Below are 109896 nucleotides of genomic sequence, written 5' to 3' on the forward strand. Positions count from 1 at the left end.
AAAAGTTGACCACTACAATCTCGCCGGTCGAATTTCAGTCCGTAAGGACGGTGTGTTGGTCAGCTTTTCTATCGCTATCGGTGGGGCGAGCAGAACAAAGAGTACGCCTGCGGGTCCTGGCCGCGCAAATCCCTGACAGACATCCGTAACGCTCGCAACCAGGCTCGAGCACTCATCGATGAGCAGATCAATATCAACGAGCAAAAGAAAACCGCCAAGGCACAGGCATACGCCGTAGCTGGGGGTCAGCTTGGACGTCATCGATCGTTGCCAAAACCATGTGTTCAGGCTGTATGTTCTCGACGTGCCCCCCCCCCCGGCAAGACTGGGACTGATTCGAACTCACCAATAACTCGGCGTACGATCGAAGCCCCCTTTCAATTGCCTGAGCCCGACGCGCTGAAACCACACCAATCTGATTATGACAATCTGGCTCGCTAGTTACCGCTCAACGGCGTAACGCAAGATGCTGCGTGGCGAGTACACCCGATCTGAAAAGACGTGCTCCGCTCTGCATTCCTTGACCTTGCTATGGCGGTGGAAAAGTTATTTGACGGTCGCAGAGGCATATTGATCGAGAAGTCTTTCTAACCTTTTCGACTAAAAAATAACGGCATGACTCAATCAGATGGCGTTTAGCCAGTTTGGGTTGATAAGATTGCGCTCTGAATACATTCAACCTGTATATCAATACAGTACCGTGGATTTTCCTGGCCAGGATGGCGAAGTTAGCTACTCACTGGCCAATCTTGTTTTCCAAGATTGGAGTTGCTGTGAACGCGAAGCTCGATTTTGACGCATCAAAGCTCTACGAAGCCCTGAAGTACCAAATCCACGTAGCGATCGACTACTGCCATACCCTTGATAAGGACGATGTCCTTTGGATCGAGGTGTTTGGCGATGTCACCGTCGAAGGCCGTGATCAGGTTGAGGTTAAGGAGTACAGCGACAGCCTGACCGACAGCCATGAAAACCTCTGGAACACTCTCAATAATTGGCTAAAGCCTGATTTCAATCATCAGCAATACGCCAACCTGATCCTGCTGACGACTCAAGCCTATGGTGAGCGAGCAGCTATCAAAGATTGGAATCAGTGGAATGCTGATCAGCGTCTGGCTACGCTGAAAAGTATCCTACAAGATGCCGAGGCTCGCTTCGAAAAGGCCAAGCAGGAAAAAGAGGCAACTGCTGACCAAAGCGAAGAAGGTGGTACAGGAGGAAAAACTCCTGGGCCTTCTAAGGCGCTGACCCTACAGCGTAAGGTGATGGCAAAAGCCATGCGTGAATCGCTGATGGAGGCCCTGCCCAAGGTCAAGATCATCACCGAGCAACCTGACCTGCTTGGCTTGATCGCCAGGTACAAAAGGGCCCATCTTAAAAGTATCCATGAACATCGCATGGACGACTTCTTGAATGACCTCTTTGGCTTCATGACCAACGCCGTCAAGGTCACAGAAGGATGGCGGTTCACCACCGCGGAATTCGACAGCAAATTCACAGAGCTCACCGCCCGCTACCTGATTGGCTCGGTGAAGTTTCCCAGTGTCAACACTGAGGAGATCGAGCGGGAAGCTGCTGAGATGAATGTGCGTGACCGCATTTACGCTCAAAAGCTAGATGAGATCGGCGGCGAGGAGGAGCTTATTCTTGAGGCAACTGCCGATCTACTTCATGCCCACGAATACATTGCCGAGCTGATCAAGGACTGCACCACGTCACAGAGCGACGTGGAAAGCTACAGCAAAAACCATATGCGCACCCATAGTGCCAGCAGGGCAAAACTGATGATCGGTTGCGACGAAACCTGGTCGGTTTCGAAACTGAAGCAGGAATCCCTCAAGTTCTATTACGCGCGCTGTGAATTGGATGTCGTGGGCTTTCGAAACTACGAAGACACTCCCATTGAGTTCCGCAATGGCATCTACCACATGCTCGCAGATGCGGTGCCCGCAAGCTCAGCGAAGGAGTTTCACTGGAGGTTATGGAAATGAATGCAAAACCCATTGAACACCTTTTCACGCTTCAGCGCTCCCCCATCGCACTGGCACCGGTGATCCACAACTTCTTCGCCCACTCCGAACCTAGGGAACGTGACCTGCTATTGAGTTATCTGGTGCTGCCCATGGTGCTGTACCCGGCCATGCAGACGTACCTGCTGGCCGTGAGGAAGACCAGCAACCTGCGCACGCTTTGCAAAGAGCAGTCGCGGCTCGTGGGGCTTACCCACAACACTCAGCAGTTCAAATCCCTCACCAACGCAGCTCTACTTGTCCTTCAAGCAGAGCAAAGCATCGAGATCACCGACGACCTAACTGTTAAGTCGGTCGGGGACGTCAGGGCGTCCAATACCAACCCCAAACAACTTGAAGCCGCCCGCCGGCTTTCCATGGTCTGCGCAGAGGCAGACGTCGTTTCCATCTACAGGACGTTAGGATTCAAGTCTCTATGAAATGCTTTCTGCGGTACATCGGCGTAGTCGACACTCAAGAAAAAATTCACAAGGTGCGACTGGAGCCTGGGCTCAACGTCATCACTGGCAAGTCATCCACTGGAAAAAGTGCGATCCTGGAAATATTCGACTATTGCCTCGGCAGCACCGAAGACACAATTCCGGTGGGCACGATCACTGAGCGCGCAGAGACATTTTTCATTGCGTTGCAATTTCCCAGCTACTTCATCGTGGCCGCACGCAAGAAAAAATCCGACCGCTGCTTTTTGCTTGAGGTGCAAGGCTCCGACCCAGATCAATTGCTCCAACTAATCGAGCAACCCAAGGCCTTCTTCGATCCCAAGCACTACATGCCACTGGCAGACTTCAAGAAAAGCCTCGGGCGCTATTTTGCGATCACTCTGGAAAACATCGACGAAGACCCGTACCTGAAAGCGGCCGGCCGCAACAAATCTGCCACTCCATCGGTACGCAGTTTTTCCTCCTTCATGCTCCAGCATCAAAACCTAGTGGCCAACAAACATGCGATTTTCTACCGCTTCGATGAGAAGGAAAAACGTGACCAGGCGATCAATCACTTCAAAATTCTGATGGGTCTTGTGGACGAAGCTTATTTCGATCTGTACCGGGATCATGAGGTTGCCAAGCACGAACTCAAAAAAATCCAGGCGCAGATTCCCAAGCAAGCTCAGCGCAAAGAAGCTGCGATCGCTCGTTACAACCGTTACCTGACCGAATTCAAGTCCCTGGCAGGTCTTCCTCTAGTTGATGCCACGGCTGAGGACATCTACAGCAAACCCGCGACGATGCTGAAGATGATTTCCGGGCGTTCCGTCAAAATAGACGTGCTCTCAGATCAGGTTGAAATGCGTCGGGCTGAACTTCACTCTCAACGAATTGCTGCGCTGATCGAAAAGCGCAAGCTGCAGGGACAGATGAGGCTGGTCACTGAGTCTCTGACTTCTGCAACACAATTCAGCTTGAGTATGACCGCTGAGACACTGCCCGACTCCATTGAGCTGTCCGAAGCTCATTGCCCGCTTTGCGAGACTCACACCAGCACCCCCGCTATGGAAGCCAACAAGCTCGTAGGTGCTATCGAGTGGTTGAATGACGAGCTCAAGCTGTCCGCCTATGCCCGGGAGAGTTTCGCTGCAGAGCGCCGAAACATTCAGGACGCGCTCGATAAGGCGAACGCAGAGCTGCGTCGTATCCAGGCCGACATCCAGCCACTCGATGAAGAAATTGCCAAGCTCAAGACATCCAAATCGATCGATGAGCAGGCCACCAAGGCCAAGCTTCGGCTTGAAATCGCCATTCAAGATCAGTTGGACAAACCTGAGTCGGAGCTGGCGACTGAAGAAAAAAAACTGCGCACTGAGGTTGATCGCCTGGCCGGTCTACTTGAGAAATACGACATCAAGGACAGGTTGAAAACGTTAAGCAATGAGATCGACGCCAAGATGTGTGAGCTTGGCAACCACTTCGATTTCGAGGAAACGTACAAGCCTTCGAAGCTGCGCTTTGACGTCGAAACGTTCGACCTTTGGTATCAGCAGAATCAGAACACTCGGGTTTACCTACGCTCGATGGGCAGCGGTGCGAACTGGTTGTACTCTCACCTCGCCTTGTTCATGTCCCTGCACTACCAGTTCGCGGCGCTGTCGAACAAAGGGTGCAAGATCCCACCGATACTGTTCCTTGATCAGCCCACCCAGGTGTACTTCCCTGCCTCACTGGATGACGCAGAGGATTTTGATGCTCAAGAGCTTTCAAAACAGGCCAAGCGTGAAGACGCAGTCGACGCAGACATGAGTGCTGTGACCAACATGTTCACTCAGTTGGCCAAGTTCTGTGATGAAACCGGCAAGAAGACAGGCGTAACTCCGCAAATCATCGTCTCGGACCATGCAGATAGACTGACCCTAGGCGAAGGTTACAAGTTTCCGGACTATGTCCGGGCTACATGGAGAACGCGGGGATTCATCGCCGACTAGTAGTCTTCATCCTGAAGGGGGGGATTTACTCCCCCGTTTCCTGATCAGGCCACAGTAGTTGGTGCATCAATCATTACGCCTGAGACCGGAGGGAAGAAATTCCTCTCATCCCGCTCATCGATACTCGGCCTGTTACCAGAGCTGACAACTTGTCGTCAAAGCCCAAACGCGGCGCCTGATGTAATAAAGAACATTCAACGACTTGCCTCAGGCGTGCTTGCGACCGGATAGGACAAAAAAAATCAGGTAGCCCACACGTCGACGTGCCGGCCACCGCGCTTTTCCATTACGTTGCTCCTCAGATGTGTTGACCGGCTAAATCCAGTTTTTTGAGATATTCGCGCAGCGGGTCGAATCCAGATAGATTCCCGACCTACTTACCTTTGGTGCCCATAGTGCCCGCAGCCGTATTGACCAACAGCGGCAGCACTACCGTCATCATCACAAGTGCCCTGCTGGATGCGCTGATCACCCCGCCCCTACTCTGCACAATTACTGGCGATTACCGAAATATCTGCTTCAAATATTGGTAATGTGCTTTCGACGGCGATCCGTACGGTGCTGATCGTTCCCTTTATAGATCTCCCACTGCTTCAGGCTAATTGCGGCCTAAGCCGCGTCCGCGGTAGCAGCTAGCTCTGTAAAACCATGGTTTACTAAGACTGCTAATACCATCGAATCCGGCGAGCGAAACATCTAAACCCGCATGCTACTGATTTGGCCAGCCTGCCGCCTCCGCACTAAAACCGTCCGCGTACTCCCGCTTGGGTGCATTGCTATCTCTCATCTCGATTCCCTATACATCTGAAGCTTCCAACTTGTTACCGTACGTGGAATCGAGGCAGGGTCAGTTTGTTCTCGCTCAGCGATACAGATGCCTACCCATCGATATTTTCTTCCAGTCAGGACGGGAGACGTGGAAAGGCGCGAAACGGCAACTGCGATGTATCGCTTGCCGCAACATCACGATCAAAGTCCGCACGCGTATAGTCGCGCGGGTAATAAGAGAAGCTCTTCAGGTAGAAATATGCGTCTGCATCCATGTAGCGCCTAGACAACTCCAAGCTTGCGGCCTCAGCCGACTTTGCGTCGAAATCATTGCTGAGATGAATCATTGATATCCCGCTGTCGTTCGCGCTCCTTGGGTCGACCGGCGCAGCACCGCTCCTCGACCATTCACGTAAAAGAATGTCCGCAGTTTTCGGTGGGCCATAGGCCACGACCGGGCCAACCGAGACACCGGTAATCGAACCCTTGTGATCATCGAGAAACGAACGCGTTTCTTCTAAAGTCTTGGTCGTTTCCCCGGCATAAAGCAAGACATTGACCTTGGCGGCGATGCCGTGATCGCTACATGCCTTGAGCAAAGTAGACGCTCGCTCTAAGTAGCGATCCGGATTGGGCGATTTGCGCATGTTCAGGATTTGCGTCGGCGACGCTGTTTCGAGCCCGAGATCGAGTACCTTCATGCCTGCCTCAGCGAGACAGGCGATCGTTTCAGGCGTGAGCGCATCGACGCGGCTTTCCGTCCGCCACTGGACATTGAGGCCCGCTGCCCGAAAGGCATTCGCTAGGCCTGTTCCCCATTTCTCATTAGGCGCGAACATCGATGACTGGAAATAGGGTCGGATCTTGCTGTCACCATACTGGCTAGCGACCGCTGCAAATGCACTGGCAATCTGCTCCGGCGCACGTAGTTTCTCAAGCCGGATATCTCGCTCCTCGCAGAAGGCGCAGCCCATTCCGCACCCGCGCGATGCCTCGATACTCGGTTGATAGCGCTCGAAACCTGATATCAAGGGATGCTTCAGGACGAAATCTGGTGTTGGCGCAGGCAGGCGGCGCAAGTCCGGCGAGCTCGTGAGGAGGCTTGCTATAAGCGGTTCTGCCAGCCCTGGGACGAGCAGGTTCGCTTCGGGCATTTTCGCATGCAACCAGTCAGGATCCGGCCCAACTACCCAACGTCCCCCAACAATGATTTTGGCGTCTGGATCAATGCTACGCACCAGCCGGCAAAAAGTCTGCGCCCAAGGAAGAGCATAGAAACTGGGGATGGATAGCATTATTGGCAACCGAGACGGAAATACGCCTTTTTCGAGCAGCACGCCAAGCACCTCGGCGGGTTCGCTGTGCTCGCCATGCAACAGCAGGGTCTCGGTCCCCATGGCATCCAGGATCGTTGCCAGCGATAATGCACCGTAGTTGAGATATAGCTGCCGGCGCGCAAGCATATGATCGCGCTTCTTCGGCGATAACATACCAGCAGATACGAATGCAACCGTATTCGAACGCTTCATTAAGTACCACTTCCTTGTGTTTGAGCAGAAAGGACGCATATGCCATTTATAAGTATCGAGGGCATCGACGGCAGCGGAAAGACCGAGCAGGTTAAGCTACTTGTTGAGCATCTGAGAAGCGCCGGTCAATCGGTGCTACAGACAAAGGAACCGGATGGTGGACAACTGGGTGCGGAAGTGCGGGCGATCCTGACACGACCCGACCGCCGACTCGATCCCGCAGAGCAGCTCTTGCTGGTGAGCGCTGCTCGATTTGATCACGTACAGAGTATTATCCGGCCAGCATTAGCGAATGGCCAGTGGGTCATCTCCGATCGCTTCATCGATTCGACTTACGCGTTTCAGGTTGCGGTATCCGATGTCGACCTGCACCAGTTGTTCCGGTCGACCCGCGACATAGTCGTGGGATCCACACTCCCCGATCTGACGATCATCCTCGACCTTCCGATCGAGGTCGCAAGGAATCGGCGGGGCCAGCGTCACGACGGCGTTGCCGACCCGGCGGAAGCGACGCGGGATTTCGCGGCCATCCAAGACGCGCTACTAACGGTGGCACTTGAGAACCCGAGACGCTGTCATCTAATTGACGCGGACCAGTCGCCAAGTGCGGTTGCACGCGATATCTGGCAATTGGTCGAACCTTTGCTGCGAGACTCTCCGGCAACGCACTAAACGGCCGTGGCACGTCGCCTCAGATCTACTAATACCCGGAACACCTCATGAATCCGCAGACCCGAAATCTGCTTATCCAGCGTGTGATTGACTCGCTTGGCATCTTAGCACCTGGCTCTATCTTCGAGCGTTTTGGGGTCATCCTGATTGAGCGAATGAACGATGTCAGGTTGGTGCAGCGCGGTTCGTCAGTAGGTGGCAGCCCCGTCGGGGGAGCGCTGGATGCCGTTTCCGAAGATGGCCGGATCGTCGTCGAGGCGTCGATCGTGAAGGGTTATTTTTCGGGCGCAATGAAAAAGCCTTGGAGCGATCTCGACCACACTCTCGCGCTGGCACCATTGGCCCAAGACATCTATCTACTGAGTTCGCAGCGCGCAGAAACTGGCGTAATCGAAGCGATGGTAAATGCGGCCCTCCAGCAGGATCGCATGGTCGGGCGACGCCTACACCTGATGGACAGCCGCGCTATCGCCGAGGCCATCATTGACACGCTGATGCTACGGGACGACGCGATCGACGACCTGGCCCAACATCTACCCGTCCTGGCCGAGATCCGCGATGACCACCCCGCATCATTGAACGCCCCGCCGCTGAGCACGCTTTATGTTAAGAATGAAGCGATTGACGCAGAACTGGACAGGCTCCTAGAAACAGCCCCGTGTGTCGAGATCGGCGGCATTGGCGGCATTGGCAAGTCACAAGCCGCAGCCGCCTGCCTACTGCGTAGCGAACGCCGTTTCGAGTACAGGTTCTGGGTCAGCGGTCGCGACATCGACAGTGTCGAACGGCTCTCGTCGGTTCCGGTCCAGCGCGGCGGTGCCGAGCGTAACGTCAGTGCGCTGCTGCGCTGGAACCGCACATTCCTAGTCGTAGACGATGCAAACCCGAGCCTCGTGGTCGAACAGTTAGCCGCATTATGTGGACCGAACTCTCGGATTCTGATCACCCGGCAAAACCCGTCACCTGGAGCGTTCGCTATGCCTACCATGAAAGAGCTACAGGCTCGCGAATTGCTTGGTAAGGGGCTTGATACCCAGCCATCTATGGAGGAGTTCCAGACGATCTGGGGCGCAGTCGGCGGTCACCCTCTGAGCTTGGTGATGCTTAATGCCGCTGCGCACGAGGGCGTGTCGTGGAACGAACTAGCCGAGGACTGCGCTAATGTCGCTAATCTTCAAATTGACGGCGCACGGCTCGCTGACCGTATTCTCGGACGGCTGAAACCGGCGTTAGGGGAGGAGCTGTGCCTGTTCCAGTGGGCAGGCCAGAGTCACTGCGATCGCGCGTTCTTCAAGTACGTTGTCGGAACGTTGCGCTTGAGATCATTCGAACGTCATGGACTTACCGCGCCCGAGAGCGAAGCGTCGATCCGCATCCACGATATCGTCTTTACGGCCCTGAACTCGTTGAATTGGCTAACCGACGAGAAGTCACGACAAATCGACGCTAAGCTCGAGGCGTTCATTCTCAGGCAGATCAGTGAGGACGGACATGGCCTACAACTGATCGCATCGCAGTTGAAGGGCAAGATCGCCAGCAATGTCGAGAATGGTGATCGACGGCCGGCTTTCCTATACGCCTTGTCGATGGTCTGGATGGGTAGCGCCATTAAGATCCATTTGCTGCCCAACCCAGTAGAAGAGGCACAGCGGCTGAAGTCGTTGGGCGCGACCAACAACGACGTAGCCATCCTGGTAGTCCTCGAGTCGATCGAAGCAACGGAACGCTATCTGCGTCAAACGACAGGGAACGCGGCTGCCGTCAAATGGTTAGGAACGGTCGTGCAAGCCTATGGCGACCTTGCAACCATGGCAGACCTTGGTGCTCGTCAAGCCGCTGAAATCAAACACCACCATGCAAAGACTCTACGCGGCTTGGGGAAACATGCTGAAGCCGAACGCTTGTTCGAGGAGGTAGTAGCCAGCCATTCGCTGAATGACGCCAAACTTCAACTGATAAGGTTTGCCGGTTTCAGGGATCAAAGCTATGAGACGGCTAAGCAATATGCGTCAGAGATCATCGCTGAGAAGCTGGACACCGGCAGCGTGTCTCCCTCACTGCTGATGGCACTAGGTGACGCGCTCAATGGTGCGCGTCAATCCTGGGCGGGCGAACTCATCGAACAGCATGAAGAGCTGTTTCTTTCGGAAGCGCTGTACAGTGCAGCCATCGGTATACCGCAAGGCTATCACTCTGTCGCGAGCTTCGTCCGTGCGATGGTCTGGCACGCACCGGAGCGGGTCGAAAGCGTACTGGCGCGCCTGCCCGAACCAACACCATTGATGCTGGACGATGACCAGAGCCGCGGTTCCTATGCGGAGATCATGTTGCTCGCAGCGGGCGCCGACGACAAACCCGTTTACCTGAACCGTGCTCTAGAAGCTTTTGAGACGCTGAAAGCGCCGGCCCCCTATCAGAAGCGCAAATGGGGCGAGACGCTTTACAAACTTGGTCGCTACGCGGAGGCGGAGACTATCCTCGAGACGATCAAAGACAAGAGCGGCCGGATCTGGTTGGCTCATAATCTGTCACAGGTGAAACTCGAACTGGATAAGCTCGAGGAAGCTCTTGCTCTCATTAATGAGTCCATTGCGGGGGCGATCGGCGTGAACAAAAAATACCGCAGCAGCTTCCTTCTGCAGCGCGTCAAGGTGAAGATCAAGCTAAAACAGGATCCAGCCGGAGATATCGCCGAGGGCCATCGATACACAACCAACCCGGGCCTTCTCGATCAGTTTTCCGCGTTCTGACCTTAGCGTGCCCGAGCTTTGTGTAACCAGGGTTGAACTCAGTTCAGGGAATAGGTAACTCCGAACTGGATGATAAAACGAGCGACCATGCTGCGCATACCGCCAGAGTTGATGGGCGTGGTGCCGCAGAACGCAGACGGGCATGACGTGACGTGACTCAGGCATTGACTATAAATTATTAGCTTGGGCCAAGGCAGGCGAGGCTGCTGCAGATCAATGAATGGCTGGGCCGAGCAGTAATCTGCTTTACCCCGTTCGAGGTGCATGACGGCAATGGAAACTGAGCCAGCATAGACAGAAAAGCCGCCCTCTTTGGTGGCTTGTTTAGGCGGGGCTCTGTGATAGAGGCCTAGGTCCGAGGCACCTTACATTGCTGCCTCTTCCTCGGCTGTGGTTCCGCACCACTCACAGCTGTCGCCGAAGGATTCGTCGTAGCCTCCTTGGCTGACAATTTGACCATCCTCCTTGGCCAAGGAGTCCTGTTCGACGCAATCATTACACAGGGTCACGGTCGGGTATTGTTCGGCAGCACGATCGGACTGCATATCTCCAAAGACGGTACATGTTTTCATGGATATGGCTCCTAGATCGTGATGGCCCAGTGTAGCCACATTTGCGGCTTCGAGGACACCGGGCATTGATAGTCTGTTGTAACCCATTCGCGCCTACCGTACCCCCCCGGGCTACGTAGACATCTCTTTGCCTTGAATTTGATTCCGACCTCAAAAAAAGTCCATTCAGATGCTCTGTCGCCCAAATGCCAGCTCTAGTGACCTTTAGGATTAGCCAAAGCGAATACCCGCTCGTCGAGTGTAGTCAATAGTGAAAATCCACTGTGGATCGAAACACAGGCGCTCAAACACTCCCCGTCGTGCGCTACCTTAGAACTTCATACTCATCACGACGCGACTAGGAACCATGGAATGAATCGCAAGCAGTTTCTGGAACAGCCGGACGTGCTCGGCCTCATCGAGTGGCTAATCGAAAACCTCCCCACTCTGCCGGTGCATCTGAAGGTCGCGCGCAGCAGGTTTGTGCGCAAAGCGATCGACTGCAAGGTTCAAGGAATCGAAGCGGTTCAGGCGGAATACCAGTGGGGCGGGAACTGGGAGACGGTCAAGGCGGAGCTGCGCCGGCTGCGCATTCGCTTGCGCCTGGCGGTTCGCGCCCGCGATGAGTTCGCCACGCATGGAGCCTGCGAAGCAATCCTAGCGTGGGGAAATGTCGATGGCGCCGTCGGATTCCTCAAGGAGCAAATGCACGATAAGAACTTGGTGAATTACCTAAAGCAGTGCCAGGCGCTTCTCGCGCTGGATCGCAAGCAGCAGCTCAACCACCTCACCAAGCAGAACATCCTAAGATTCGACTCGGGCATGACTAAGATCCATGCCCTGCTCGACACCACTGGCTCTCCCATCTATGACGGCCGGGTCGGTGCCGCCATCGCGCTGCTCTACCACCTGTACCGCCAAGGCACCGGCACCACTGCGCCGCAGACACTGGACTTCGCCTGGGGGCCAGGGATCGGCGACCAGATTCGAAACCCAAAACACTTAAAGCTTGGCTACAACGGTACACCGCAACTCTCCACCACCAGTCGCCACCTTTGGGCACGGCGCCAGCTCCAATTAGGTTGGATCATCCGCGCGGTACTAGAAGGGTCCGAACTATTCGCCAAGCAGCCTCATCTGGTAGACCGCTGCCACGCCTTTGAAGCTGGATTGTTCATGATGGGCTATGACCTACGCAGTCTAGTCCCCGACGGCTATACGATCCCAGTGCCGCCCAAGCCTAACTACCGGGTACGCAGGATGACCCGAGCGACCTGAGATAAACAAGCTGATGGTTGACCTGTATGTAGTTCTCAATAAGCAGGAAAATAGTCTTAAACACTCAAAAACGTCAGGACCTGAAGAGAAAGACCAAACAACATTGGTAAAGAGACCACGAGTGAGCGCCAAAGCCTGCGTCCGCCCACGCGGAAGCCGTGAGGATTCCACCCAGAGCCGGTGGTTTTGTGGGGGTAAAAACGACCAAAAATAAAAAAGGGTCGCGAGATAAAATCTCGCAACCCTTTGAATTATATGGTCGGGACGGAGTGATTCGAACACTCGACCCCTAGCACCCCATGCTAGTGCGCTACCGGACTGCGCTACGCCCCGACTAGGCGTGAAACTGTTTCGCAACTTGCGAAAGCGATGAGGAATATACCCTAAGCTTTTGAATTATGGAAGTATCTTGCCTCTTCGTTTAAGCACGAAGGATCACAAGTACGTCTTCCAGTTCGGCAATCATCTGCCGGATCATCTGCTTGTTGTGCTGGGTATCGTCCTTCACCTCTCCGCTGGAAAGACGCAACCGGGCTCCACCGATGGTGAAGCCCTGGTCGTAGAGCAAGGCGCGGATCTGGCGGATCATCAGCACGTCCTGGCGCTGATAATACCGGCGGTTTCCGCGTCGCTTGACGGGGTTGAGTTGAGGAAACTCCTGCTCCCAATAGCGCAGAACGTGCGGTTTGACCGCGCAGAGCTCGCTGACTTCACCAATGGTGAAGTAGCGTTTGCCCGGGATAGGCGGTAGCTCGTCGTTATGACTTGGTTCCAGCATAAGCCTCAACTCGGGCCTTCAACTTCTGCCCTGGACGAAAGGTGACCACACGGCGAGCAGTGATCGGAATCTCCTCGCCGGTCTTTGGATTTCTACCAGGCCGCTGGCGTTTGTCGCGCAGGTCGAAATTGCCGAATCCGGACAATTTCACCTGTTCGTTGTCTTCCAGAGCGTGCCTGATTTCCTCAAAGAACAGCTCCACCAATTCCTTGGCTTCTCGTTTATTCAGGCCCAGCTCTTCGTACAGACGTTCGGCCATCTCAGCTTTCGTCAGAGCCCCCATATACGCTACTTCCTTAACGTGACGTTTAACCTTTCCTCAAGTGAATTGAGGATAGCAAGTGTCGTTGCGTTTACCTCATCGTCGTTAAGAGTGCGCGATGGATGCTGCCAGGTCAAGCCAACTGCAAGGCTTTTTCTATGCGGATCAATGCCTTTACCCTGATAAACGTCAAATAGCCTGAGGTCCGTGAGCCATTCGCCTGCATTTTCACGAATAACCTCAAGAACCGCACTGGCATTGACGTCCCGATCAGCCAGCAAAGCCAGGTCGCGACGCACTTCCGGGAAGCGCGAAAGCTCATGGAATTTCGGCAGACGGCCTTTAGCCACTTCAGCCAGGACCAGCTCGAACACAAACACCGGACGATCAAGCCCCAGCGTTTTTGCCAGCTCAGGGTGAATCGCGCCCAGGAAGCCGACTTCACGACCATCGCGCTCGATCCGGGCAGTCTGGCCAGGATGCAGGGCCGGGTGTTGGCCCGCCGAGAAGGTGAACTCGCCCAATGCGCCAGCAAAACCCAGCACCGACTCAACGTCCGCTTTCACGTCGAAGAAGTCGACCGCATCGCGGCCTTGTGCCCAGCCTTCAGGCAGACGGCTGCCACATACCACACCGGCCAGCATCGGCTCTTGCTTCAGACCATCAAGCTGACCAACGAAACGCAGGCCGCTTTCAAACATGCGGACGCGATCCTGCTGGCGATTGAGGTTGTGCTGCAAGGCCTTGACCAGGCCCGGCCATAGCGAAGAGCGCATGGCCGCCATGTCGTTGGAGATCGGGTTGGCCAGCAGCAGCGGCTCTACGCCCGGGCTGAACAGCTCGAAAACCTTGGGATCGATGAAGCTGTACGTGATCGCTTCCTGATAGCCACGCGCAACCAGCAGACGACGCAGCTCTGGCAGATCGCCACGCGCTTCGGCCTTGGCTTGTGGCGCCAGACGGGCTTGCGGGTAACGAACCGGCAGATGGTTGTAGCCATAAAGGCGCGCCAGTTCTTCGATCAGATCGACTTCCAGGCTGATGTCGAAACGATGACTTGGCACTTCGACAGTCCACTGACCAACAGCTTCGCTGCTCAGCTTCAAGCCCAGCGCCGTGAGCAGGCGTTCGATTTCAGCGTTTTCGATCACCAGACCGAGCATTTGCTCGACACGGCTTGCACGCAAGGTGACGGTGGCAATCGACGGCAGATGCTGTTCGCTGACAGCTTCGATGACCGGACCCGCTTCACCACCGGTAATGTCCAGCAGCAGGCCGGTCGCACGTTCCATGGCTTCGCGCGCCAGTTGCCAGTCCACGCCACGCTCGTAACGATGCGAAGCATCGGTGTGCAGGCCGTAGGAACGAGCCTTGCCAGCTACCGAGATGGTGTCGAAGAAGGCGCTTTCCAGAAAGATATCGCGGGTCTTGGTGGTGACACCGCTGTGCTCGCCACCCATCACGCCAGCAATGGCCAGGGCGCGCTGGTGGTCGGCAATGACCAGAGTGTCGGCACGCAGGCTGACTTCCTGACCATCGAGCAGGACCAGTTTCTCGCCCTCCTCGGCCATGCGTACGCGAATCCCGCCATTGATTTCGGCCAGATCGAATGCATGCAGCGGCTGACCCAGCTCAAGCATGACGTAATTGGTGATATCGACGGCCGCATCGATGCTGCGCACGTCCGAACGACGCAGACGCTCCACCATCCACAAGGGTGTAGGACGCGACAGGTCGACGTTACGAATCACACGCCCCAGGTAACGCGGGCAAGCAGCAGGCGCCAGAACTTCGACCGGACGAACTTCGTCGTGCACGACGGCAACGGCAGCCACCTGCGGACGGGTCACCGGAGCGTCATACAGCGCGCCGACTTCGCGAGCCAGACCGGCAAGCGACAGACAGTCGCCACGGTTCGGGGTCAGGTCGACTTCGATGCTGGCATCGTCCAGCTCAAGGTAAACGCGGATATCCTGGCCGACAGGCGCATCGGCAGCCAGTTCCATCAGGCCATCGTTGCCTTCGCCCAATTGCAGCTCGGCAGCGGAACACAGCATGCCGTTGGATTCGACGCCGCGCAGCTTGGCCTTCTTGATCTTGAAGTCGCCCGGCAGCTCGGCACCGATCATTGCGAAAGGAATCTTCAGGCCAGGACGCACGTTTGGCGCGCCACAGACGACCTGCAGTGTTTCAGCACCATTGCTGACCTGACAAACGCGCAGTTTGTCAGCATCAGGATGTTGCTCGGTGCTCAGTACTTCACCAACTACCACCCCCGTGAAGACGCCGGCGGCCAGCGTTACGCTGTCAACCTCAAGACCGGCCATCGACAGACGGGCAACCAGCTCGTCACGGGACACTTGCGGGCTTACCCAGCCGCGCAACCATTGTTCACTGAATTTCATCCTGCTCTCCTAAATAGATTCGTTACGGACCAGCGCTCTAGCGAAATTGCGCCAGGAACCGCAGGTCGTTGTCGAAGAACAGGCGCAGGTCATTGACGCCGTAACGCAGCATTGCCAAACGCTCGACACCCATGCCGAAAGCAAAGCCCTGGAACTCTTCAGGGTCGATGCCGGACATGCGCAATACGTTCGGGTGGACCATTCCGCAGCCCATGACTTCCAGCCAGCCGGTCTGTTTGCAGACGCGACAGCCTTTACCGCTGCACATCACGCATTCCATATCGACTTCAGCGGACGGCTCGGTGAACGGGAAGAACGACGGACGGAAACGTACCGCCAGCTCCTTCTCGAAGAACACACGCAGGAACTCTTCGATGGTGCCCTTCAGATCGGCGAAGTTGATATCGCGGTCGACCAGCAGGCCTTCGATCTGGTGGAACATCGGCGAGTGGGTGATATCCGAGTCACAGCGATACACACGGCCTGGACATACGATCCGGATCGGTGGTTGTTGCGATTCCATGGTTCGCACCTGCACCGGCGAGGTGTGGGTACGCAGCAGCATGTTCGCATTGAAATAGAAGGTGTCATGCATCGCCCGCGCCGGGTGGTGGCCAGGGATGTTGAGCGCCTCAAAGTTGTGGTAATCGTCTTCGACCTCAGGGCCTTCGGCAATGCCGTAGCCAATGTGAGTGAAGAATTGTTCGATACGCTCCAGAGTCCGGGTGATCGGATGCAGGCCACCAGAGGTCTGGCCGCGTCCCGGCAGGGTCACGTCAATGCACTCGGCCGCGAGCCTGGCAGTCAGTTCTGCCTGCTCAAACGACGCCTTGCGGGCATTGAGAACTTCTGTGACACGTTCCTTGGCAACGTTGATCAGTGCGCCGACTTGCGGGCGCTCTTCTGCAGGCAGGTTCCCCAGGGTCTTCATCACCTGAGTCAACTCGCCTTTCTTGCCGAGGTAGTGGACCCGGATTTGCTCCAGGGCATTGATATCTTCGGCGCTTTGCACAGCCTCAAGAGCTTGCGAGACCAGCGCGTCCAGGTTTTCCATGTACAGACTCCAGATACGAAATAGGGGAAGAGCCAAAGGCTCTTCCCCTATTTATGACGTTCAAAACCGAACCCGGAAACCGGGCCCGGTGATTGTCGGGGACTTAGGCCAAAGTGGCTTTAGCTTTCTCGACAATCGCAGCAAACGCCGCTTTTTCGTTCACTGCCAGATCAGCCAGAACCTTACGGTCGATCTCGATGGACGCCTTTTTCAGGCCAGCGATCAAACGGCTGTAAGACAGACCGTTGGTACGAGCACCAGCGTTGATACGAGCGATCCACAGAGCGCGGAACTGACGTTTTTTCTGACGACGGTCACGGTAGGCGTATTGGCCTGCCTTGATTACCGCTTGCTTGGCAACACGGAATACGCGTGAACGCGCGCCGTAGTAGCCTTTAGCAAGTTTCAGAATTTTTTTGTGACGCTTACGGGCAATGACGCCACGCTTTACACGAGCCATGAGTTACTTCCTCTATTCTTGATCAAAATTAACGAAGGCGCAGCATGCGCTCGACTTTTGCCACGTCAGACGGATGCAGCAAGCTGCTACCGCGCAGTTGACGCTTACGCTTGGTCGACATTTTGGTCAGGATGTGGCTCTTGAAAGCGTGTTTGTGCTTGATGCCGTTAGCAGTTTTCAGAAACCGCTTAGCTGCACCACTTTTAGTCTTCATCTTTGGCATGTTCGGATACTCCGCATTCAGTTGATAAACATAACCGCAAGGCCTGCCGTGCCCTGGTGGTTACTTCTTCTTTTTCGGGGCGATGACCATGATCAGCTGGCGTCCTTCCATCTTAGGATGCTGTTCGACGGAACCGTATTCGAGCAGGTCAGCTTCAACCCGCTTCAACAATTCCATACCCAGCTCCTGGTGGGCCATCTCACGACCGCGGAATCTCAACGATACCTTGGCCCTGTCCCCGTCACTCAGGAAACGTACCAGGTTGCGTAGTTTTACCTGGTAATCCCCTTCCTCCGTCCCTGGACGAAACTTGATTTCTTTAACCTGGATCTGCTTCTGGTTTTTCTTCGCCGCAGCAATCTGCTTCTTCTTCTCGAAGATCGATTTGCCGTAGTCCATGACACGGCAGACCGGAGGTACTGCGTCGGCAGAAATCTCTACCAGATCCAGCTTCGCCTCTTCGGCTATACGAAGCGCTTCATCAATCGAGACGATGCCAATCTGCTCGCCGTCAGCGCCAATTAACCGAACCTCGCGGGCCGAGATATTCTCATTGATCGGGGCCTTGGGTGCAGCTCGTTTATCTTGTCTCATTTCACGCTTAATAATAATTACTCCGAATCTTGGCGACCACGCCGGGAAACCGCTTGTGCGAGGAATTCAGCGAATTGGGCGACCGGCATCGAACCGAGGTCAGCGCCTTCGCGTGTACGCACAGCGACAGTTTGCGTTTCAACTTCCCGATCTCCGATGACGAGGAGATAAGGAACCTTGAGCAAAGTATGCTCGCGGATTTTAAAGCCGATCTTTTCATTTCTCAAGTCGGACTTGGCACGAAATCCGCTTTGAGCCAGATTTTTTTCGACTTCGAGAGCAAAATCTGCCTGTTTATCAGTGATATTCATGATCACTGCCTGCGTCGGAGCAAGCCAGGCCGGGAAAGCGCCCTCGTAATGCTCGATCAGGATACCGATGAAACGCTCGAAGGAACCGAGGATCGCACGGTGCAGCATGACCGGATGCTTGCGACCGTTGTCTTCCGAAACATATTCGGCGCTCAGACGGATCGGCAGGTTGAAATCGAGCTGCAGAGTACCGCATTGCCAGACGCGACCGAGACAATCCTTCAGGGAAAACTCGATTTTCGGCCCGTAGAACGCGCCCTCGCCCGGTTGCAGATCGTAAGGCAGGCCAGCGCTGTCCAGAGCGGCAGCCAGTGCAGACTCGGCACGATCCCACAATTCGTCGGAACCTACACGCTTTTCAGGACGGGTCGACAGTTTGAGCTCGATATCCTTGAAGCCGAAATCGGCATACACGTCCAGGGTCAGCTTGATGAAAGCCGCCGACTCCGACTGCATCTGCTCTTCGGTACAGAAGATGTGCGCGTCGTCCTGAGTGAAGCCACGCACGCGCATGATGCCGTGCAATGCACCCGACGGCTCGTTACGGTGGCAGGCACCGAATTCGGCCAGACGCATCGGCAACTCGCGGTAGCTCTTCAGACCCTGATTGAACACCTGCACGTGGCATGGGCAGTTCATCGGCTTGATCGCGTAGTCGCGGCTCTCGGACTCGGTGGTGAACATGTTGTCGGCGTAGTTGGCCCAGTGCCCGGATTTCTCCCAGAGCGAGCGATCGACCACCTGTGGAGTCTTGATCTCCAGATAGCCGTTCTCGCGCTGCACTTTACGCATGTACTGCTCAAGCACCTGATACAGGGTCCAGCCCTGCGGATGCCAGAACACCATGCCCGGCGCTTCTTCCTGGGTGTGGAACAAACCGAGGCGCTTGCCGATCTTGCGATGGTCACGCTTTTCAGCTTCTTCGATGCGCTGGATATAGGCAGCCAGTTGCTTCTTGTCAGCCCAGGCAGTGCCATAGACACGCTGCAACTGCTCGTTCTTGGCATCGCCGCGCCAGTAGGCACCGGACAGCTTGGTCAGCTTGAACGACTTGAGGAAACGGGTATTGGGCACGTGCGGACCACGGCACATGTCGACGTATTCTTCGTGGTAGTACAGGCCCATGGCCTGCTGGTCAGGCATGTCTTCGACCAGACGCAGCTTGTAGTCTTCCTGGCGCTCAGTGAACACTTCGATCACTTGCGCACGCGGCGTCACCTTCTTGATGACATCGTAGTCTTTTTCGATGAGCTGCTGCATGCGCTGCTCGATCGCGGCCATGTCGTCGGGCGTAAACGGACGCTCATAGGCGATATCGTAATAGAAGCCATCATCGATCACCGGACCGATAACCATCTTCGCAGTCGGATACAGTTGCTTGACGGCATGCCCTACCAGGTGAGCGCAGGAGTGACGGATGATTTCCAGTCCTTCCTGATCCTTGGGGGTGATGATCTGCAGGCTGGCATCGCCTTCGATGAGGTCACAGGCGTCGACCAGCTTGCCGTCGACCTTGCCGGCTACGGTGGCCTTGGCCAGACCTGCACCGATGGAAAGCGCGACATCGGCTACGGAAACCGGATGATCGAATGAACGTTGACTGCCGTCGGGAAGAGTAATGGTGGGCATGGCGCCTCCTCTCCTAGTGGTGACCCCTACCAAAGGTCACGTGGGTTGGGATGAGCCAGTACGTGATCCGGTGGTATGCCTGCCTCACAGTGGCAGGAGCCTTCAAGGCCAACCTTGAACCGAACCAGATGACTGGAATTTTACGAAAACCTGTATATGCCGCGCCGCAGACCATTTAGTCGCGGGGCAAGAAGAATCCACAGGGCGCGCATCCTAGCACATGCATGCCTCTAGACACACACTTACAGCCCAATGAATCTACAAATCAGCCCATGTAGAAATTATTGCCCTCGATCAGGCTGCGTTTTCACAGGGGCTGAAATAGCACGATTTTGCATATCGCCTGAACTGGAGCCCTTCAAGGCCGTCTGAATAAGTCGAGTCCTGTTTGTTCCAGCAAAGGAGAACACCATGAAGCTCTTACACCTGATCCCTGCCCTGCTTGGCTGTGCAGCCCTGGCCGGACCGCTTACCGCTCAAGCGGCGATGGACACTGCGACCCGCAGCACCTTCACGCAAGAATGCATCAGCGCCGCAAAGCAGCATAATCTGGATGACAAGACCGCCCAGGCTCATTGCGAGTGCGGGGCCAGGCAGGTAGACGCGCATTTCACGGACAAGGAAATCACCACTCTCAATTCCAATCCGGCGCAGAACCCTGCCTTGACGTCGAAACTGCAAAAACTGGTCGCCGATAACTGCAATCAGGTAAAAAAATAAATTTCCCACGGCACAGAACCAGGTCACTGGACCTGACTGACGAGACGCCTGGGAAACATGCCCGAAAGCCCCGTATCACGGGGCTTTCGCCGTTATGAAAACCTTCATGCCGATTCACGCCGGATCGCGCCACATCGACGCAAAGATAATATGACGCCCTGAATCTTCTAATCTTTGATTTAAAGTCCTACCTAAACAGCTCTCTTTTCTTACATTTCGACTATTATGGTTCGGTGTGCCCAGTTGGCCTGAGCAGCACGTTCTACTGAAAAATTATGTTCTTGGAGATACACCATGTCTAATCGCCAAACCGGCACCGTAAAATGGTTCAACGATGAAAAAGGCTTCGGCTTTATCACTCCACAAGGTGGCGGTGACGATCTGTTCGTACACTTCAAAGCAATCCAGAGCGACGGTTTCAAAAGCCTGAAAGAAGGCCAGACCGTTTCTTTCGTTGCTGCCAAAGGCCAGAAAGGCATGCAAGCAGAAGAAGTCACTGTGGTCTGATCCACCTGACTTGAAAAAAAACCCGTCATCGACGGGTTTTTTTATGGGCGCGGAGAAATGCGGGCATCAACCACAGTTGACGCGAATCACCTTGCCACTGCTATCTGCATTGATATTCACGCGATCGGATCGATACTCCAGCGTGACCATATCGTTAGGGCCGAGAATACGTGCTTCGTTCGACCCGGATGAGGTGCGCACCTGGGCCAGCAAGGCGGCCGAAGCCTGCTGCCCGACTGCGGATTGGGCCTGCGCTGCGTCGCAGCGACCGTGTCCGGCGTGAGCCGCTGGGGACTGGGCGGTTTCGGGAGCCGACCCTGATGGGGTACTGCACCCTGCCAATAATGCTGTCGCAGCGAAAAAACCTGAAGTTAACAATTTCCGGGGCATACAGCCTCCTCTACCAATGAACAGAATCAGACCTTGTGCGACCGCAACAGTGCGTATTGGTTGCAGGCGCCGCAAAAGTCTGCCCCACAGGATCCATGCCTGCGCAGCCAAATCGTCACAAAACGTTTATTCACGTAGGCTATTAATAAATCGACATGATGCCTAAGTAGAAGTGTCAGCATCAGTCTGGAATGATTTACTGCACACAGCGTCCGGGCATTCGGCAGCGCTCAGGATGAGCCGTTGTTTCACACAAGACGAGACAGACATGACAACCATATCCATCGATGCGGACATCAAGGCCAGATGGCCTCAGGGACATTGCTCGCACAGCCCCGGCACTGCGGAAGAGCTTACGATCATTGCCGTCGACCTGTTGATCAAGGAACTGGGCACCGAGGGTGCCCGAACCTTTCTCACCCAGGTGCTAAGCAGGTACTCGACGGCCGAGATGCCGGCCTGAAGCGCCGGTTTGCTGCGGGTGACTCATTTCAGGCGCGCCAGCCGATCGGTCAACAGGTCGAAAAAGCCCTGGGCATCGCCATTTTCGACCCAGAACACATTCTGCGGCTGCTCTAGAGTGCCGTACCAGTCTGCAACGGTCTGACCAAAGCCGATACCGTCACGGCTATCGATGGCCAGGTTGATCTGCCGCCCGGAAAACAACTCGGGCTTGAGCAGCCAGGCAATCACGCTTGCATCATGGACCGGACCGCCGGGCAAACCGTAATGCTCCATGTCCAGCTTGACGTACTCGTCGAGAATCCCGCCGACCAGCTTGCCCGCCTGATTGCCCAGCGCAGCGATCTTCTGCAGACGCTGCTCGCTGGTCAGAATCTTGTGGGTCACGTCCAGCGGCACGTAAGTCAGTTTGACACCACTGGCCAGGACGATCTGCGCAGCATGCGGATCGGCAAACAGGTTGAACTCGGCAACCGGGGTGATATTGCCGCCATTGAAGTGCGCACCGCCCATGACCACCACTTCCTTGATGCCCTGGGTAATCTCGGGAGCCTGTACCAACGCTAGCGCAAGGTTGGTCTGCGGCCCGAGCATGGCAATAGTGATGCTGTGCGGCTCGGCCTTTTTCAGGGTTTCGATCAGATAGTTGACGGCATTGCCTTCGGCCAGGCCTTTGGCTGGCTCATGGATCGGCACGCCCGGCAACCCTTCCTGGCCATGCACGTTCTCGGCGTAGATAGGCGTACGCACCAGAGGCTTTGGCGCCCCGGCATAGACCGGCACTTCCTCGCGCCCGGCCCATTCGCGGGCAAGCCGCGCATTGCGCGAGGTCTTGTCCAGACGCACATTGCCCGCCACGGTGGTGATCGCCATGACATTCAGCTCTTGCGGAGAGGCCAGAGCCAGAAGCAGCGCAACCACATCGTCGGCCCCCGGATCGGTGTCGATGATCAGGTTACGCTTTTCGGCTGCCTGTGCAGCAGAGATACCTAGAATGGACAAAAGCGACACACTCCACAGTAATTGACGGGAAAATTTCAGTAATTGCATGTTTGACTCCCTGTTCAAGACTTCCTTTAGAAAACCACACCAGCCACCAAGGCAACATTGCTGTACGGCCGGCATTCGCCACTACGAACGATAGCCTTGGCCTTGCGGCTCAAGACCTTCAACTCCTCATGCGTCACCCAGTGCTGCTGCCCCAGTTGCGCATCCAGCGCCAAAGCCTCGATCACCTGCAGGCCTGGCGGTTGTACTTCGAGCATCTCGCTGGCCAGCACATGGCTTTCGACCTGCATTTCCGTCAGCACGACATCCAGCACACTGGCAAAATCCGGCACACCATGGGTCAACGCCAGATCGATCAGCTCGACACCGGCAGGCACGGGCATGCCGGCATCGACGATCATGAGGATATCGCCATGCCCCAGCGAAGCAATCACACGGGACAGGGCTATATTGAGGAGCGGTGTCTTTTTCATCAGCGTTTGAATTCCTGCACTTCATCGAACGTCGGTATCGAAGGTTGCGCGCCAGCACGGGTGACAGACAGCGCGGCCGCAACCTGGGCGAAGCGGATCGCCTCGGATTCACTCTTGCCCCGGGTAAGCGCCGAGGCAAAGCCTCCGACAAAGGTATCACCTGCCGCCGTCGTATCCACAGCCTTTACCCGAAGCGCCGGAACATGCTCAAAGCCCCGGGCATTGGCCAGCAGGCTGCCCTGCTCGCCCAGCGTGACGATAACGTTGCGCACCCCGGCCGCCAGCAGCGCTGTAGCAGCCTGTTGCGCCGACTCGGGCGAATCCACTGCGATCCCCGTCAGCGCCAGAGCCTCGCTTTCATTGGGGATCAGGTAATCGATCAATCGATACCATTCCTGCGGCAACGGCGCGGCGGCCGGTGCGGGATTGAGAATGACGGTCTTGCCCAGTTCGTGGGCACGGCACAAGGTATGGCGGACAGTTTCCATCGGCACTTCGAGCTGGCAGATGACAACTTCGGCAGCCTGAAGAAGTTCGTCGAAACGCTCGACCAGCGCCGGGGTCAGCAGGCCATTGCCGCCGGCAACGATGATGATCGCATTCTGACTATTGTCATCCACCACAATCGACGCAATGCCCGTGGAAACCCCGGAAACCGAAGTGACCGCGCGACAATCGATCTGCTCGGCCAGTAATGCACCACGCAATTGCTCGCCATAGGCATCCTCGCCAACACAACCGATCATCGCCACATCGCCACCCAGCCGTGCTGCTGCAACGGCCTGATTGGCGCCCTTGCCGCCCGGCACCGTGACAAACGTCTTGCCCGAGAGCGTTTCACCGGGACGCGGCAAACGTTGCGCACGAATCACCAGGTCCATGTTCAGGCTGCCTACTATCACTATTTTTGCGTGCATGGCTCGTTCGCTCGGCGCGGTGTTTCAGCGCAATTCATTGAAAGCATTGTTCGGCGGCGCGGTGGACTCACGCACCACGACATTGGGGGTGACCAGGCGCTTGCGAATCGCGCCGGTCGAGGATTCCGCCAGCCTGGACAAGAGCATTTCGGCTGCGGTTTCACCCAGTTGCATGATCGACTGGCCGACGGTGGTCAGCGCGGGATAGACGTAGCGGCTCATCTGGATATCGTCGAAACCGATCACCGAAAGATCTCTGGGCACCCGGATATTGCGCTCGGCCGCAGCCCGCAATACGCCAATGGCCATCACATCGTTACCGGCAAAAATGGCGGTCGGCGGCTGGCTATCCAGAAGAGCAACCGCGCTTTCATACCCGGCAACGCTGCTGAACTCGCTGTGCAGCATCCAGTCTGGCTGGACCTCGATACCGGCCTCATGCATGGCCCGTCGATAACCGACAAAGCGCATCTCGGTCACCACCGTATTCAATGGTCCACCGATGCAGGCAATGTGTTCATGCCCCAGATCCAGCAAGTGCCGGGTCGCCAGATAGGCACCCTGTTCATGATCGATACGCACCATATCGGCATCGATCCCCTCCAGCTCACGGTCGACAATCACCATCGGCGTGCGCACCTCGGCCAGACCGCCTGCAATGCTCACATCGCCACCCACCGAAGAAACGATCAGGCCATCGACGCGCTTCTCCAGCAGCACCCGCAGGTAGTTGCGCTGTTTTTCCGGGTTGTCGTCGGAGTTACAGAGGATCACGCAAAAGCCATTGCGCTCGCAGTGATCCTCGATCCCCCGCGCCAGCTCGGCGAAATAAGGGTTGGTGCCATTGGGAATCAACAACCCGATAGTCGAGGTGGTCTTGGCCTTGAGCGAACGGGCAACAGCGCTGGGCACATAGTCGAGCTGCGCAATCGCCGCCTCGACCTTGAGCCGCACCGGATCGCTGACCGGCCGGGTCTTGTTCAGCACATGCGACACCGTGGTGTAGGAAATCCCCGCCAGCGCCGCAACGTCTTTGATGGTTGCCATATCAGCCCTGCCGCCGCGCCCGGTGACTACGGTAGGTGTCCAGCACCACCGCGATCACAATGACCGCACCGGTGATGATGCGCTTGGTTGGCTCCGACGCGCCGATCTGCGCCAGACCTGCGGCCAGAACGGAAATGATCAGGACGCCGAAGAACGTGCTGATGATCGAACCACGCCCGCCCATCAGGCTGGTACCGCCAATCACCACTGCAGCGATGACCTGCAGTTCAAGACCGGCACCGGCGTTGGGATCAGCCGCTTCGAGCCGAGAAATCTGGAACAGTGCCGCCACACCGGCCAGCAGTCCCATCAACGAAAACACCAGAATCTTGTAAGGCTTGGGATTGATCCCCGCCAGACGCACAGCCTCTTCGTTGGTGCCGATACCGATCAGATAACGACCGAATACAGTGCGGGTCAGCACCGCCTGGGCAATGACGATCACCAGTAGCGCGATCAGGAACGAGGGCGCGATACCAAAGGCGACAGGGTTGGAAAGCCAGGCGAAGGAATCACCGATGTAGGCCGTGCGCGAGTTGGTCATCTGGTACGCCACGCCGCGGGCCATTTCCAGCACGCCCAGCGACACGATGAATGACGGAATGCGCCAGGCCACGGTGATCGAACCGGTAATGGTGCCGGCCAGAGTCGCACAGGCAATCCCCAGCAAGGCGGCCGGAAACACGCTCCAACCCCAGCCCAGAATCGCGACACTCACCGCCGAAGCAGCCAGGGCCAGTACCGAGCCAACTGACAGGTCGATACCGCCAATTATCAGCACCAGGGTCATGCCGACGGCCAGGACCATCAGGTCCGGGATCTGGTTGGCCAGGGTGCTGAAGGTCTGGTACGACAGGAAGTGATCACTCAGCAGCGAGAACAGCACAATCATCGCCAGCAAGGCGCCCGCCAGGCCAAGGTAAGTACCGAGGCCAAAATAATTGCGGGCCGGCACAGGCTGCTTCCGGGAAACAGGGTTATTCATGAGTCATTCCTGGCGCGGCGTCGGAGAGCAGCGCATCACGTTTTTGATAGCCGGCAAAAGCGGCGGCGAGCAATTGATCCTGGGTCCAGTTGTCACGCTCGAAGGTATCGATCAGGCGACCTGCCGACAGCACACCAATGCGGTCACAGATCAACATGAGCTCCCGCAGATCGCTGGACACCACTACCAGCGCCCGCCCCTGACGGGTCAATTCGCCGAGTAGCGCGTAAATGTCGAACTTGGCGCCCACATCGATGCCACGTGTGGGCTCGTCGAACAGCATCACCGGGCAGTCACGCTCCAGCCAGCGGCCGATGACGACCTTCTGCTGGTTGCCACCGGAAAGCTCCGAAACCAGTTGCGACGGGCTGGAGCTGCGGATCCGCATGGCTTCGACCTGCCGTTGCGCCAGGGTCAGCTCATCGCGGGCATTGACCAGACCGCCGCGAGAAATGGTCGGCATATTGCCCAGGGCGATATTGGCGCTGATCGACTGTGACATCAGCAGACCTTCGCCCTTGCGGTCTTCCGTGATCAGCGCAATGCCATGTTCGACCGCATCTGCGGGCGAGCGGATCGTCGCGGTGCGCAGTGGCTGGCCGACTTCGATATGCCCGCCATCGGCCTTGTCGGCACCGTAGATCAAACGCAACAATTCGGTGCGCCCCGCGCCGATCAGCCCGGAAATACCGAAAATCTCGCCGCTGCGCACCTGAAACGAAACGTCCTGAACCTTGCCCGCGCGTGACAGCCCCTTGACCGACAGCGCGACCTCGCCAATCTTTCGCGGGCCCATGTCCATGTGCTCGCCCAGCTCGCGCCCGACCATCAGGGTAACCAGTTGCTCACTGTCGTAACGGGCAATCGGCTCGACGCAGACCAGCTTGCCGTCACGCAGTACAGCAATCCGCTGGGCGACCCTGGCCAGCTCTTCCAGGCGATGGGAGATATAAATGATCGAGACCCCGCGAGCCTGCAACCGGCTGACCTGCTCGAACAGCATCTCGACTTCCCGAGAGGTCAACATCGCGGTGGGCTCGTCGAGAATCAGCACATGGCAATCGCCAGTGAGGTTGCGGGCGATTTCGACCATCTGCTGGTGACCTATTCCCAGGTCGCCGACCAGCGTATCGGGATCGATCGCTTCCAGACCGACCTGAGCCATGGCCTTGATAGCGTTTTCGCGCAGTTGCTTGCGGTCGATCCAGCCCAGGCGCCGCGGCATGTCATCCAGAAACAGGTTCTCGGCCACCGTCAGGGTCGGCAGCAGGTTCAACTCCTGCATGACCATCCGCACCCCTAGCCTTTCGGCCTGGGTACGGTTTGCCGGTTGATAAGGCTGCCCCTGAAAATGCATCACTCCCGTATCAGGCACTACCAACCCGCCAATGATTTTCGACAGGGTGCTCTTGCCTGCGCCATTTTCGCCGGTCAAGGCCAGCACTTCGCCGCGCATCAGGGTCAGCTCGATATCACCAAGCACCGGCTGCGCGTAACTCTTGCCGATACCGCTGATGGACAGAACAGCATCCTGAACAGGTGCTGACATAACATTCTCCCGGCGCCTGCCCTGCTCGGACAGACGCCATTACAGGCAGATATCAGGGTTTGGTGACCAGCTCGACCGGCGTTTCGATCACGCCATTGACGCTGTCGACCGGCTGCTTCCTGACTTTCTTCAGGGCCGCTTCGATACCGAAAACCGCTTGTTTGGCAGCGAACTGATCAGCAGTGGCCAGCACTCGACCGTCCTTGAGCATGGGCTTGATGGCGTTGATATTGTCGTAGCCGACCACCATCACCTTGCCCGCCTTGCCAGCGGCACGAACCGCCGACACGGCACCCAGCGCCATGCTGTCATTGCCTGCCAGCAGCGCCTTGAGGTTTGGATATTCGTTGAGCATCGCCGAGGCAACCGCATTGCCCTTGTCGATTTCCCAGTTACCGGACTGCACGGAAACGACCTTCATTTTTGCGGTATCCATGGCGTCCTTGAAGCCGGCGGTACGCTGCTGGGCGTTGGTGGTGGTCGGCACGCCTTCAATGATGCCCACTTCATCGCCGGCCTGCAGTTTACCGGCCAGGTATTCACCCACCAGACGCGCGCCCTTGCGGTTATCCGGGCCTACGAAAGGCACTTCGATATTCTTGCTTTTCAGCACTGCGGCATCGAGCTGGTTATCAATGTTGATGACCTGGATACCGGCATCCATGGCTTTCTTGATGACCGGCACCAGCGCCTTGGAATCGGCTGGCGCGATGACCAGCGCGTCGACCCGGGACACGATCATCTGCTCGACGATACGGATCTGGCTGGCCGTGTCGGACTCATCCTTGATGCCGTTGGAAATCAGGTCGAAGTCGTTGGAATGCTCTTTCTGGTAAGCCTTGGCACCATCTTCCATGGTCAGGAAGAACTCGTTGGCCAGTGATTTCATGACCAGAGCGACCTTGGGCTTTTCAGCATCCTGGGCGTGTACGACAGAGAGGGGGGTGACCGCGGTGGCGGCAGAGAAAATGGCGGCAGCGAGAAGACGTCCAGCGAATGGCAGCTTCATGAGTGCATCTCCGATCTTGTGATTATTGTTCGGGCCAACGCTGCTGGGTCGAGCACAGGACTCGATACGCAAACGTTTGCGAGATCGAACTATGAGAAAGGTTGCAGGTTTTGTCAATCGGCGGAATGAAGGCTTCCAGCCCCGGTAATGAGGGGAAAAGGCCATCATAAAGGCGGAAATCAGACAGAAAAATCAACAAACAGCGATATACCGCCAACCCTCAAGTGCCTGATCCTACATAAAAGTTGCGAAAGATCCGACAGTGAAATACTGTATGCCCGTACAGCAAAGTCAAGGGATCTTTTTCGTGGCAAAACAAAGCGCAGCAGTGACACCCTCCCTTCCCGGTTCCTACGAGCGTCTTGGCGTCCGGGTGCAAAAAATCATCAATTCGCCTACTGCCCAGAAAGCCAAGGCCGCCTTGATCTTTCGTCTGCCTGACGAGACGGAAGAAGACTGGGCCCAGCTTCTGGAAGAAATAGCCGAGAACGATAACGTCACCCTCGCCTGGCGCGATGACGGTGGCGTACAGATATTCTGGACAGTGCCAAAGGAAGACTGACGGCATGATGGCTAGATTTTCCACCCTGCTCTGCACCACCCTGCTCCTCATTGCTCCACTGACCGTACAGGCCGACGCACCACGAACCTTCAGCGAAGCCAAGAAAGTCGCCTGGAAACTGTATGCCCCCCAGGCGACAGAGTTCTATTGCGGCTGCAAATACACCGGCAATCAGGTTGATCTGGCGGCCTGCGGCTACGTGCCGCGCAAGAACGCCAACCGCGCCAAGCGCATCGAATGGGAACACATTGTGCCCGCCTGGCAGATTGGCCATCAGCGCCAGTGCTGGCAGAACGGCGGCCGAAAGAACTGCGCCAGGAATGACGAAGCCTACAAGCGTGCCGAGGCCGATTTGCACAATCTGGTTCCCAGCATAGGCGAGGTAAATGGCGATCGCAGCAATTTCAGCTTTGGCTGGTTGCCCGAGCAGAAAGGCCAGTATGGTTCCTGCCTGACGCAAGTCGATTTCAAAGCCAAGAAGGTCATGCCCCGCCCTTCGATACGCGGCATGATCGCCCGTACCTACTTCTACATGAGCAAGCATTACAACTTGCGACTGTCACGCCAGGATCAACAGCTTTATCAGGCCTGGGACAAGACTTACCCGGTTCAAGCCTGGGAGCAGCAACGCAATCAGCGGGTAGCCTGTGTGATGGGCCGCGGCAATGAGTTCGTCGGGCCGGTGAATCTCAAATCCTGTGGCTGATTCCATCCGTTTGAGAGATTTTCGACGAGTAATCCACACGTCTGGATAAGGCCTTTCGCCACTCGTCGGACAACTACTCTGTTGGATCCAAAACGCTGTAATTTCCTTCTCGCGCCCCTCTTTGGACGGGCGCTAGAGACTGTAGTCCGATCAGCACTGTCTGTATTAATTGCCAACCTGCATCGATCTCGAAATGAAGTAGCAATTCCACGTGCATGACGCACGCCCGGCTACCTGTACTAGCAAGTACTCATTTTCAGATGGCGTAGCCCTTACGCCCAACAGGCAGGCAAGAATGAATACTCAAACGGAATTTGAAATCCACTATCAGTTCAAGGGCGAAACCCGCCACTTTCTGCATCAGGCCTTGTTACTCAGCCAAAGCGACGCCTTGCATTTCGCTACGCTGCATGCCGGAGTAGGTGCTGTCAGTGACAATGTCGCGGCAGGCCCCATACGCCTGGCAACCTTGCAGGCACAAGGCTTTGGCGTGACGCAGGTGCATTGGAAGAAGAGTTCTGCAAACGTCTGATGTAAAAATGAAACCGGCCCTGAAGGGCCGGTTTTTTTCATATCCAGATCTAGATCGGCGCGTACTGGCCCGTACCGTCCGGCCAGGGCGTCAACAACTCGAACCCCGTCTGGGTCACCGCAACCATATGCTCCCACTGGGCAGACAATGACAGATCACGGGTCAACACCGTCCAGCCATCGGCCAGCGCCCTGGTTTCCGGCCTGCCGGCATTGATCATCGGCTCGATGGTAAACACCATGCCCGGCTTGAGCCTGAGGCCCTTGCCAGCGGTGCCGTAGTGCAGAACCTGCGGTTCCTCATGGTAGGTGCGACCAATGCCATGCCCGCAATACTCACGCACGACACTGAAGCCTTCGCGGTGCGCAACTGTCTGGATGGCATGCCCGATATCGCCCAGCGTGGCCCCCGGGCGCACGGCATGAATACCGGCGCGAGTGGCTTCATAGGTGGTTTCAACCAGGCGTCTGGCCAGCGGGCTGACCTCGCCGACCAGATACATGCGGCTGGTGTCGCCGTACCAGCCATCCTTGATGACAGCCACGTCGATATTGACGATATCGCCATCCTTGAGGATGTCGGTTGCCGAAGGAATGCCGTGGCAGACCACTGCATTGGGCGAAATGCAGGTGGTCTTGGTGAAGCCGTGATAGCCAACGTTCGCCGGGATGACTTTCAGTTCCTTGACGATGTATTCGTTGCAGATGTCATCCAGGGCTTCGGTGCTGACCCCGGCCTTAACATAAGGCGCGATCATCGCCAGTACATCGGCAGCCAATCGACCAGCGATACGCAACTGGACCAGATCCTGTTCGGTCTTGAGTGTGATGCCGCGACTCATGAGGCCACCCTGGTAACCGAAGAGATATCGAAAGGCTGGGCTGTCAGTACAGTGCCACCTGCATGTTCGGCACGAATCAGCATCTGACAGATTTCGCTGTAGTTGAGTGTAGGGTGAAGTTCGGCCAGCATGCCGATCCGCATCCAGTGCTCAGCCTGAGCGTTGATGGAGCGACTCAAGGCCACACTGGCCGAGCGCACATTGGCATGCATGTGTTCGGAAATCTTTACCAGCCCCATGGCTCACCTCATATGGAATATACGAAGCATATATGTTTCGTATATCCATAATCAACCATGCGACTGGAGCGTGCTGCTTTGGGGACAGCTAGCAGGCGATGGCGGTGCAACGAGGCTCGTCAGCATAATGAGCTTCGCCGAGGGTCATCGAGCCCGGTGGCTCATCGAAATTGAACTGGCGCAGCGCTGTTGCCAGGGCGAGGAAATCTTCGCGCTGCATCTCATTGACCAGTGAAGCGCCGAAGGCTGGGTGAGTAATCGAACCTTGCACTGCATTCAGGGACATGACGACCTCTTGCGGGATACTGTTTGCATGTACAGTATTCGGATAACCGACTCGGCACAAGACGGGTTGCGACGAATGGTCGTTGCCCCGGACCACGCATCAGCGCCCCGCCAACCCTTGCAGGCGTACAAGGTCAGCCTGGGCAATCGCGATGCCATCGGCCATGGATCTGGCGCGTTGAACATAGCGCCGGTCACCGGGAAGTCGGTCCTGCCCTGCCCCGTACAGTTGCCTGACAAGCTCCTCGCTGCGCAGCGCGAAATGCTGTCCGCTGCCTCGGTCCGGATCGATGACGATCAGCAATTGCCCTGTCCAGGGCGTCTGCGCACCGGGGTGTTGCGACCAGTCGAACCCGAACGAAAAATTCCCTCCGGTCAGCCCCGCCGCCAGCAGTTCCACCATCATCGACAGGGCCGATCCCTTGTGGCCGCCGAACGGCAGGAGTGCGCCGCCATCGAGAATGGCCTTTGGGTCTTCACTGGGCTGTCCGTAACGATCCACGCCCATACCCGGCGGCAACATACGCCCTTCCCGCGCTGCGATCTGGACATCGCCGTGGGCAATGGCACTGGTCGCCAGGTCGAACACCAAAGGTTGACCATTGGCCCGCGGGGCCGCAAAGGCAATCGGGTTGGTGCCAAACAGCGGCCGTTGTGCGCCATGGGGCACGACACAGGTCATGCTGTTGACCATGCTCAGCGCCACAAGGCCTTGCCGGGCAAAGGGCTCGACATCCGGCCATAGCGCTGCGAAATGGTGAGAGTTGCGAATCGCCAGAATCGCGATCCCCGCACTCCTGGCCTTTTCGACCAGCAGTTCACTGGCAGCATGCAGAGCGGGCTGGGCAAAACCGTTGGCAGCATCGACCCTGACGAAGGCTGCGGCAACATCCTCGACCACCGGCAGCGCCTGACCATCGACCCAGCCACTGGCCAGCGAAGACAGGTAACCAGGAATACGAAAGATCCCATGACTATGGGAACCGTCCCGTTCGGCACTGGCGCAATTGGCGGACAGAACCCCGGCAACCTGCGGTGAGGTGCCGTGGGCCACGAATATCTGAAACAGCAAGTCAGCCAACTGCGAGTACGAGACTCTTGCAAGCGAGTCATTGTCAGAAGTTTCCGTCATCTGAAGCTCCGCGTCATGGATGAAAAAGCCAGGATCATTGCAGGAAAAAATACTGCCGTGCGCAAGAAAAAAGACTTATGTCAGGGCCGTTACATCAATGAGAGCCGATCACATTCACGATGAAATAATCCTCTGCCTGATACTCAATAGCCATACATTGTTCTCTCCAGCGGACATCCAGAGGTAGAATGCGCCAACCTAAGCCGGAGAGCCAATGAGCGCCCCTATCCTCAGCGAAGCAGAATATGACGCAATAACCGATGCCGCCGCGCATTGGTGTATGCGTTTGCATGCCGACGACTGTACGGATGCCGAGCGCAAGGTGTTCGCCCACTGGCTCAATGCCCATCCACAGCATGCAATCGAATACGAAGCGATGCTGGAAATATGGGACATCTCCGAACAGGTCACGCCGGCCAACCCCTCGCCGGTAGTCGAAGCGCAGCCTCAGGCACCTCGCCCCGCTCCCTATCGCCAGCGCGTGCGGCGCAACTACGCAGTTGCTGCAACCGTGGCTGCACTGGCAATACCTCTGGCGGGCCTCGTTGGCTGGAATCAAGGCTGGCTGCCCAATGCCTACGACACGTACGAAACACAGGATGCCACCCGGGTAGTGACCATGGCCGATGGCAGTCGCGTCGAGCTGAACCTGGGCACGCAACTGACTTACGCCAACTACAAGGATCGGCGCAGCGTCACCCTGAAAAAGGGTGAAGCGTTCTTTGAAGTCAGCCATGACAGCACGCACCCGTTCGTGGTCAGCGCTGGCCAGGGCAGCGTCAAGGTGACGGGCACCCGCTTCAATGTCTGGATGTATCAGGAGCAGGTGCGGGTCATGCTTGTCGAAGGCTCGGTGCAGGTCAGCAGCGACCGCTTGCAACCTGGCAACGGCTATCGGCTGGATCCGGGCATGCAGGCCAGTTACAAGGCCGGCGATTTCCAGCCAAGAATCAGTGAAACCCAGGCAAGCGATACCAGCCTTGCGTGGCGCAATGGCAAGCTGATCTTCAATGACATGCCGCTGAGCCAGGCATTGCCGTTGATCAACCGCTACCTGCCTACGCCGATTCTGCTGGCCGACAACGCCACAGGCGCCATTCGCCTGGGTGGCAGTTACAACACCCATGACATGTCGAACCTGCTCACATCGCTACCCAAGGTATTGCCGGTTTTCGTGACCCAGAATCAGGAAGGCAACCCCGTCCTCAACAAGCGCCTGTCGACAACACCCAAAGGCTGATCGCTCTACCCCCCGCCAAGAATTTCCCACGCAACAAATGCAAATGCGAAGCGTTTTCACACATTTTTGAAAAAAACCCCGGTATGATCCGGACTCGTCCAGTACGTGCACGCCACTGTTTTCATCAGCCGTGATTCCGGCGATAGCACGTTTTTATGTTTTTTTTGCGTTCAAGGATGAGTTTTTTGCGCGCTCGTTCGTCTAGTAAATGAGTTTCGTTCAAACAATTCACTGAGCCGCATCTGGAAAGCCTGAAAAGGAGTTTGCGCATGTTCAATCGTCAAGGAATTACCACCCGCACGATGCTCCGGCAGACGGCCCTTTCTGCCCAGGCAGAAGCGCCCGCCGCAGAAACCGATCGTCCCGGCAACGAACATATAAGGTTGTTGCTGAAGAGTTTTGGCCTGCGTACCAGCCTGGTCAGGCTGAAGGTGCTGGATGCCCTGCTGGCAGCCAACGATGAAGGTCAGCCGTTGGGGGTACGCGGAGTGCACAGCCAGTTGCTGCGCCTCGATGTGCCGCTGTCCTTTCTCAGCGTGCGCGAAGTGTTGAAGCGCCTGTGCGATGAGGGAGTGATCAATCTCAACCCGGACAAGACCTACAGCCTGCACCCGCGCGCCTGGGAATGGCTGAGCGAATCCGGCAAGGATTGCGCTCAGTAATACGGTGCTGCGCAGGCTGTAGAGATCAGCGCTTGACCTTGCGACGCAGGATGCCGTTCAGAATGACCACCAGTACCGCCACACTGATCGCGATGTACTGAAAGGTCTTCTCGCTGAGCACCCCACTGTTCTGCAAATGCGACAGGCCCAGCATGATCGCCAGTACGCACAGGGCAATCAGGAGGGAGTAAATCAAACGCTGCTTGTTGGTCATAACGGTTTTCCTGGATTCTTCATGGACAGCATCGGCTCTGCGCAAATGCGGCGCCTATGGTACGCCGATGTGCCATTTCTGGCACCGCTCCCCGCCTCCTCTCGCGCCTCTTTGACCGGCGCCATATGTAATTGAACATTGCCGTATAAATCACCCATGGTTTAATGCCGCCCTTCAAAGTCGTTTATCGACTGTTCATGACTTGCCAAGGAGTTTCACCATGCCCCATGAAGGCAGCCTGCTACAGGCCGCAGTCGTGTTCCTGCTCGCCGCCGTATTGACTGTTCCGCTGGCCAAACGGCTGCAACTGGGCGCCGTGCTGGGCTATCTGTTCGCGGGGGTCATCATCGGCCCTTCAGTACTCAAGCTGATCGCCAACCCGGAAAGCGTCAGCCATATCTCCGAACTGGGCGTGGTATTGCTGCTGTTCATCATCGGCCTGGAACTGTCCCCGAAACGTTTATGGGTCATGCGCAAGGCCGTCTTCGGCGTCGGCATGGCTCAGGTCTTGTTGACCGGCCTGGTCATTGGCTGCGTCGCGCTGCTGGCGTTCGAGCAACCCTTGAACACGGCGGTGGTGTTGGGCCTTGGCCTGGCGCTGTCCTCTACGGCGTTCGGCCTGCAAAGCCTTGCTGAGCGCAAGGCGCTGAACAGCCCGCACGGACGCCAGGCATTTGCCATTCTGCTGTTTCAGGACATCGCTGCGATCCCGCTGATCGCCATGGTGCCGCTGCTTGCCGGCGCCACTCACGAACACGACCTCAGTGCCCATGAAAACCTGAGCCATGGCCTGCAGGTGCTGGGCAGCATTGCGATTGTGGTCATCGGTGGTCGTTATCTGCTGCGCCCGGTGTTTCGCATCGTGGCCAAGACCCGCATCCAGGAAGTGTCTACCGCCACCGCGCTGCTGGTCGTGATTGGCACCGCCTGGCTGATGGAGCTGGTGGGCGTGTCCATGGCGCTGGGCGCGTTTCTCGCCGGCCTGCTGCTGGCCGACTCCGAATACCGCCATGAGCTGGAAGCACAGATCGAACCGTTCAAAGGGCTGTTGCTGGGCCTGTTCTTCATCAGTGTCGGCATGGGTGCCAATATCAGCCTGTTGTTCAGTGCGCCCGTACAGGTGCTGGGGCTGACCGTACTGCTGATCGGCCTCAAGTTTCCCCTGCTGTTCTTCATCGGACGCCTGGCGGGCGGGCTGGACAAACAGAATGCCCTGAGCCTGGGGCTGGTGCTGGCCGCAGGTGGTGAATTCGCCTTCGTGGTGTTCAAGATCGGCAATCAGCAAGGCCTGTTCGAGCCGGAGCTGTATGACATTCTGGTGCTGACCATCACCCTGTCGATGGCCATGACGCCGCTGCTGTTCATGGCCATGGCGCGCTGGATCAAACCCAAGACCAAACCGGTCGAGGTGCCGGACGAGTATCGCGATATCCATACCGACAGCCCGCGCGTGGTGATTGCCGGGATGGGCCGCATGGGCCAGATCGTGGCGCGTATTCTGCGCGCACAGAATATCCCTTTCGTGGCGCTGGATACTGCGGTGGAGTCCATCGAGTTCTCACGCAGTTTCGGTAACGTGCCGGTGTTCTATGGCGATCCGTTGAAACCGGAAATCCTGCGGGCGGCCAAGGTGCATGAAGCAGAGTTCTTTATCATCGCCACCGACGATCCTGAAACCAATATCAAGACCGCCGAGCTGATACGCAAACTCTACCCGGACATGAAGATCATCGCCCGTGCCCGTAACCGCCAGCATGTTCACCGGCTGATCGACGTGGGTGCCCAGGCGGTACGTGAAACCTTCTACTCCAGTCTGGAGATGAGCCGCCAGACCCTGCTCGGCCTGGGCTTGAGCCAGGCCCAGGCCGACGCGCGGATCAGCCGTTTCAAGCGTCACGACGAACAGGTGCTGGCCGCACAGCATCTGGTTTATGACGACGAGGCCAAGGTGTTGCAGACCGCACGCGAAGCCCGGCAGGAACTGGCGCAGTTGTTCGAGGCCGACCGTCAGGACGAAGAATCGGGCAAGAACTGAGGCACGGCCTTACCAGCCACCGCCCAGGGAGGCATACAGCCCGACCAGTGCCTGGGCCTGAGTGGTGGAGCTTTGCACCCATTGTTCCTGAGTGGCCAGCAAGGTGCGCTGCACACTCAGGACATTGAGGAAGTCCACCGCGCCTTCGACGTACTGGCGTCTGGCGGTGCGCAGAGCGATACGGTTCTGCTGCACCGCTTCCTCCAGCTTGCGCTGTTGCAATTGGCTGGCGTTGTACAGGCTCATGCTGTCATCGATTTCCTGCCAGGCCCGCAATACCGTCTGTTGATAGGCCAGTGCGGCTTCCTGCTCCTGCGCCTGCCGCAAATGCAGCATGCCGCGCAAGCGTCCACCCTCGAAGATCGGCAGGCTGATCTGCGGACCTGTTCCGAACTGGCGTGAGCCCCAACTACCGAAGTCCGACAACTGCAATGCCTGCATTCCGACGTTGCCCGAGAGCACGATCCGCGGATAGAAATCGCCTTCGGCCACACCGATGCTGGCGGTCGCGGCATGCAGGCGTGCTTCGGCGCGGCGGATATCCGGGCGCCGCTCTGCCAGCCCGGATGGCAACCCTACAGGCACCGTGGCCGGGACAAGCAGATTTGCCGCCGGTTTTTCCAGCTCGGCCTGCAAGCTTCTTGGGGTCTGCGCCAACAGCAGGCTCAAGGCATTGATCAACTGCGCCTGATGCTGCTCCAGAACCGGCAGGCGCGATTCGACAGTCGCCACTTGCGCTGCTGCTTCCGCCACATCCAGATCCGTCGCGACACCGCTTGCCAGCCGCACTTGCGACAGCTCCAGGCTGTTGTGCGCCAGTTCCAGGTTCTGCCGGGTCACGGCCAGAGTGTTCTGTACGCCTCGCAGTTGCAGGTAGTCACGGGCTACTTCAGCCTGCAACGACAACAGCGCAGCACGCCGGTCGTTTTCCGCAACTTCGACACTGGCATCCGCCGCTTCGACTTCGCGCCTGACCCGCCCCCACAGGTCGATTTCCCAACTGGCATTGATGCCCGTATCCCATTGACTGAAAGCCGACTTGCCCTGCTTGCCGGAGGGATCGTTCAAACCTTCGCTGCTATTGCGCTTGCGTTGATAGCCCAGATTGCCCGCGACATTGGGCACCTGCTCGCCCGCCACGACCTGACGCGCCGCCCGGCTTTGTGCCAGGCGCGAGCCGGCAATCTGCACATCCAGACTGGAAACCGAGGCGCGGTCAATCAGCGATGACAACTGTGAATCCTGAAACACTTCCCACCAGCGGGCATTGATTGGCGTCGCCCGCACCTGACTCGCCGCCTTTTCGCCCTGCACCGGCAGCCACTGGACTTCGCTGCCCTGCGGGCGCTGGAAATCATTGCCCACCTGACAACCCGACAAGGTCATGCCGATTGCCAGTGCCAGACCACTCAACGCCAGGGAGCGGCTCATAAGGCACTAACCTGAGGCTCGGACTCTACCGAGCGGGTATCGATGCTGGCCTCCACCGACATGCCGACCCGCAGGTGGCCGAGCAGAGGCTGTTGGGGGTCAAGAACGATCTTCACCGGAATTCGCTGCACGACCTTGGTGAAATTACCGGTGGCATTGTCCGGACGGATCGCCGCAAAGGTCACCCCGGTCGCCGGAGCAATACTCTGGACATGCGCCTTGAGTACTTCGCCCGGATAGGTGTCGATACGCACCTCGACCGCCTGGCCAACGGTGACGTGAGTCAGTTGGGTTTCCTGAAAGTTGCCCAACACATAGGCATGTTCCAGCGGCACGATCGAGAGCAGCTTGCTGCCGGGATTGACGTAGTTGCCGACCCGCAATGCGCGCTCACCCACTGTGCCATCCACTGGCGCGACGATGCGGGTGTAGGACAGTTGCAGGCGTGCCTGATCACGGGCCGCTTGCGCACGTTGCAGACCGGCCTCGGCACTGTGCTGCAGGGCGGTAAGGATATCGACCTGCTTGCGCTCGGCAACCACGGATGCCGTGGCGCTGGCATGCTGCGCGTTGGCGGTATCAATACGATTGCGCGCCTGCTGGGCGTTCTGCACGGTTCCGGCCCCGGCACCTGCCAGATGTTCGTAGCGGGTTCGCTCCTGCTCGGCAAACTTCACCGCGGCACTGCTAGCCACCAGCGCCGCCCGGGCCTGGGCGATCACCGACGTCTGGCGTTGCAACACGGCCGTGGCCTGTTCGAGCTGGGCCGCGGCCGTGAGGACACCCGCTTCGGCCGAAGCCAGAGCCGTCTGCAAGTCACGGTCATCGATCTGCGCCAATAACTGGCCGGCCTTGACCACCTGATTGTCCTCCACCAGCACCTGACTGATGAAGCCTGAAACCTTGGGCGCGACCACCGAATAATCCGCCGCAATGAACGCATCATTGGTGGACTGCCGGTCGCTGCTATCCATCAGGCTATAGAGGCCCAGGCCAGCGAGCACAAGCGCCACACCGCACAAAGTCAGGGTCTGTCTTGAGGTCATGCTCATGAAAGTGTTCTCGATATTGAATTCAGTTCAATGCGCGCGGCGGATAGACCCGGCCCGGCATCAAGGGGATCAGCAGGATCAATGCAGCGGCCAGCCAGCCCATGCACCAATACAGATCGGCACTGGTCAGCACCACGACCTGCTCGTGCAGCCGCTGGCTCAAGGCTGCAACCGAATCGTCGGTCGCCAGCAGCGGCGAGTTACCCAGATGATCAACCAGCATCGTGGAATGGAAATGCTGGCGCGCAGTGGTCAAGGCTTCCAGCACGCCGGTGGCAAGCACCGCTGCCAGACCGCGCACGGTGTTGAACCAGGCCGAAGCGAAAGGTCCGTCGGGCGGCGCGATGCCACCGGTGGCCTGCATCAGCAGCGGCATTACCGCCATGGGCTGGGCGATGATCTGTAGCAGTTGCAGCGCATAGAAATTGTCGCGAATCCACTCCCAGGTCATGTGCGTGGCCAGCGCGCAATACAGCGCCAGCAAGCCAAGCCCCAATGCCAGCACCCAGCGGCAATCGATCCAGCGGATATTGCAAAGCCCCGCTACCAGAGGCAGCACGAGCAATTGCGGCAACGCAACGATCAGCATCAGCGGCGCAGTCTGCAAAGGTCGATAACCATGCACCTGAGCCAGATACGCAGACGGAATGAAAGCTACCGCCGTCAACACCACCAGCAGGCCGCCCAGCGTCAGCAGCGCGTGAGACAGGTTGCGGCTGCCAAGCATCTGCAGCTTGAAAAACGGAACCGGCGTGAACCATTCATTGATCATGAATGCCACCAGCAGCAAAAGACCGCCACCGAGCAATCCGCAGATCAGCCGCGACTCGAACCAGTCCAGTCGGTTGCCTTGCAGCATGCCGATCACCAGAGCGGCTATCGCAGGCAAGCCCAGCAGCAGGCCACGCCAGTTGAACTGCTTGAAGCGCTCCAGGCGCAGCGGGTCCTGCGGAATGCCATGGACGACCGCGACCATCGCCAGCAGACAAGGCGGGATGACCTGCCAGAACGTCCATTTCCAGTTGAAATATTCGGTCCACAATGCCGCCAGCGGCGTGCCCATGCCCGGAGCGAAAGTAGCCGTCAGGGCATAACCGGCCAAGCCATAAAGCTTGATATCCGGCGGCAGGAAGCGCAGCGCCACGGTCATCAGCATTGGCGGCAAACAACCGGCCGCCAGACCTTGCAGAATGCGCAGCATCAGCAGGCTCGGGTAGTTCGGTGCCAGCGGGCAGAGCAGCGCCAGCAGCACAAACGCACTGATGGCGCCGAGGGTAAAACGTCGCAGTGACAGGGTCACGGCGAACCACGGCGCAAAGGCCATCGCCGCCACTGAAGCCGCCGAATAGCCGGCGATCAACCAGCTAGCTTCATCCGCCCCGATAAACATGGCCCCGCGAATATCCGCCATGGCGGTGCGGGTGACGCCTTCATTGATGCCGGCGATCAATACTGCCAGCAACACTCCCAACAGCCCGATCACCACCTGCGGCCCGAACGTAGCCGCTACCGGCCTTGCCGTCTGCGGCGCGATTGAGGAAAGGGAAGACATAAAAAAGCGATTCCACAGCGATTGAAAACCCCGGCAGTTTAAAAAGGCCAGTCGCTGAGGAAAATTTACATTTAGGCAGCGTATAAGTGTGCAGGACGCACGAATGCATCCACATCGCTGCGCAGAGTGTAGAGATGCACGAAACTCAGGGCCTGCTCCCGGATAAATCCGGTCCTGCAGAGTTATTCGGCGTACGGGCTATCCCAATAGCGCTTATGCATGCCGAGCTTTTTCTTCAGGCTTTTGGGTAAACGCCTTTCCTGTTTACTCAACTTGTAGGCCAGCAGTTTGAGGGCATTGCGCACGAAAGACAGCGGCCAGAGCAGAAAGCGACGCTTGCCGAGAAAGGCCAGTTCCGACTTCACGTAGCGCATGCCTTCACCGGCAATACCGCCGAAGGTTTCGTAGATCCATGACTCACGAGACTGAAACACACCAATGTCGAAGTAGCGGCAAAACTCTTCGCGCAGGCTGTAGTTATGCGAATGCCGACACACTGCCGAGCCTTCGTAGGCACTTTTCCAGCCCGCGAGCAGCATCTTGGCCGTGACATACATGTCTTCGGAGAGGATCACATGCCGCGGGAAACCGCCAATCGCCAGCAGCGCCTCACGGCGATAGGCCGCGAAGGAGTTGGACATGAACGGCGTCTTGATGCCCAGGGTGCTGGCGTCTTCAAGGGTCTTGATCTGTGAGGTCGGTGGGTAATTGAACAATCGGGCGTGCTGCGCCAGCAGGTTGGCATTCTTGTGGGGCAATTGCCGCCCGCACACGGCACCGACCTTGGGATCGGCAAAGGGCAGCAGGATATTGGCGATGGCGTTGATGTCCTCAACGTAGGCATCCTGGGTCATGTAGACGTAGATGTCGTAGTCGGGGTTGAGCTCGACCATCATCTGCCGGGTGCCGCCGTGGTTGAAGTCCTTGCTGTCGATACGAATCACATTGGCACAACGTGAGCGCGCCAGCTCCAGGGTGCCATCGGAGGAGCTGGAATCGACGATCAAGGTATCGAATGTAGCGGTCTGGGTCGCCAGCGAATCCAGCAGACGTTCCAGATCCTTGCGCCCGTTGTAGGTCGGAATGACACAAGCCACTCTCAAAGACGGCATAACAATACTCCAGAGCCAAATCCTGATGCCCAATTTGTCAGCGTGTTTGAGGGTAGCTCATGCCTCGCCGGACGACCATTTGAATGCAGTCAGCCCAGTACTTCACTCAAGGGGATGAAGTTGACCCAGTCACCTTCGGCGACGGTCGTGCCTTCGCGAACCTCGATCAGCCCGTCGGCCCAGGCCGCACTGCGCAGGACACCGGAGCTTTGATTGCTGTAGGCCACGGCACGGCCCTGTTCCAGGCGACCACGCAAATATTCGCGGCGGTTACCGGCCTTGCGCCAGGCGAAACCGGCCGGAACCGGGAACTGCATGGGCGTGACGTCGGCCACGCCCTGACGACGCAACAGGTAAGCGCGGGCCAGCAGCGCGAAAGTCACCAGCGTGGAGGCCGGATTGCCTGGCAGGCCGATCACCGGCACGCCACGGAAATGGCCGAAGGTCAGCGGCTTGCCAGGCTTGATGGCGAGTTTCCAGAGTGACAGTTCGCCTTCCTCACGCAAGGCATGGCCGAGGAAATCCGCTTCACCGACCGATACGCCGCCCGTGGAAAGAATCAGGTCGACACCCTTGAGCCCCGCCAAAGCGACACGGGTCTTTTCCAGGTCGTCCGGCAGGATGCCAGCATCCACGACCTCGCATTCAAGACGCTGCAACCAACTGCACAGCAGCACGCGATTGCTGTTGTAGATCTGTCCCGGGCCCAAGGGCTGGCCGGGTTCGATCAACTCATCGCCAGTGGACAGCACAGCCACCCGGACACGCCGGATGACCTCCAGCTCGGCCAGCCCCAGCGACGCCGCGAGGCCCAGTTCGATAGGCCCCAGACGAGTTCCGGCAGCCAGCACCTTGTCGCCAACCGTGGTTTCCTGCCCTTGGGGGCGGATGTTCTGCCCGACTTTCAGCGGTTCGGTAAAACGGATCCGCTGGTCTGCCAGGATCTCGGCGTTTTCCTGCATTTCGACGCAATCGGCACCCGCCGGCATCGGAGCGCCGGTAAAAATGCGCGCACAGGTCCCGGCAGCCAGCGCTTCGGGGGCCTGGCCAGCAAAGATACGCTGGCTGACCGGCAATGCTTCGCCGTTCCAGTCCGCCAGACGCAAGGCATAACCATCCATGGCGCTGTTGGGCCAGGGCGGCAAATCGAGGGTCGACACCAGATCCACCGCCAGCACCCGGCCTTGAGCCGCCGCCAGCGGAACCCGCTCATGCTCGGTGATCCGTGTGCTTTCGGCCATTTCCAGCAGGCGGGCAATCGCCTGTTCTACCGGCATCAAGGCTTGTGGTGCAGTGCTCATGCCCGATTACCCACGGGTCGCGCAGGGCTCGGCCTGCTTGAGATGAGGCACGAAGTTGCACGGGCGGAAACGCGAGTCCAGTTGTTGCGCCAGAATCCCGTCCCAGCCGGTTCGCACGGCGTTGGTGGAGCCTGGCAGACAGCAGACCAGCGTGCCGTTGGCCAGACCGGCCAGAGCCCGGGACTGGATGGTCGAGGTGCCGATGTCCGGTACCGAAATCTGCCGGAACAGCTCGCCGAAACCATCGACCTGCTTGTCCAGCAGACAGCCCACGGCTTCCGGCGTGCTGTCGCGGCCGGTAAAACCGGTGCCGCCGGTGATCAGCACGACCTGCACTTGCTCGTCGGCAATCCAGGTCGCGACCTGGGCGCGGATCTTGTACAGATCGTCCTTGAGCAGCACACGCTCGATCAGGCTGTGACCGGCTTCGGTCAGGCGATCGACGAACATCTGCCCCGAGGTATCGGTTTCACGGCTGCGGGTATCGCTGACGGTCAGGACAGCAATGTTCAAGGGTACAAAAGGGGTATCAGCCTTGGCTTTCATGGCCTCGATCCGGTTATGGAGGAATGGTCCAGAGTGTATCAAGTTTAAAGCGGGCCAATCCGCAACTGTGTCAACGCGATGTCATCCCTGGGGAACATCGGTTCTAAAGCTCATCGAAAAACGGCCGTTACGCTGGATTCAACCCTCACTCACGGAAGCAGTGACATGCTGATAAACAATAGCTCTTTCCCGCCACTGACCAGCGGCACGCCCACCAACCCGATCAACCTTCCGGTCTCCAGCACTCCGCCGCCACCTCTGACCGATGCGCAAAAAGAAGCCCTGCAATTGCTCAGGGACAAGCTGAAGGAATCGACCAATCCGCCGGTAACCGTCACCCCGCCAAAAACCTCGCTGATCGACGAAGTCGTCTGATTCAGTTGTCACGTGAGTACAGTTGTTAAGGAAACAGGCCGGTGGTATATCACCGCACTCCTTTTCTACTGCCCGGTGAGTCTTGATGAATGTTGCTGCCGCCCTGCCCTTGTGTTCGGTCCTGTTGCTGGCCGGGGGTCAGGGCCAACGTATGGGCGGTCGCGACAAAGGGCTGATCGAATGGCACGGCGAGCCGCTGATCCAGCACCTGCATCGCCTGACCCGGCCCTTGACCGATGACCTGATCATTTCCTGCAACCGCAACCGCGAGCGCTACGCCGCGTATGCCGATCAACTGGTCGAGGACGATGACAGCGATTTCTCCGGGCCGCTGGCCGGTATCCGCGCCGCCCTGCCGCTTGCCCGACACAGCCATCTGCTGGTGCTGCCTTGCGACGTGCCGCTGATCGACAGCGACCTGCTGCAGGCGTTGCGCCAGGTCGCCTCTGAACATCCGGACAATCCGGTCATGGTCCGCGAAGGCGAACACTGGCAACCACTGCTCTGCATCATCCCCACTGCACATGCCTCGGCCCTGGAAAACGCATGGCTCAAGGGTGAGCGCAGCCCGCGCCGGGCCATGCAGGGTCTGCATCCGGTCGCCCTGCAATTGCAGGCTGGCGACCCGCGCCTGGCCAACCTGAATACGCCCGAGCTGCTGAGCCGGGTCAATGATTAATGTCGCATGCGACTATTCATGGAACTTGCAGAAGGTGTATACGTCTGAGTGACATCAACCAAGAGTCCATCCGGAGACACAGTCATGAAACACAGAACCCTTCCAGCCGCCTTTTTGCTCGCACTGGAGGTTGCGCATCGCCTACTGTGATCACCCTGAATGATGGCCGTGAAATCCAGTCTGTGGACACGCCTCACTACGACGAAGATTCAGGCTTCTACGAGTTCAAGCAACTCGATGGCAAGCAGACCCGAATCAACAAGGATCAGGTACGTACCGTCAAGGATCTGTAATCCCGACGTGATGTAGAAAAAACCCGCCATCGATGTGACTGGCGGGTTTTTTATTGGCTGTTTACCAGTCCAGGGTCAAGCGGCTCTCGAACTGACGCGGCTCACCGCTCAGCGGGTCGACAAAGCGCAGGCCCTGCGCCAGAAGCTTCAACGGCCTGTCATAGTCATCGACGGCATCCTTGATGACCTCGGGATAGAACGGGTCATTGCATATCGCCGCCCCCAGCGCCGCCATGTGCACCCGCAACTGATGCTTCTTGCCGGTCACCGGATAAAGCCCGTAGCGCCATAACTTCCCGTTGCGCTCACTGACCTCGATGCGGGTCTCGGTATTGCTGGCGCCCGGCCCTTCCTGCATGCGGAAAAACGGCTCGCCATCGACCAGCCGGCTCTCATGCACCCGAGGAAACTCAAGCCCGGGCAACGCTGGCGCAATCGCCTCATAACGCTTGTCGATGCGGCGCGTGGGAAACAGCGCCTGATAGGCCGAGCGGCTTTGCTTGTTGGCCGAAAACAGTACCAGCCCGGCGGTATGCCGGTCGATGCGATGCAGCGGCACCAGATCCGGATTACTCAGCCGATGAATCAAGCGTCGCAACAGGGTTTGCTCGACATATTCGCCCGCCGGGGTCACCGGCAGAAAGTGCGGCTTGTCGGCCACCACCAGATGCTCATCGGCGTACAGAATCGACTCCACGACCGGAATCGGCGTTTCGTTCGGCACTTCGCGAAAATAGTGAATCTTCAAGCCTTCGCGATACGCCAGATCAGGCGCAATCGGCATGCCGTCGGCATCCAGCACCCTGGCCCGCGCAATACGATCCAGCCATTGCTCGCGGTTGATGGCCGGGAAGCGTGCGCACAGGCAATCGAGTACGGTCAGCCAGGGGCCTGGTGGCAGGTACAGGGTGCTGGCCTGGTTATGCGCAGCGATGAATACGGACTCGGACATCGGTGAAATCTGACCCTTGAGAAAGCTGGACGGCTGGTGCGGCATTATCCCTCAAGGGCCTGCCAGAACCTACTCTTCGCTATCAGGGCGATAACCGCACAAAATCACCGGACGGTACGAGATAGACACTGCGCCGCTTTTAACCATCTGGTACATTTTGCTGAAATTTGCCCGCCAGCGGGCACTGACGCCAAAACAAGAGACAAAAAGTCATGACTCAGATTGCCCAGTCGTCCATTCTCGCCGGCCTGATCGGCTCCGGTATCCAGGCCTCACGCACCCCGTCGATGCATGAGCATGAAGGCGATGCGCAGGGTTTGCGCTATCTGTACCGGTTGATCGATATCGATGCCCTCAAACTGGATATCGATGCATTGCCACGCTTGCTGGAGGGCGCGCAGCACAGCGGTTTCACCGGCCTGAATATCACCTTCCCGTGCAAACAGGCGGTGATTCCGCTGCTCGACGAGCTCTCCGATGAAGCCCGCGGTATCGGCGCTGTGAACACAGTGGTGTTCAGGGATGGCAAGCGCATCGGCCACAACACCGACTGCCTGGGCTTTGCCGCCGGCCTGCAGCGCGGCCTTGCCGATGCAGCGCGCCAGCATGTGGTGCAAATGGGTGCTGGCGGCGCTGGCGCCGCCGTGGCGCATGCCTTGCTCAGTGCCGGCGTGCAGCGCCTGAGCGTGTTCGAGGTAGACCCTGAGCGCGCCCAGGGTCTGGTGGACAACCTCAACGGCTATTTCGGGGCTGGCCGGGCTCAGGTGGGTATCGACTTGCCTGCCGCCATGGCCGAAGCCGACGGGCTGGTCAACACCACGCCGGTGGGCATGGCCAAACTGCCAGGCACGCCGCTGCCGGTAGAACTGCTGCGGCCTGAACTGTGGGTCGCGGAAATCATTTATTTCCCGCTGGAAACCGAATTGCTCAGGCACGCCCGCGCCCTGGGTTGCCGTACGCTGGATGGCTCGACCATGGCGGTGTTTCAGGCGGTCAAGGCCTTCGAGCTGTTCAGTGGCCGCCCTGCCGATGCCGAGCGCATGATGAGCCACTTTCACAGCCTGTAACCGGGTTCAGCGCTTGAGGTAGCGCAGCACCGCGTCGCAGATCATGGCCTTGTGGCGCTGCTTCACCTCATCGCTCCACAGTTCGATCTGGAAGATTTCGCTGAAGGTGTGGCGATTGGAAATGCGATAGAAGCAGAACGAGCTGATCATCAGGTGCAGGTCTACCGGATGCACGCCTTCGCGGAACAGCCCCATTGATTCGCCGCGCCGCACAATATCGTCCAGCGCCTGAATGATGTTCTGGCTCTTGGCCTGAATCGAGTCGGACTGCTTGACGTTTTCGCCGTAGTGAATGTTTTCGATGCACACGATTCGGACGAAATCGACGTTGTGGTCATGGTGATCGAAGGTGAATTCCACTACCCGGTGAATGGCTTCAACCGGCTCCAGCTCTGCCAGGTTCAACTGGCTTTCGGTGGTGCGGATATCGCCGTAGAGCTTTTCCAGCACCTCGACATACAGCTGCTCCTTGCTACCGAAGTAGTAATAGATCATCCGCTTCGAGGTTTTGGTGCGCTCGGCGATGGCATCGACCCGCGCACCGGTCAACCCATAGGCCACGAACTCGACGATCGCCGCCTGCAGAATGTCCTCGCGGGTCTTCTCCGGATTGTTCTTGCGGCTCTTGCGCAGCACATCGACGGGCTCGATGGCGGCGGAGTCGGCAGTTTTTTTCATTGTTCGCTCACGACCACGGTTGAATCCCGGAGTATGAAGCGGGCAACCGGCGGAGGGAAGCTGCGAAGCGTTGATGCGCTGCGCAGCCTGGCATCCGCGATCAGAGACGCGCCTGACGCGCCGCCACGTTACGCGCCTTGGCCATCGCCGCCAGCCGTACCGGCACGTTGGCCGCGCCATAACCGACGTAGCCGTCCTTGCGCTGCAGGATCTCGAAGAAGAAACGCCCGTCGAATGCATCGGTGTAGACGTGGAACAGCTCGCCGCCCTGGGCATCGCGGTCGTACAGCACGTTGTAGTAGGCCAGCTCACTGAGGAATTCGTCGTCGAAATCGAAGCGTGCGGCAAGATCGTCGTAATAGTTGAGCGGGATATCCAGCAACGGTACCCCCGCTTCCTTGGCACGGCGCACCTCGGCAAAAATGTCTTCACACGAAAAGGCGATGTGATGCACACCGGAACCGCGATAACTCGACAGCGCGTGGGAAATCGCTGTGTTGCGGTTTTCCGAGATATTCAGTGGCAGGCGGATCGAACTGCAACGGCTGCGCAATGCACGGCTTTTCACCAGCCCGTAAGGATCGGGCAACACCACTTCGTCGTCGGCCTCGAAATCCAGCAGGCTCTTGTAGAACAGCACCCAGCTATCGAGGCTGTCGGCCGGGAGCGCCATGGCCATGTGATCGATGCGTTGCAGGCCGCCCAGGCCTTTGGTCTGTGGATCGACGACAAAGTCGATGTCATAGATCGACTGGCCCGGCTCGGCAGTTTCGACCAGATAGATCAGGCTGCCATCCGGCGCCCGCACCGAAGGGATTTCCCGCTCGTTCGGCCCGACTAGGCCACGATAGGGCTGCCCCTTGAAGTCCCGTGCACGCTCCAGCGCCCGGTTGCCATCATCCACCCGCAAGGCCGTGGCGCACAGCGAAGGTCCGTGGGCCTCGAAAAAGCTGTGGGCGAAGGAATAGGGTTCGGCATTGAGCACAATCTTGATATCGCCCTGCCCCAACAGGCTTACAGCCTTGGAACGGTGCTGGCCCAGCCTGGCGAAGCCGAGCCTTTCCAGCCAGCCGGACAGACGCGCGCCCTGCGTCTCGTCAACCGCGAACTCCAGAAACTCGACGCCGTTGTAAGTACTGGCAGGCGGCGGGTTGAACAGAATTTCCGAAGCCACCGGCTGCGCCTCGCGGGCCAGCAACTGGCGGGTTTTCTCTTCCAGGTAGAGCAAGGAACGCAAGCCGTCGGCAGCGTTGGCGCGGGTCGGTGCGGCGCGGAAACCATCGTTGAAGACTTCCAGCGACAGTGGCCCGGTGTAGCCGCTGCGCAGGATCGGCGCCAGGAAGCCCGGCAGGTCGAACTCGCCCTGGCCCGGGAAACAGCGGAAATGCCGGCTCCACTCCAGCACGTCCATGGCCAGGATCGGCGCATCGGCCATTTGCACGAAGAAGATCTTGTCACCGGGAATCTGGGCGATGGCACTCGGGTCGCCCTTGAGCGACAAGGTGTGGAAACTGTCGAGCAATACGCCCAGCGCCGGATGGTCGACCTGCCGGACCAGATTCCAGACCTGTTGCCAGGTATTGACGTGGCGGCCCCAGGCCAGGGCTTCATAGCCGACCCGCAGATTGCGTGCGCCGGCCCGCTCGGCCAGCAGGCTGAGGTCATCGAGCAGAATATTCTCATCGCCCACCGAGTCGGCCGCGGCATTGCTGCAGACCAGCACCAGATCGGTGCCCAGTTCCTGCATCAGATCGAACTTGCGTTCAGCCCGATCGACGTTACGCTGCAAGCGATCACGGCGGCAGCCTTCAAAGTCACGAAACGGCTGGAAAAGGGTGATGGCAATGCCCAGGTCGGCGCAGATCTGCCTGACGTTGCGCGGGCTGCCGTCGTAGTACAGCAGGTCGTTCTCGAAGATCTCCACGCCATCGAAACCTGCAGCAGCAACGGCTTCGAGCTTTTCCGGCAGAGTACCGCTCAAGGATACGGTGGCAATCGAACGTTGCATGCTTGGGAGCTCCTGGCTGAACACGGCCTCTTGGGGTCGTGATTGGTATAGCACCGCATTCATGGCCTGACTCGGCTTCATTGAGGGGTGCGAGTAAAGTATTTCCCTGTCAAAATGCCAGATCAACAGAAAGTGTACGAACCGGTTAGTTTTGCGTTCGATTATCGAACAAAAGCCATATTCCTCGATTGACGCTGTTCGGCTCAGTGCTCACCATCTGCCACACATTGCAGGATGAACCTGTGGTCAAGACATTGCCCGTTTCCCGTTCCACAGCAACAAACCCATAACAATTTCAAAAAACAGGAATATTGCTCATGTACACCCTCCTTGCGCACTCCGCTATCACTCCGATCCCTCTCATCAGGTCACTTGACCGACGATGCCCGTCGGCCAAATCCATCGACGCCTGAATCAAACCGGCACACTCGAAGGCTGCAACCTGTAAAATCTCCGGCCCGACGAATCGTCCAGAAGATATCAGTGCGTAATTGGCTGCTGGCGCAACGGTTCGACGACCTCATTTTTTACATGTACAGCGCCTGAGTCGAGTGGACTTCTAAGTCCGACTGTAGCGAACTGCACAGTCTTGGAACGGATGGTTAGAACATCATGATCAACACCCAAACCAACCCCGCCGAGCGGGCTGCCCGGGCAGGCATCGGCGAAAAGATCCGTGGCGCCATGGCGGTCGGCAAGACCCGCTGGGGCATGCTTGCCCTGGTGTTCTTCGCCACGACCCTGAACTATATCGACCGCGCAGCCCTTGGTGTCATGCAGCCGATCCTGGCCAAGGAAATGAGCTGGACGGCGATGGACTACGCCAACATCAACTTCTGGTTCCAGGTCGGTTATGCCGTAGGCTTCCTGCTGCAAGGCCGGTTCATTGACCGGGTCGGCGTCAAGCGCGCATTTTTCCTCGCAGTGCTGTTGTGGAGCCTGGCAACCGGCGCCCACGGTCTGGCGACTTCCGCTGTCGGCTTCATGATCTGTCGCTTCATTCTGGGCCTGACCGAAGCTGCCAACTACCCGGCCTGCGTCAAGACCACACGCCTGTGGTTTCCGGCCGGCGAGCGCGCCGTGGCTACCGGTATCTTCAACGCCGGGACCAACGTCGGCGCGATGCTGACACCTGCCCTACTGCCGCTGATCCTGACGGTCTGGGGCTGGCAGGCGGCATTCGTGGCCATGGGCGCGCTCGGCCTGTTCTGGATCATTATCTGGCGCTTGAAGTATTACAACCCGGAAGATCACCCGACGCTGAGCAAGAGCGAACTGGACTACATCAATCAGGAAGAAGAGCCTGAGCCGGTCAAGGTGCCCTTCTCGCACATCCTGAAAATGCGCGGCACCTGGGCATTCGCCGTGGCGTACTCGCTGACCGCTCCGGTGTTCTGGTTCTACCTGTACTGGCTGCCGCCGTTTCTCAATCAGCAATACAACCTGGGCATCAGCGTCACGCAAATGGGTATCCCGCTGATTCTGATCTGGCTGACTGCCGACGTCGGCAGCATCGGTGGCGGCATCCTGTCGTCCTGGCTGATCGGTCGCGGTGTACGGGCTACCACTGCGCGCCTGATCTCGATGCTGATCTTCGCCATCACTATCTGCAGCGTGATATTTGCCGCCAATGCCAGCGGGCTATGGATCGCGGTACTGGCCATCTCGGTGGCAGTGGGTGCGCACCAGGCCTGGACCGCCAATATCTGGAGCCTGGTAATGGACTACACGCCCAAGCACCTGATGAGCACCGTGTTCGGCTTCGGTGGCATGTGCGCGGCCATCGGCGGCATGTTCATGACCCAGTTGGTCGGTGCGGTCCTGACCGCTACCAATAACAACTACAGCGTGCTGTTCACCATGATCCCGGCGATGTACTTCATTGCCCTGACCTGGATGTTCTTCATGGCTCCACGCAAAGTGCCGAAGATCAGCCAGTAATCCCCCCCTTCGCGAATGAATTCGCTCCCACACCGTACCAGGTGGGAGCGAATTCATTCGCGATTGCTATCCGCCCTTGCGCTGCTGCCAGGCCGCCGCCAGACCACTCAGACAGATGATCGCAATACCGGCTTGCGCGGTAGGCGAAGGCATGTGGTCGAATACCAGGAAACCCAGCAAACCTGCAAACACGATCTGGCAATAGCTGAAAGGCGCCAGGATCGCCGGTGCAGTGAAGCGGAACGCCTGGGTCAGCATCAAATGAGCGCCCATCCCGCATGCCCCCAGTGCCAACAGGAATGGCCAGTGCTTGAGTTCAGGCGTCTGCCAGAAGAACGGCACCAGTGCACTCATCAACAGCGTATTGAACAGGCCGGCAAAGAAGTTGCTGGTGGTCGGACTGTCGTACGGGCTGACCAGACGGGTCAGCAGCTGGTAGATCGCAAAGCACAAGGCTGAAGACAGCGGCAGCAGGATAGCCGGGGTAAACAATTCACCTCCAGGGTGAATGATCACGATCACTCCCGAAAAGCCGACGATCACGGCCAGCCACTGGCCGCGAGTGACCCGTTCTTTCAGCAACGGCACCGACAGCGCCGTGACCAGCAAGGGCGCAAGGAAGTTGACCGCCGTGGCTTCGGCTTGCGGGATGAACATCAGGCTGCTGGTGAACAACAGGCTGGTGCCCAGCAAGGCCATCGCACGCAAGACCTGCAGGCCCGGTCGCTTGGTGCGCAGCACCCGCAGCCCTGCCGAAGGCATGAAAATGAACGCCATGAGCAGCGTATGAACCAGATAGCGGGCCCAGACCACCAGAATGATCGGATAGAAACCGGACATGTACTTGGAGAGCGTGTCATGGCTGGCGAACAGAAAGGTCGCCAACAGAATCAGACCAATCCCCTTGAGGGGTTGATTGACGCCGGATAATGGCGTGCTGGTAGTGCTCATCGGGCTTCCTTACTCATTCGGGCGGAGTGAAAACTATTGCGCTCGGCCATGCTGAATTGAAGATTCACAGGGACTACCCCCTCAGCAAGCAAACATCCCTGGCAGTATCCGGGGCTTTTCCAGAAAAATGTTCCAACCAGTTAATTCATGGTCGATAATCGCACAAAATAGTATTTTTCCAATTGCAGCCGCATCTTTGGTCTTTACTATCAAAGCCAGTTGTACTGCCCACATAATGATAAGAAGGCTCCTACCTCATGCGCTTGAAACATCACTGCAAAATCCTTTGCGGCTTGTCTGCGACCCTCACCGCCGTTATCACCCCGTCCCTCACCCAGGCCGCAGGCTTCGTCGAGGACGCCAAGGTGGGCTTGAACCTACGCAACTTCTTTATCAACCGCAACTTCGTCGACCCCGACAACGCCCAGAGTGGCGCTCAGGAATGGACCCAGAACTTCATTCTCGATGCCCGCTCCGGTTTCACTCAGGGCACTGTCGGCTTTGGTGTCGATGTATTGGGGCTCTACTCCCTCAAGCTCGATGGCGGTAAAGGTTCCGGCGGTACCCAGTTGCTGCCGATTCATGGTGATGGCCGCCCAGCCGATGATTTCGGACGCCTGGGCGTTGCCGCCAAGGCACGCTTTTCCAAGACCGAACTGAAAGTCGGCGAATGGATGCCAGTGCTGCCTATCCTGCGCTCTGACGATGGCCGCTCGCTGCCGCAGACCTTTCGCGGTGGCCAGATCACCTCAAAGGAAATCGACGGCCTGACGCTCTACGGCGGCCAGTTCCGCGCCAACAGCCCGCGTAACGATGCCAGCATGGAAGACATGTCGATGCAGGGGCGCGCAGCCTTCACCTCCGACCGTTTCAATTTTGGCGGCGGCGAATACACCTTCAACGAAAAACGCACTCTGGTCGGCCTCTGGTACGCCCAGCTCGAAGACATTTACCAGCAGCAGTACCTCAATGTGGTGCATAGCCAGCCATTGGGCAACTGGGTGCTGGGCGCCAACCTCGGTTTCTTCAAAGGCAAGGATGACGGCAGCTCGCTGGCTGGCGATATGGACAACAAGACCTGGTCGGCCATGCTCTCGGCCCGTCACGGCAGCAGTACTTTCTACCTCGGTCTGCAGAAAGTCAGCGGCGACAGCGCCTGGATGCGGGTCAATGGCACCAGTGGCGGAACCCTGGCCAACGACAGCTACAACTCCAGCTTTGAAAACGCCAAGGAGCGCTCCTGGCAACTGCGTCACGACTATGATTTCGCCGCGCTCGGCGTACCCGGCCTGACCCTGATGAACCGCTATATCAGTGGCGAAAACGTACACACCGGCACCATCACCAACGGCGAAGAATGGGCCCGGGAATCGGAGCTGGCCTACGTCATCCAGGCAGGCTCGCTGAAGAACCTGTCGGTCAAATGGCGCAACTCCAGCATGCGCCGCGACTACAGCACCAACCAGTTCGACGAGAACCGGCTGATCGTCAGTTATCCGCTGTCGTTTCTCTGATAGCCGAAAGCCGCCGGGGAATGACTTCCCCGGCGGCACTTGCAATGCAGCTTGATCAGTCCTTGTTGAATGACTCCACACCCATCTCGTCCCAGACTTCCTCGGCCAGATGGAAAGTCGCATTGGCGGCCGGAATCCCGCAATAGATCGCACTCTGCATCAGTACCTCCTTAATCTCCTCACGGGTCACGCCATTGTTTTTGGCGGCCTTGAGATGCAGGCGCAACTCCCCTTCGCGATTCATACCGATCAACATGGCGATGGTGATCAGGCTGCGGGTATGGCGCGGCAGGCCGGGACGGGTCCAGATGTCACCCCAGGCATGGCGGGTGATCATTTCCTGAAACTCTTCGTTGAACGGGGTCAGTTTTTTCAGGCTGTTATCGACATGGGCATCGCCCAGCACCGCACGACGGACCTGCATGCCGGCCTGGTAACGTTGTTCTTCGTTCATTGCTTGATCCTTGTGTGTTCAGCCACGGCACGTTCGACCCAGAGTCGGGCCTGGCCAAGGTAATGGGCCGGATCGAGCAGGCGATCCAGCTCCAGGGATGACAGTTGAGCGGTAACCTGCGGATCCTCGCCCAGTACCTGACGCAGATGAGCGTCCTGCTGGACGGCACGCCGGCAGTTCTGCTCAACCAGATGATGAGCCGCATCGCGACCGATACGTTGCGCCAGGGCAATGCTGACCGCTTCGGCCAGCACCAGTCCCCGGGTAGATTGCAGATTGCTCAACATGCGCTGTTCATCGACTTCCAGGCCTGGCACAACCAGCAAGGCCTGCTGCAACGAACCGGATACCAGGCAACACAGTTCAGGCAGGGTTTCCCACTCGGCATGCCACAGCCCGAGGCTGCGTTCGTGCTCCTGTGGCATGGCCGCCAACATGGTCGCAACCAGCCCCGGTGCGCGGGTCGCGGCACCGATCATCACCGCCGCGCCCACCGGATTACGCTTGTGCGGCATGGTCGAGGAACCGCCCTTGCCTGCCGCCGCCGGCTCGAACACTTCGCCTACTTCGGTCTGCATCAACAGGCTGATGTCCCGACCCAGCTTGCCCAGACTTCCGGCGATCATGCCCAGCAGACTGGCGAACTCAACCAGCCGATCGCGCTGGGTATGCCAGGGCTGCTCGGGCACATTCAGGTGCAGTTCGTCCGCCAGCGCCTCGGCCACCGCGAAAGCCTGATCGCCCAAGGCTGCCAGACTGCCGGAAGCGCCGCCGAATTGCAGACAGAGCAGGCGTGGCTTGATTTCGTCCAGACGCTGGCGATGGCGCGTCACTGCCCCCAGCCAGCCTGCGATCTTCATGCCCAGGGTCACCGGCGTCGCCTGTTGCAACCAGGTACGTCCCGCCAAAGGCGTTTGCGCATGACGCAGGGCCTGCCCGGCCAGCGCTTCGGCCAGTTGCTCCAGATCCTGCTCCAGCAACTCAATGGCCCGGCGCAATTGCAAAACCAGCCCGCTGTCCATGACATCCTGGCTGGTGGCACCCATGTGCACATAGCGTTCGGCTTCAGGGTTGCTCCGGGCAATCTGCTTGCCCAGAGCCTTGACCAGTGGAATCGCCGAATTGCCCGCATTGCCGATGGCAATCGCCAATGCATCGAAATCGAACAGCTCGGCGCGGCAGCCTTGCTCGATATGGGCCACCACTTCAGCGGGAATCAGACCAACCCGCGCCTGAGCCCTGGCCAGTGCTGCCTCGAAATCCAGCATGCCCTGCACGCGCCCGCAGTCGGAGAAAATCCCGCGCATCCCGGCCTGAGTGAAATAGGCATCGAAAAGTTGATTGTTCGGTCTGCTCACATCACCGCTCCAGAGTCAGAAAATCAGGTGGCGTCAGCATGGCTGACCCAACCCTTGATCAGAATCGCCAGCGCCGCCAGCGCCGCCGGGACCACCAGTGCCGTCAGCACCTGCTCGAAACTCCAGCCCAGCCCCAGCAGGGTCGCACCGGCCCAGGCACCGAGAATCGCACCAAAGCGGCCAATCCCCAACATCCAGGAAACGCCGGTAGCGCGGCCCTGGGTCGGATAGAAACGGGCAGCCAGCGAAGGCATTGCCGACTGCGCACCATTGATGCACATGCCCGCCACCAGTACCAGAGTCGCCAACAGCGCAACATTATTCAGGCTTTGCCCGACCAGCCAGGCGAACACACCGGCCAGCGCATAGGCCACGCCAATCACTTTATGCGGGTTGAAACGATCCATGGCCCAGCCGACACCCACCGCACTGAGCACCCCGCCGAACTGGAACAGGGCACCAATGAACGCCGACTGTTCCATGCTTGCGCCGCTGTCGCGCATCAAGGTCGGCAGCCAGCTGGTCAACAGGTAAACGATCACCAGCCCCATGAAATAAGTCAGCCACAGCAGCAAGGTGCCCGCGCTGTAGGTGCCGGAGAAGATCACCTTCAGCACATTGCGGCTGCTGACAGTCTTCTGCTCGGGAACGCTGAACCCCGTGACACCCGCCACTTCAAGCGGCGCAATCGGCGCCAGCACCTTGCGAATCCGCTCGGCACCGCGATTGCGCACCACCAGAAAACGCGCCGACTCCGGCAGCCAGATCATCAGCACCACCGCCAGCAGCAACGGCAGGATACCGCCAAGCATCAGCAGACTGTGCCAGCCCAGGCTGGGAATCATTTTTGCCGAGACGAACCCGCCACACGCCATGCCCAGATTGAAGCCGCAGAACATGCTGGTCACCAGTAAGGACTTGAGGCGTTCCGGGGTGTATTCGGACAACAGCGTGGTCGCATTGGGCATGGCTGCACCCAGGCCCAATCCGGTCAGCAGACGCAGGATCAGCAGTTGTTCGATATTGCTGCTGTAGGCCGAAAGCAGACTGAACAGCCCGAACAGAAACACGGCGACCACCAGCACCACCTTGCGACCGAAACGGTCAGCCAGCGGCCCCGAACCCAGTGCACCGAATACCATGCCGATCAAGGCGGCACTCATCACCGGCCCCAGGCTGGAACGGTCAATGCCCCAATCCTGGCTCAGGGCCGGCGCGATAAAGCCCATCGCGGCAGTGTCCAGACCGTCGAGAAAGACGATCAGAAAGCACAACGCAACAATCCGCCATTGATACCTCGACAGCGGCTGACTATTGATGAAAACCTGCACGTCGAGCGTTCCCGTGGCGGGCCCGCGAGCTGAAAGCGTCATGGATGTTTCCTTTTATTTTTATAAGGTCGCCTGCCAATGCAGGCGCCATGTCACGCACGCAAGAATCGATCAGAAGTCGAAGAACACTGTTTCTCCTTCACCCTGGACCTGAATATCGAAACGATAGGCCAGTTGACCGTCGACACTGCAACGCCGGGCTATCAGGGTTTCGCGACGCGGTGGCTGTTCGATCAGGTTGAGCACCGGATCGACTGCATTGGCCTGTTGCTCGTCGTCGAAATACAGCCGCGTCTGCAAATGGATATTGATTCCACGGGCAAACAGCGAAACGTTGATATGAGCGGCCATCGGCACCCCGGCCGCATTGCGCACCACACCCGGCTTGATGGTCTTGAGCGTCCACAGACCATCATCTCCCGTCGCGCTACGGCCAAAGCCGTTGAAGGGCTTGTCCGCGCCGTAGACGCTGTCATACACGCCGTTGTGATCAGCCTGCCAGAACTCCAGAAAGGCATCGCGGATCAGGTGGCCATTGCCATCGTAGACATTGCCCAGCAAGAGGATGTGCTCGCCCGGAGCGCCGGGCCTGGCCATCTCGTTGCCGATTTCCAGCTCGCGGGTCGGGTTTCCGGCGACTTCCAGCGCCAGACCGATATGCACATAAGGGCCAGCAGTCTGCGAAGGTGTTTCCTGCAACAGTTGAACGGGCATGTCGAAACCTCCTCAGCAGTTTTCAAAGTGCGTCTTGCGCTGGCCGCGCAGAACGATATCGAAGCGATACGCCAGGCAATCCATCGGATTGCCCATGCCGAGGTCGAGCCGGGCAATCAGGCTCTGGACCGCGTCCGGGTTGACAATCGACTTGACGATCGGGCAGATCGGAATCAGCGGATCACCCTCGAAATACAACTGGGTAATCAGGCGGGTAGCAATTGAAGGACCGCTGACCGAGACATGGATATGCGCCGGACGCCAGTCGTTGGGGCCGTTGCGCCAAGGGTACGGGCCTGGTTTGACGGTGCGGAAGCTGTAGTTGCCTTCGCTGTCGGTCAGAGTCCGGCCCACGCCGCCGAAATTGGGGTCGATGGGCGCCAGGTAGCTGTCGCGCTTGTGGCGATAGCGGCCACCGGCATTGGCTTGCCAGATTTCTACCAGCGTGTGCGGGATCGGCTTGCCGTACTGATCGCAGACCCGACCGGCGACGATGATTCGCTCACCGATGGGCAAGCCACCGTTGTTGAAGTTGAGCAACAGATCGTTGTCGTGATGACCGAACTTGAGGTGCGAGAAATCCGGGCCGCTGGTTTCGGAAACGGATTGCGGAATACTGACCAGCGCCTGGCGCGGTGAGCGCAGGATCGAGGTCTTGTAATCCGGGGTCAGAGCTTTGGGATGCCAATTACGATCCCGAATGACGAAACGGCTATTGTCCGCGACAGACATGGCGTTCTCCTTGTTTTTCTTATGGAGCGCGCAAGTGTCGATCACTTGCGCTGCAGGCTGCGGCGAAGTGTCGCGTGATAAAAACCGGTCGAAAAATGAAAATAATCGCAGCATCCATAACCAAATGGTTATGTATAGCGCCCTTCACGATAGGCTGCGCCTACCCCTCGCAACTCGTCCACACACCACTGGGCAGCCCGTGACAAAGGCAATGCCGGATTGCTGCACAGGCCGACGGAACCGCCCGGCTCGCGAATCCCCATGTCCAGCTCTACCAGGGTGCCGCTCTGCAACTCCTGCAGAACCGCATCCAGCGGCGCAATCCAGATCGCGTTGCTGCACTGCACATAACGCCGGCTCAGGGTCAGCGACAGGGTTTCCAGACGCTGGCGTGGCGGCTGGATGCCGTATTGCACGAACAGGCTGTCGGCGAACTTGCGGATCGTGGTTCCGGCCAGCGGCAGGACCAGCGGGAAGTCTTCCAGGCTTTCGCGCTTGAGCGGCGCCGCCAGCAACGGATGATCGCTGCGGACCACCAGGGTCATCGACTCGTTGTACAGGTGCTCGAAGGTCAGGCCCTGGATCTGCGGGCTATCGGTCATGCGCCCGACCACCAGATCCAGTTCGCCGACGCGCAGTTGCGAAAGCAGATAGGCACTCGGGCCGGTCATCACGCTGACCACCAGAGCCGGATGCCGGGCATGCAACCGGCTGATGACTTCAGGCACCAGCAGGCTTTCGGCCGTAGACAGCACACCCAGACGAGCGGTAACCGTTTCATGCTCCCCCGAGCGCAAGCTGCTGACACCTTCACGCAGGGCCTGCACGCTCGGTCCGGCAAAACGCATGAACGCCACGCCCGCCTCGGTCAGCGCCGCCCCGCTCTTGCTGCGCACGAACAGCGTGGTTTCCAGCAGGGTTTCCAGTTCCTTGAGGCTCTTCGACAACGCTGGCTGGCTGATAGCCAGTGCATCGCAGGCCCGAGCCAGACTGCCCTGGCGCGCCACTTCGAGAAAACACACCAGATGACGAAACTTGATGCGGGTATCGATATTCAACGCGCGCCGGGCCTTGTGAAATGGGAGGATTAAGGCTGTTTATCTGCTCAGAAAAAACGCTACCTGTTCGCTGTCGAAGGGCCAGTCCAGTTCGGCGCCGGTATCGATGCGGCGCAACACCGGAATCCGCAGGCCATAGTCCTCGAACAGCGACTCATGCTCAGCGATATCCAGCAACTCGACCAGCAGACCATGTTCGACAAACGGCAGCAGGACCGCTTCAGCGACCTCACAGAGGTGACAACCCAGGGTTCCGAACAATTGGCATTCGGGAGGCATGCAAAACATCCTCAGCGACTGAAGTGAAAGAAAACGCACGGGCCATTCTAAAACGCCTGGCTCTTCAGTGCGAGCCGCTTTCCAATGGCGGCGTACCGCGCCATTGCGGCTGCCTGAAAGCTTCCTCCGAACCGGACATGCCGGTTGAAATCCGGTCAAGCAGTTTTTCGGCGTTGTACTTGGTGGTCGTGCTGCTGATGGCAATCAACAGCAGCCCGGTCATGACTGCCGTGGAAGGAATCCGTGTTCCGGAGTGATGCTCCAGGCAAGCGAGAAATACACAGGCCGCGAGCGAACCGAGCAAGGCACCGGCGACCGCTTCGGCCAGCGGATGAATGAACGGCGCTACGCAATACAGACTGAACAACCAGCCCAGCAGCAGGCCCAGGGCAGCGGCTGGCCAGCGCAGCGAGTGCCTGAGCTGCCGGGCCAGCAGACTCAGGCCGACGGTCAGCACCAGGCAGGTATTCATGGCATGACCGCTGAGGACGTAGACTCCCAGACTGTCCAGCGCCACGCCCCAGCCTTTGAACAGGATCTTGCTGGCAACCACAATCGAGTACGCCACCAGCAGGGTCAGGCCCCAGAGCAGCGCCGCCGTTCGGGATCGGCTGGTCCACAGCCAGCCGCCAATGACCAGTGCGGCCGGAAACATGACCGTGATGCCACCGTAGGGCGTAAGTGTCTGCAAGAGCATCTGCAAGGTTCCTGAGATGGCCGTGCATCACAGCAGAAACCCGTGGCCGCTCGCCAGACATGTTTTTCTATGAGCCCACCATCCGCGCGTCAGTTCTAAAGCGCCGTTTACAGAACGCCGTGGCGCGGTCGAGCACCGGCTTCTCGAAACAGCGGTAGCCTACCCAGCCGTAACACACCACGGCCGCCATCATCAGCAATGCGAAGAACACATTGTCCAGATAGCTCTCGGGCCATGCGCCTGCCAAACCCCATACTCGACCGATCACACCCAGCACCAACAGATGCGACAGATATACCGTGTAGGACATATCACCTACAGCGACCAGGAACTTGGGGATTTCGATCTTTTTCCGCCGCTCCAACAGGGCCAGGGCCAGCACCAGTGCCCCGAAGGTCGCGCCCACGGCCAGCATGCGCAACAGGCCCTGGCTGTCGTAAAGACGATAGAAGCCAATCAGCGGCATGCCGACCAGCGCAATTCCCAGCAACACCCAGACGTTTGTCGTCGATACCCGAGCACTGTGCGGCCCATAGAAAAACAGTGCCAGCGCCACGCCGATGATGAACTCCAGCGAATAGGGATGCAGGATGATCTTCAGGGCCGGCGAGTAGTCCTCCCAGTTCTCCAGGGTATTGAACACCACGATGACTGCGGCCCAGATCGCCAGCAGCAATGGCAGGCTCCGCTCGCGAAAAAACAGAAAGCCGGTAAACATCAGGTAGAACCACAGCTCGAACAGCAGCGACCAGGCCACCATCACCAGCAAGACCTTGTCGTTGGGCAGCAGCAGGAAGGACATCAGCAGATTGGAGGACCCATGCCCGCTGTTGACCATGCCCGGCATGACCAGATACACGCCCAGCGTGATGAAAAAATACAGCCAGTAGGTGGGATAGATCCGCGAAACCCGATTGAACAGAAAACGCTGAGTCTCGACGAGGTTCTGGAAACGCCCACGACTGACGATCACCATCACGAAGCCGCTGATGACAAAGAACAGATCGACGCCCAACTGGAAAAAATCGATAAAAGGCGGCAGAAGAATATCGCCCCCGGAATATCTCTCCTCCAACGACATCATATGGAACAGCACGACGCCCAACACCGCCACGCCCCTGAGCCCTTGCAGGGAATACAGCCGCTCCATGCCTTTCTCCATCACTGACCGGCGCTGCCTTCAGGGCAACGCAGTACTACCAGAATTACTGACCCTGCATTTCGATAGAGAGCATAGCCAAGCACTGGAATTATGAAACCCCGACTCATGCTGCTCATTCATGCCCGTTGCCATTTGCACACAAGGAAGCCGGTCGAGCTGCATAAGGCACAATCCCGCAAAATCTCTCACAATGGATTACCTTTGATACATGCACGCCAAACTGGCGCGTCCGCTACAGTCACGCACCAACACATGACACAAGCTGCCCGGCACAAGGCGAATGCAGCAATTCAAATGAACCTTCACGATTGCACCGCACTCGAAACATCCATACGCCACTTGACGGAGAAAACCATGGCTCGCCAAACAGCACAGAATGCTCAGGACATATTGATGGCAGACTTCCAGACCCTGGTCGCCGACACCGAAAAACTGCTCGAACACACCGCCACCCTGGCCGGTGATCAGGCAGACGAGCTACGCGGCCAGATTCACGAAAGCCTGTTGCGCGCCCGGGAAACCCTGAAACTGACTGAAGAATCCCTGCGCGAACGCGGCCAGGCCGCCGTCATCGCCACCGAAGACTATGTCCAGAACAATCCATGGCAGTCGGTAGGTATCGCTGCCGGTGTCGGGTTCATTCTGGGCCTGCTGGCCACGAGGCGCTGAGCCCATGAGCCTCGGAACTGAATCAGGTTCGCCTCAGGCTGACCAGGGCTCTTCGCCACGGCGTCTGGGCGCTGCATTCCTCGGTTTGCTGCACAGCCATGTGGAACTGTTCGGGATCGAACTGCAGGAACAGAAAGCCCGCACCTTGAGCCTGTTGCTGTTCGCCGGACTGGCGCTGGTGTTCGCCCTGCTGCTGTTGACCGGTCTGTCGGCGCTGCTGCTGATCGTGCTGTGGGACAGCTATCGCCTGGCCGGCATCATTGGCCTGTGCTCGTTCTATCTGCTGGCCGGCCTGTTCTGTGCCTTGCGCCTGAAAGAGGCCATTTTTGACGAGTCCTCGCCCTTCAATGCAACCCTCGAAGAGCTGGCCAACGACCGTGAGCGACTGATGCCATGAACGAACCCAAGTCGCACAGCGGCAATACCCGGCGCGAGCTGCGCAAGGCGCTGATCCGCCTGCGCATGGAAATGCATCGCCAGGAAATACGTCATGAGTCGGCGCACCTGCTGCAACCCTTGCAGCGGATGCGTGGCCTGAGAAACGATTGGCAAGGTGCTCTGGGCATCAAGCACGCGCCCTTGTGGGGAATGGGTGCGGTTGCCCTGTTGGGCTTCTTCAGCGGTCGCGGAGCCAAGAGCGGACGTACCAGCACCCTGAGTCGCATGATCAAGCTGGGCGTCACCCTGATGCCGTTGCTCAAGGTCGCCTTGCAGAACCGTACAGACAAACGCTGATCCCTGTCTGGCTGTATTCTTGCAAGCCGAACTCTTGCAAAATGTGACAAGCGCCCGCTCCGGAGCCAATCCGGGGCGGGCTTTGTCGTTGTATTCGCATGCTACTAAGGAGGACCCTGTGATCGAAGGGCAGCCGCTTGCCTGTTTTCAGCCATTCATCGACACCGCTACCGGCCGCATTGCAGGTGTTGAAGCTCTGGGAAGGATGCGCAAGGAAAACGGCCAGTTGCAATCGGTCGGCGCACTGTTCAGTGATCCCAAGACCCCGGCCGCGGAGCTACGCCGCCTGGACCGGTTGATCCGCGACAACGCCCTCAGCCGTCTGCATGAAGCTCCCGACGACTGGTTCCTCAGCCTCAATATCTCGCCACGCTGGATTTCTCGACTGCGCCCCGGACAAGCCCTTCCCAGTCTCGAACAGTTGCAGCGGCACAATGTTGCGCCGCAACGCATCGTGTTTGAAATCACCGAACTGGGGGGTGACAGCCAGCGACTGGTCGACGTGGTTGCCCGCTACCGCGAGGCCGGAGCGCGGATCGCCATCGATGACTTCGGTGCCGGCTATTCGCAACTGGACCGCGTCCTGGACCTGCAACCGGACATCCTCAAGCTCGACATGCGCCTGTTTCAGGCCGCCGCCCGTGGCGGGCCGAGCAGCGATGTGGTGAAGGCCCTGGCCTTGATGGCGGAAAAGACCGGCTGCTGGATCATCGCCGAAGGCGTGGAAACCGAAGCCGAACTGAATTTTGCCCTGGAGTGCGGCTCGCGCTATGTGCAGGGTTACCTGTTCGCCAGGGGCGAGCTGGACTTTTTCGCCACCGATGCTTTCGTGGCGCAGTTTGCCGCATTGCGTGACCGCTACGTCTTGCAGAAAGTCGCCGAGCGGGCCCGCCTGATGGGGCTGCGCCTGCAACTCAGCCAACTGATGCAGCTCCTGCAACGCTGGGCCGAACTGCAACTGCCGGTCAGCGATTTGCCCCATCTGCAGGATTACCCGTGGCTGCTGCGCTTCTATCAATGCGACCGCCATGGCACGCAACTCACGCCCAATCTGGAATGGCGCAATGGCGCCTGGCATGCCGATGCCCGCTATCTGGGCCATAACTGGTCCTGGCGACCTTATTTCTACCACCTGCTGGCCGAAGGTTGGGACGAGCGCAGACTGACCCTGTCCAACACTTATCGCGATGCAACAAGCAACCAGTATTGCCTGACCGCCGGGCAGTTCTTCGACAATGGCAATCGCCTGCTGCTGATCGATATCGACGCCGCCGGGATGTGACAGCCCTTGCGGTCCAGGTGCCGAACCGGGAAGCTAGGCATGCCTCGAAAATAACGGAGTGAAAGCCTTGGATTGGCAGACCCTGCTCAACCGCGAACGACTCGGCAAGCCGCTGCATAGCCCTGAAGAACTGGGCCGCAGCCCTTTCCACAAAGACCATGACCGCATCATCTTCTCGGGCGCATTCCGGCGCCTGGGACGCAAGACACAAGTACACCCGGTTTCGAGCAACGACCACATCCACACACGCCTGACCCACTCGCTGGAAGTCAGTTGCGTCGGCCGTTCACTGGGCATGCGCGTCGGTGAAACCCTGCGCAGCGCCCTGCCCGACTGGTGCGACCCCAGCGATCTGGGCATGGTCGTGCAATCGGCCTGTCTGGCCCATGACATCGGCAATCCACCGTTCGGCCATTCGGGTGAAGACGCGATTCGCAACTGGTTCAATCAGGCCGCCCGACGTGGCTGGCTCGATGCGATGAGCGAAACCGAGCGCAACGACTTCCTCAACTTTGAAGGCAACGCCCAGGGCTTTCGGGTCCTGACCCAGCTGGAATACCACCAGTTCGACGGCGGCACTCGCCTGACCTACGCCACCCTGGGCACTTATCTAAAATACCCATGGACGGCCCGGCATGCCGACTCGCTGGGCTACAAGAAGCACAAGTTCGGCTGTTACCAGAGCGAACTGCCGATCCTTGAGCAGATCGCCCATAAACTGGGCCTGCCACAACTCGAAGATCAACGCTGGGCGCGCCATCCGCTGGTGTACCTGATGGAAGCCGCCGATGACATCTGCTATGCCCTGATCGATCTGGAAGACGGCCTGGAAATGGAGTTGCTGGACTACGCCGAGGTCGAGTCGCTGCTACTGGGCCTGGTAGGCGACGACCTGCCCGAAACCTATCGCCAGTTGGGGCCTTCAGACTCGCGACGGCGCAAACTGGCCATTCTGCGAGGCAAGGCCATCGAGCACCTGACCAACGCTGCAGCACGCGCCTTCGTCGAACAGCAGGACGCCTTGCTGGCCGGCACATTGCCCGGCGATCTGGTCGAGCACATGCATGGCCCGGCCAAACGCTGTGTGCTCAATGCCAAGGACATCGCCCGGCGGAAGATTTTCCAGGACAAGCGCAAGACCCTGCATGAAATCGGTGCCTATACCACCCTTGAAATCCTCCTCAATGCCTTCTGTGGAGCGGCTGTCGAACAGTTCGGCGGGCGGGCGCCATCCTTCAAGAACCGGCGCATCCTCGACCTGCTGGGCAATAGCGCACCGGACCCCAAGGCGCCATTGCACACTTCGTTCCTGCGCATGATCGACTTCATCGCAGGCATGACCGACAGCTACGCCACCGAAATGGCCAGAGAAATGACCGGTCGTTCAGGGCAAATGTAAGTATCCGTGGGCCGGATACAGTCGATTCAGTATCCGGTCACGGCTGCCCATGCACAGCAACTTCAGAAAAAGCCTACAAACAGGCCAAAAACGTCCTATCGCCTGATCTTTGCAGCTCGCCCAATAATCCAGCCACTTTAACTGCCGAACTGGCAAACGCCAGCAGGCACTCTGCCGCCTTGCCGGAAACCTCATGTTTAAACACGACTTGCGAATCCTGCTGGTAGAGGATCACCCCTTTCAACTGATCGCCACCCAGATCCTGCTCAACAATCAAGGATACTTCCTGCTGACTCCCGCCCTGAACGCCCCGGAAGCCATGGCCGCCATGGAGCGCAGCGCGCAACCCTACGACCTTCTCCTGTGTGACCAGTGCCTTCCCGAACACTTGGGTTTCGACCTGATCGACCAGGCCTATCAACAGGGCTTTATTCGTCAGGCCATCGTCCTCAGCGGCCTCGACCCATCCCATCTGCAAGAACTGGAGCAACAGGCCCTTGAGCGAGGGCTGCCGCTACTGGGTTGCCTGAGCAAGCCGCTGCACGGCCCTGACCTGTCCCGCCTGCTGGCCAAACTGCCCGAGCGGAGTTGAGTTGCAGGCCTTCGAGCCAAACCTGCCGATACCACTGCTCCTGACTTCAGACTGACCCTGCGCCAGCCAATACACTTTTGCAGTGTAGGCAGTCGACGACCTTGATGAAGGGTAATTCCGAAACGTAATAAACAGGATGAAACCAAATAACTAATCCACACACTAGAACACACTGATTTTTTAAAAACCTAATTCCCGACGTGGGCTTTTACGTACTCCGATACTCTAATTACTGTAGGAACTTTCCTATATACACCTGCCGAGCGGGTCTATTCATGTGCCTGCCTGAACATCTGAGCTAAGGTGCGCGTTTTCTTCGCTGCTTGTATGGATTGAATTATGAACTCAGTTTTTATCATCGACGATCACCCCGTTATTCGCCTGGCCGTCAGAATGCTGCTGGAAAACGAAAACTACGAAGTGGTCGGTGAAACCGATAACGGCGTGGATGCCATGCAAATGGTTCGCGAATGCATGCCCGACCTGATCATCCTCGACATCAGCATTCCCAAGCTCGACGGCCTGGAAGTGCTGGCCCGCTTCAACAGCATGGGCCTGTCATCGAAAATCCTGGTGCTGACCTCACAGACTCCGAATATCTTCGCCATTCGCTGCATGCAGTCCGGCGCTGCCGGTTATGTGTGCAAACAGGAAGACCTGAGCGAATTGCTGAGTTCTGTTAAAGCGGTATTATCCGGCTACAATTACTTTCCCAGTCAGGCATTGACCCCGGCCGTTCGCGAAGATGGGCAACCCAGCGAAATAGAACTGTTCAAACTGGTAAATGATCGCGAACTGATGGTACTGCAATTATTTGCCCAGGGACGCTCCAACAAGGAAATAGCCAAGGGCATGTTCCTCAGCAACAAGACGGTCAGTACTTACAAGACCCGCCTCATGCAGAAACTGAAAACCAAGACCTTGGTAGAACTTATCGAGATGGCAAAACGCAACGCGCTAGTGTGAGAATCCGGATGCCCACGCGCTTTAAATATTTTCTGATACTGGCAACGAGCATATGCCTGGGCTGGGGTCCCTCTGCCGCCCTTGAGGCAGCAGACCATTACACCCTGCTCGGCCGTTCGAGTCCGGCTCACATGGATGTGAAGCTAGACAGCGCCCAATGGCAATGGGTGCGCAGCAAACGCGAACTGGTTCTGGGGACATCGGCACCGGATTACCCGCCATTCGACATCACCATTTCCGGCAATGACTACGAAGGCATTACCGCCGATTACGCCAGCATCATCTCGCGGGCGCTGGACCTCCCCATAAGGATCAAACGCTTCGAGAACCGCGAAGCCGCGATGAACGCCCTGGTAACCGGCCAGATAGACATTCTGGGCAGTGCCAATGGCTTTGAGGCCGTGGACCGCAACATCAGCCTGTCGACACCTTACGCAGTGGACCAGCCCGTGCTGCTCGTGCGCAGCGGCGATACCCGCTCACTGACTGACGGCCTCAAGGGCATGCGACTGAGCATGGTCTATCACTATCTGCCTCTGGCCGACGTCCAGGCGCTGTATCCCGATGCAATCCTGCAGACCTACCCCTCTTTCCAGAATGCCATTAACGCAGTGGCCTTCAACCAGGCCGATGTGTTTCTCGGCGACACCATTTCAACTCAATACATCATCAACAAGGGCTATCTGAACAATGTGAAAATGGCCAGTTTCGGCAAGCACGAAGCCAACGGTTTCAGCTTTGCCACAAGCAACGAAAACCCCCGACTGCTGGACATCATCAACCAGACCCTCAAAGCCATCCCGGTCGATGAGCGCATCGACATCTCCAAACGCTGGGGCGCCGGCAGCGATATGCTGCTGACCGACCAGAAGCTGCAACTCACGCCACGCGAAGAACGCTGGATTGCCCGGCATCCCACGGTGCGTGTCGCCATCAACGAAACCTATGCTCCCCTGACCTTTTTCGATGCCAACGGCAATTTTCGCGGCATCACCGCAGACCTGCTGGAGCTGGTGCGCCTGCGTACCGGGCTGCGCTTCGAGGTGATACGCGCACCCAGCTCGAACGACATGATGAATCAGGTCATTCAGGGGCAGGCCGACATGATCGGCGCCATGGTATCGAGCAATGAACGCGAAGACCGCTTCAGTTTCAGCCGACCCTATATCGACAACTCCTTCGTCCTGATCACCCGCAGGGATCCAGGCACCCCGTCCTATCTGGAACAGATGAACAACATGCGCATCGCAATCACCCAGGGCAGCCCGATACTGCCCTGGCTGCGACGCGAACACCCCGGTGTTGTCGCCGTTGAAGTCGATAACCCGTTCCAGGCGCTGGACATGCTGGCGCTCGGCAAGGTGGAAGGTGCGGTCACTTCCCTGCTCAGCGCAAACTACTTCCTGTCCTCCGGAGTCTTCGAGGAGCAGCTGCAGATCACGGCCACGGTCGGCGAGGATCCTGCACTGATCTCCATGGCCACCTCACGGAGCGCCCTGGAACTGAGCTCGATTCTCGACAAGGCGCTGTCCAGCATTGCGCCACAGGACCTGGCCATCATCAACAACCGCTGGCGCTCCTACACTCCGGTCGGCGTCAACTGGCACAACTATCAGCGGCTTGTCTACCAGATCCTGGCAGGCGCCGGCCTGCTGCTGCTCGGGTTGCTGGTCTGGAACGCCTACATGCGCCGCCAGATAAAACAGCGCGAAGCAGCGGAACGGGCGCTAAGCGATCAACTGGAGTTCATGAGCACGCTGGTCAACGGTACACCGCACCCGATCTATGTCCGTGATCGCGAAGGTTTGCTGCGCATGTGCAACAACAGCTACCTCAATACCTTCAAGGCCAGCCGTGAGGAGATCCTGGGCAAAAGCGCCACCGACGGCGTGTTGAGCAATGCCTTCGAGGCGCGGGAATACGCGGCCGACTACCAGCGTGTGATGGCCAGCAATACCGCACTGATTCTTGATCGGAGCCTGCATGTCGGCGAAAGCCAGCTGACCATCTACCACTGGATCCTGCCCTTCCGCGATTCACTCGGTGAAGTCCAGGGCATCATCGGCGGCTGGATCGATATCAGCGAGCGTCGCCAACTGATCGAAGAACTGCAATCGGCCAAGGAGCAGGCGGACGATGCCAACCGGGCAAAGAGTACGTTTCTGGCGACCATGAGCCACGAAATCCGCACGCCAATGAATGCAGTCATCGGCATGCTGGAACTGGCTCTCAAACATGCCGACCAGGGGGTTCTGGAACGCTCCACCATCGAAGTCGCCTACAGCTCGGCCAAGGACATGCTCGACCTCATAGGCGACATCCTCGATATCGCCCGCATCGAATCCGGGCGCCTGACCCTCAGCCCCGAACGGGCCAACCTGCGGCAACTGGTCGAATCGGTGACCCGGGTGTTCGACAGCCTGGCCCGGCAGAAGAAACTGGCCCTGGTGCTGGAACTCGACAGCCGCACCAACACCGATGTCCTGATCGATCCCATGCGCTTCAAACAGATCCTGTCCAACCTGATCAGCAACGCGATCAAGTTCACCCAACAAGGCCAGGTCAGCGTCATGCTGAAAGCCGAGAACAGCTCCAGCGAGCAGCAGTTGCACTTGAGCGTCACGGTGCAGGACAGCGGAATCGGCATCAGCAACGAGGACCAGCAGCGGCTGTTCGAGCCTTTCTCCCAGGCCGACAATCAGGCAAAGATGGCCCGAACCGGCGCAGGACTGGGGCTGGTGATCTGCCGCAGCCTCTGTCAGATGATGGGCGGCACCCTGACGCTGCACAGCGAACCGGGGCACGGCACGCGGGTAAACATGACTCTCGCCCTGACCACTCTTGAGCCGCTGGCCGAGCCTTCGCCTGTGCAGGAAGCCTCACTCCAGCCCAGTCAGCCCCTGAACATCCTGATCGTCGACGACCATCCCGCCAACCGGTTGCTGCTTTGCCAGCAACTGGGCTTTCTCGGGCACCGTTGTGAAATGGCCGAACAAGGTCGCCAGGGACTGGAGCGCTGGCTGGCGGGCTGCTTCGATCTGGTGATTGCCGACTGCAACATGCCGGTCATGAACGGCTATGACCTGACCCGTGCGATCAGGAGCCATGAGCAGAGCGAAAAACTTGCACACTGCATCGTCTGGGGCTTTACCGCCAATGCCTTGCCCGAGGAAATCCAGCGCTGCCTCCAGGCGGGCATGGACGACTGCCTGTTCAAGCCCATCGGCCTGACGACCCTCAGCGAGCGACTGGCCAAAGTCCCGAGTATCACCACCGCCCCTGTTGTGCCGGCAACTCTGCCCTTCAATCTGGACAGCGTCAGCAACCTGACCGCCGGCCGACCGGAAATGGTCCAGCGCCTGCTCACCCAACTGCTGCAAAGCAACCGGGAAGACCGTCAGGCACTCAGCGAGCTGGTGACCCAGGGCAATCATAAAAGCATTGGCGAGATGGCCCATCGCATCAAGGGCGCCGCCAGGATCATTGGCGCATCACGGGTAATCGAAAGCTGTGAAGCTCTGGAAAAAGCCTGCTCTCCCGACACCGGGCACAACATTCTCGAAGCCTGTCATCGGGAAGTGGACACAGCCATGCTTGCTCTGGAGCAGGCACTGGTAGAACAGCAGGCAGGTGAATGAACAGATAGCCAACAGAAGCGGGGTAATGCGCGGTTATATGGGCTCTGTGCGAGTCTGTTACAGCTCTGGCTAAAACTAGCAAAACCCCGCGTAAAACTCTTTTTTGGATTACTGAATATTTCACAGTCTACATATTACTTGATGTTTCCAGGCTTGGTCTGATATCAGGACGCCGCGTAACAGACCGTGTGTAAACGTAGCATGGCCCAAGCGCAGTAGTTTTCACACGGTCTGTTCAAGTGCCAATTGAATGGCGTCCATGTTTTTTATGACTGAGGGAAAAGATGAAAGTGTTGAGAAGCCCGTTATTTGCAGGAGTTCTGTCCCTGCTATCGATGTCTGCGGCAACGGCCCAGACTGCCACTCAGGCTGAACTGCCGCACATCGCAGTATTGGCCACCGGCGGCACGATTGCAGGAACAGCTGAAAGCTCGTCCCAGACCACTGGCTACAAGCCCGGTGTCCTGACTGCAGATGCCTTGCTCAAAACCGTTCCATCGCTGGGCAAGGTTGCCCGAGTTACTGGAGAACAAGTCGCTAACGTAGGCAGCGACGATATCGACAATGAAATCCTGTTGAAACTTGGCAAACGTGTAAACGAGTTGCTGAGTAGCAAGGATGTATCGGGCGTTGTAGTAACTCACGGCACCGATACTCTTGAGGAGACCGCTTACTTCCTCAATCTGGTAGTAAAGAGCGACAAGCCGGTTATCGTTACTGGCTCGATGCGTCCTGCTACCGCGATTGGTGCCGACGGTCCCAGCAATATTCTTCAAGCCGTCAGTGTCGCTGCTTCCCCTGAAGCCCATGGCCGCGGCGTGATGATCGTACTCAATGACCGGATCGGTGCTGCACGCTACACGACCAAGAGCGACGCCAATTCTCTCGACACGTTCAAGCCGGTCGGCGGCGGCAACCTGGGAGTGCTGGTCAACCAGCAGCCGATCTTTGAAATGCGGGTGACCAGGAAACACACCACCGAGACGCCATTTGACATCTCCAGCCTTAAGGAACTGCCAAAGGTCGACATCATCTACGGTTATCAGAACGATAACGGTTACATGTTCGATGCGGCCGTCGAGCACAAGGCGAAGGGTATTGTCATCGCTGGCGTGGGTGCAGGCAGCGAATCGCGCTTCATCCTCCCGGCGATCAAGAAAGCTATCGACAAAGGCGTAGTGGTGGTCAGATCCACCCGCACCGGCAGTGGCTTCATCCCGCAGGATGCCGCCTACCTCGGGCTGCTCGGCGATAACCTGAATCCACAAAAAGCCCGCATCCTGCTGATGCTGGCCCTGACCGTCAGCAACGATCAGGCGAAGATTCAGGAAATGCTGCACACCTATTGAGCCCTGCTCATACGGGCCTGAACAACGTGCAGTTCGCTACACGGCGCGTTGTTCAGGCCAGAGCAACGAGATTATGAATAGACTGCACACCTGAGCTGTTATGTAGAATCAGGACAAGGCACCAGACTCGGGAAGTACGTCTGGTTCGCTGCGCCGAGATAAATACAAGAACCTCAGGAGTCACGTATGCAACCTATTCGTCTTGGCCTGGTGGGCTACGGCAAGATTGCCCAGGATCAACACGTTCCAGCCATCCACGCCAACCACGCATTCCAGTTGGTATCTGTCGCAACCCAGGGACAGCCTTGTGCCGGGGTAGAGAACTTCAAATCCCTGAGCGAACTGCTCGAAAACGGCCCGCCAGTCGACGCGATTGCATTCTGTACGCCACCGCAAGGTCGCTTCGCGCTGGTGCAACAGGCATTGACGGCCGGCAAGCATGTGCTGGTAGAAAAGCCGCCCTGCGCCACGCTGGGCGAAGCGATGGAACTGGTGAATCAGGCCCGGGCGCAAGGCGTCAGCGCCCTGTTCGCCTGGCACTCGCGTTACGCACCCGGTATCGAGGCAGCCCGCCGCTGGCTGGCCAGCAGTACCCTGCAAAAGGTACAAATCGACTGGAAGGAAGACGTGCGCAAGTGGCATCCGGGACAAGCCTGGATCTGGCAACCCGGAGGTCTGGGGGTTTTCGATCCCGGCATCAATGCGCTGTCGATTGTGACCCATCTGCTGCAACTGCCGTTGTTCGTCGAGGCTGCCGAACTGCGCGTCCCCGAAAACTGCCAGTCGCCTATCGCTGCATCCATCAAAATGTCGGACACACAACACCTCGATATTCGCGCCGAGTTCGATTTCGACCATGGCCACGATGAACTGTGGAGCATCGAAATTCACTGCAACAAAGGCGTCCTGCGCCTGGACAACGGTGGCGCCCTGTTGAGTATCGACGGCGTGCCGCAAACCGTTTCGCACGAAGGCGAGTACGCGGCGGTGTATCGACATTTCCAACAACTGATTGGCGACAGAGCCAGTGACCTTGACCTGCAGCCGTTGCGTTTGGTCGCAGACAGCTTTTTTGTCGGCAGCAGGGTATCGGTTGAAGCGTTCTACGATTGAAGGCAGGCACGCATCAGGAAATTGCCGCCCGTGAAGCAGGCAGGATGACGGCTTAACTGGTAGACTGCGCCCCGAAATTACCTAAGAGGAATGCTTCATGGCCACTAACCGCTCCCGTCGTCTGCGCAAAAAGCTCTGTGTGGACGAGTTCCAGGAATTGGGCTTCGAGCTGAATCTGGAGTTCAAGGAAGACCTGGACGACCAGGCAGTTGATGCCTTCCTCGATGCTTTCCTGACAGAAGCCATGGACGCTAACGGCCTGGACTATGTTGGCGGCGATGACTACGGTCTGGTTTGCCTGGCTGATCGTGGTTCGGTCAGCGAAGAGCAGCGCGCTACTGTAGAAGCGTGGCTCAAAGGTCGCAGCGAAGTGACCAAAGTTGAAGTCAGCCCGCTGCTGGACGCCTGGTATCCGGAAAAGCCGATCAATCCGGCTGCCTGATCCAGAAGTCAGGCCGTGTGAAACCGGCCTGCCGAGCTGCAAAACAAATGCCCCGACTTGTCGGGGCATTTGTTTTTTAGGGGTCTCCCGAAAAAAGAACCTGTCAGTTCGCTTACGGGATCTTTATCTACGACAAAAAAATCCTGTTACAACCTCGCTCCACAACCCACGCAGGCCCGGCTTCGGGCATAATGCCGTTCTGTTACAGCGCTGGCCTTGTGTTATTACGTCGCGCTATTAAATGTCTATTCTGTTACCGAGGGAATCCATCCATGCCCTCATTCTGTTCCCCTTCTTTGCTGTAGGGTTTTATTTGATGATCAAATCTTTGCGTCCGCTGCTTCTTGCCTCTTTTCTCCTGCCGCTGGCACTTCCTGTACACGCAGCCGTCATCAACACCACACTTCCCCCCAAGGTTCAGCAGGCCCTCAAGGCCAGCAAGCTGAACGACAATGCCCTGTCGGTCGTCATGCTGCCCCTCAACGGGCCCGGCACGCCGACCGTGTTCAATGCCGATGTGTCGGTGAACCCGGCATCGACCATGAAGCTGATTACCACCTACGCTGCGCTGGAAATACTCGGCCCGACTCACCAGTGGAAAACCGAGTTCTTCACCGATGGCACTCTGAGCAATGGTGTATTGCAAGGCAACCTGTACCTCAAGGGTGGCGGCGATCCCAAGCTCAATATGGAAAAACTCTGGTTGCTGATGCGTGATCTGCGCGCCAATGGCGTACAGCAGGTAACGGGCGACCTGATTCTGGACCGCAGCCACTTCGTGCAGCCGCAACTTCCCGAATTCAATGATGACGGCAATGATGACAACAAGCCGTTCCTGGTCAAACCCGACTCGCTGATGGTCAACCTCAAGGCCTTGCGTTTCGTGACGCGCAACGATGACGGCAAGATCCGTATCTCTGTCGAGCCGCCTATCGCAACCATCCGTATCGACAATCAGGTCAAGGCGCTGCCGTCAAAACAGTGTACGGGCGACGTGCGCTACAACCCGGTTACCCAGCCCGATGGCAGCGTCAATGTGACGGTCAGCGGTCAGTTGGGCAACGGCTGCAACTCCCAGACCTACCTTTCGCTGCTCGACCACCCGGCCTATGCGGCTGGCGCAGTGCGGGCCATCTGGCAGGAACTGGGCGGCAGCATTCTGGGCAGGGATCGGGTCGACGTGGTGCCCGGCAATGCCAAGCTGCTGGCCAAGGCGTTCTCACCGGACCTGGTGGAAGTGATCCGCGACATCAACAAGTTCAGCAACAACACCATGGCTCAACAGCTGTTTCTCAGCCTGGGGCAAGAGTTTCGCAATGACGCCGACGGCGACGACGCCCGCGCTGCACAACGGGTGATCCGCCAGTGGCTGGCGAAAAAAGGCATCACGGCACCGCATCTGGTCATGGAAAACGGTTCAGGCCTGTCACGCGCCGAGCGGGTCAGCGCCCGGGAAATGGCAATCATCCTGCAAGCCGCATGGCGCGGACCGTATGCCGCCGAGTTCATGAGTTCCATGCCGCTGGTAGGCATGGACGGCACCATGCGCAAACGCCTGAAACGCACACCGTTGCTGGGCGAGGCGCATATCAAGACTGGCACCCTGAACACCGTGCGGGCAATTGCCGGCTTCAGCCGTGACAGCAATGGCAACACCTGGGCAGTGGTGGCCATTCTCAACGACCCACGGCCATTTGGCGCATCGTCGATCCTCGACGAAGTACTGGTCGATCTGTACCGCCAGCCCAAGCTGAGCAACAGCACGGTATCGATCCTGCAGCCATGAAAACAAAGGCCCGTCTCATGGACGGGCCTTTGTCCGGTTATCCGGCAAGCTCAGGCTCGACCCTGTCCCTGCCCGCCTGCTTCGCGGCATAGACCCCCGAGTCGGCCCGCAACAACAGCGCATCGACACCTTCACCCTGCCGCCAACAGGCGATGCCGAAACTGGCAGTGACCTGGCCGACCGTATCGATCGGCTGACTGCGCAAGGCCTCGCGCAGGCCGAGGGCCAGTTGATAGGCTTGCGGCCCCTGGGTGCCGGGGCACAGCACCACAAACTCCTCGCCACCGATCCGGCAGAACACATCGTCGCAGCGCAGGCGCTGGCTAACCTTGCGGGAAATGGCCTGGAGCACGGTATCGCCGACGGCATGTCCGTACTTGTCGTTGATGCGCTTGAAGTGATCGATATCCAGCATGATGACCGACAGAGAGCCGCCGTGCCGGTCAATGCGCGCCAACTCGGCCTGCAGCCGTTCCTGAAAGTAGCGCCGGTTATAGGCGCCGGTCAGCACATCGGTGACCGACAGCGCTCGCAGCTCCTGCTCGACCCGCTTGAGATCGGTAATGTCGGAAATGAACCCATGCCACAGCGAACCGCCGTCAGGCAGGCGCTCCAGAGTGGCCGCGCCTCGCACCCAGCGCAAACCCTTGCGCGGCAGCTCGATGCGATATTCCTCACTCCAGGGCATGGATTGTTCGGCACTGATGCGGATTGAATCCCGAAGCCGCACGATATCGGCCGCATGGGTACGCCTGAGCAGCGTCTCGGCATTGTGCAGCAACTCTTCTTCGCTCAGCTCAAAGAGCTCACACATGCCGACGCTGGCGTAGGTGAAACGCGAACTGCCATTGGCATCCTGCCGGTACTGGTAAATGCCGCCCGGCACCTGGGAGCTGAGTTTTTTCAGCAACTGGTCGCGTGCCTCAAGAGCCTCGTAGACCCGCTTGTGCTCGGTGATATCGATGCACACGGCCAGGTAACCGATCCACTGCTCCTGATCGTCGCGCACCGCGGTCACCAGCATATTGACCACTAGCGTGCTGCCGTCGCGGCGCAGGAAGGTCCACTCCCGGGAAGGATGACTGCCCTCCTCGGTGGCATCGACGAACATGGCCTGTGCCGCAGAGATCGGCCGCCCATGAATATCGCTCAGGTCCCTGGCATGAGCTTCAAGCTCCGACAGCCGATGCAGGTCCTTGAGCCGGAATTTCCCCAGGACCTCGTCATCCGAGTAGCCGAGCATTTTCTGCGCGCCGACATTGAAGGTCGTAATCATGCCATTGAGGTCAGTGGCAATGATCGCCACTTCGGTCGCGGAATTGAGCACATTGCGCAGTTGCCCGTGAGTCACGCGCAATTGCTGCTCGCGCTGGCGCAACTCGCGGGTCCGCTGTTCCACCAGATGCAGGGCACGCTGACGCTGGCTGACCAGGTTATAAAGCAAGGCACTGAGTATCAGGCTCAAGAGACCGCCGAGTAACGCCACGCTGCCCGCCATCGACTGGTTGCTCTGCACAAAGGCCTCTGTAGGACGGACCTCAAGCAGATAGTCGCGATCACCGATGCTCAGCAAGGTACTGACATGCAGGTCACTCTCTGCTGCCACGCCGGGAGAGCTGTACAATAAGTCCGGTTCACCGGATACGCTCAGGTCGAGCATGCTCATGGCCAGATTGTCCTGGCTGGGCAAGCCCTCGTTCATCATCTGGTCGAGACTGATCACCGCCATGACAAAGCCGCGTAACACGGTGGGTCGCCCTTCACCCGCGGATTGCGGCGCAAACACGGGCGCCATCAGCAGAATTCCACGGGTATCGGAGGGGTTCAGGCTGACCAGTTCGACACGCGGCGTCGCGACGATACTGCCAAGCATGCGCGCACGCTCGATGGTCAGATGCCGAAAATGTTCAGAGTTGACGTCGAAGCCAACAGGCGGGGGTTTTGGACTGATGGTCTGGATGAACATCACCGGAAAGTATTCAGCGCGCACGGCGGCTACTTTCAAGGTGCCATTCTTGTCGAGTTCGCGTATCGAGAAATCGCTCAGCCCGCCCTGCCGGATACCCTCCTCGAATGCTTCACGCTCGGCATGGGTAATCAGCGGAGTCCAGGTGTAGGCCTGGGTGCCGATCAGCATTGGCCCGACAAAGCCCTGGTACTCGGCGCGAGTGATCTGTTCGGAATAGAGGAAGTAGCGGCGCAGTGTATCGAGCCTGTTGGTCTGACCGTCCAGACGCTCCTGGATGCGACTGAAACGCTCTCCGGCCAACAGGTCGAAACGCTGGCGCAACTGGCGTTGGTAGAGTTCGATATTGGCCAGCGCCAACATCATGGTCAGTGCAGCTCCGGCGGCAAAAGCCAGCGCCGCAACCAACCATGCAGAGGCCTGTTCACTGATGAAACCCAGAATCCTGGGCCGGAACTGTTTCGACGCCATACAGAGAACTCGTGACGCTGGCCGTAGTTCTCTTATAGCTATTCGCCAGTTATTTGCCTAGCCCAAATAAGGAGAATCAGTTCACGCGCGTCATGATCTTCCAGGCCCGATGGATCTTGCTGTTGCGGGCAAAATCCTGATCGATGGTCTGGGCGGTGATTTCCTCGACGGCGTAGCGCTGTCCAAGGTTCTCGTCCAGCACGAACTTGCGGAAGTTGTTCGAGAAATACAGCACGCCACCCGGCGCCAGCCGCGCCATGGCCAGGTCGATCAACTCGACCTGATCGCGCTGCACATCGAAAATACCTTCCATGCGCTTGGAGTTGGAGAACGTCGGCGGATCGATGAAGATCAGGTCGTACTCTTCCCGGCACGACTGCAGCCAGGCCATGACATCGCCCTGCTCCAGACGGTTCTTGTCGGAGAAGCCGTTGAGCGACAGGTTGCGGCGCGCCCAGTCCAGATAGGTCCGCGACAGGTCGACGCTGGTGGTGCTGCGCGCACCACCCTTGGCCGCATGCACACTGGCCGTGGCGGTATAGGCGAACAGGTTGAGGAAGCGTTTGCCTGCCGCCTCGCGCTGAATGCGCATACGCATCGGACGATGGTCGAGAAACAGGCCGGTATCCAGGTAGTCGGTCAGGTTGACCAGCAGCTTGACGCCGCCTTCGTTGACCTCCTGGAACTGCCCCTGAGCACTTTGCCGCTCGTACTGTTTGGTACCGCTCTGGCGCTCGCGACGCTTGATCACGACACGGCTCTTGTCGATGTTCAGCGCCTGCGGAATGGCTGCCAGTGCGTCGAACAGGCGCGCCGAGGCCTTTTCCGGATCAATCGATTTTGGTGCGGCATATTCCTGGACGTGAACCCAGTCATGGTACAGGTCGATTGCCAGCGAGTACTCGGGCATGTCGGCGTCGTACACGCGGTAGCAGTCGATGCCTTCGCGGCGAACCCACTTGCTCATCTGCTTGAGGTTCTTTTGCAGACGGTTGGCGAACATCTGCCCGCCTTCGCTCAGGCGCGGCTGCTCGACCACCACCGGAGCCGGCTTGATCGGATTGCCATTCTTGTTGAGCTTGCGTTCAACGACAGGCTCTTCGATCTGCGCCTCCCGCTCGATCTGACGTTGCTCGGCAGTACGCCGCTCACCGGTGACGAACTGATCCGGCAAGACCTTGATCAGCAACAGCTTGCAAGGCAAGGCGCCGTTCCAGAAGGAATACTGCTTGTGGCTGCGAATGCCCATGCGCTTGCCCAGATCCGGCGCACCGGTGAATACCGCCGCTTCCCAGTTCAGGCAGGACTGGCGCAGACGCTCGCCCAGATTCTGATAGAGATACAGCAGGCTCGCCTCGTCGCCCAGGCGTTCACCGTAAGGCGGGTTGCAGATCACCAGGCCTTTCTGGCTCTGATCCGGACGCGGCTCGAAAGTCGCCACTTCACCCTGATAGACCTTGATCCAGTCACTCAGACCGGCACGCTCGATGTTGTTGCGACCCGGTTGAATCAGTCGCGGATCGGCTTCGTAACCACGAATCCACAGTGGCGGCCTGGCCAGGCCTGCCGCTGCACGGGCCAGCGCTTCGTCATGCAGCTTGCGCCACAGGGCCGGAACGTGACCGAGCCAGGCCGAGAAGCCCCAACGCTCGCGCTTGAGGTTCGGCGCGATATCGGCGGCGATCATGCCAGCTTCCACCAGGAACGTGCCAACACCGCACATCGGGTCAGCCAGGGCGCCGCCTTCGGCAGCGATGCGCGGCCAGCCGGCCCGGATCAGAATCGCGGCCGCCAGGTTTTCCTTGAGCGGAGCCGCACCCTGCTGCAAGCGATAACCGCGCTGGTGCAGGCTGTGCCCGGAGAGGTCCAGCGACAGGATCGCCTCGCCGCGATCCAGACGCAGATGCACGCGCAGGTCAGGATTGATCTTGTCCACCGAAGGACGCAGGCCATCGGCCGTGCGCAGCTTGTCGACAATCGCATCCTTGACCTTCAGCGCACCGAAGTGAGTGTTGTCGATGCCCGAACCATGGCCGCTGAACTCCACAGCCACCGTGCCATCGGCTTCAAGATGGTCCTGCCAGTCGACATGCAGCACGCCTTCGTAAAGGTCGTCGGCGTTTTTCATCGGAAAACGCTTGAGCACCAACAGCACGCGGTTGGCCAGGCGTGACCACAGGCAAAGCCGGTAGGCGGTTTCCATGTCGGCCGTGCCGCGAATGGCAGAGGTGTGTTCGCGTGTTTCCTGAAGGCCAAGCGCGGTGGCTTCCTCAGCAAGCAAGCCTTCAAGGCCTTTGGGGCAAGTGAGGAAAAGTTCGTAGCGATCCGACATGTGTATTCCAGGGCCTGAGCCGTCAGCGGCGGGCAACGCATTGCCCGACCAGATTTAAAACAGGCGTCTTTCATGGAGAGCGCCTGCGTGGCACACAATTTGTGCCGATCCACCGTATGAACCTGTCATGTCATTACGGCAGTTTTGTAACGATAAAAAAGTGAATATTGGACCCTATGGCGTAGGTAATAAAAAGTCACAAAGCGACCCTTCGTCGAATATCGACTGTATGCATTACGCCATCACTCGCATTTGCGAGCCAGTCTCGTTCCTGCCGCAAACCCGCGATTCAGTAGGCTTGCGAGAGGAATCAAATTTGAAACACCAGCGCCCTTATCGCTCTACAGACCTAAATGTGACGCGCTTATGACAAAACGATCATTCACACCGCCTCAAGCTTTGGTTAGAAATCACCTCAGGTCATCACTGCAACGGTAATGACACCAAGGCCCGCGACGCCGGCAGCGGGTACCAACGGCAGATAAATTCTGCCAGACCTCGACACGAGGTCTTCAGGGATATAACAGTCAACAGACGAGGGCAATACCCTATGAGAAGACTTAAGCGTGATCCGTTGGAAAGAGCATTTTTACGCGGATATCAGTACGGCGTTCAGGGAAAATCCCGTGAGCTTTGCCCTTTTACTCTACCGTCAGTACGCCAGGCATGGATCAATGGTTGGCGAGAAGGACGCGGCGACAACTGGGACGGTATGACCGGCACTGCGGGAATCCACAGACTCAACGAACTTCACGCGGTCGGATAAGGTAGTCTCCGGCCAGTCCATCAAACTTTCTACTGACTTTTACACCAATACCATGCACGCCCCATCCGGGCGGCGGGCTGCGGCCCAGGGGCTCCTTCAGGGAGCCCCTTTTTTTGCCCTGAATCAGCCGCGCGGCATCGCTGCAATCGCATCCACCGACTCACGGATCAGTGCCGGGCCCTTGTAGATGAACCCGGAATACACCTGCACCAGACTCGCACCGGCAGCAATCTTCTCCGCCGCGTGACGACCTTCGGTAATGCCACCGGCAGCAATGATCGGCATGCGCCCTGCCAGCTCGCCGGCCAGGATCCTGACGGTATGAGTGCTCTTTTCCCGAACCGGCGCGCCAGACAAGCCACCCGCTTCATCGGCATGCGGCAGGCCTTCGACACCTTCGCGGCTGAGCGTGGTATTGGTGGCGATCACTGCATCCATTCCGGACTCGATCAGCGCAGTGGCGACCAGCACGGTTTCTTCATCGGTCATGTCCGGAGCGATCTTGATCGCCAGCGGCACACGCCGACCATGCAACTGGGTCAGTTCCTGCTGGCGCAGGCTCAGCGCTTCGAGCAATTGCTTGAGCGAATCGCCGAATTGCAGACTGCGCAGGCCGGGCGTATTCGGCGAGCTGACGTTGACGGTGACATAACTGGCGTGGGCATAGACCTTGTCCAGGCAAATCAGGTAGTCATCGACGGCACGCTCGACAGGCGTATCGAAGTTCTTGCCAATGTTGATGCCCAGAATGCCCTTGTATTTCGCGGCCTGGACCCGGGAAACGAGATTGTCGACGCCCAGATTATTGAAGCCCATGCGATTGATGATCGCCTCGGCATGCGGCAAGCGGAAAATGCGCGGCTTGGGGTTACCCGGTTGCGGACGCGGCGTCACGGTGCCGATCTCGACGAAACCGAAACCCAGCTGGGCGAAACCGTCGATGGCTGCACCGTTCTTGTCCAGGCCTGCCGCAAGCCCTACGGGATTCGGAAAATCCAGGCCCATGACGGTCACCGGCAACTGCGCAGGCGCCTTGCTCAACAGGCCGTTCAGCCCCAGCCGGCCACCGGCACCGATCAAGTCCAGCGACAGGTCGTGGGAGGTTTCCGGGGAAAGTTTGAAGAGTAACTGGCGGGCCAGGTTATACATGGGCGGGCAAGACTCGTTGGAAGCTGGATTCAGGGCGCAGATTATAGACATGTGCAGCCCGGCATGCGAGGCAAGCTTGCATTTCGTGCGCCTGCGCCCTTGATCTGTGCATGGCGCTTCATGGCAGTGCACAAAGCTTGTCGACTTGAACCCCGTAGCCCAGCAAACAGGTCGATTGCCGACTTGGCACAGGCACTGCATTAACTCCTGCAAGCAATTCACAAGGCTGCAGCCCTCAACGACGAGAGCTGCACTTCCCGAACGAACGGGATCGGACAAAGGCGTCCTCGTCAGGCAACTGGCGGGACGCCTTTTTTGTTTGCGCAGCATTTATATCGAGCACGACCCGGTCGTTCACTCGGAGGCAAGATGGCAAAACTCAAACTGGTGATGATCGGCAACGGCATGGCCGGGGTACGCACCCTTGAAGAGCTGCTGAAGCTGAACGAAGAACTCTACGAAATCACCGTGTTCGGCGCCGAACCGCACCCCAACTACAACCGGATCATGCTTTCCCCGGTGCTGGCTGGCGAGCAGACCTTCGACGATATCGTGCTCAACGGCCTGGACTGGTATCAGCAACACGACATCCAGTTGCTGCTCAACCGCCGAGTGGTGAAGATCGACCGCTCAAGGCGCATCGTCACCGCCGACGATGGCACTCAGGCGCATTACGACCGGCTGTTGATTGCCACCGGCTCACGCCCTTTCGTGCTGCCGGTTCCCGGCAACACCCTCAAGGGTGTGATCGGCTATCGCGACATTGCCGACACGCAACTGATGATCGACACGGCAGTCACCCACAGACGTGCTGTGGTCATCGGCGGTGGCCTGCTGGGACTGGAAGCCGCCAATGGCCTCACGCTGCGCGGCATGGACGTAACAGTGATCCACAACGGCCAATCGCTGCTGGAGCGGCAACTGGACAGAACCAGCGGCCAGATGCTGCAAGCAGCACTGGAGCAGCGCGGCCTGAAATTTCGCCTCAACGAACAGACCGAAGCCTTTCTGGGCGATGAGCAGGGCCAGGTCAAAGCCGTGCAGTTCAAGAGTGGCGTGACAATAAACGCCGATCTGGTGGTCATGGCCGCTGGCATCCGGCCCAATATCGAACTGGCAATGCAGTCGGGCCTGCCCTGCAACCGCGGCATTCTGGTCAACGACACGCTGCAAACCTACGATCCGCGAGTGTATGCCATCGGTGAATGCGCCAGCCATCGCGGTATCGCCTATGGCCTGGTCGCCCCGCTGTTCGAGCAGGCCCGGGTCTGTGCCAATCACCTCGCACAACTGGGGTTTGCCCGCTATCCGGGCTCTGTGACCTCGACCAAGCTTAAGGTCACCGGCATCGACCTGTTCTCGGCCGGCGATTTTCTCGGCGCTGAAGGCACCGAAAGCATCACCCTTTGCGACCCGTTCAGCGGCGTCTACAAGAAACTGGTGATCAAGAATGATGTACTGGTCGGCGCCTGTCTGTATGGCGATACCGCCGATGGTAACTGGTACTTGCAGCAGATCCGGGAAAACCGGCAGATCGGCACTCTTCGCAACCACCTGATGTTTGGCGAGCAGACCACGGACGAGGCGGCATGCGCATGACGGAAGTCCCGGCACACAACACACAAATCACTGCATCCACCTGCTGCTATTGCGGCGTTGGCTGCGGCGTCCTGATCGAACATGACGGGCAGAACATTCTTGGCGTCAGTGGCGATCCGCAGCATCCGGCCAACTTCGGCAAGCTATGCAGCAAAGGTTCAAGCCTGCACCTGACCGGCGACCTGGCAGCACGGGCACTTTACCCGGAACTGCGCCTGAGCAAGGGCCTGGCACGCAGTACCACCGACTGGGATACCGCGCTGGAGCATGCCGCCAACCAGTTTGCCGAAACCATCAAGGAGCACGGCCCAGACAGCGTGGCCTTCTACATTTCGGGACAACTGCTGACCGAGGACTATTACGCCTTCAACAAACTGGCCCGCGCCTTGGTGGGCACCAATAACATCGACAGCAATTCCCGGCTGTGCATGTCGTCGGCAGTGGTGGGCTACAAACGCAGCCTCGGTGCCGATGCGCCGCCGTGCAACTACGAAGACATTGAGCTGAGCGATTGCGTGATGATCGTCGGCAGCAACATGGCTTACGCTCATCCGGTGCTGTTCCGTCGCCTGGAAGAAGCCAGGAGCCGTCGCCCCGAGATGAAAATCATCGTCATCGACCCGCGACGGACAGACACCTGCGAACTGGCGGATCTGCACCTGGCCATTGAACCGGGAACCGACGTTGCGCTGTTTCATGGCCTGCTGCATTTACTGATCCGCGACGGCCTGACGGATCAAGGCTTCATCGAAGCGCACACCCAGGGTTATGCCGAACTGGAAAACCTGCTGCGTGATTACCCGCCCGAGAGCGTCGCCCGGACTTGCGGCATTCCGGTCGAGCAACTGCAAGCCTGCGCCCAATGGATCGGCCAGAGTCCCGGTTTCCTGTCGTTGTGGTGCATGGGCCTGAACCAGTCTACGGCCGGCAGCGCCAAGAACAGTGCGCTGATCAACCTGCATCTGGCCACCGGCCAGATCGGTCGCCCCGGCGCTGGCCCCTTCTCCCTCACCGGCCAGCCAAATGCCATGGGCGGTCGCGAAACAGGCAGCCTGTCCAATCTGCTGCCTGGCCATCGGGAAGCAGGCAATGCCCAGCATCGTGCCGAGGTCGCGGAGTATTGGGGCGTCGACACGCTCCCGGCAAGCAGCGGCCTGCCAGCCATCGAACTGTTCGAGCAACTGCAGAGCGGCAAGATCAAGGCACTCTGGATCGCCTGTACCAACCCGGCACAGTCGCTGCCCGACCAGCAGAGAGTCCGCGAAGCGTTGAACACCTGCCCGTTCGTGGTGCTTCAAGAAGCCTTCCAGACCACCGAAACCGCACGCTTCGCCGACCTGTTGCTGCCGGCCGCCAGTTGGGGCGAAAAGGAAGGCACGGTCACCAATTCCGAGCGACGCCTGTCCAACGTGCGCAAGGCCATTCCGGCTCCCGGTCAGGCGCGCCCCGACTGGGCGATCACGGTAGATTTTGCACAACGCCTGCAGCGCAGGCTGCAACCTGACGCACCGGCCCTCTTCGACTTCACCAGCCCGCGCCAGTTGTTCGATGAATATAAAGGTCTGACTCAGGGACGCGATCTGGACATGTCCGGCATCGACCGCGAGCTGCTCGACCGTTGCGGCCCGCAACAATGGCCGTTTCCCACAGGCGCCAGCGCGGGCACCGCACGCTTGTATGCCGATGGCATATTTCCCACCGCCTCAGGCAGGGCGCAGTTTGTCTGCGATAGCTACGTTGCTGCCAAAGAACTGCGCGATGAGTATTATCCCCTGACCCTGAATACCGGGCGACTGCGCGATCAATGGCACGGCATGAGCCGCACCGGCACTGCGGCACGCCTGTTCGGGCATGTCAGCGAGGCACTGTTGGGGCTGCATCCGGAAGACATGAGCCACTACGACTTGCAGTCAGGCGATCTGGTTCACCTGCAAAGCCGGCGTGGCGAACTGATCGTCGCCGTCAACAGCGACGATAGCCTTCGGCCTGGCCAGGCATTCCTGCCCATGCATTGGGGCGACCGGTTTCTCAAGGGCGGCATCAATGTGCTGACCCAACCGGCATTCGACCCCATTTCCAAACAGCCGGAACTCAAGCATTCCGGGGTTCGCATTGAAAAGGCCCATCTGCCCTGGCAGTTTTTCGCCCTGATCGAAGGTGACGTGCAAACTCACCTGACAGCCTTGCGCCCGCTGTGCGAAGCATTTACCTATGTCAGCCTGGGACTGGTCGGCCGCGAGCGCCCTGCGCTGGTTATACGCGCAGCCCATGCCGAGGCACCGGAGCAATCGCTGCTGCAAGAGCTTGATCGGCTACTGGGGCTGGATGAAGGACCGGTCATGGCCTATGACGACCCCAAGCGCGCCATCGGCAAACGAATTCGTCTCGACAATGGACGCATCACCGCGCTGCGGCTGGCCGGTGAAACCCTGGCCCAGCACTGGCTACAGAATCTATGGCTGCAGGATCGGGTCGACGAACAATTGCGCCGCTGGATGCTGGCGCCAATCAGCGCCGAACCGGGTAAAGGCGCGACTCAACGCGACAGGATTCTGTGCAACTGCAAGAACGTCAGCCAGAGCGCAATTAACAAGGCAATCGACTGTGGCCTGGACCTGAATCAACTGAAAGCCCAACTGGGCTGCGGAACCCAGTGCGGTTCCTGCGTACCGGAAATCAAAAGACTGATCAACGCGGTCGTATTGACGGATTGAGTCGCGACTGTCGGTATAAATAAATAGCGACTCATTAAATCGCAGACAAAGAAAAGCCCGGCCTGAGCCGGGCTTTTCAGTTAAAGCGGGCTAATTACTTAGCTTGGGCTTCAACTTCTGCTTCTACGCGACGGTTTACTGCGCGGCCAGCTTCAGTTGCGTTGTCAGCAACTGGACGGGTTTCGCCGTAACCAACCGAGTTTACGCGGTTAGCGCCAACACCGTACTGGTTGACCAGAACTTGTTTAACGGCGCTTGCGCGACGCTCGGACAGTTTCTGGTTGTAAGCGTCAGGACCGACGGAGTCAGTGTGACCTTCAACAGTGGTGGTGGTTTGTGGGTACTGTTGCATGAAGTCAGCGAGGTTCTTGATGTCGCCGTAGCTGTTAGGCTTGACCACAGCTTTGTCGAAGTCGAACTTCACGTCCAGCTCAACACGAACCACTTCAGCAACTGCCGGGCAGCCATCAGCGTCAACAGTTACGTTGGCTGGGGTGTTAGGGCACTTGTCGACGTTGTCGCACACGCCGTCGTTGTCGCTGTCGGAGCACACTTCAGCAACTGGAGCAACAGGAGCTGCTTCAACTTTCTTGCTGCCGCCACCGAAGTTCACACCGATACCAACGCTAGGAGCCCACTCGGTCTCGCCCTGGTCGATGTTGTACTGAGCTTCAACGCCAGCACGGGCATAGAAGTTGTCGGTGAAGTACAGCTTGGCACCGCCGCCAACGTTGGCGAAGGTGGAACCGTTACGACCACCGCGGCCATTCTGACCGATGCTCTGATCGGAGAAACCAGCCGAGACGTAAGGACGCAGCATGTCGCCTGGAGCGTTGAAGTGGTACAGAGCGTCCAGAGCAGTGTTGGAGCCCTTGATGTTCTTGCCATCATCGCTACGAGCGTTGTGGACTTCGTCGTAGCCCAGACGCAGTTCAACGTCGTCGGTCAGGAAGTAACCGATCGAGCCACCGAACAGGTTGCCGTCGTTTTTGAAGTCACGAGAGCTGTCGAAGTATTGCTTCTTGGCGAAGCCCTCGATCTCGACTGCGCCTTGGCCTTGTGCCAGCACGCCGAACGAAGTCGCGGCAACGATAGTACCAATGGCCAAGCCCAAGGTGTTTTTCAGTTTCATCCGTTAAATCCCCATCTGGTGATTGTAAAGCAGCCCCCTTGAAAAGCGGGGCAATTCGTCGGCAAGTCTAGCAGACCCTGCCAGTTCGTTAGAGATATTTGCTCCGAGTTAAGTTTCGGTGATGCCAGCAAATTTCTCACGTAATTTATCCAAAGCCCGCTTATAACGCATTTTCGTTGCGCTTAAGCCCATGTGCATGATGTCTGCGATCTCCTGGAACTCAAGCTCTGCGACAAAACGCAGCACCAGAATCTCCCGATCGATCGGGTTCACATGCACAAGCCAGCGATCAAGCCCGCCCCTTTCTTCAGGTTTTGGCGTCTTTTCTTCAGACGCTTCCTCAAGCGGGTCCAGACTCAAAGCGTCCATCAAGCGACGCTTACGCCGTTCCTTTCTGTACTGAGTGATGCACTCGTTGTAGGTGATGCTGTAAAGCCAGGTTTTGAATTTCGATTTACCCTCGAAATTCTTCAATCCATACAAGACCTTAAGCATCACTTCCTGACAGACATCATCAGCATCGCGATCGTTCCCTAAATAACGTGCACAGACGTTAAAAAGTGTTCTCTGGTAACGACGCATTAACTCTTCGTAGGCCCGCGTCACGTGAAAAAGCTCGACGTGGGCGCGCGCGACCAGCTCCTCATCTGAGAGCTCGCGTGGGTCATAGCGCGTCGAAAGCGGTAAGGGTTTATTCAAAACGAGTCATGCCGACGGTCAGGTCAATGTCAGCCACTGCCCGGATTCCGGCATATTGTGGCGGCATAGCTTAACAGGTTCACTGCCTAACGGCTGCTTACTGTTTGTTCGAGAAGAATTTTGTTGGAGAAAGAAACCAACTCACCCTCGTCCGTCAGCAGTGTAGTCTTGACCGTACCGATTTCCTCGATCTGCCCCTCTATCTCGCCAACCTGCAAGTGCTGGCCGACCTGATAAAGCTCTCGAACATAAATCCCGGCCAGAATCTGACCGGCGATTTCACGACTTCCCAGCCCCAGCGCCAGCGCCACAGCCAGACCAACGGTCAGCAGGCCGATCACAATAACGTGATTGAGCAGGTCGGTCTTGACCTCCAGCTGGCTGATCGCGACGGAAATACTGATGATGATGACCAGCCCCTGGGCAATTCGACCCAGGCCCTGCGCATAATCGACACCCACGCCCTCTGCGGCGCCACGCACCAGCCCGTTGACCAGTTGCGCCAGCAGCACGCCGACCAGCAGCACCAGTGCCGCACCGAACACCTTCGGCAGATACAGCGCCAGCATGTCCAGGGTCGCCGAAACGCGCTGCAGGCCCAGGGACTCGGCGGCGGAAACCAGGAAGATCAACAGCACGAACCAGTAGACGATCTTGCCGATCAAGGTGGAAATCGGCACTTTCACGCCGGCACGGCTGATCAGCTTGGTCAGCCCGGTGCCGCCCATCAGGCGATCGAGGCCAAGCTTGGCCAGCAGTTTCGATAACAGCGCGTCGAGCAGCTTGGCGACCACGAAACCCAGCAGCACCACCACAAGGGCGCCGAACAGGTTGGGGATGAAGCTTGCGACTTTGGTCCACAATGCAGTCATTGCAGCAACCAGACTCTGGGTCCAGAGATCCAATTCCATGTTCAATCAGCCTTATCGACAGGGCGAGCAGTAGGTTGTGGGCGACGGGACACAGGTGAAACGTGCGCAGAACCGTTATTGAGGGCAATCATCATTGTCTGGGCCCAACGGCCAAGCAGACCGAACAGCACACCGGCACCCACCTGACGGTTGGCGGTTTTCAGGACACGGCCCAGGCAGGCATCGTCATCCCGGCTGGAGGATGACGATTTGAGCATGTCACGCAAAGATTCTTCAAAGGGATCGTGCATCAGGCACCTCACGCAATGTCAGTGAGAGACGAGGCCCGTTTCGGGCAAGTCACAAATGCCATTGAATATTTATCCGTCAAAGCCAGCGCAACCGTCTGAATAACCACCATTGCCCCAGCGCCACCAGGACAATCAGCAAGCACGCCAATAAAAAGCCATAAGGGTTCTCGGAGCCGGGAATCCCGCCCACGTTAATTCCCAGCAACCCGGTCAGAAAGCTCATGGGCAGGAAAATACCGGTGATGATCCCGAAGCGGTACATGGTATGGTCCATGCGTTCGCGCAAGCGTCGGTCCTCGGACTCCAGCAGCAAACCGACCCGCTCACGGGTCAGCTCCAGCTCTTCCAGATAACGCGTCAGGCTGTTGTTCAGTTCGTTCCAGTAATCGGCATCGTCATCGACGAACCAGCCCAGCTTGATACGCGACAACTGACCATAGATATCCCGCTGGGGCGCCAGAAAGCGCCGCAAACCGGCTGCCCGGCGACGAATCTGCAGCAGTTTGCCGTGTTCCGGGCTGTAGCGTTCGTCGGCATCGCTCTGCTCTTCCTCGTCATCCACCGACTCGGTCAGATCGCCAAGCAGATCCTGAACCTTTTCGGTCAGGTACTGCGCCAGATAAAGCGTCAGCTCCGAAGCGGTTTTCGGCCCCTTGCCTTCGCTCAACTGCTCGATAAGCTCTTCGGTAGCCCGCAAAGGCCGCAGACGCAGGGAAATCACCCGCTGCGCAGCGGCAAAGATGCGCACCGACACCATGTCCTCCGGCTCGGCGCCCGGATTGAGGTTCACCCCGCGCAGAAACAGCAACAGCTCCTGATCGGGCAAGGGCAGCAAGCGTGGCCGGGTGTTTTCTTCGAGCAGCAACGTACAGGCGAACTCGCTCAAGCCGCTGGAATTGCGTAGCCACGAGTGAGTCTGCGGGTGACTGCGATCCCAGTGCAGCCACAGGCTTTCCTGCGGCTGCATCTGAAGATCATCGAGTTCGGTTCGAGCAATGAAACGCGCTCCGCCCTGACCATCCAATACGAGGGCATGCACCAGCCCCCACTGCGCGTTTGCTTCATCGAACATTCTTGCTTCGCTTATTCCGGCATTTTCAGAGGGGACACAGAGACGATCACGCCATTATTGTCGGCATACAGGTACTCGCCCGGCCGAAAAGTGATCCCGGCAAAGGTAACGGCTACGTTCAAATCGCCGATACCGCGTTTATCGGTCTTTTTCGGGTGACTGGCCAGCGCCTGCACGCCAAGATCGGTTTGTGCAATGACATCGACATCGCGAATGCAGCCGTAGATCAACAGCCCTTCCCAGCCGTTCTTCGCGGCCTGGTCGGCCAGCATATCCCCCAGCAAGGCACAGCGCAGGGAACCACCGCCATCGACGACCAGCACCTTGCCCTTGCCATCGAGCGCAACCTGATCCTTGACCAGCGAGTTGTCCTCGAAGCACTTGATGGTCACGATCTCGCCACCAAAGGAGTCTCGGCCGCCGAAGCTGCTGAACATGGGTTCTACGACTTGTGCCAGTTGCGGATAGGCATCGCACAAATCGGGGGTCGAATAATGCATGGCTAACTCCTGTCAGTCAGAGATGGGGATGAGAGCACCTGAATGCTCAAGGCAGCATAGTGGCTTTAAACCCAAGTTTCGCCCCCATTCCCATACAAACACAAGACCGGACTATTGCCCTACCGCTTCCTGCAATCGAGGCAGTTCCCGGGCAGTCGAACGCTCCTGCAACCAGCCGAGCACACGCGGCCAGACCTGCTGCTGCGCGCTCTTGCTGACCAGCATCTGCACATGGCCGAAATCTTCGTTGAAACCATGTTCACGGCCCAGGCACAGGAACTGTCGCTGCTGCGAGCCGAACTGATCGAACAGCATCTTGCAGGCCCAGACCGGGTCCTGATGATCGCCGACCGCAGCCACCGCCAGTACCGGCACTTCAACACTGGAAAGCCCGGCCCACCAGTTGCTGTCACGATCACCGAAACGGCCGAACAGGCCGTGCCAGCGCATGCTTTCCAGGACCACGCCAATCGGCTCATCTTCCGGCCCACGCTTGAAGCGCGAGCCCGATATATGCTCGAAAGGCTTGAGCAGCAAGCGTCCGGACCATTGCACCGGCGGAATCTTCAGCGGCCAGTAGCTGCGGCTGACCTGGCTGCCGAACAAGGCCACCGAAGCGGCACTCTCGGGCCCCAGGTATTGGCCACCCAAGGCCGCAGCCAGCGTGGTGCCGCCCAGCGAGTGTCCTATCCAGTGCGGCACTTGCCCGTTCTGTTCGTGAACGAAGGCGGCAATCGCCGGCAGGTCGTAACGGGCATAGTCCGCCACGCGGTTGCGTCGATAGTTCTGATTGCGACACGACAGGCCATGCCCGCGCATCTCGGCAATCCACACATCGTAACCGGCACGCGCCAGAAATGGCCCGAGGCCAATACCCTTGGGCGAATACCAGAAGCGCCGATTGGAAAAGCTGCCGTGCAACAGAATGACCGGGACGCCGCGCACATCGGGCTGATCGACCAGACCGAGACGGGTAACAGCCAGCTCGACACTCGGGTCAGGACTGTTGGCAGGCTTCAAGCGATAAACGTCCTCGACCAGATCGCCACGGCGTTCGGCACTGATCAAGGCAACGGGAAAAAGATTGCTGCTGCTTTGCATATTGCTCTATATCCAAGCGTTCAAAGGCATCGAATCGCCTCTGACAGACTGGGTGAAACGACAGGTTCGGATCCCCTCGGGGGCATTACGTAAAAAGGGCGGTTTCCGAAAAAACCGCCCTTTCTGAAACGCCTGAAAGCCTAGACGGTTCAAGACGTTAATGCATCACATCGGCAACCCTTCAGGCAGGTGCCTGGCCCTCGGCGAGGAAGAACCAGGTTTCCAGCACCGAGTCCGGGTTCAGGGAAACGCTTTCGATGCCCTGCTCCATCAGCCAGCGTGCCAGATCCGGGTGATCCGAAGGACCCTGACCGCAGATACCGATGTACTTGCCGGCCTTGTTACAGGCCTGAATGGCGTTGGACAACAGCTTCTTGACCGCCGGATTACGCTCGTCGAACAGATGTGCAATCACGCCCGAGTCACGGTCCAGGCCCAGTGTCAGCTGAGTCAGGTCGTTGGAGCCGATGGAGAAACCGTCGAAGTGTTCCAGGAACTCTTCGGCCAGAATCGCGTTGGACGGCAACTCGCACATCATGATGATCCGCAGGCCGTTCTCGCCACGCTTGAGGCCATTGGCCGCCAGCAGCTCGATGACCTGGCTCGCCTCGCCCAGGGTGCGCACGAATGGCACCATGATCTCGACGTTGGTCAGGCCCATGTCCTCGCGCACGCGCTTGAGGGCACGGCATTCCAGCTCGAAACAGTCACGGAAGTTTTCGCTGATGTAGCGCGAAGCACCGCGGAAGCCCAGCATCGGGTTTTCTTCTTCCGGCTCGTACAGCTTGCCGCCGATCAGGTTGGCGTATTCGTTGGACTTGAAGTCCGACAGACGCACGATGACCTTCTTCGGAGTGAAAGCCGCAGCCAGGGTGCTGATACCTTCGACCAGCTTGTCGACATAGAAATCGACCGGATCGTTGTAACCGGCAATGCGCTTGTCGACGCTGTCCTTGATTTCGGGCGGCAGGCCGGCGTAGTTGAGCAGCGCCTTGGGGTGCACGCCGATCATGCGGTTGATGATGAACTCCAGACGCGCCAGGCCGACACCGGCATTGGGCAACTGGGCGAAGTCGAATGCACGATCCGGGTTGCCGACGTTCATCATGATCTTGAACGGCAGGTCAGGCATGGCATCGACCGAGTTGGTCTTGATGTCGAAGCCCAGCTCGCCTTCAAAGATGTAACCGGTATCGCCTTCGGCACAGGACACGGTGACGCCCTGCCCGTCCTGCAGCAACTGGGTGGCATTGCCACAACCCACAACAGCCGGAATACCCAGCTCACGGGCGATGATCGCCGCGTGACAGGTACGTCCGCCACGGTTGGTGACGATGGCGCTGGCGCGCTTCATGACCGGTTCCCAGTCCGGGTCGGTCATGTCGGAAACCAGAACGTCGCCGGCCTGGACCTTGTCCATCTCGGAAACGTCCTTGATGATCCGCACCTTGCCGGCGCCGATGCGCTGGCCAATGGCACGGCCTTCGACCAGCACAGTGCCGGTTTCCTTGAGCAGGTAACGTTCCATGACATTGGCCGCAGAACGGCTTTTCACGGTTTCGGGACGCGCCTGAACGATGTAGAGCTTGCCGTCGTCACCGTCCTTGGCCCACTCGATGTCCATCGGTGCCTTGTAGTGTTTCTCGATGATCATCGCCTGCTTGGCCAGCTCGCTGACTTCGGCATCGGTCAGGCAGAAACGGGCGCGGTCGGCAGCCTCGACGTCGACGGTCTTCACCGAACGACCGGCCTTGGCTTCGTCGCCGTAGATCATCTTGATGGCCTTGCTGCCCAGGTTGCGGCGCAGAATGGCTGGGCGACCGGCAGTCAGGGTGTCCTTGTGGACATAGAATTCGTCCGGGTTGACCGCACCCTGCACCACGGTTTCGCCCAGGCCGTAGGCGCCGGTGATGAACACGACGTCACGGAAGCCGGATTCGGTATCGAGGGTAAACATCACCCCGGCAGTACCGGTCTCGGAGCGAACCATGCGCTGCACGCCTGCCGACAGGGCCACCAGCTTGTGGTCGAAGCCCTGATGCACGCGGTAGGAGATGGCGCGGTCGTTGAACAGCGAAGCAAAGACTTCCTTGGCCGCACGGATGACGTTATCGACGCCGCGGATATTGAGGAAGGTTTCCTGCTGACCGGCAAAGGAGGCATCCGGCAAGTCTTCTGCGGTTGCCGAAGAACGCACGGCTACGGCCAGATTCGGATTGCCTGCCGACAGGGCATCGAAGGCAGTGCGAATCTCGGCATTGAGCTTCTCGGGGAACTCGGCTTCCATGATCCACTGACGAATCTGCGCGCCGGTACGGGCCAGCGCGTTGACGTCGTCGACATCCAGAGCGTCCAGGGCGGCGTGGATCTGATCGTTCAGACCACTCTGCTCAAGGAAATCACGGTAGGCCTGGGCTGTCGTAGCGAAACCGCCGGGCACCGAAACACCAGCGCCTGCCAGGTTGCTGATCATTTCGCCGAGGGATGCGTTCTTGCCTCCCACGTGCTCTACATCATGGACGCCGAGCTTATCGAGGGAAACTACGTACTCTACCAAGGTGATCTCTCCACTAACTGTGTTTGTTGTTGGGAAAAGCTCATGTACCCGGACCACGCGCAGTGTGGCAGCGGGCATTTTCTGGACTGACTTGAAGCCGGAACCTTGAAAAAAGGTCAGAATGCAGGCCATCAGGGCCTGCAAGCACGCCTATGATATCCAAGAATCGTCACTAGCTTAAGGCCAAAGGCGCAAATGAAACGATCTGCTTTCTTCATCTCGGACGGTACAGGCATCACGGCTGAAACGCTGGGCCAGAGCCTGTTGGCACAATTTGAAAACATTACGTTCAACAAGTTCACGCGCCCCTACATCGACAGCGTCGAGAAGGCGCGGGCGATGGTACAACAAATCAACAATGCCGCCGACAGGGACGAAGTACGGCCGATCATCTTCGATACCATCGTCAATCAGGAAATTCGCGAAATCCTGGCGACCTCCAACGGCTTCATGATCGACATCTTCTCGACCTTCCTCGCGCCGCTGGAGCAGGAGCTTAGTTCACACTCCTCCTACTCGGTGGGCAAATCGCATTCCATCGGTCACAACTCCAACTACATGGAGCGTATCGAGGCGGTGAACTTCGCCCTGGACAACGACGACGGTGCGCGCACGCATTATTACGACAAGGCCGACATCATCCTGGTGGGCGTATCGCGCTGCGGCAAGACTCCGACCTGCCTGTATATGGCCATGCAGTTCGGCATCCGCGCCGCCAACTACCCGCTGACCGAAGACGACATGGAACGCCTGCAACTGCCCGAAGCCCTCAAGGCCCACCGTAGCAAACTGTTCGGCCTGACCATTGATCCAGATCGGTTAACCGCCATTCGCCACGAACGCAAACCCAACAGCCGCTACTCCAGCTATGCCCAGTGCGAGTTTGAAGTGCGCGAAGTGGAAAGCCTGTTCCGCCGGGAAAACATCCCCCATATCAACTCCACGCACTTCTCGGTGGAAGAAATCTCGGCCAAGGTGCTGGTGGAAAAAGGCGTGGAGCGGCGTTTCAAATAACAGGCTCTGTCTGCATTAAATCTTGCAAGTCCGTCAGAGGACAGTGGGAGGCAACTTGCTGGCGACTTCACCGTTGTCACCAGCAAGTTGCCTCCCACTTCATTACCAGCGCTGTACCAAAGAAGCCACGGACAGAGCCAGTTCATTCGCTGCTACGGGCTACGGGTTTAAACCGGCGGCACACGCACCCAGCCTTCCATCAGGACCCTGGCGCTACGACTCATGATTGCCTTGGTGACTTTCCACTCGCCCTCTTCCTGCAACGCCTGAGCCCCGACACGCAAGGTGCCGGACGGGTGGCCGAAAACCACGGCTTCACGCTCACTGCCGCCTGCGGCGAGGTTGACCAAAGTGCCGGGGATCGCCGCTGCGGTGCCGATGGCGACTGCGGCAGTACCCATCATCGCGTGGTGCAGCTTGCCCATGGAGACCGCCCGCACCAGCAGATCGATATCCTGCGCGTTGACCTGTTTGCCACTGGAAGACAAGTAACCCGCCGGCCCGGCAACGAAGGCGACCTTGGGCGTGTGCTGGCGCAGTGTCGGGTCGTCGACACTCTTGATCAGCCCCATGCGCAGCGCACCGTGAATCCTTATGCTTTCCAGCTTCGCCAGCGCCTGGGCATCGCCGTTGATATCGGCCTGCAATTCGGTGCCGAGGTAGCCGATATCGGCGGCATTGATGAAGACGGTCGGAATACCGGCATTGATCAGGGTTGCCTTGAGCGTACCGATACCCGGCACGTCCAGCTCGTCGATCAGGTTGCCGGTGGGGAACATCGAACCACCGGCACCCTCTTCATCGGCGGCCGGATTGAGGAATTCCAGCTGCACTTCGGCAGCCGGAAAGGTCACGCCATCCAGCTCGAAATCGCCGGTTTCCTGTACGGCGCCATCCGTGACGGGGACGTGGGCAATGATGGTCTTGCCGATATTGGCCTGCCAGATACGCACCACAGCAATACCGTCCTGCGGAATACGAGCGGCATCCACCAGACCCTGGCTGATCGCGAACGACCCCACGGCCGCCGAGAGATTGCCGCAATTGCCGCTCCAGTCGACAAAAGGCCTGTCGATGGAAACCTGCCCGAACAGGTAATCGACATCATGCCCGGGCCTGTTGCTGCGCGACAGAATGACGGTCTTGCTGGTGCTGGAAGTCGCGCCGCCCATGCCATCGATCTGTTTTTCATAAGGATCGGGGCTGCCGATGACCCGCAACAGCAAGGCATCACGTGCAGAGCCCGGGACTTGCGCGGCTTCGGGCAGGTCCTGCAGATTGAAGAACACCCCTTTGCTGGTGCCGCCGCGCATGTAGGTGGCCGGGATTCTGAGCTGTGGTTGGTGAGGCATTGGAGGTTTCCTTGAAGGGTGAAAACCTCTGCAGGAGCGAATTCATTCGCGAAAAACCGTTGGCGAATGAATTCGCTCCTACAGGGTGTGTCAGGCTTGTGCAGACTCCAGGAAATCCTGGGCGAAACGCTGCAATACACCGCCCGCTTCATAAATCGACAATTCTTCAGCGGTATCCAGACGGCAGGTCACCGGCACTTCCAGACGCTCACCATTACGGCGCTGGATTACCAGCGTCAGGGTAGCGCGTGGCGTGCGCTGGCCGATTACATCGAAGGTTTCGCTGCCGTCGATCCCCAATGTCAGACGATTGGTGCCGGCCTGGAATTCCAGCGGCAAGACACCCATGCCGACCAGATTGGTGCGGTGGATCCGCTCGAAACCTTCGGCGGCAATCGCTTCGACGCCTGCCAGACGCACGCCTTTGGCAGCCCAGTCCCGCGATGAACCCTGGCCGTAATCGGCACCGGCAATGATGATCAGCGGCTGCTTGCGCTGCATGTAGGTTTCGATGGCTTCCCACATCCGGGTGACCTTGCCTTCCGGTTCGATACGGGTCAGCGAACCTTTCTTGACCTTACCTTCGACTACCGCCATCTCGTTGACCAGTTGCGGGTTGGCGAAGGTGGCGCGCTGGGCAGTCAGGTGGTCGCCCCGATGCGTGGCATAGGAGTTGAAGTCTTCTTCCGGCAGGCCCATTTTCGCCAGGTACTCGCCTGCCGCGCTGTCGAGCATGATGGCGTTGGAGGGCGACAGGTGATCGGTGGTGATGTTGTCCGGCAATACCGCCAGCGGGCGCATACCCTTGAGGGTACGCTCACCGGCCAGCGCGCCTTCCCAATAAGGCGGGCGACGGATATAGGTGCTCATCGGACGCCAGTCATACAGCGGCTCGACCCTGGGACCGTTATCTTCTTCCAGCGCGAACATCGGAATGTAGACCTGACGGAACTGCTCCGGCTTGACCGAAGCCTGAACCACGGCATCGATTTCCTCGTCATCCGGCCAGATGTCCTTGAGACGGATTTCCTGGCCATCGACAACCCCCAGCACATCGTTTTCGATATCGAAACGAATGGTCCCGGCAATCGCGTAGGCCACCACCAGCGGCGGCGATGCCAGGAAGGCCTGACGGGCGTAAGGGTGAATGCGGCCATCGAAGTTGCGGTTACCAGACAGCACGGCGGTGGCGTACAGGTCGCGGTCGATGATTTCCTGCTGAATCTTCGGCTCCAGCGCGCCGGACATGCCATTGCAGGTGGTGCAGGCAAAGGCCACGACACCGAAGCCCAGTTGTTCAAGCTCGCCAGTAAGGCCCGCTTCATCCAGGTACAAGGCAACGGCCCTGGAACCGGGTGCCAGCGATGACTTCACCCAGGGCTTGCGGCTCAAGCCCAGGCGATTGGCATTGCGCGCCAGCAGGCCGGCCGCAATCACGTTGCGCGGGTTGCTGGTGTTGGTGCAACTGGTGATGGCGGCAATGATCACCGCGCCGTCGGGCATCTGCCCCGGTACGTCCTGCCATTGCCCGGCAATGCCCTTGGCGGTCAGATCCGAAGTCGCGACCCGCGCATGCGGATTGGACGGCCCGGCCATGTTGCGCACCACGCTGGACAGATCGAAGCTCAATACCCGCTCATACTCGACCTGGCTCAGGCTGTCGGACCACAACCCGGTGTGTCGGGCGTACAACTCGACCAGAGCCACTTGCTCATCCTCGCGCCCGGTAAGGCGCAGATAGTCGATGGTTTGCTGGTCGATGGAGAACATCGCGGCAGTAGCGCCGTACTCCGGCGCCATGTTGGAAATCGTCGCCCGGTCGCCCAGCGTCAGGCTCGACGCGCCTTCGCCGTAGAATTCCAGATAAGCGCCGACGACTTTCTGTTTGCGCAAGAATTCGGTCAGCGCCAGCACCACATCCGTAGCGGTAATGCCAGGCTCTCGGCGCCCGGTCAGTTCGACGCCGATAATGTCCGGCAGACGCATCCACGACGCTCGGCCAAGCATGACGTTTTCGGCTTCCAGGCCGCCGACGCCAATGGCGATCACGCCCAGCGCATCGACATGCGGTGTATGGCTGTCGGTGCCCACCAGCGTGTCAGGGAAAGCCACGCCTTCGCGCACCTGCACCACCGGCGACATTTTCTCCAGGTTGATCTGGTGCATGATGCCGTTGCCCGGCGGAATCACTTCGACATTCTTGAAGGCTTTCTTGGTCCAGTCGATGAAATGGAAACGGTCCTCGTTGCGCCGGTCTTCGATGGCGCGGTTCTTCTCGAAAGCCTGCGGATCATAGCCACCGCACTCCACCGCCAGCGAGTGATCGACGATCAACTGCACCGGCACCACCGGGTTGACCAGCGCCGGATCACCGCCCTGGGAGGCAATTGCATCGCGCAGCCCGGCGAGATCCACCAGCGCGGTCTGGCCGAGAATGTCATGACACACCACCCGCGCCGGAAACCATGGGAAATCCAGCTCACGCCTGCGCTCGACCAGTTGCCGCAGCGAAGCCTGCAAGGTGGCCGGATCACAACGGCGTACCAGGTTTTCGGCCAGCACCCGCGAGGTATACGGCAACAGGTCATAGGCGCCCGACTGAATCGCATCGACTGCCGCGCGGGCGTCGAAGTAATCCAGCGAGGTGCCGGGAAGCGGCTTGCGGTATTCAGAATTCATGGCTCGGAGACTCGATCACGGAATGGAAAATAGAGAGGGGAGTTCATCGGCGACTCCCCTTCTCTGCTCAGCGCTGCTCGATGGGCACGAATGCGCGCTGCTCGACGCCGACATACTCGGCACTCGGGCGGATGATGCGGTTGTTGGCACGCTGCTCGAAAACGTGAGCCGCCCAGCCGGTCAGGCGTGAACAGACGAAAATCGGCGTGAACAGCTTGGTCGGGATGCCCATGAAGTGATACGCCGAGGCATGATAGAAATCGGCGTTGGGGAACAGTTTTTTCTGCTCCCACATGGTCTTGTCGATGGCTTCGGAAACCGGGAACAACACCGTATCGCCAACCTCGTCGGCGAGCTTTTTCGACCAGCCCTTGATCACCTCGTTGCGCGGATCGGACTCCTTGTAGATCGCATGACCGAAGCCCATGATCTTTTCCTTGCGCTCCAGCATGCCAAGCGTGCCTTTGGTGGCCTCCTCGGCCGAACCGAAACGCTGGATCATGTCCATGGCCGCCTCGTTGGCGCCGCCATGCAAGGGACCACGCAAGGTGCCGATGGCTGCCGTGATGCAGGAATACAAGTCCGACAAGGTCGAGGCGCAGACCCGTGCGGTAAAGGTCGAGGCGTTGAATTCGTGTTCGGCGTAGAGAATCAGCGAGACGTCCATGACCTTGCGATGCAGTTCGCTGGGCGACTTGTCGAGCAGCAGATGCAGGAAGTGGCCGCCAATCGAGACTTCATCGGTTACGCAATCGATGCGTTTGCCGTCATGGGTGAAGCGATACCAGTAGCACATGATTGCCGGAAAGGCCGCCAGCAGGCGGTCCGTGGCATCGCGTTGCTGCTCAAAATCCAGTTCCGGCTCAAGGGTGCCAAGCATCGAGGCGCCGGTTCGCATCACATCCATCGGATGGGTGTCGGCCGGAATCCGCTCCAGCACTTCTTTCAGTGCCTGCGGCAGGTCGCGCAGGCTCTTGAGGCGATCCATGTAGGCGCTCAGTTGCGCCTGGGTCGGCAACTCGCCGTACAGCAGCAGATAGGCGACCTCTTCAAAGCGCGCCTCGGCGGCCAATTCACGCACGTCATAACCGCGATAGGCCAGGCCAGCGCCTGCCAGGCCAACGGTCGAAAGGGCAGTTTGTCCGGCAACCTGGCCCCGCAGGCCGGCACCGCTCAATACTTTTGCTTCAGCCATTGCATTCTCCAGTTTTTGAAATTGTCGGGAATTGGCAATTCATCTTTATTGTTCGCGGATGAGCGGAGCGACGCCCGATCCGCTCCTACAGGGTTTGGTGGTGGGAGCGGATTCATCCGCGAAAACGCCCTGCCACATCACCCCTTCTTCTGCGCAAACAGCGCATCCAGCCGTTGCTCGAAGGTGTGGTAGTCGATGGCGTCATACAGCTCCATGCGTGTCTGCATGGTGTCGACCACGTTCTTTTGCGTACCGTCGCGGCGGATGGCGCCGTAGACGTTTTCCGCCGCCTTGTTCATGGCGCGGAATGCCGATAAAGGATAGAGCACCAGCGAAACGTCGGCGGCGCGCAACTCATCCACCGTGAACAGCGGTGTGGCGCCGAACTCGGTGATATTGGCCAGGATCGGCACACTGACCCGGTTGGCGAACTGTTTGTACATTGCCAGCTCGGTAATCGCTTCAGGGAAAACCATGTCGGCACCCGCCTCGATACAGGCAGCCGCACGCTCCAGCGCCGATTCCAGCCCTTCGACCGCCAGGGCATCGGTACGCGCCATGATCACGAAACTGTCGTCGGTTCGCGCATCGACGGCAGCCTTGATGCGGTCGACCATTTCCTGCTGCGAAACGATTTCCTTGTTGGGACGATGCCCGCAACGCTTGGCGCCGACCTGATCCTCGATATGGATAGCCGCCGCGCCCGCCTTGATCATCGATCTGACCGTGCGCGCCACATTGAACGCCGAAGAGCCGAAACCGGTATCCACATCCACCAGCAACGGCAGGTCGCAGACATCGGTGATGCGCCGCACATCGGTCAGTACATCATCCAGCCCGGTAATCCCCAGGTCAGGCAGCCCGAGCGAACCGGCAGCGACTCCGCCACCAGACAAATAGATCGCCTTGAACCCGGCGCGTCTGGCCAGCAGCGCATGGTTGGCATTGATCACCCCCACCACCTGCAAGGGTTGCTCGCTGGCAACCGCATCACGGAAACGCTGGCCGGGAGTTTTATTGTCGTGACTCATTTTTCACCTCGGTCGGAAGCCGCCTGATAATGGCGCTCGATGTTGCGTCTGGAGGCGCCGATATGGCGGCGCATCAATAATTCGGCCAGTTCGCCATCGCGGTCGGCGATAGCGTCCAGAATCCGGTGATGCTCGGCAAAGGCCTGGCGCGGGCGATTGGGCGTGGTGGAAAACTGGATGCGGTACATGCGCACCAACTGGTACAGCTCGCCACAGAGCATCTGGCTCAGGGTCTTGTTGCCGCTGCCCTGAATGATCCGGTAGTGAAAGTCGAAGTCCCCTTCCTGCTGGTAGTAACCCAGCCCGGCCTGAAAGGCGGCATCGCGCTCATGGGTATCCAGTACGCGGCGCAACTCGTCGATCTGCTCGGCATTCATGCGCTCGGCCGCCAGGCGACAGGCCATGCCTTCGAGGGATTCACGGATTTCGTAGAGTTCGATCATTTCGGCATGGCTGAGAGAGACCACGCGCGCGCCCACATGCGGAATCCGCACCAGCAGGCGCTGCCCTTCCAGGCGGTGAATGGCTTCACGCAACGGCCCGCGACTGATGCCGTAGGTACGAGCCAGTTCCGGCTCGGATATCTTGCTGCCCGGTGCGATCTCGCCCTTGACGATAGCGGCCTGAATACGCCGGAAGACATTTTCGGAAAGCGTTTCCGAATCCTCGACGGCGGCCGCGGAAGTCTCGACTGCATCCAACATATTGTCGACACCTTTAAAGTTACATGCCGACAAATCTAGTTAAACCAGTGCTTTCAGTCAAAGAAAAATTCAGAATTGTCGACAATCCTGAAAAACGTCCGAATTCTGTTATCGCGTGTTACAGCCTGCCGGCCAGTGATAACTGGCATCACGAGACCTTCATGCTAGAATGCCGACCGCATCTGCCGAGTGCAGCTCTTCAAAGGACACGGCCCGCCAGACACGCCCAGGCTGACAAAGCTGCGCTGCGGCCCTGAAGTTTCCCGCCTGTCGCGCAAGGACCTATGAGACTCCAAACCCTCACTACGCTGCTCTGTCTGCTTTTCCTCCCCGCCATATGCGCTGCTGCCGACAAGACCGTCTATGGCCTGAACGAATACGCCAGACTCCTCAATATTGACCTTGAGGTCGCTGCCAAGCTCGATACCGGTGCCAAGACCGCATCGCTGAGTGCCCGCGATATCAAGCATTTCAAGCGCAACGGCGAGAGCTGGGTCAGGTTCTATCTGGCCATCGACAACAGCCACGCACATCCCATCGAACAGCCACTGACCCGCATCAGCCAGATCAAGCGGCGCGCTGACGATGTCGACCCGGACGACGAAAAAAAGTACAGCTCCCGTCCGGTCATCAACCTCGATGTGTGCATGGGTGAAGTTTTACGCACCATAGAAGTGAACTTGACCGACCGAAGCGCTTTCCAATACCCGCTTTTGATTGGCTCCGACGCACTCAAACACTTCGATGCGCTGGTCGATCCAGGTCTTAAATTTGTGGCGGGCAAGCCTGCCTGCGCCTCCGTCGCTCAAAACGCCGAGTAAATACATGCGCTCTCTTACCCTTCATCTGAAAATCCTGATCACGTTTCTGGTGACACTCGGCATCGCGATCACGGCTTATCAGATTGTCATTCTCGGCATCCCGCTGACCGAAGACGAGACCGACAACCTGTGGAATATCGACGCCAAGGTTGAATTCCAGGCCAACAGTAAAGAGTCGATCAAGATTCAGATGTTCGTACCGCCGCTGACCACCGATTACATCAGCCTGAACGAAAGCTTCATTTCCAATAATTACGGCGTCAGCGTCAACCGGGTTGACGGCAACCGCAAGGTGACCTGGTCTTCGCGGCGTGCCAATGGCAACCAGACCCTCTATTACCGGCTGGTGCTGACCAAGCGCTACAGCGCAGACAAGCCCAAGAGCAAAGGCCCGATCTTTCGTGACAGCATCGCGGTAGAAGGCCCGGAGAAAATCGCGGCCGAAGCCCTGCTCGCCCCTATTCGCCGCCATTCCGCGGATGTCGAAACCTTCATCAGCGAAGCAATCAAGCGCGTCAACAATCTCAAGGACGACAACGCCAAGCTGTTGCTGGCCGGCGATACTTCTGCCGCCAGGAAAGCCCAGATCACCGAGCTGCTGCTGTCCATGGCCCACGTGCCCATGGAAAAGGTCCACACCATTCGCCTGATTGCCGACCAGCCACAGAATCCGGAGCTGTGGCTGCGCAGCTTCAATGGCAAGGAGTGGCTTTACTTCAACCCGGACACCGGCGAAGCCGGCCTGCCGGATGACCGGCTGCTGTGGTGGACCGGCGACGAGAACCTGATCAGTATCGAGGGCGGCAGAAAAGCCACGGTCAGCTTCAGCCTCAACAACAGCGAAATGAACGCCATGCGCCTGGCCAAGCTGACCGATGAAAGCACCGATACGGACTTTCTGTCCTATTCGCTGTACGGCCTGCCGCTGCAAACCCAGCAGACCTTCATGATCATGGTGATGATCCCGATTGGCGTGCTGGTCATCCTGATCCTGCGCAACCTGATCGGCCTGCAGACACTCGGCACTTTCACTCCGGTACTGATCGCCCTGGCCTTCCGCGAAACCCAGCTGGGCTTTGGCATCGCGCTGTTCACCGTGATTACTGCATTGGGCCTGTCGCTGCGCTCCTATCTTGAGCACCTGAAACTGCAGATGCTGCCGCGCCTGTCGGTGGTGCTGACTTTCGTGGTGGTGCTGATCGCCGCCATCAGCCTGTTCAGCCACAAGCTGGGCCTGGAACGCGGTCTGTCGGTGGCGCTGTTCCCGATGGTGATTCTGACCATGACCATCGAGCGCCTGTCGATCACCTGGGAAGAGCGCGGCGGCGGCCATGCCATGAAAGTGGCCATCGGCACCCTGTTCGCAGCATCCCTGGCGCACCTGATCATGAGCGTGCCGGCACTGATCTACTTCGTGTTCACCTTCCCGGCCGTGTTGCTGGTGCTGGTCGGTTTCATGCTGGCAATGGGCAGATACCGCGGCTACCGCCTGACCGAGCTGCTGCGCTTCAAGGCATTTCTCAAAGCAGAAGACGCCAAATGATCGGCCTGTGGAAGACCTGGAAAGCCCTGGAAGCCAAGGGCATCATGGGCATCAACCGGCGTAACGCCGACTATGTGCTCAAGTACAACAAGCGCAGCCTGTACCCGATTGTCGATGACAAGATCATCACCAAGGAACGCGCCATCCAGGCTGGCATCCAGGTGCCGGAAATGTATGGGGTGATTTCCACCGAAAAGGAAATCGACCGGCTCGACGACATCCTTGGCCGCCACAGCGACTTCGTCATCAAGCCCGCGCAAGGTGCAGGCGGCGACGGGATCCTGGTGGTTGCCGACCGTTTCGAGGGGCATTACCGGACGGTGTCGGGGCGCATCATTACCCACTCGGAAATCGAGCATCAGGTATCCAGCATCCTCACCGGGCTTTACTCGCTGGGCGGGCATCGCGACCGCGCCCTGATCGAGTACCGGGTGATTCCGGACCAGATCTTCAAGAGCATCAGCTACGAAGGCGTGCCGGATATCCGCATCATCGTGCTGATGGGCTATCCGGTCATGGCCATGCTGCGCCTGCCGACGCGCCAGTCCGGCGGCAAGGCCAACCTGCACCAGGGCGCCATCGGTGTCGGTGTCGGCCTGGCCAGCGGCGTTACCCTCGAAGGCACCTGGCTCAACAACATCATCAACAAACACCCCGACACCACCAACGCGGTGGACGGCGTACAACTGCCCTACTGGAACGGCTTCATGAAGCTCGCCGCCGAGTGCTACGAGCTATGCGGCCTGGGCTACATTGGCGTCGATATGGTGCTGGACCAGGAAAAAGGCCCGCTGATCCTCGAACTCAACGCCCGCCCCGGCCTGAATATCCAGATCGCCAACAACTGCGGGTTGACTCACCGGACTCAGGCGGTTGAAGCGCACCTGGAGGAACTGGAGCGCATGGGGGTCAAGGAAACGCCTGAGGAACGGGTGAGGTTCGTGCAGGAGGTGTTTGGGTCTGGGCCAAGTTAGTAAGAATACGTACTTATGTATTTTCCCCCTACAGACCTCAGCTCCCTCAGGTACCTCTGATTGTCCAGTACCACTTCAGGCCCCACATTTATACCCAGCTCATCACTAGAACCATAGAAAGAGATTGATCTTAATGATGGAGTACGACTCAAATTTTCCTCAAATGCCTTCACGAACGCTCCTCTAACACCTCTTAAATGCTCTGGAACAAGATCAGGGGTAGATACATTTATACTCGAACGGGCAGAAGTAGGTGCGCTCATGCTCGAACGGGCAGAAGTAGATGCGCTCATGCTCGTACGGGCAGATGCACTTGAAGCTCTACTTACTCTGGGAGCGTATTTGATCGCGCTCAAACTATCCTTACTCAAAGCACTTTTCACATTAATAAACGCGTTAATACTCGCCAAAGAACTCACTACCCCTAATCCCAACGACACGTACCCCAGAATATTGCTGGTAGAGGAATCTGGCGCTACGATCGAAGTAATACCACTGGCAACCCCGACTACCCCAGTTACCACTCCCACCGCTACCGAGACTTGTGCTGCCGAACTCAGCGCGGCCCAGGCACCGGCCACCCCCGCGGTTGCCAAAGGTGCTGCTGTCCCCAATGAAGCAACGCTTGAGAGAATGCCGACAATCGAAAACGCGATACCGGCGGCCGGCACCAACCATGACGGAATATGCCCATCCGGATCCAGATAGTTGACCGGATCCCCCAAGCAATACGCATAAGGATTCAGCCCTCCCCGATCAAACGGGCTCAGGCTATCCGGACTGTGAAAACGCATCAGTACCGGGTTATAGGCCCGATAGCCCTGACCGAGCAGATACCAGCCGGTGGAAGGCTCACGCAGTTCTCCGTTGAAGGCCGATCGTCCAGACACTGCAACGACATCACTGCGATGGCCGTAAGCGTCATAGTCAACAGGCGTTGCCTGACTGGCATCGACCTCAGCCATTACCGTCTTTTTTGCATCGGTCACCAGCAGCGAAGAGGCTGTATCTGTCCCGCCCCGGTGCTCGGCCAACAAGGTATCGGCACCACGGACAAAGGTTCTCTGCTGCGATCCCTGGAGCTGATTCGCCAGTTGCCCATCCTGATAGAAACGCTGTTCCTTAACTCCCGCCGCGCTGGAAAGGGTCAGACTGCTCTGCGCGTCATAGCCATAATCCACCACAGCAGAGCCATCGTTTGCCGAAACCGCGAGCAGGCGTCCCAGCGCGTCGTAATCCAGCGACCGCCCGGCTTCATCGAGAATCAGGTTGCCGTTACCGTCGTAATTGAATTCAAGGCTGGCAGGATAATCCGCATGGCTGTTACGCACGGCACTGAGCTGGGTGGGATCCTGCCCGGCGTATTCGTATAGCGCTGCATTACGGCCACCGGCGAATACTGTCTCGACGCTCAGGAGGTTATCGAGTGCATCGGACTTGAACGTCTGACCCTGAATCTGCTTGCCCTGAGGATCCAGCGGCGCACGCGGACCGGAAGCCGTATATAACTCCAGCCGTCCACGGGAATCGTAAGCGAAGGTTTCGTCGCGCAGCAGCGTACCGCCTTCGCTCAAGGTGCGTCGCTCAAGATGATCGGCAGCGTCATAAGCCTGAACCAGTTTCTGCGTCACCCCGCCTGGCAGGACAAAGCTGCGCACGATTTCCCGACCAACCTCGTCGTACTCCATGCTGACGCTCAGGCTCTGACCGCTATCTACGGTTTCGATACTGTCGAGCCCCCCTTGGGCGTTATAGGCAAAGATCGAAGTCAGCGAACCCGCATCAAGCCTCTCCAGTCGGCCTATGGCGTCATGGGTATAGGTCTGAATCTGCCCGAGCACATCGGTATAACCGAGCAAGCGCCCCTTGAGGCTGTAGCGGTATTGCATGGCATAGGCCTCGCCGGCCAGCAGCCTGCGCTCTTCGCGGATCTCGCCATTGCTGTAGTAATCGCGCTCCAGTTCCTGATCCTGCTCCTTGCTGCTCAGCAAGCGAGCACTCTGAGGGTCATAGACATAATCGGCGGTGCTGCTCAGCATCTTGCGCTGAATGGGCTGTTCACCCAGTTGCGGCTCGTAGACATAATCGATGACTTCGCCCTGAGGGGTATGCACCTTGCTCGGCTGTAGCTGCCCGGCTGAATACTCGAACCGGCTGACCCGGCCACCGGTGGTCGAAACCGTCATGCGTTTCAGGCCATCGAATGCCTGCTCGCCCAGCAACACACCATCGACCGTAATCGATACCGGCAAGTCTTCGCGGTTGTGCAAGGCGTAGGTACGTTCTATCAGAGCATTGTCGGCCAGCCGATTACTCAGCATCCGGTCAAAGGCGTCATAGGTAAACTCTCGATAATTGCCCAAGGCATCCCGCTGCCCGAAAGTGCGCCCAAGCCCGTCGTAGAACGTGGTTTCCAAACTGATCCGCGAACCGTCCAGTGCCAGGCGCTCAATCGAATCGGGCTTATCGAACAGATTGTTAACAGTGACCGTCTTGCCCATCCCGGCCTGCCATTCGGTGGTGGTGCGCTTGACCGGATCTTCGACCTTGTGCCGCTCGATCAGGTCAGGGCCGGTGACACTGCGCTGCTCGCCCCAGTCATCGTATTGATAGGTGCTTTTCAGGCGCAGATCCTTCTGTTCCAGCCAGTCCAGCTCAACGTCCTCGACCAGTTGTCCAAGTGCGTCGTATCGGGCGGTATACGTCTGACGCAGCTCGGGATCCTGCCCGCCACCGTCTACATCCTGACGCCGCTCTTCTACCACCCGATTGATCCCGTCGAGCAAGGTGCGGGTCTTCACGCCTTTGACACTGGTCACTTCCTGCTCGGCCTGTTGCCCTTCGACCGCACTGAGCACATACCCATAGCGGCGCGTGGCTTCGTAAGGCGTACCGGGCGCCACGGTTTCCTCGGTCACCCGACCCAGTGC

Annotated in this window: 98 protein-coding genes, 1 tRNA gene and 2 pseudogenes; 41 read left to right on the forward strand and 60 right to left on the reverse strand. The window is 58.4% G+C overall.

Going from position 1 to position 109896, the window contains the following annotated elements:
* The 4 genes and pseudogenes from ALQ04_RS27320 to ALQ04_RS19075 all read left to right on the forward strand — a co-directional run.
* A pseudogene (locus tag ALQ04_RS27320) lies at positions 1–249 on the forward strand (integrase arm-type DNA-binding domain-containing protein); the annotation flags it as partial.
* A 524-nt stretch (positions 250–773) separates the two neighbouring features.
* The gene (locus tag ALQ04_RS19065) at positions 774–1991 is read left to right on the forward strand and encodes a hypothetical protein (protein ID WP_122317390.1); all 1218 of its coding nucleotides are present in this window, start codon (positions 774–776) and stop codon (positions 1989–1991) included.
* On the forward strand, positions 1988–2449 hold the full coding sequence (locus ALQ04_RS19070) for a three component ABC system middle component (RefSeq protein WP_111452659.1): 462 nt from the start codon (positions 1988–1990) through the stop codon (positions 2447–2449). Before ALQ04_RS19065 ends, ALQ04_RS19070 begins: the two co-directional genes overlap by 4 nt.
* Positions 2446–4446 carry a DUF3732 domain-containing protein gene (locus tag ALQ04_RS19075; RefSeq protein ID WP_111452658.1) on the forward strand — a complete coding sequence of 667 codons (2001 nt, stop codon included), beginning with the start codon at positions 2446–2448 and terminating at the stop codon, positions 4444–4446. The genes ALQ04_RS19070 and ALQ04_RS19075 overlap by 4 nt, the downstream gene beginning before the upstream one ends.
* 902 nt (positions 4447–5348) lie before the next feature.
* On the opposite strand, the gene ALQ04_RS19080 is transcribed toward ALQ04_RS19075, so the two are convergent.
* Complete coding sequence (locus tag ALQ04_RS19080; protein ID WP_122317303.1) at positions 5349–6743, reverse strand: radical SAM protein; 1395 nt, start codon at positions 6741–6743, stop codon at positions 5349–5351.
* 39 nt (positions 6744–6782) lie between these two features.
* Between ALQ04_RS19080 and tmk the strand changes: the two genes are divergently transcribed.
* Both tmk and ALQ04_RS19090 read left to right on the forward strand, forming a co-directional pair.
* Complete coding sequence (gene tmk / locus ALQ04_RS19085; RefSeq protein ID WP_122317304.1) at positions 6783–7415, forward strand: dTMP kinase; 633 nt, start codon at positions 6783–6785, stop codon at positions 7413–7415.
* 47 nt (positions 7416–7462) lie between these two features.
* The gene (locus ALQ04_RS19090) at positions 7463–10165 is read left to right on the forward strand and encodes a tetratricopeptide repeat protein (RefSeq protein ID WP_122317305.1); all 2703 of its coding nucleotides are present in this window, start codon (positions 7463–7465) and stop codon (positions 10163–10165) included.
* Positions 10166–10530: 365 nt separating this feature from the next.
* Here ALQ04_RS19090 and ALQ04_RS19100 read toward each other — a convergent pair whose 3' ends face one another.
* Positions 10531–10737, reverse strand: coding sequence for a hypothetical protein (locus ALQ04_RS19100; RefSeq protein WP_122317306.1), 207 nt, complete (start codon positions 10735–10737; stop codon positions 10531–10533).
* Positions 10738–11088: 351 nt separating this feature from the next.
* On the opposite strand from ALQ04_RS19100, the gene ALQ04_RS19105 reads away from it, so the two are divergent.
* Positions 11089–11994 carry a hypothetical protein gene (locus ALQ04_RS19105; protein WP_122317307.1) on the forward strand — a complete coding sequence of 302 codons (906 nt, stop codon included), beginning with the start codon at positions 11089–11091 and terminating at the stop codon, positions 11992–11994.
* 256 nt (positions 11995–12250) lie between these two features.
* Here ALQ04_RS19105 and ALQ04_RS19110 read toward each other — a convergent pair.
* The 9 genes from ALQ04_RS19110 to thrS form a co-directional block, all read right to left on the reverse strand.
* Positions 12251–12327: transfer RNA gene (locus ALQ04_RS19110), tRNA-Pro, on the reverse strand.
* A gap of 88 nt (positions 12328–12415) precedes the next feature.
* The gene (locus ALQ04_RS19115; protein ID WP_122317308.1) at positions 12416–12772 is read right to left on the reverse strand and encodes a MerR family transcriptional regulator; all 357 of its coding nucleotides are present in this window, start codon (positions 12770–12772) and stop codon (positions 12416–12418) included.
* Entirely contained in the window at positions 12753–13055 is a 303-nt protein-coding gene (gene ihfA / locus ALQ04_RS19120) for an integration host factor subunit alpha (protein WP_002553164.1), read from the reverse strand. Before ihfA ends, ALQ04_RS19115 begins: the two co-directional genes overlap by 20 nt.
* Positions 13056–13060: 5 nt before the next feature.
* Positions 13061–15439 carry a phenylalanine--tRNA ligase subunit beta gene (gene pheT, locus ALQ04_RS19125; RefSeq protein WP_122317309.1) on the reverse strand — a complete coding sequence of 793 codons (2379 nt, stop codon included), beginning with the start codon at positions 15437–15439 and terminating at the stop codon, positions 13061–13063.
* A 37-nt stretch (positions 15440–15476) separates the two neighbouring features.
* Complete coding sequence (gene pheS / locus ALQ04_RS19130) at positions 15477–16493, reverse strand: phenylalanine--tRNA ligase subunit alpha (protein WP_024685429.1); 1017 nt, start codon at positions 16491–16493, stop codon at positions 15477–15479.
* Between the two features lie 103 nt (positions 16494–16596).
* Positions 16597–16953, reverse strand: a complete 357-nt coding sequence (rplT, locus tag ALQ04_RS19135; protein WP_016963673.1) for a 50S ribosomal protein L20 — start codon at positions 16951–16953, stop codon at positions 16597–16599.
* A gap of 28 nt (positions 16954–16981) precedes the next feature.
* Positions 16982–17176, reverse strand: a complete 195-nt coding sequence (gene rpmI / locus ALQ04_RS19140) for a 50S ribosomal protein L35 (protein WP_002553160.1) — start codon at positions 17174–17176, stop codon at positions 16982–16984.
* A 60-nt stretch (positions 17177–17236) separates the two neighbouring features.
* The gene (infC, locus tag ALQ04_RS19145; RefSeq protein WP_170929410.1) at positions 17237–17788 is read right to left on the reverse strand and encodes a translation initiation factor IF-3; all 552 of its coding nucleotides are present in this window, start codon (positions 17786–17788) and stop codon (positions 17237–17239) included.
* Positions 17788–19710 carry a threonine--tRNA ligase gene (gene thrS / locus ALQ04_RS19150; protein ID WP_122317310.1) on the reverse strand — a complete coding sequence of 641 codons (1923 nt, stop codon included), beginning with the start codon at positions 19708–19710 and terminating at the stop codon, positions 17788–17790. Before thrS ends, infC begins: the two co-directional genes overlap by 1 nt.
* Positions 19711–20121: 411 nt before the next feature.
* Between thrS and ALQ04_RS19155 the strand changes: the two genes are divergently transcribed.
* Together ALQ04_RS19155 and ALQ04_RS19160 are read left to right on the forward strand one after the other, a co-directional pair.
* Positions 20122–20430: a hypothetical protein gene (locus ALQ04_RS19155; protein WP_122317311.1), complete on the forward strand. Its 309-nt coding sequence runs from the start codon at positions 20122–20124 to the stop codon at positions 20428–20430.
* A gap of 294 nt (positions 20431–20724) precedes the next feature.
* A complete protein-coding gene (locus ALQ04_RS19160) occupies positions 20725–20937 on the forward strand; it encodes a cold-shock protein (protein ID WP_024685433.1) in 213 nt (70 codons plus the stop codon).
* A gap of 66 nt (positions 20938–21003) precedes the next feature.
* Here ALQ04_RS19160 and ALQ04_RS19165 read toward each other — a convergent pair whose 3' ends face one another.
* Positions 21004–21327: an I78 family peptidase inhibitor gene (locus tag ALQ04_RS19165; RefSeq protein WP_122317312.1), complete on the reverse strand. Its 324-nt coding sequence runs from the start codon at positions 21325–21327 to the stop codon at positions 21004–21006.
* 268 nt (positions 21328–21595) lie between these two features.
* Between ALQ04_RS19165 and ALQ04_RS19170 the strand changes: the two genes are divergently transcribed.
* On the forward strand, positions 21596–21790 hold the full coding sequence (locus ALQ04_RS19170; protein WP_122317313.1) for a hypothetical protein: 195 nt from the start codon (positions 21596–21598) through the stop codon (positions 21788–21790).
* A gap of 23 nt (positions 21791–21813) precedes the next feature.
* Here ALQ04_RS19170 and ALQ04_RS19175 read toward each other — a convergent pair whose 3' ends face one another.
* From ALQ04_RS19175 to ALQ04_RS19205, 7 genes are read right to left on the reverse strand one after another with little or no spacing between them, the layout of a single operon-like run.
* Positions 21814–22839 (reverse strand): nucleoside hydrolase, encoded by a 1026-nt coding sequence (locus ALQ04_RS19175; RefSeq protein ID WP_122317314.1) that lies wholly within the window; start codon positions 22837–22839, stop codon positions 21814–21816.
* 26 nt (positions 22840–22865) lie between these two features.
* Positions 22866–23270, reverse strand: coding sequence for a D-ribose pyranase (rbsD, locus tag ALQ04_RS19180; protein WP_122317315.1), 405 nt, complete (start codon positions 23268–23270; stop codon positions 22866–22868).
* Positions 23270–24187, reverse strand: a complete 918-nt coding sequence (gene rbsK, locus ALQ04_RS19185) for a ribokinase (RefSeq protein ID WP_122317316.1) — start codon at positions 24185–24187, stop codon at positions 23270–23272. Before rbsK ends, rbsD begins: the two co-directional genes overlap by 1 nt.
* Positions 24188–24211: 24 nt before the next feature.
* Positions 24212–25234 carry a LacI family DNA-binding transcriptional regulator gene (locus ALQ04_RS19190; protein ID WP_122317317.1) on the reverse strand — a complete coding sequence of 341 codons (1023 nt, stop codon included), beginning with the start codon at positions 25232–25234 and terminating at the stop codon, positions 24212–24214.
* 1 nt (position 25235) lies between these two features.
* Positions 25236–26219 carry an ABC transporter permease gene (locus tag ALQ04_RS19195; protein WP_122317318.1) on the reverse strand — a complete coding sequence of 328 codons (984 nt, stop codon included), beginning with the start codon at positions 26217–26219 and terminating at the stop codon, positions 25236–25238.
* Positions 26212–27768 (reverse strand): sugar ABC transporter ATP-binding protein, encoded by a 1557-nt coding sequence (locus ALQ04_RS19200; RefSeq protein ID WP_122317319.1) that lies wholly within the window; start codon positions 27766–27768, stop codon positions 26212–26214. Before ALQ04_RS19200 ends, ALQ04_RS19195 begins: the two co-directional genes overlap by 8 nt.
* Positions 27769–27820: 52 nt before the next feature.
* Positions 27821–28777, reverse strand: coding sequence for a sugar ABC transporter substrate-binding protein (locus ALQ04_RS19205; RefSeq protein WP_122317320.1), 957 nt, complete (start codon positions 28775–28777; stop codon positions 27821–27823).
* 307 nt (positions 28778–29084) lie between these two features.
* Here ALQ04_RS19205 and ALQ04_RS19210 point away from each other — a divergent pair, with 307 nt between their 5' ends.
* The 3 genes from ALQ04_RS19210 (at position 29085) to ALQ04_RS19220 (ending at position 30577) form a co-directional block, all read left to right on the forward strand.
* Positions 29085–29339: a DUF1654 domain-containing protein gene (locus ALQ04_RS19210; protein WP_122317391.1), complete on the forward strand. Its 255-nt coding sequence runs from the start codon at positions 29085–29087 to the stop codon at positions 29337–29339.
* A gap of 7 nt (positions 29340–29346) precedes the next feature.
* Positions 29347–30045, forward strand: coding sequence for an endonuclease (locus tag ALQ04_RS19215; RefSeq protein ID WP_409077277.1), 699 nt, complete (start codon positions 29347–29349; stop codon positions 30043–30045).
* A 295-nt stretch (positions 30046–30340) separates the two neighbouring features.
* A complete protein-coding gene (locus ALQ04_RS19220; protein WP_122317322.1) occupies positions 30341–30577 on the forward strand; it encodes a DUF6555 family protein in 237 nt (78 codons plus the stop codon).
* A 49-nt stretch (positions 30578–30626) separates the two neighbouring features.
* Here the strand turns inward: ALQ04_RS19220 and map are convergent, their stop codons facing one another.
* The 4 genes from map to ALQ04_RS19240 form a co-directional block, all read right to left on the reverse strand.
* Entirely contained in the window at positions 30627–31418 is a 792-nt protein-coding gene (map, locus tag ALQ04_RS19225) for a type I methionyl aminopeptidase (RefSeq protein WP_122317323.1), read from the reverse strand.
* A complete protein-coding gene (locus ALQ04_RS19230; protein WP_122317324.1) occupies positions 31415–31657 on the reverse strand; it encodes a ParD-like family protein in 243 nt (80 codons plus the stop codon). Before ALQ04_RS19230 ends, map begins: the two co-directional genes overlap by 4 nt.
* An 88-nt stretch (positions 31658–31745) precedes the next feature.
* Entirely contained in the window at positions 31746–31943 is a 198-nt protein-coding gene (locus tag ALQ04_RS19235) for a hypothetical protein (RefSeq protein WP_122317325.1), read from the reverse strand.
* A 99-nt stretch (positions 31944–32042) separates the two neighbouring features.
* Positions 32043–33074 carry an Ldh family oxidoreductase gene (locus tag ALQ04_RS19240; protein WP_122317326.1) on the reverse strand — a complete coding sequence of 344 codons (1032 nt, stop codon included), beginning with the start codon at positions 33072–33074 and terminating at the stop codon, positions 32043–32045.
* 214 nt (positions 33075–33288) lie between these two features.
* Here ALQ04_RS19240 and ALQ04_RS19245 point away from each other — a divergent pair, with 214 nt between their 5' ends.
* Positions 33289–34314, forward strand: a complete 1026-nt coding sequence (locus tag ALQ04_RS19245; RefSeq protein WP_122317327.1) for a FecR family protein — start codon at positions 33289–33291, stop codon at positions 34312–34314.
* Between the two features lie 269 nt (positions 34315–34583).
* Complete coding sequence (locus ALQ04_RS19250) at positions 34584–34976, forward strand: Fe2+/Zn2+ uptake regulation protein (RefSeq protein WP_122317328.1); 393 nt, start codon at positions 34584–34586, stop codon at positions 34974–34976.
* A 25-nt stretch (positions 34977–35001) separates the two neighbouring features.
* Here the strand turns inward: ALQ04_RS19250 and ALQ04_RS19255 are convergent, their stop codons facing one another.
* A complete protein-coding gene (locus ALQ04_RS19255; protein ID WP_122317329.1) occupies positions 35002–35190 on the reverse strand; it encodes a hypothetical protein in 189 nt (62 codons plus the stop codon).
* 220 nt (positions 35191–35410) lie between these two features.
* Between ALQ04_RS19255 and ALQ04_RS19260 the strand changes: the two genes are divergently transcribed.
* Complete coding sequence (locus ALQ04_RS19260) at positions 35411–37225, forward strand: monovalent cation:proton antiporter-2 (CPA2) family protein (RefSeq protein ID WP_122317330.1); 1815 nt, start codon at positions 35411–35413, stop codon at positions 37223–37225.
* A gap of 9 nt (positions 37226–37234) precedes the next feature.
* On the opposite strand, the gene ALQ04_RS19265 is transcribed toward ALQ04_RS19260, so the two are convergent.
* The 6 genes from ALQ04_RS19265 to moaB form a co-directional block, all read right to left on the reverse strand.
* Positions 37235–38656, reverse strand: coding sequence for an efflux transporter outer membrane subunit (locus ALQ04_RS19265; protein ID WP_122317331.1), 1422 nt, complete (start codon positions 38654–38656; stop codon positions 37235–37237).
* The gene (locus ALQ04_RS19270) at positions 38653–39708 is read right to left on the reverse strand and encodes an HlyD family secretion protein (protein ID WP_122317332.1); all 1056 of its coding nucleotides are present in this window, start codon (positions 39706–39708) and stop codon (positions 38653–38655) included. The genes ALQ04_RS19265 and ALQ04_RS19270 overlap by 4 nt, the downstream gene beginning before the upstream one ends.
* Positions 39709–39730: 22 nt before the next feature.
* Positions 39731–41260 (reverse strand): MFS transporter, encoded by a 1530-nt coding sequence (locus tag ALQ04_RS19275; protein ID WP_122317333.1) that lies wholly within the window; start codon positions 41258–41260, stop codon positions 39731–39733.
* 182 nt (positions 41261–41442) lie between these two features.
* Positions 41443–42372: a glycosyltransferase family 2 protein gene (locus ALQ04_RS19280; protein WP_122317334.1), complete on the reverse strand. Its 930-nt coding sequence runs from the start codon at positions 42370–42372 to the stop codon at positions 41443–41445.
* An 89-nt stretch (positions 42373–42461) separates the two neighbouring features.
* Positions 42462–43673, reverse strand: a complete 1212-nt coding sequence (gene glp / locus ALQ04_RS19285; RefSeq protein ID WP_122317335.1) for a gephyrin-like molybdotransferase Glp — start codon at positions 43671–43673, stop codon at positions 42462–42464.
* 6 nt (positions 43674–43679) lie between these two features.
* Positions 43680–44219 (reverse strand): molybdenum cofactor biosynthesis protein B, encoded by a 540-nt coding sequence (gene moaB / locus ALQ04_RS19290; protein WP_122317336.1) that lies wholly within the window; start codon positions 44217–44219, stop codon positions 43680–43682.
* 165 nt (positions 44220–44384) lie between these two features.
* On the opposite strand from moaB, the gene ALQ04_RS19295 reads away from it, so the two are divergent.
* The 3 genes from ALQ04_RS19295 (at position 44385) to ALQ04_RS19305 (ending at position 45566) form a co-directional block, all read left to right on the forward strand.
* Positions 44385–44594, forward strand: coding sequence for a hypothetical protein (locus tag ALQ04_RS19295; protein WP_122317337.1), 210 nt, complete (start codon positions 44385–44387; stop codon positions 44592–44594).
* A gap of 85 nt (positions 44595–44679) precedes the next feature.
* A complete protein-coding gene (gene mobA / locus ALQ04_RS19300) occupies positions 44680–45273 on the forward strand; it encodes a molybdenum cofactor guanylyltransferase MobA (RefSeq protein WP_122317338.1) in 594 nt (197 codons plus the stop codon).
* 68 nt (positions 45274–45341) lie between these two features.
* Complete coding sequence (locus ALQ04_RS19305; RefSeq protein WP_122317392.1) at positions 45342–45566, forward strand: YgdI/YgdR family lipoprotein; 225 nt, start codon at positions 45342–45344, stop codon at positions 45564–45566.
* A gap of 61 nt (positions 45567–45627) precedes the next feature.
* Here the strand turns inward: ALQ04_RS19305 and ALQ04_RS19310 are convergent, their stop codons facing one another.
* The gene (locus tag ALQ04_RS19310; RefSeq protein ID WP_122317393.1) at positions 45628–46518 is read right to left on the reverse strand and encodes a pseudouridine synthase; all 891 of its coding nucleotides are present in this window, start codon (positions 46516–46518) and stop codon (positions 45628–45630) included.
* Positions 46519–46730: 212 nt separating this feature from the next.
* Between ALQ04_RS19310 and ALQ04_RS19315 the strand changes: the two genes are divergently transcribed.
* Positions 46731–47585 carry a shikimate dehydrogenase gene (locus ALQ04_RS19315; RefSeq protein WP_122317339.1) on the forward strand — a complete coding sequence of 285 codons (855 nt, stop codon included), beginning with the start codon at positions 46731–46733 and terminating at the stop codon, positions 47583–47585.
* 6 nt (positions 47586–47591) lie between these two features.
* On the opposite strand, the gene ALQ04_RS19320 is transcribed toward ALQ04_RS19315, so the two are convergent.
* Both ALQ04_RS19320 and quiC read right to left on the reverse strand, forming a co-directional pair.
* Positions 47592–48263: a TetR family transcriptional regulator gene (locus ALQ04_RS19320; RefSeq protein WP_122317340.1), complete on the reverse strand. Its 672-nt coding sequence runs from the start codon at positions 48261–48263 to the stop codon at positions 47592–47594.
* A 100-nt stretch (positions 48264–48363) separates the two neighbouring features.
* Positions 48364–50271, reverse strand: coding sequence for a 3-dehydroshikimate dehydratase QuiC (quiC, locus tag ALQ04_RS19325; protein WP_122317341.1), 1908 nt, complete (start codon positions 50269–50271; stop codon positions 48364–48366).
* A gap of 612 nt (positions 50272–50883) precedes the next feature.
* Here quiC and ALQ04_RS19330 point away from each other — a divergent pair.
* Positions 50884–52212, forward strand: a complete 1329-nt coding sequence (locus ALQ04_RS19330) for an MFS transporter (RefSeq protein WP_122317342.1) — start codon at positions 50884–50886, stop codon at positions 52210–52212.
* 66 nt (positions 52213–52278) lie between these two features.
* Here the strand turns inward: ALQ04_RS19330 and ALQ04_RS19335 are convergent, their stop codons facing one another.
* Positions 52279–53163: a DMT family transporter gene (locus ALQ04_RS19335; RefSeq protein WP_122317343.1), complete on the reverse strand. Its 885-nt coding sequence runs from the start codon at positions 53161–53163 to the stop codon at positions 52279–52281.
* Between the two features lie 257 nt (positions 53164–53420).
* Here ALQ04_RS19335 and ALQ04_RS19340 point away from each other — a divergent pair, with 257 nt between their 5' ends.
* A complete protein-coding gene (locus tag ALQ04_RS19340; RefSeq protein ID WP_122317344.1) occupies positions 53421–54677 on the forward strand; it encodes an OprD family porin in 1257 nt (418 codons plus the stop codon).
* Between the two features lie 55 nt (positions 54678–54732).
* Here ALQ04_RS19340 and pcaC read toward each other — a convergent pair whose 3' ends face one another.
* The 9 genes from pcaC to ALQ04_RS19385 all read right to left on the reverse strand — a co-directional run bounded on the left by pcaC (position 54733) and on the right by ALQ04_RS19385 (position 62450).
* Positions 54733–55131, reverse strand: coding sequence for a 4-carboxymuconolactone decarboxylase (gene pcaC, locus ALQ04_RS19345; RefSeq protein ID WP_122317345.1), 399 nt, complete (start codon positions 55129–55131; stop codon positions 54733–54735).
* Positions 55128–56489 carry a 3-carboxy-cis,cis-muconate cycloisomerase gene (locus ALQ04_RS19350; protein ID WP_122317346.1) on the reverse strand — a complete coding sequence of 454 codons (1362 nt, stop codon included), beginning with the start codon at positions 56487–56489 and terminating at the stop codon, positions 55128–55130. The genes pcaC and ALQ04_RS19350 overlap by 4 nt, the downstream gene beginning before the upstream one ends.
* Before the next feature lie 23 nt (positions 56490–56512).
* A complete protein-coding gene (locus ALQ04_RS19355; RefSeq protein ID WP_122317347.1) occupies positions 56513–57862 on the reverse strand; it encodes an MFS transporter in 1350 nt (449 codons plus the stop codon).
* A 69-nt stretch (positions 57863–57931) separates the two neighbouring features.
* The gene (pcaG, locus tag ALQ04_RS19360; protein WP_122317348.1) at positions 57932–58534 is read right to left on the reverse strand and encodes a protocatechuate 3,4-dioxygenase subunit alpha; all 603 of its coding nucleotides are present in this window, start codon (positions 58532–58534) and stop codon (positions 57932–57934) included.
* 12 nt (positions 58535–58546) lie between these two features.
* On the reverse strand, positions 58547–59266 hold the full coding sequence (gene pcaH / locus ALQ04_RS19365) for a protocatechuate 3,4-dioxygenase subunit beta (protein ID WP_122317349.1): 720 nt from the start codon (positions 59264–59266) through the stop codon (positions 58547–58549).
* A 128-nt stretch (positions 59267–59394) separates the two neighbouring features.
* Positions 59395–60324, reverse strand: coding sequence for a pca operon transcription factor PcaQ (gene pcaQ, locus ALQ04_RS19370; protein ID WP_122317350.1), 930 nt, complete (start codon positions 60322–60324; stop codon positions 59395–59397).
* Between the two features lie 39 nt (positions 60325–60363).
* Positions 60364–60603 carry a glutaredoxin family protein gene (locus tag ALQ04_RS19375; protein WP_122317351.1) on the reverse strand — a complete coding sequence of 80 codons (240 nt, stop codon included), beginning with the start codon at positions 60601–60603 and terminating at the stop codon, positions 60364–60366.
* A 64-nt stretch (positions 60604–60667) separates the two neighbouring features.
* Positions 60668–61300, reverse strand: coding sequence for a hypothetical protein (locus tag ALQ04_RS19380; RefSeq protein ID WP_122317352.1), 633 nt, complete (start codon positions 61298–61300; stop codon positions 60668–60670).
* A gap of 67 nt (positions 61301–61367) precedes the next feature.
* Positions 61368–62450 (reverse strand): acyltransferase, encoded by a 1083-nt coding sequence (locus ALQ04_RS19385; RefSeq protein WP_122317353.1) that lies wholly within the window; start codon positions 62448–62450, stop codon positions 61368–61370.
* A gap of 366 nt (positions 62451–62816) precedes the next feature.
* Between ALQ04_RS19385 and ALQ04_RS19390 the strand changes: the two genes are divergently transcribed.
* The 12 genes from ALQ04_RS19390 to dacB all read left to right on the forward strand — a co-directional run bounded on the left by ALQ04_RS19390 (position 62817) and on the right by dacB (position 76433).
* A complete protein-coding gene (locus tag ALQ04_RS19390; RefSeq protein WP_122317354.1) occupies positions 62817–63131 on the forward strand; it encodes a YqjD family protein in 315 nt (104 codons plus the stop codon).
* A gap of 4 nt (positions 63132–63135) precedes the next feature.
* Complete coding sequence (locus ALQ04_RS19395; RefSeq protein WP_122317355.1) at positions 63136–63528, forward strand: phage holin family protein; 393 nt, start codon at positions 63136–63138, stop codon at positions 63526–63528.
* Positions 63525–63866: a hypothetical protein gene (locus tag ALQ04_RS19400; protein ID WP_122317356.1), complete on the forward strand. Its 342-nt coding sequence runs from the start codon at positions 63525–63527 to the stop codon at positions 63864–63866. Before ALQ04_RS19395 ends, ALQ04_RS19400 begins: the two co-directional genes overlap by 4 nt.
* 118 nt (positions 63867–63984) lie before the next feature.
* Positions 63985–65148 carry an EAL domain-containing protein gene (locus tag ALQ04_RS19405; protein WP_122317357.1) on the forward strand — a complete coding sequence of 388 codons (1164 nt, stop codon included), beginning with the start codon at positions 63985–63987 and terminating at the stop codon, positions 65146–65148.
* Positions 65149–65215: 67 nt separating this feature from the next.
* Entirely contained in the window at positions 65216–66547 is a 1332-nt protein-coding gene (locus ALQ04_RS19410) for a deoxyguanosinetriphosphate triphosphohydrolase (RefSeq protein ID WP_122317358.1), read from the forward strand.
* A 193-nt stretch (positions 66548–66740) separates the two neighbouring features.
* Entirely contained in the window at positions 66741–67139 is a 399-nt protein-coding gene (locus ALQ04_RS19415) for a response regulator (protein ID WP_122317359.1), read from the forward strand.
* Positions 67140–67478: 339 nt separating this feature from the next.
* Positions 67479–68105 (forward strand): response regulator transcription factor, encoded by a 627-nt coding sequence (locus ALQ04_RS19420; RefSeq protein WP_122317360.1) that lies wholly within the window; start codon positions 67479–67481, stop codon positions 68103–68105.
* An 8-nt stretch (positions 68106–68113) separates the two neighbouring features.
* Positions 68114–71743, forward strand: a complete 3630-nt coding sequence (locus tag ALQ04_RS19425; protein WP_122317361.1) for a transporter substrate-binding domain-containing protein — start codon at positions 68114–68116, stop codon at positions 71741–71743.
* A 284-nt stretch (positions 71744–72027) separates the two neighbouring features.
* Complete coding sequence (locus tag ALQ04_RS19430) at positions 72028–73092, forward strand: type II asparaginase (RefSeq protein ID WP_122317362.1); 1065 nt, start codon at positions 72028–72030, stop codon at positions 73090–73092.
* 186 nt (positions 73093–73278) lie between these two features.
* Positions 73279–74205: a Gfo/Idh/MocA family protein gene (locus tag ALQ04_RS19435; RefSeq protein ID WP_122317363.1), complete on the forward strand. Its 927-nt coding sequence runs from the start codon at positions 73279–73281 to the stop codon at positions 74203–74205.
* 97 nt (positions 74206–74302) lie between these two features.
* Entirely contained in the window at positions 74303–74647 is a 345-nt protein-coding gene (locus tag ALQ04_RS19440; protein WP_122317364.1) for a YggL family protein, read from the forward strand.
* A 316-nt stretch (positions 74648–74963) separates the two neighbouring features.
* Positions 74964–76433, forward strand: a complete 1470-nt coding sequence (gene dacB, locus ALQ04_RS19445; RefSeq protein WP_122317365.1) for a D-alanyl-D-alanine carboxypeptidase/D-alanyl-D-alanine-endopeptidase — start codon at positions 74964–74966, stop codon at positions 76431–76433.
* Between the two features lie 37 nt (positions 76434–76470).
* Here dacB and ALQ04_RS19450 read toward each other — a convergent pair whose 3' ends face one another.
* A complete protein-coding gene (locus ALQ04_RS19450; RefSeq protein ID WP_122317366.1) occupies positions 76471–78870 on the reverse strand; it encodes a diguanylate cyclase in 2400 nt (799 codons plus the stop codon).
* A gap of 76 nt (positions 78871–78946) precedes the next feature.
* A complete protein-coding gene (gene rlmKL / locus ALQ04_RS19455; RefSeq protein ID WP_122317367.1) occupies positions 78947–81202 on the reverse strand; it encodes a bifunctional 23S rRNA (guanine(2069)-N(7))-methyltransferase RlmK/23S rRNA (guanine(2445)-N(2))-methyltransferase RlmL in 2256 nt (751 codons plus the stop codon).
* A 550-nt stretch (positions 81203–81752) separates the two neighbouring features.
* On the opposite strand from rlmKL, the gene rmf reads away from it, so the two are divergent.
* Positions 81753–81968: a ribosome modulation factor gene (rmf, locus tag ALQ04_RS19460; protein WP_122317368.1), complete on the forward strand. Its 216-nt coding sequence runs from the start codon at positions 81753–81755 to the stop codon at positions 81966–81968.
* Between the two features lie 123 nt (positions 81969–82091).
* On the opposite strand, the gene ALQ04_RS19465 is transcribed toward rmf, so the two are convergent.
* Positions 82092–83117: a quinone-dependent dihydroorotate dehydrogenase gene (locus ALQ04_RS19465; RefSeq protein WP_122317369.1), complete on the reverse strand. Its 1026-nt coding sequence runs from the start codon at positions 83115–83117 to the stop codon at positions 82092–82094.
* Between the two features lie 369 nt (positions 83118–83486).
* On the opposite strand from ALQ04_RS19465, the pseudogene ALQ04_RS19470 reads away from it, so the two are divergent.
* Positions 83487–84686 (forward strand): annotated as a pseudogene (locus ALQ04_RS19470) (NAD(P)/FAD-dependent oxidoreductase); the annotation flags it as partial.
* Positions 84687–84712: 26 nt separating this feature from the next.
* Positions 84713–87430 (forward strand): nitrate reductase, encoded by a 2718-nt coding sequence (locus tag ALQ04_RS19475; RefSeq protein WP_259645050.1) that lies wholly within the window; start codon positions 84713–84715, stop codon positions 87428–87430.
* Between the two features lie 94 nt (positions 87431–87524).
* On the opposite strand, the gene ALQ04_RS19480 is transcribed toward ALQ04_RS19475, so the two are convergent.
* The 8 genes from ALQ04_RS19480 to ppsA form a co-directional block, all read right to left on the reverse strand.
* On the reverse strand, positions 87525–88562 hold the full coding sequence (locus ALQ04_RS19480; protein ID WP_122317372.1) for an OmpA family protein: 1038 nt from the start codon (positions 88560–88562) through the stop codon (positions 87525–87527).
* Between the two features lie 108 nt (positions 88563–88670).
* Positions 88671–89261: an RNA polymerase sigma factor SigX gene (gene sigX, locus ALQ04_RS19485; RefSeq protein WP_122317373.1), complete on the reverse strand. Its 591-nt coding sequence runs from the start codon at positions 89259–89261 to the stop codon at positions 88671–88673.
* A gap of 86 nt (positions 89262–89347) precedes the next feature.
* On the reverse strand, positions 89348–90172 hold the full coding sequence (locus tag ALQ04_RS19490) for a mechanosensitive ion channel family protein (protein ID WP_122317374.1): 825 nt from the start codon (positions 90170–90172) through the stop codon (positions 89348–89350).
* 2 nt (positions 90173–90174) lie between these two features.
* Complete coding sequence (locus ALQ04_RS19495; RefSeq protein WP_122317375.1) at positions 90175–90423, reverse strand: CrfX protein; 249 nt, start codon at positions 90421–90423, stop codon at positions 90175–90177.
* Positions 90424–90499: 76 nt separating this feature from the next.
* A complete protein-coding gene (locus tag ALQ04_RS19500) occupies positions 90500–91495 on the reverse strand; it encodes a zinc transporter ZntB (RefSeq protein ID WP_122317376.1) in 996 nt (331 codons plus the stop codon).
* An 11-nt stretch (positions 91496–91506) separates the two neighbouring features.
* Complete coding sequence (rraA, locus tag ALQ04_RS19505) at positions 91507–91995, reverse strand: ribonuclease E activity regulator RraA (RefSeq protein ID WP_122317377.1); 489 nt, start codon at positions 91993–91995, stop codon at positions 91507–91509.
* Between the two features lie 111 nt (positions 91996–92106).
* Positions 92107–93096 carry an alpha/beta fold hydrolase gene (locus tag ALQ04_RS19510; protein ID WP_122317378.1) on the reverse strand — a complete coding sequence of 330 codons (990 nt, stop codon included), beginning with the start codon at positions 93094–93096 and terminating at the stop codon, positions 92107–92109.
* Positions 93097–93277: 181 nt separating this feature from the next.
* Entirely contained in the window at positions 93278–95653 is a 2376-nt protein-coding gene (gene ppsA, locus ALQ04_RS19515; RefSeq protein WP_122317379.1) for a phosphoenolpyruvate synthase, read from the reverse strand.
* A 195-nt stretch (positions 95654–95848) separates the two neighbouring features.
* Here ppsA and ALQ04_RS19525 point away from each other — a divergent pair, with 195 nt between their 5' ends.
* Positions 95849–96667, forward strand: a complete 819-nt coding sequence (locus ALQ04_RS19525) for a pyruvate, water dikinase regulatory protein (protein WP_122317380.1) — start codon at positions 95849–95851, stop codon at positions 96665–96667.
* Positions 96668–96834: 167 nt separating this feature from the next.
* On the opposite strand, the gene prpF is transcribed toward ALQ04_RS19525, so the two are convergent.
* From prpF to ALQ04_RS19550, 5 genes are all read right to left on the reverse strand, one after another.
* Entirely contained in the window at positions 96835–98019 is a 1185-nt protein-coding gene (gene prpF, locus ALQ04_RS19530; protein ID WP_122317381.1) for a 2-methylaconitate cis-trans isomerase PrpF, read from the reverse strand.
* Positions 98020–98109: 90 nt separating this feature from the next.
* Entirely contained in the window at positions 98110–100698 is a 2589-nt protein-coding gene (gene acnD / locus ALQ04_RS19535; protein WP_122317382.1) for a Fe/S-dependent 2-methylisocitrate dehydratase AcnD, read from the reverse strand.
* A 67-nt stretch (positions 100699–100765) separates the two neighbouring features.
* Complete coding sequence (prpC, locus tag ALQ04_RS19540) at positions 100766–101893, reverse strand: 2-methylcitrate synthase (RefSeq protein ID WP_122317383.1); 1128 nt, start codon at positions 101891–101893, stop codon at positions 100766–100768.
* A 137-nt stretch (positions 101894–102030) separates the two neighbouring features.
* Positions 102031–102924: a methylisocitrate lyase gene (gene prpB / locus ALQ04_RS19545; protein WP_122317384.1), complete on the reverse strand. Its 894-nt coding sequence runs from the start codon at positions 102922–102924 to the stop codon at positions 102031–102033.
* Positions 102921–103628: a GntR family transcriptional regulator gene (locus ALQ04_RS19550; RefSeq protein ID WP_122317385.1), complete on the reverse strand. Its 708-nt coding sequence runs from the start codon at positions 103626–103628 to the stop codon at positions 102921–102923. The genes prpB and ALQ04_RS19550 overlap by 4 nt, the downstream gene beginning before the upstream one ends.
* A 284-nt stretch (positions 103629–103912) precedes the next feature.
* On the opposite strand from ALQ04_RS19550, the gene ALQ04_RS19555 reads away from it, so the two are divergent.
* The 3 genes from ALQ04_RS19555 to ALQ04_RS19565 are packed head-to-tail and all read left to right on the forward strand — an operon-like array spanning position 103913 to position 106966.
* Positions 103913–104449, forward strand: a complete 537-nt coding sequence (locus tag ALQ04_RS19555) for an ATP-dependent zinc protease (RefSeq protein ID WP_122317386.1) — start codon at positions 103913–103915, stop codon at positions 104447–104449.
* Positions 104450–104453: 4 nt separating this feature from the next.
* Positions 104454–105992 (forward strand): inactive transglutaminase family protein, encoded by a 1539-nt coding sequence (locus ALQ04_RS19560; RefSeq protein ID WP_122317387.1) that lies wholly within the window; start codon positions 104454–104456, stop codon positions 105990–105992.
* On the forward strand, positions 105992–106966 hold the full coding sequence (locus ALQ04_RS19565) for an alpha-L-glutamate ligase-like protein (protein WP_183142227.1): 975 nt from the start codon (positions 105992–105994) through the stop codon (positions 106964–106966). The genes ALQ04_RS19560 and ALQ04_RS19565 overlap by 1 nt, the downstream gene beginning before the upstream one ends.
* On the opposite strand, the gene ALQ04_RS19570 is transcribed toward ALQ04_RS19565, so the two are convergent.
* Positions 106963–109896 (reverse strand): RHS repeat-associated core domain-containing protein (locus tag ALQ04_RS19570; RefSeq protein WP_310886513.1); only part of this gene is annotated, 2934 nt, incomplete at its 5' end. The genes ALQ04_RS19565 and ALQ04_RS19570 overlap by 4 nt on opposite strands.

It is taken from the genome of Pseudomonas cichorii, assembly GCF_003700275.1.
GTDB lineage: Bacteria > Pseudomonadota > Gammaproteobacteria > Pseudomonadales > Pseudomonadaceae > Aquipseudomonas > Aquipseudomonas cichorii_B.

What these genes read in the sequence shown, in the direction of transcription:
- ALQ04_RS19070 (WP_111452659.1), top strand. Translation starts at nt 1,988, where the DNA reads ATGAATGCAAAACCCATTGAACACCTTTTCACGCTTCAGCGCTCCCCC.
- ALQ04_RS19075 (WP_111452658.1), top strand. Translation starts at nt 2,446, where the DNA reads ATGAAATGCTTTCTGCGGTACATCGGCGTAGTCGACACTCAAGAAAAA.
- ALQ04_RS19080 (WP_122317303.1), bottom strand. Translation starts at nt 6,743, where the DNA reads ATGAAGCGTTCGAATACGGTTGCATTCGTATCTGCTGGTATGTTATCG.
- tmk (WP_122317304.1), top strand. Translation starts at nt 6,783, where the DNA reads ATGCCATTTATAAGTATCGAGGGCATCGACGGCAGCGGAAAGACCGAG.
- ALQ04_RS19090 (WP_122317305.1), top strand. Translation starts at nt 7,463, where the DNA reads ATGAATCCGCAGACCCGAAATCTGCTTATCCAGCGTGTGATTGACTCG.
- ALQ04_RS19100 (WP_122317306.1), bottom strand. Translation starts at nt 10,737, where the DNA reads ATGAAAACATGTACCGTCTTTGGAGATATGCAGTCCGATCGTGCTGCC.
- ALQ04_RS19105 (WP_122317307.1), top strand. Translation starts at nt 11,089, where the DNA reads ATGAATCGCAAGCAGTTTCTGGAACAGCCGGACGTGCTCGGCCTCATC.
- ALQ04_RS19115 (WP_122317308.1), bottom strand. Translation starts at nt 12,772, where the DNA reads ATGCTGGAACCAAGTCATAACGACGAGCTACCGCCTATCCCGGGCAAA.
- ihfA (WP_002553164.1), bottom strand. Translation starts at nt 13,055, where the DNA reads ATGGGGGCTCTGACGAAAGCTGAGATGGCCGAACGTCTGTACGAAGAG.
- pheT (WP_122317309.1), bottom strand. Translation starts at nt 15,439, where the DNA reads ATGAAATTCAGTGAACAATGGTTGCGCGGCTGGGTAAGCCCGCAAGTG.
- pheS (WP_024685429.1), bottom strand. Translation starts at nt 16,493, where the DNA reads ATGGAAAACCTGGACGCGCTGGTCTCGCAAGCTCTTGAGGCTGTGCAA.
- rplT (WP_016963673.1), bottom strand. Translation starts at nt 16,953, where the DNA reads ATGGCTCGTGTAAAGCGTGGCGTCATTGCCCGTAAGCGTCACAAAAAA.
- rpmI (WP_002553160.1), bottom strand. Translation starts at nt 17,176, where the DNA reads ATGCCAAAGATGAAGACTAAAAGTGGTGCAGCTAAGCGGTTTCTGAAA.
- thrS (WP_122317310.1), bottom strand. Translation starts at nt 19,710, where the DNA reads ATGCCCACCATTACTCTTCCCGACGGCAGTCAACGTTCATTCGATCAT.
- ALQ04_RS19155 (WP_122317311.1), top strand. Translation starts at nt 20,122, where the DNA reads ATGAAGCTCTTACACCTGATCCCTGCCCTGCTTGGCTGTGCAGCCCTG.
- ALQ04_RS19160 (WP_024685433.1), top strand. Translation starts at nt 20,725, where the DNA reads ATGTCTAATCGCCAAACCGGCACCGTAAAATGGTTCAACGATGAAAAA.
- ALQ04_RS19165 (WP_122317312.1), bottom strand. Translation starts at nt 21,327, where the DNA reads ATGCCCCGGAAATTGTTAACTTCAGGTTTTTTCGCTGCGACAGCATTA.
- ALQ04_RS19170 (WP_122317313.1), top strand. Translation starts at nt 21,596, where the DNA reads ATGACAACCATATCCATCGATGCGGACATCAAGGCCAGATGGCCTCAG.
- ALQ04_RS19175 (WP_122317314.1), bottom strand. Translation starts at nt 22,839, where the DNA reads ATGCAATTACTGAAATTTTCCCGTCAATTACTGTGGAGTGTGTCGCTT.
- rbsD (WP_122317315.1), bottom strand. Translation starts at nt 23,270, where the DNA reads ATGAAAAAGACACCGCTCCTCAATATAGCCCTGTCCCGTGTGATTGCT.
- rbsK (WP_122317316.1), bottom strand. Translation starts at nt 24,187, where the DNA reads ATGCACGCAAAAATAGTGATAGTAGGCAGCCTGAACATGGACCTGGTG.
- ALQ04_RS19190 (WP_122317317.1), bottom strand. Translation starts at nt 25,234, where the DNA reads ATGGCAACCATCAAAGACGTTGCGGCGCTGGCGGGGATTTCCTACACC.
- ALQ04_RS19195 (WP_122317318.1), bottom strand. Translation starts at nt 26,219, where the DNA reads ATGAATAACCCTGTTTCCCGGAAGCAGCCTGTGCCGGCCCGCAATTAT.
- ALQ04_RS19200 (WP_122317319.1), bottom strand. Translation starts at nt 27,768, where the DNA reads ATGTCAGCACCTGTTCAGGATGCTGTTCTGTCCATCAGCGGTATCGGC.
- ALQ04_RS19205 (WP_122317320.1), bottom strand. Translation starts at nt 28,777, where the DNA reads ATGAAGCTGCCATTCGCTGGACGTCTTCTCGCTGCCGCCATTTTCTCT.
- ALQ04_RS19215 (WP_409077277.1), top strand. Translation starts at nt 29,347, where the DNA reads ATGGCTAGATTTTCCACCCTGCTCTGCACCACCCTGCTCCTCATTGCT.
- ALQ04_RS19220 (WP_122317322.1), top strand. Translation starts at nt 30,341, where the DNA reads ATGAATACTCAAACGGAATTTGAAATCCACTATCAGTTCAAGGGCGAA.
- map (WP_122317323.1), bottom strand. Translation starts at nt 31,418, where the DNA reads ATGAGTCGCGGCATCACACTCAAGACCGAACAGGATCTGGTCCAGTTG.
- ALQ04_RS19230 (WP_122317324.1), bottom strand. Translation starts at nt 31,657, where the DNA reads ATGGGGCTGGTAAAGATTTCCGAACACATGCATGCCAATGTGCGCTCG.
- ALQ04_RS19235 (WP_122317325.1), bottom strand. Translation starts at nt 31,943, where the DNA reads ATGTCCCTGAATGCAGTGCAAGGTTCGATTACTCACCCAGCCTTCGGC.
- ALQ04_RS19240 (WP_122317326.1), bottom strand. Translation starts at nt 33,074, where the DNA reads ATGACGGAAACTTCTGACAATGACTCGCTTGCAAGAGTCTCGTACTCG.
- ALQ04_RS19245 (WP_122317327.1), top strand. Translation starts at nt 33,289, where the DNA reads ATGAGCGCCCCTATCCTCAGCGAAGCAGAATATGACGCAATAACCGAT.
- ALQ04_RS19250 (WP_122317328.1), top strand. Translation starts at nt 34,584, where the DNA reads ATGTTCAATCGTCAAGGAATTACCACCCGCACGATGCTCCGGCAGACG.
- ALQ04_RS19255 (WP_122317329.1), bottom strand. Translation starts at nt 35,190, where the DNA reads ATGACCAACAAGCAGCGTTTGATTTACTCCCTCCTGATTGCCCTGTGC.
- ALQ04_RS19260 (WP_122317330.1), top strand. Translation starts at nt 35,411, where the DNA reads ATGCCCCATGAAGGCAGCCTGCTACAGGCCGCAGTCGTGTTCCTGCTC.
- ALQ04_RS19265 (WP_122317331.1), bottom strand. Translation starts at nt 38,656, where the DNA reads ATGAGCCGCTCCCTGGCGTTGAGTGGTCTGGCACTGGCAATCGGCATG.
- ALQ04_RS19270 (WP_122317332.1), bottom strand. Translation starts at nt 39,708, where the DNA reads ATGAGCATGACCTCAAGACAGACCCTGACTTTGTGCGGTGTGGCGCTT.
- ALQ04_RS19275 (WP_122317333.1), bottom strand. Translation starts at nt 41,260, where the DNA reads ATGTCTTCCCTTTCCTCAATCGCGCCGCAGACGGCAAGGCCGGTAGCG.
- ALQ04_RS19280 (WP_122317334.1), bottom strand. Translation starts at nt 42,372, where the DNA reads ATGCCGTCTTTGAGAGTGGCTTGTGTCATTCCGACCTACAACGGGCGC.
- glp (WP_122317335.1), bottom strand. Translation starts at nt 43,673, where the DNA reads ATGAGCACTGCACCACAAGCCTTGATGCCGGTAGAACAGGCGATTGCC.
- moaB (WP_122317336.1), bottom strand. Translation starts at nt 44,219, where the DNA reads ATGAAAGCCAAGGCTGATACCCCTTTTGTACCCTTGAACATTGCTGTC.
- ALQ04_RS19295 (WP_122317337.1), top strand. Translation starts at nt 44,385, where the DNA reads ATGCTGATAAACAATAGCTCTTTCCCGCCACTGACCAGCGGCACGCCC.
- mobA (WP_122317338.1), top strand. Translation starts at nt 44,680, where the DNA reads ATGAATGTTGCTGCCGCCCTGCCCTTGTGTTCGGTCCTGTTGCTGGCC.
- ALQ04_RS19310 (WP_122317393.1), bottom strand. Translation starts at nt 46,518, where the DNA reads ATGTCCGAGTCCGTATTCATCGCTGCGCATAACCAGGCCAGCACCCTG.
- ALQ04_RS19315 (WP_122317339.1), top strand. Translation starts at nt 46,731, where the DNA reads ATGACTCAGATTGCCCAGTCGTCCATTCTCGCCGGCCTGATCGGCTCC.
- ALQ04_RS19320 (WP_122317340.1), bottom strand. Translation starts at nt 48,263, where the DNA reads ATGAAAAAAACTGCCGACTCCGCCGCCATCGAGCCCGTCGATGTGCTG.
- quiC (WP_122317341.1), bottom strand. Translation starts at nt 50,271, where the DNA reads ATGCAACGTTCGATTGCCACCGTATCCTTGAGCGGTACTCTGCCGGAA.
- ALQ04_RS19330 (WP_122317342.1), top strand. Translation starts at nt 50,884, where the DNA reads ATGATCAACACCCAAACCAACCCCGCCGAGCGGGCTGCCCGGGCAGGC.
- ALQ04_RS19335 (WP_122317343.1), bottom strand. Translation starts at nt 53,163, where the DNA reads ATGAGCACTACCAGCACGCCATTATCCGGCGTCAATCAACCCCTCAAG.
- ALQ04_RS19340 (WP_122317344.1), top strand. Translation starts at nt 53,421, where the DNA reads ATGCGCTTGAAACATCACTGCAAAATCCTTTGCGGCTTGTCTGCGACC.
- pcaC (WP_122317345.1), bottom strand. Translation starts at nt 55,131, where the DNA reads ATGAACGAAGAACAACGTTACCAGGCCGGCATGCAGGTCCGTCGTGCG.
- ALQ04_RS19355 (WP_122317347.1), bottom strand. Translation starts at nt 57,862, where the DNA reads ATGACGCTTTCAGCTCGCGGGCCCGCCACGGGAACGCTCGACGTGCAG.
- pcaG (WP_122317348.1), bottom strand. Translation starts at nt 58,534, where the DNA reads ATGCCCGTTCAACTGTTGCAGGAAACACCTTCGCAGACTGCTGGCCCT.
- pcaH (WP_122317349.1), bottom strand. Translation starts at nt 59,266, where the DNA reads ATGTCTGTCGCGGACAATAGCCGTTTCGTCATTCGGGATCGTAATTGG.
- ALQ04_RS19375 (WP_122317351.1), bottom strand. Translation starts at nt 60,603, where the DNA reads ATGCCTCCCGAATGCCAATTGTTCGGAACCCTGGGTTGTCACCTCTGT.
- ALQ04_RS19380 (WP_122317352.1), bottom strand. Translation starts at nt 61,300, where the DNA reads ATGCTCTTGCAGACACTTACGCCCTACGGTGGCATCACGGTCATGTTT.
- ALQ04_RS19385 (WP_122317353.1), bottom strand. Translation starts at nt 62,450, where the DNA reads ATGGAGCGGCTGTATTCCCTGCAAGGGCTCAGGGGCGTGGCGGTGTTG.
- ALQ04_RS19390 (WP_122317354.1), top strand. Translation starts at nt 62,817, where the DNA reads ATGGCTCGCCAAACAGCACAGAATGCTCAGGACATATTGATGGCAGAC.
- ALQ04_RS19395 (WP_122317355.1), top strand. Translation starts at nt 63,136, where the DNA reads ATGAGCCTCGGAACTGAATCAGGTTCGCCTCAGGCTGACCAGGGCTCT.
- ALQ04_RS19400 (WP_122317356.1), top strand. Translation starts at nt 63,525, where the DNA reads ATGAACGAACCCAAGTCGCACAGCGGCAATACCCGGCGCGAGCTGCGC.
- ALQ04_RS19415 (WP_122317359.1), top strand. Translation starts at nt 66,741, where the DNA reads ATGTTTAAACACGACTTGCGAATCCTGCTGGTAGAGGATCACCCCTTT.
- ALQ04_RS19420 (WP_122317360.1), top strand. Translation starts at nt 67,479, where the DNA reads ATGAACTCAGTTTTTATCATCGACGATCACCCCGTTATTCGCCTGGCC.
- ALQ04_RS19425 (WP_122317361.1), top strand. Translation starts at nt 68,114, where the DNA reads ATGCCCACGCGCTTTAAATATTTTCTGATACTGGCAACGAGCATATGC.
- ALQ04_RS19430 (WP_122317362.1), top strand. Translation starts at nt 72,028, where the DNA reads ATGAAAGTGTTGAGAAGCCCGTTATTTGCAGGAGTTCTGTCCCTGCTA.
- ALQ04_RS19435 (WP_122317363.1), top strand. Translation starts at nt 73,279, where the DNA reads ATGCAACCTATTCGTCTTGGCCTGGTGGGCTACGGCAAGATTGCCCAG.
- ALQ04_RS19440 (WP_122317364.1), top strand. Translation starts at nt 74,303, where the DNA reads ATGGCCACTAACCGCTCCCGTCGTCTGCGCAAAAAGCTCTGTGTGGAC.
- dacB (WP_122317365.1), top strand. Translation starts at nt 74,964, where the DNA reads ATGATCAAATCTTTGCGTCCGCTGCTTCTTGCCTCTTTTCTCCTGCCG.
- ALQ04_RS19450 (WP_122317366.1), bottom strand. Translation starts at nt 78,870, where the DNA reads ATGGCGTCGAAACAGTTCCGGCCCAGGATTCTGGGTTTCATCAGTGAA.
- rlmKL (WP_122317367.1), bottom strand. Translation starts at nt 81,202, where the DNA reads ATGTCGGATCGCTACGAACTTTTCCTCACTTGCCCCAAAGGCCTTGAA.
- rmf (WP_122317368.1), top strand. Translation starts at nt 81,753, where the DNA reads ATGAGAAGACTTAAGCGTGATCCGTTGGAAAGAGCATTTTTACGCGGA.
- ALQ04_RS19465 (WP_122317369.1), bottom strand. Translation starts at nt 83,117, where the DNA reads ATGTATAACCTGGCCCGCCAGTTACTCTTCAAACTTTCCCCGGAAACC.
- ALQ04_RS19475 (WP_259645050.1), top strand. Translation starts at nt 84,713, where the DNA reads ATGACGGAAGTCCCGGCACACAACACACAAATCACTGCATCCACCTGC.
- ALQ04_RS19480 (WP_122317372.1), bottom strand. Translation starts at nt 88,562, where the DNA reads ATGAAACTGAAAAACACCTTGGGCTTGGCCATTGGTACTATCGTTGCC.
- ALQ04_RS19490 (WP_122317374.1), bottom strand. Translation starts at nt 90,172, where the DNA reads ATGGAATTGGATCTCTGGACCCAGAGTCTGGTTGCTGCAATGACTGCA.
- ALQ04_RS19495 (WP_122317375.1), bottom strand. Translation starts at nt 90,423, where the DNA reads ATGCACGATCCCTTTGAAGAATCTTTGCGTGACATGCTCAAATCGTCA.
- ALQ04_RS19500 (WP_122317376.1), bottom strand. Translation starts at nt 91,495, where the DNA reads ATGTTCGATGAAGCAAACGCGCAGTGGGGGCTGGTGCATGCCCTCGTA.
- rraA (WP_122317377.1), bottom strand. Translation starts at nt 91,995, where the DNA reads ATGCATTATTCGACCCCCGATTTGTGCGATGCCTATCCGCAACTGGCA.
- ALQ04_RS19510 (WP_122317378.1), bottom strand. Translation starts at nt 93,096, where the DNA reads ATGCAAAGCAGCAGCAATCTTTTTCCCGTTGCCTTGATCAGTGCCGAA.
- ALQ04_RS19525 (WP_122317380.1), top strand. Translation starts at nt 95,849, where the DNA reads ATGAAACGATCTGCTTTCTTCATCTCGGACGGTACAGGCATCACGGCT.
- prpF (WP_122317381.1), bottom strand. Translation starts at nt 98,019, where the DNA reads ATGCCTCACCAACCACAGCTCAGAATCCCGGCCACCTACATGCGCGGC.
- acnD (WP_122317382.1), bottom strand. Translation starts at nt 100,698, where the DNA reads ATGAATTCTGAATACCGCAAGCCGCTTCCCGGCACCTCGCTGGATTAC.
- prpC (WP_122317383.1), bottom strand. Translation starts at nt 101,893, where the DNA reads ATGGCTGAAGCAAAAGTATTGAGCGGTGCCGGCCTGCGGGGCCAGGTT.
- prpB (WP_122317384.1), bottom strand. Translation starts at nt 102,924, where the DNA reads ATGAGTCACGACAATAAAACTCCCGGCCAGCGTTTCCGTGATGCGGTT.
- ALQ04_RS19550 (WP_122317385.1), bottom strand. Translation starts at nt 103,628, where the DNA reads ATGTTGGATGCAGTCGAGACTTCCGCGGCCGCCGTCGAGGATTCGGAA.
- ALQ04_RS19555 (WP_122317386.1), top strand. Translation starts at nt 103,913, where the DNA reads ATGAGACTCCAAACCCTCACTACGCTGCTCTGTCTGCTTTTCCTCCCC.
- ALQ04_RS19560 (WP_122317387.1), top strand. Translation starts at nt 104,454, where the DNA reads ATGCGCTCTCTTACCCTTCATCTGAAAATCCTGATCACGTTTCTGGTG.